The organism is Flavobacterium sp. UBA6135 (genome assembly GCF_002428305.1).
In the GTDB taxonomy this organism is placed as follows: Bacteria; Bacteroidota; Bacteroidia; order Flavobacteriales; family Flavobacteriaceae; genus Flavobacterium.
This window is the reverse complement of record NZ_DIVJ01000023.1, coordinates 1-115,343: the sequence shown is the minus strand read 5'-3', so window position 1 is coordinate 115,343 and position 115,343 is coordinate 1. Positions and strand designations below refer to the sequence as shown.

The 115,343-nt window shown below is 33.5% G+C and carries 100 protein-coding genes, 1 tRNA gene and 1 riboswitch (1 of these 102 running past the window's edge); of the genes, 57 read left to right on the top strand and 44 right to left on the bottom strand.

Annotated features, from left to right (window positions below; all coding sequences use genetic code 11):
• From pgmB to B3L86_RS06365, 3 genes are all read right to left on the bottom strand, one after another.
• Positions 1 to 525, bottom strand: partial view of a beta-phosphoglucomutase gene (pgmB, locus tag B3L86_RS06375; RefSeq protein ID WP_291116516.1) — the 5' portion only. It extends 132 nt beyond the left edge of the window; only the first 525 of its 657 coding nucleotides appear in the window; its start codon is at positions 523 to 525; its stop codon lies beyond the left edge, outside the window.
• The gene (locus B3L86_RS06370) at positions 525 to 1,871 is read right to left on the bottom strand and encodes an MFS transporter (protein WP_291116513.1); all 1,347 of its coding nucleotides are present in this window, start codon (positions 1,869 to 1,871) and stop codon (positions 525 to 527) included. Before B3L86_RS06370 ends, pgmB begins: the two co-directional genes overlap by 1 nt.
• 156 nt (positions 1,872 to 2,027) lie before the next feature.
• Positions 2,028 to 3,047: a LacI family DNA-binding transcriptional regulator gene (locus B3L86_RS06365; RefSeq protein WP_291116510.1), complete on the bottom strand. Its 1,020-nt coding sequence runs from the start codon at positions 3,045 to 3,047 to the stop codon at positions 2,028 to 2,030.
• Positions 3,048 to 3,274: 227 nt separating this feature from the next.
• Here B3L86_RS06365 and B3L86_RS06360 point away from each other — a divergent pair, with 227 nt between their 5' ends.
• From B3L86_RS06360 to B3L86_RS06345, 4 genes are read left to right on the top strand one after another with little or no spacing between them, the layout of a single operon-like run.
• Positions 3,275 to 6,232, top strand: coding sequence for a SusC/RagA family TonB-linked outer membrane protein (locus B3L86_RS06360; protein WP_291116507.1), 2,958 nt, complete (start codon positions 3,275 to 3,277; stop codon positions 6,230 to 6,232).
• Between the two features lie 20 nt (positions 6,233 to 6,252).
• Positions 6,253 to 7,839 (top strand): RagB/SusD family nutrient uptake outer membrane protein, encoded by a 1,587-nt coding sequence (locus B3L86_RS06355; protein WP_291116504.1) that lies wholly within the window; start codon positions 6,253 to 6,255, stop codon positions 7,837 to 7,839.
• A gap of 29 nt (positions 7,840 to 7,868) precedes the next feature.
• Complete coding sequence (locus B3L86_RS06350) at positions 7,869 to 8,984, top strand: SusE domain-containing protein (RefSeq protein ID WP_291116501.1); 1,116 nt, start codon at positions 7,869 to 7,871, stop codon at positions 8,982 to 8,984.
• A gap of 55 nt (positions 8,985 to 9,039) precedes the next feature.
• Complete coding sequence (locus B3L86_RS06345; RefSeq protein WP_291116499.1) at positions 9,040 to 11,895, top strand: alpha-amylase family glycosyl hydrolase; 2,856 nt, start codon at positions 9,040 to 9,042, stop codon at positions 11,893 to 11,895.
• 344 nt (positions 11,896 to 12,239) lie between these two features.
• Here the strand turns inward: B3L86_RS06345 and B3L86_RS06340 are convergent.
• Positions 12,240 to 12,312, bottom strand: a tRNA-Phe gene (locus B3L86_RS06340).
• Positions 12,313 to 12,412: 100 nt separating this feature from the next.
• Between B3L86_RS06340 and B3L86_RS06335 the strand changes: the two genes are divergently transcribed.
• The 7 genes from B3L86_RS06335 (at position 12,413) to B3L86_RS06305 (ending at position 20,079) form a co-directional block, all read left to right on the top strand.
• The gene (locus tag B3L86_RS06335) at positions 12,413 to 13,132 is read left to right on the top strand and encodes a type III pantothenate kinase (protein ID WP_291116497.1); all 720 of its coding nucleotides are present in this window, start codon (positions 12,413 to 12,415) and stop codon (positions 13,130 to 13,132) included.
• Complete coding sequence (locus tag B3L86_RS06330; RefSeq protein WP_291116494.1) at positions 13,129 to 14,385, top strand: hypothetical protein; 1,257 nt, start codon at positions 13,129 to 13,131, stop codon at positions 14,383 to 14,385. The genes B3L86_RS06335 and B3L86_RS06330 overlap by 4 nt, the downstream gene beginning before the upstream one ends.
• A 17-nt stretch (positions 14,386 to 14,402) precedes the next feature.
• On the top strand, positions 14,403 to 15,773 hold the full coding sequence (locus B3L86_RS06325) for a tetratricopeptide repeat protein (protein WP_291116491.1): 1,371 nt from the start codon (positions 14,403 to 14,405) through the stop codon (positions 15,771 to 15,773).
• A gap of 1 nt (position 15,774) precedes the next feature.
• Positions 15,775 to 16,332, top strand: coding sequence for an LPS export ABC transporter periplasmic protein LptC (lptC, locus tag B3L86_RS06320; RefSeq protein ID WP_291116489.1), 558 nt, complete (start codon positions 15,775 to 15,777; stop codon positions 16,330 to 16,332).
• A 25-nt stretch (positions 16,333 to 16,357) separates the two neighbouring features.
• Positions 16,358 to 16,552, top strand: a complete 195-nt coding sequence (locus B3L86_RS06315; protein ID WP_291116486.1) for a hypothetical protein — start codon at positions 16,358 to 16,360, stop codon at positions 16,550 to 16,552.
• A 3-nt stretch (positions 16,553 to 16,555) separates the two neighbouring features.
• On the top strand, positions 16,556 to 17,821 hold the full coding sequence (locus B3L86_RS06310) for a hemolysin family protein (protein WP_291116483.1): 1,266 nt from the start codon (positions 16,556 to 16,558) through the stop codon (positions 17,819 to 17,821).
• Positions 17,822 to 17,970: 149 nt separating this feature from the next.
• Positions 17,971 to 20,079, top strand: coding sequence for a peptidylprolyl isomerase (locus B3L86_RS06305; RefSeq protein WP_291116480.1), 2,109 nt, complete (start codon positions 17,971 to 17,973; stop codon positions 20,077 to 20,079).
• 46 nt (positions 20,080 to 20,125) lie between these two features.
• Here the strand turns inward: B3L86_RS06305 and B3L86_RS06300 are convergent, their stop codons facing one another.
• Genes B3L86_RS06300 through B3L86_RS06285 form a run of 4 tightly spaced genes read right to left on the bottom strand, consistent with a single transcriptional unit; the run spans position 20,126 to position 22,910 of the window.
• Positions 20,126 to 21,034, bottom strand: a complete 909-nt coding sequence (locus B3L86_RS06300; RefSeq protein WP_291116477.1) for a GYDIA family GHMP kinase — start codon at positions 21,032 to 21,034, stop codon at positions 20,126 to 20,128.
• A gap of 6 nt (positions 21,035 to 21,040) precedes the next feature.
• A complete protein-coding gene (locus tag B3L86_RS06295; protein ID WP_291116474.1) occupies positions 21,041 to 22,357 on the bottom strand; it encodes a hydroxymethylglutaryl-CoA reductase, degradative in 1,317 nt (438 codons plus the stop codon).
• A 48-nt stretch (positions 22,358 to 22,405) separates the two neighbouring features.
• On the bottom strand, positions 22,406 to 22,687 hold the full coding sequence (locus B3L86_RS06290; RefSeq protein ID WP_291116471.1) for a type II toxin-antitoxin system RelE/ParE family toxin: 282 nt from the start codon (positions 22,685 to 22,687) through the stop codon (positions 22,406 to 22,408).
• The gene (locus tag B3L86_RS06285) at positions 22,677 to 22,910 is read right to left on the bottom strand and encodes a hypothetical protein (protein WP_291116468.1); all 234 of its coding nucleotides are present in this window, start codon (positions 22,908 to 22,910) and stop codon (positions 22,677 to 22,679) included. Before B3L86_RS06285 ends, B3L86_RS06290 begins: the two co-directional genes overlap by 11 nt.
• A gap of 161 nt (positions 22,911 to 23,071) precedes the next feature.
• Here B3L86_RS06285 and B3L86_RS06280 point away from each other — a divergent pair, with 161 nt between their 5' ends.
• Genes B3L86_RS06280 through B3L86_RS06260 form a run of 5 tightly spaced genes read left to right on the top strand, consistent with a single transcriptional unit; the run spans position 23,072 to position 29,305 of the window.
• Complete coding sequence (locus tag B3L86_RS06280; RefSeq protein WP_291116465.1) at positions 23,072 to 25,246, top strand: S9 family peptidase; 2,175 nt, start codon at positions 23,072 to 23,074, stop codon at positions 25,244 to 25,246.
• A gap of 8 nt (positions 25,247 to 25,254) precedes the next feature.
• Positions 25,255 to 26,790 carry a peptide MFS transporter gene (locus B3L86_RS06275; protein ID WP_291116462.1) on the top strand — a complete coding sequence of 512 codons (1,536 nt, stop codon included), beginning with the start codon at positions 25,255 to 25,257 and terminating at the stop codon, positions 26,788 to 26,790.
• Between the two features lie 13 nt (positions 26,791 to 26,803).
• Complete coding sequence (locus tag B3L86_RS06270) at positions 26,804 to 28,339, top strand: peptide MFS transporter (protein ID WP_291116459.1); 1,536 nt, start codon at positions 26,804 to 26,806, stop codon at positions 28,337 to 28,339.
• Between the two features lie 41 nt (positions 28,340 to 28,380).
• On the top strand, positions 28,381 to 28,842 hold the full coding sequence (locus B3L86_RS06265; RefSeq protein ID WP_291116457.1) for a thioredoxin family protein: 462 nt from the start codon (positions 28,381 to 28,383) through the stop codon (positions 28,840 to 28,842).
• 1 nt (position 28,843) lies between these two features.
• Positions 28,844 to 29,305, top strand: coding sequence for a thioredoxin family protein (locus B3L86_RS06260; protein ID WP_291116455.1), 462 nt, complete (start codon positions 28,844 to 28,846; stop codon positions 29,303 to 29,305).
• A 5-nt stretch (positions 29,306 to 29,310) separates the two neighbouring features.
• On the opposite strand, the gene B3L86_RS06255 is transcribed toward B3L86_RS06260, so the two are convergent.
• From B3L86_RS06255 to surE, 5 genes are read right to left on the bottom strand one after another with little or no spacing between them, the layout of a single operon-like run.
• A complete protein-coding gene (locus B3L86_RS06255; protein ID WP_291116452.1) occupies positions 29,311 to 31,332 on the bottom strand; it encodes a ComEC/Rec2 family competence protein in 2,022 nt (673 codons plus the stop codon).
• Positions 31,333 to 31,377: 45 nt separating this feature from the next.
• Positions 31,378 to 32,010, bottom strand: coding sequence for a C40 family peptidase (locus tag B3L86_RS06250; RefSeq protein ID WP_291116449.1), 633 nt, complete (start codon positions 32,008 to 32,010; stop codon positions 31,378 to 31,380).
• Positions 32,011 to 32,017: 7 nt separating this feature from the next.
• The gene (lpxB, locus tag B3L86_RS06245; protein WP_291116445.1) at positions 32,018 to 33,133 is read right to left on the bottom strand and encodes a lipid-A-disaccharide synthase; all 1,116 of its coding nucleotides are present in this window, start codon (positions 33,131 to 33,133) and stop codon (positions 32,018 to 32,020) included.
• Positions 33,133 to 33,405 carry a hypothetical protein gene (locus B3L86_RS06240; RefSeq protein ID WP_291116443.1) on the bottom strand — a complete coding sequence of 91 codons (273 nt, stop codon included), beginning with the start codon at positions 33,403 to 33,405 and terminating at the stop codon, positions 33,133 to 33,135. The genes lpxB and B3L86_RS06240 overlap by 1 nt, the downstream gene beginning before the upstream one ends.
• Positions 33,402 to 34,184, bottom strand: a complete 783-nt coding sequence (gene surE / locus B3L86_RS06235; RefSeq protein ID WP_291116440.1) for a 5'/3'-nucleotidase SurE — start codon at positions 34,182 to 34,184, stop codon at positions 33,402 to 33,404. Before surE ends, B3L86_RS06240 begins: the two co-directional genes overlap by 4 nt.
• 199 nt (positions 34,185 to 34,383) lie before the next feature.
• Between surE and B3L86_RS06230 the strand changes: the two genes are divergently transcribed.
• Complete coding sequence (locus tag B3L86_RS06230; RefSeq protein WP_291116437.1) at positions 34,384 to 36,567, top strand: carboxy terminal-processing peptidase; 2,184 nt, start codon at positions 34,384 to 34,386, stop codon at positions 36,565 to 36,567.
• Between the two features lie 7 nt (positions 36,568 to 36,574).
• Positions 36,575 to 37,678 (top strand): ABC transporter permease, encoded by a 1,104-nt coding sequence (locus B3L86_RS06225; protein WP_291116433.1) that lies wholly within the window; start codon positions 36,575 to 36,577, stop codon positions 37,676 to 37,678.
• A 55-nt stretch (positions 37,679 to 37,733) separates the two neighbouring features.
• On the opposite strand, the gene B3L86_RS06220 is transcribed toward B3L86_RS06225, so the two are convergent.
• Positions 37,734 to 38,273, bottom strand: a complete 540-nt coding sequence (locus tag B3L86_RS06220) for a hypothetical protein (RefSeq protein WP_291116430.1) — start codon at positions 38,271 to 38,273, stop codon at positions 37,734 to 37,736.
• A gap of 65 nt (positions 38,274 to 38,338) precedes the next feature.
• On the opposite strand from B3L86_RS06220, the gene B3L86_RS06215 reads away from it, so the two are divergent.
• On the top strand, positions 38,339 to 38,524 hold the full coding sequence (locus tag B3L86_RS06215; RefSeq protein WP_291116427.1) for a hypothetical protein: 186 nt from the start codon (positions 38,339 to 38,341) through the stop codon (positions 38,522 to 38,524).
• Here B3L86_RS06215 and rodA read toward each other — a convergent pair whose 3' ends face one another.
• The 6 genes from rodA to purH are packed head-to-tail and all read right to left on the bottom strand — an operon-like array spanning position 38,525 to position 45,603.
• Positions 38,525 to 39,778 carry a rod shape-determining protein RodA gene (gene rodA / locus B3L86_RS06210; RefSeq protein ID WP_291116424.1) on the bottom strand — a complete coding sequence of 418 codons (1,254 nt, stop codon included), beginning with the start codon at positions 39,776 to 39,778 and terminating at the stop codon, positions 38,525 to 38,527.
• Positions 39,778 to 41,631, bottom strand: coding sequence for a penicillin-binding protein 2 (gene mrdA, locus B3L86_RS06205; protein ID WP_291116421.1), 1,854 nt, complete (start codon positions 41,629 to 41,631; stop codon positions 39,778 to 39,780). The genes rodA and mrdA overlap by 1 nt, the downstream gene beginning before the upstream one ends.
• A complete protein-coding gene (locus B3L86_RS06200; protein ID WP_291116418.1) occupies positions 41,628 to 42,134 on the bottom strand; it encodes a rod shape-determining protein MreD in 507 nt (168 codons plus the stop codon). Before B3L86_RS06200 ends, mrdA begins: the two co-directional genes overlap by 4 nt.
• The gene (gene mreC / locus B3L86_RS06195; RefSeq protein ID WP_291116415.1) at positions 42,127 to 42,948 is read right to left on the bottom strand and encodes a rod shape-determining protein MreC; all 822 of its coding nucleotides are present in this window, start codon (positions 42,946 to 42,948) and stop codon (positions 42,127 to 42,129) included. Before mreC ends, B3L86_RS06200 begins: the two co-directional genes overlap by 8 nt.
• A 45-nt stretch (positions 42,949 to 42,993) precedes the next feature.
• Positions 42,994 to 44,022 (bottom strand): rod shape-determining protein, encoded by a 1,029-nt coding sequence (locus tag B3L86_RS06190; RefSeq protein ID WP_291116413.1) that lies wholly within the window; start codon positions 44,020 to 44,022, stop codon positions 42,994 to 42,996.
• A gap of 54 nt (positions 44,023 to 44,076) precedes the next feature.
• A complete protein-coding gene (purH, locus tag B3L86_RS06185) occupies positions 44,077 to 45,603 on the bottom strand; it encodes a bifunctional phosphoribosylaminoimidazolecarboxamide formyltransferase/IMP cyclohydrolase (protein ID WP_291116410.1) in 1,527 nt (508 codons plus the stop codon).
• Between the two features lie 186 nt (positions 45,604 to 45,789).
• Here purH and B3L86_RS06180 point away from each other — a divergent pair, with 186 nt between their 5' ends.
• Positions 45,790 to 47,043: an ABC transporter permease gene (locus tag B3L86_RS06180; RefSeq protein ID WP_291116407.1), complete on the top strand. Its 1,254-nt coding sequence runs from the start codon at positions 45,790 to 45,792 to the stop codon at positions 47,041 to 47,043.
• 55 nt (positions 47,044 to 47,098) lie between these two features.
• Here the strand turns inward: B3L86_RS06180 and accD are convergent, their stop codons facing one another.
• The 3 genes from accD to B3L86_RS06165 form a co-directional block, all read right to left on the bottom strand.
• Positions 47,099 to 47,950, bottom strand: a complete 852-nt coding sequence (accD, locus tag B3L86_RS06175; protein WP_291116404.1) for an acetyl-CoA carboxylase, carboxyltransferase subunit beta — start codon at positions 47,948 to 47,950, stop codon at positions 47,099 to 47,101.
• Positions 47,951 to 48,026: 76 nt separating this feature from the next.
• On the bottom strand, positions 48,027 to 49,094 hold the full coding sequence (gene fbaA, locus B3L86_RS06170; RefSeq protein WP_291116401.1) for a class II fructose-bisphosphate aldolase: 1,068 nt from the start codon (positions 49,092 to 49,094) through the stop codon (positions 48,027 to 48,029).
• Positions 49,095 to 49,137: 43 nt separating this feature from the next.
• The gene (locus tag B3L86_RS06165) at positions 49,138 to 51,699 is read right to left on the bottom strand and encodes a BamA/TamA family outer membrane protein (protein ID WP_291116398.1); all 2,562 of its coding nucleotides are present in this window, start codon (positions 51,697 to 51,699) and stop codon (positions 49,138 to 49,140) included.
• 37 nt (positions 51,700 to 51,736) lie between these two features.
• Here B3L86_RS06165 and B3L86_RS06160 point away from each other — a divergent pair, with 37 nt between their 5' ends.
• Positions 51,737 to 52,474 (top strand): TrmH family RNA methyltransferase, encoded by a 738-nt coding sequence (locus B3L86_RS06160; RefSeq protein WP_291116396.1) that lies wholly within the window; start codon positions 51,737 to 51,739, stop codon positions 52,472 to 52,474.
• On the opposite strand, the gene B3L86_RS06155 is transcribed toward B3L86_RS06160, so the two are convergent.
• Complete coding sequence (locus B3L86_RS06155; RefSeq protein WP_291116394.1) at positions 52,461 to 53,162, bottom strand: porin family protein; 702 nt, start codon at positions 53,160 to 53,162, stop codon at positions 52,461 to 52,463. The genes B3L86_RS06160 and B3L86_RS06155 overlap by 14 nt on opposite strands.
• Positions 53,163 to 53,166: 4 nt before the next feature.
• Complete coding sequence (gene ubiE / locus B3L86_RS06150) at positions 53,167 to 53,895, bottom strand: bifunctional demethylmenaquinone methyltransferase/2-methoxy-6-polyprenyl-1,4-benzoquinol methylase UbiE (protein WP_291116391.1); 729 nt, start codon at positions 53,893 to 53,895, stop codon at positions 53,167 to 53,169.
• Positions 53,896 to 54,089: 194 nt separating this feature from the next.
• On the opposite strand from ubiE, the gene B3L86_RS06145 reads away from it, so the two are divergent.
• Positions 54,090 to 54,407 carry a hypothetical protein gene (locus tag B3L86_RS06145; protein WP_291116389.1) on the top strand — a complete coding sequence of 106 codons (318 nt, stop codon included), beginning with the start codon at positions 54,090 to 54,092 and terminating at the stop codon, positions 54,405 to 54,407.
• 38 nt (positions 54,408 to 54,445) lie between these two features.
• Here B3L86_RS06145 and B3L86_RS06140 read toward each other — a convergent pair whose 3' ends face one another.
• Both B3L86_RS06140 and B3L86_RS06135 read right to left on the bottom strand, forming a co-directional pair.
• The gene (locus tag B3L86_RS06140; RefSeq protein ID WP_291116388.1) at positions 54,446 to 54,937 is read right to left on the bottom strand and encodes a dihydrofolate reductase; all 492 of its coding nucleotides are present in this window, start codon (positions 54,935 to 54,937) and stop codon (positions 54,446 to 54,448) included.
• A complete protein-coding gene (locus B3L86_RS06135; RefSeq protein WP_291116385.1) occupies positions 54,937 to 55,278 on the bottom strand; it encodes a 2TM domain-containing protein in 342 nt (113 codons plus the stop codon). Before B3L86_RS06135 ends, B3L86_RS06140 begins: the two co-directional genes overlap by 1 nt.
• A gap of 240 nt (positions 55,279 to 55,518) precedes the next feature.
• On the opposite strand from B3L86_RS06135, the gene B3L86_RS06130 reads away from it, so the two are divergent.
• Entirely contained in the window at positions 55,519 to 55,815 is a 297-nt protein-coding gene (locus B3L86_RS06130) for an isoamylase early set domain-containing protein (RefSeq protein WP_291116384.1), read from the top strand.
• A 53-nt stretch (positions 55,816 to 55,868) separates the two neighbouring features.
• Here the strand turns inward: B3L86_RS06130 and B3L86_RS06125 are convergent, their stop codons facing one another.
• From B3L86_RS06125 to B3L86_RS06105, 5 genes are all read right to left on the bottom strand, one after another.
• A complete protein-coding gene (locus tag B3L86_RS06125) occupies positions 55,869 to 56,693 on the bottom strand; it encodes a thymidylate synthase (RefSeq protein ID WP_291116381.1) in 825 nt (274 codons plus the stop codon).
• A 347-nt stretch (positions 56,694 to 57,040) separates the two neighbouring features.
• The gene (locus tag B3L86_RS06120; protein WP_291116378.1) at positions 57,041 to 58,699 is read right to left on the bottom strand and encodes a NupC/NupG family nucleoside CNT transporter; all 1,659 of its coding nucleotides are present in this window, start codon (positions 58,697 to 58,699) and stop codon (positions 57,041 to 57,043) included.
• Positions 58,700 to 58,741: 42 nt separating this feature from the next.
• Positions 58,742 to 59,368, bottom strand: coding sequence for a bifunctional nuclease family protein (locus B3L86_RS06115; RefSeq protein WP_291116375.1), 627 nt, complete (start codon positions 59,366 to 59,368; stop codon positions 58,742 to 58,744).
• A gap of 127 nt (positions 59,369 to 59,495) precedes the next feature.
• A complete protein-coding gene (locus tag B3L86_RS06110; RefSeq protein WP_291116373.1) occupies positions 59,496 to 60,464 on the bottom strand; it encodes an electron transfer flavoprotein subunit alpha/FixB family protein in 969 nt (322 codons plus the stop codon).
• A 105-nt stretch (positions 60,465 to 60,569) separates the two neighbouring features.
• Positions 60,570 to 61,316 (bottom strand): electron transfer flavoprotein subunit beta/FixA family protein, encoded by a 747-nt coding sequence (locus B3L86_RS06105; protein ID WP_291116370.1) that lies wholly within the window; start codon positions 61,314 to 61,316, stop codon positions 60,570 to 60,572.
• A 262-nt stretch (positions 61,317 to 61,578) separates the two neighbouring features.
• On the opposite strand from B3L86_RS06105, the gene B3L86_RS06100 reads away from it, so the two are divergent.
• The 4 genes from B3L86_RS06100 (at position 61,579) to B3L86_RS06085 (ending at position 68,293) form a co-directional block, all read left to right on the top strand.
• The gene (locus tag B3L86_RS06100) at positions 61,579 to 62,556 is read left to right on the top strand and encodes a pyruvate dehydrogenase complex E1 component subunit beta (RefSeq protein WP_291116367.1); all 978 of its coding nucleotides are present in this window, start codon (positions 61,579 to 61,581) and stop codon (positions 62,554 to 62,556) included.
• Positions 62,557 to 62,625: 69 nt separating this feature from the next.
• Positions 62,626 to 65,106, top strand: a complete 2,481-nt coding sequence (locus B3L86_RS06095) for a DUF5686 and carboxypeptidase-like regulatory domain-containing protein (RefSeq protein ID WP_291116364.1) — start codon at positions 62,626 to 62,628, stop codon at positions 65,104 to 65,106.
• 148 nt (positions 65,107 to 65,254) lie between these two features.
• A complete protein-coding gene (locus tag B3L86_RS06090) occupies positions 65,255 to 65,785 on the top strand; it encodes an inorganic diphosphatase (protein WP_188361285.1) in 531 nt (176 codons plus the stop codon).
• Positions 65,786 to 65,896: 111 nt separating this feature from the next.
• A complete protein-coding gene (locus B3L86_RS06085; protein WP_291116361.1) occupies positions 65,897 to 68,293 on the top strand; it encodes a sodium-translocating pyrophosphatase in 2,397 nt (798 codons plus the stop codon).
• Between the two features lie 67 nt (positions 68,294 to 68,360).
• Here B3L86_RS06085 and B3L86_RS06080 read toward each other — a convergent pair whose 3' ends face one another.
• Together B3L86_RS06080 and B3L86_RS06075 are read right to left on the bottom strand one after the other, a co-directional pair.
• On the bottom strand, positions 68,361 to 68,975 hold the full coding sequence (locus B3L86_RS06080) for a deoxynucleoside kinase (RefSeq protein ID WP_291116358.1): 615 nt from the start codon (positions 68,973 to 68,975) through the stop codon (positions 68,361 to 68,363).
• On the bottom strand, positions 68,975 to 69,766 hold the full coding sequence (locus B3L86_RS06075; protein ID WP_291116355.1) for a hypothetical protein: 792 nt from the start codon (positions 69,764 to 69,766) through the stop codon (positions 68,975 to 68,977). Before B3L86_RS06075 ends, B3L86_RS06080 begins: the two co-directional genes overlap by 1 nt.
• A 129-nt stretch (positions 69,767 to 69,895) precedes the next feature.
• On the opposite strand from B3L86_RS06075, the gene B3L86_RS06070 reads away from it, so the two are divergent.
• Positions 69,896 to 70,801, top strand: coding sequence for a GLPGLI family protein (locus B3L86_RS06070; protein ID WP_291116352.1), 906 nt, complete (start codon positions 69,896 to 69,898; stop codon positions 70,799 to 70,801).
• Between the two features lie 40 nt (positions 70,802 to 70,841).
• Positions 70,842 to 73,580 carry a carboxypeptidase regulatory-like domain-containing protein gene (locus B3L86_RS06065; protein ID WP_291116349.1) on the top strand — a complete coding sequence of 913 codons (2,739 nt, stop codon included), beginning with the start codon at positions 70,842 to 70,844 and terminating at the stop codon, positions 73,578 to 73,580.
• Positions 73,581 to 73,649: 69 nt separating this feature from the next.
• Here B3L86_RS06065 and metK read toward each other — a convergent pair whose 3' ends face one another.
• Positions 73,650 to 74,900 (bottom strand): methionine adenosyltransferase, encoded by a 1,251-nt coding sequence (gene metK, locus B3L86_RS06060; protein WP_291116346.1) that lies wholly within the window; start codon positions 74,898 to 74,900, stop codon positions 73,650 to 73,652.
• A gap of 290 nt (positions 74,901 to 75,190) precedes the next feature.
• Here metK and B3L86_RS06055 point away from each other — a divergent pair, with 290 nt between their 5' ends.
• From B3L86_RS06055 to B3L86_RS06010, 10 genes are all read left to right on the top strand, one after another.
• Entirely contained in the window at positions 75,191 to 76,750 is a 1,560-nt protein-coding gene (locus B3L86_RS06055; protein WP_291116345.1) for a T9SS-dependent choice-of-anchor J family protein, read from the top strand.
• A 582-nt stretch (positions 76,751 to 77,332) separates the two neighbouring features.
• Positions 77,333 to 78,625 carry an O-acetylhomoserine aminocarboxypropyltransferase/cysteine synthase family protein gene (locus B3L86_RS06050; RefSeq protein ID WP_291116342.1) on the top strand — a complete coding sequence of 431 codons (1,293 nt, stop codon included), beginning with the start codon at positions 77,333 to 77,335 and terminating at the stop codon, positions 78,623 to 78,625.
• A 2-nt stretch (positions 78,626 to 78,627) separates the two neighbouring features.
• Entirely contained in the window at positions 78,628 to 79,086 is a 459-nt protein-coding gene (locus B3L86_RS06045; protein ID WP_291116339.1) for an OsmC family protein, read from the top strand.
• 101 nt (positions 79,087 to 79,187) lie between these two features.
• Positions 79,188 to 80,180, top strand: a complete 993-nt coding sequence (locus B3L86_RS06040; protein WP_291116336.1) for an alpha/beta fold hydrolase — start codon at positions 79,188 to 79,190, stop codon at positions 80,178 to 80,180.
• Positions 80,167 to 81,267 carry an aspartate kinase gene (locus B3L86_RS06035; protein WP_291116333.1) on the top strand — a complete coding sequence of 367 codons (1,101 nt, stop codon included), beginning with the start codon at positions 80,167 to 80,169 and terminating at the stop codon, positions 81,265 to 81,267. Before B3L86_RS06040 ends, B3L86_RS06035 begins: the two co-directional genes overlap by 14 nt.
• 139 nt (positions 81,268 to 81,406) lie before the next feature.
• Positions 81,407 to 81,514, top strand: a riboswitch (SAM riboswitch).
• Between the two features lie 256 nt (positions 81,515 to 81,770).
• Positions 81,771 to 82,760, top strand: coding sequence for a homocysteine S-methyltransferase family protein (locus B3L86_RS06030; RefSeq protein WP_291116331.1), 990 nt, complete (start codon positions 81,771 to 81,773; stop codon positions 82,758 to 82,760).
• Positions 82,760 to 85,447, top strand: a complete 2,688-nt coding sequence (gene metH / locus B3L86_RS06025; RefSeq protein ID WP_291116329.1) for a methionine synthase — start codon at positions 82,760 to 82,762, stop codon at positions 85,445 to 85,447. Before B3L86_RS06030 ends, metH begins: the two co-directional genes overlap by 1 nt.
• 65 nt (positions 85,448 to 85,512) lie before the next feature.
• Positions 85,513 to 86,469 (top strand): methylenetetrahydrofolate reductase [NAD(P)H], encoded by a 957-nt coding sequence (gene metF, locus B3L86_RS06020; protein ID WP_291116325.1) that lies wholly within the window; start codon positions 85,513 to 85,515, stop codon positions 86,467 to 86,469.
• A 78-nt stretch (positions 86,470 to 86,547) separates the two neighbouring features.
• The gene (locus tag B3L86_RS06015) at positions 86,548 to 87,636 is read left to right on the top strand and encodes an acyloxyacyl hydrolase (protein WP_291116321.1); all 1,089 of its coding nucleotides are present in this window, start codon (positions 86,548 to 86,550) and stop codon (positions 87,634 to 87,636) included.
• A 2-nt stretch (positions 87,637 to 87,638) separates the two neighbouring features.
• Positions 87,639 to 88,376 (top strand): head GIN domain-containing protein, encoded by a 738-nt coding sequence (locus B3L86_RS06010; RefSeq protein WP_291116318.1) that lies wholly within the window; start codon positions 87,639 to 87,641, stop codon positions 88,374 to 88,376.
• Between the two features lies 1 nt (position 88,377).
• On the opposite strand, the gene gldA is transcribed toward B3L86_RS06010, so the two are convergent.
• Positions 88,378 to 89,277, bottom strand: a complete 900-nt coding sequence (gene gldA, locus B3L86_RS06005) for a gliding motility-associated ABC transporter ATP-binding subunit GldA (RefSeq protein ID WP_291116315.1) — start codon at positions 89,275 to 89,277, stop codon at positions 88,378 to 88,380.
• A 267-nt stretch (positions 89,278 to 89,544) separates the two neighbouring features.
• Here gldA and B3L86_RS06000 point away from each other — a divergent pair, with 267 nt between their 5' ends.
• The 13 genes from B3L86_RS06000 to B3L86_RS05940 all read left to right on the top strand — a co-directional run bounded on the left by B3L86_RS06000 (position 89,545) and on the right by B3L86_RS05940 (position 102,796).
• Positions 89,545 to 90,381 carry a prephenate dehydratase gene (locus B3L86_RS06000; RefSeq protein WP_291116312.1) on the top strand — a complete coding sequence of 279 codons (837 nt, stop codon included), beginning with the start codon at positions 89,545 to 89,547 and terminating at the stop codon, positions 90,379 to 90,381.
• A gap of 49 nt (positions 90,382 to 90,430) precedes the next feature.
• The gene (locus B3L86_RS05995) at positions 90,431 to 91,513 is read left to right on the top strand and encodes a bifunctional 3-deoxy-7-phosphoheptulonate synthase/chorismate mutase type II (RefSeq protein WP_291116309.1); all 1,083 of its coding nucleotides are present in this window, start codon (positions 90,431 to 90,433) and stop codon (positions 91,511 to 91,513) included.
• Positions 91,514 to 91,589: 76 nt separating this feature from the next.
• Positions 91,590 to 92,111 (top strand): hypothetical protein, encoded by a 522-nt coding sequence (locus B3L86_RS05990; protein ID WP_291116306.1) that lies wholly within the window; start codon positions 91,590 to 91,592, stop codon positions 92,109 to 92,111.
• Positions 92,112 to 92,210: 99 nt separating this feature from the next.
• The gene (rsgA, locus tag B3L86_RS05985) at positions 92,211 to 93,179 is read left to right on the top strand and encodes a ribosome small subunit-dependent GTPase A (RefSeq protein ID WP_291116303.1); all 969 of its coding nucleotides are present in this window, start codon (positions 92,211 to 92,213) and stop codon (positions 93,177 to 93,179) included.
• A 15-nt stretch (positions 93,180 to 93,194) separates the two neighbouring features.
• Positions 93,195 to 93,647, top strand: coding sequence for a D-aminoacyl-tRNA deacylase (dtd, locus tag B3L86_RS05980; protein ID WP_291116300.1), 453 nt, complete (start codon positions 93,195 to 93,197; stop codon positions 93,645 to 93,647).
• A 1-nt stretch (position 93,648) separates the two neighbouring features.
• The gene (locus tag B3L86_RS05975) at positions 93,649 to 93,975 is read left to right on the top strand and encodes a nucleotide pyrophosphohydrolase (protein ID WP_188361313.1); all 327 of its coding nucleotides are present in this window, start codon (positions 93,649 to 93,651) and stop codon (positions 93,973 to 93,975) included.
• Positions 93,976 to 93,977: 2 nt separating this feature from the next.
• Positions 93,978 to 94,208, top strand: a complete 231-nt coding sequence (locus B3L86_RS05970; protein ID WP_291116297.1) for a hypothetical protein — start codon at positions 93,978 to 93,980, stop codon at positions 94,206 to 94,208.
• A gap of 278 nt (positions 94,209 to 94,486) precedes the next feature.
• Complete coding sequence (aroA, locus tag B3L86_RS05965; protein WP_291116294.1) at positions 94,487 to 95,737, top strand: 3-phosphoshikimate 1-carboxyvinyltransferase; 1,251 nt, start codon at positions 94,487 to 94,489, stop codon at positions 95,735 to 95,737.
• Positions 95,738 to 95,906: 169 nt separating this feature from the next.
• A complete protein-coding gene (queA, locus tag B3L86_RS05960) occupies positions 95,907 to 96,956 on the top strand; it encodes a tRNA preQ1(34) S-adenosylmethionine ribosyltransferase-isomerase QueA (protein ID WP_291116291.1) in 1,050 nt (349 codons plus the stop codon).
• A gap of 311 nt (positions 96,957 to 97,267) precedes the next feature.
• Positions 97,268 to 98,560 carry a kynureninase gene (kynU, locus tag B3L86_RS05955; protein ID WP_291116288.1) on the top strand — a complete coding sequence of 431 codons (1,293 nt, stop codon included), beginning with the start codon at positions 97,268 to 97,270 and terminating at the stop codon, positions 98,558 to 98,560.
• A gap of 39 nt (positions 98,561 to 98,599) precedes the next feature.
• The gene (locus B3L86_RS05950; RefSeq protein ID WP_291116285.1) at positions 98,600 to 99,688 is read left to right on the top strand and encodes an agmatinase family protein; all 1,089 of its coding nucleotides are present in this window, start codon (positions 98,600 to 98,602) and stop codon (positions 99,686 to 99,688) included.
• 111 nt (positions 99,689 to 99,799) lie between these two features.
• A complete protein-coding gene (locus B3L86_RS05945; protein ID WP_291116282.1) occupies positions 99,800 to 102,190 on the top strand; it encodes a penicillin acylase family protein in 2,391 nt (796 codons plus the stop codon).
• A gap of 45 nt (positions 102,191 to 102,235) precedes the next feature.
• Positions 102,236 to 102,796 (top strand): hypothetical protein, encoded by a 561-nt coding sequence (locus B3L86_RS05940; protein ID WP_291116279.1) that lies wholly within the window; start codon positions 102,236 to 102,238, stop codon positions 102,794 to 102,796.
• Between the two features lie 2 nt (positions 102,797 to 102,798).
• On the opposite strand, the gene B3L86_RS05935 is transcribed toward B3L86_RS05940, so the two are convergent.
• The 4 genes from B3L86_RS05935 to B3L86_RS05920 form a co-directional block, all read right to left on the bottom strand.
• The gene (locus B3L86_RS05935) at positions 102,799 to 104,331 is read right to left on the bottom strand and encodes a cryptochrome/photolyase family protein (RefSeq protein ID WP_291116276.1); all 1,533 of its coding nucleotides are present in this window, start codon (positions 104,329 to 104,331) and stop codon (positions 102,799 to 102,801) included.
• Positions 104,328 to 105,608, bottom strand: a complete 1,281-nt coding sequence (locus B3L86_RS05930) for a DASH family cryptochrome (RefSeq protein WP_291116273.1) — start codon at positions 105,606 to 105,608, stop codon at positions 104,328 to 104,330. The genes B3L86_RS05935 and B3L86_RS05930 overlap by 4 nt, the downstream gene beginning before the upstream one ends.
• A gap of 64 nt (positions 105,609 to 105,672) precedes the next feature.
• Positions 105,673 to 105,822, bottom strand: coding sequence for a DUF2256 domain-containing protein (locus B3L86_RS05925; protein ID WP_291116682.1), 150 nt, complete (start codon positions 105,820 to 105,822; stop codon positions 105,673 to 105,675).
• A 1-nt stretch (position 105,823) separates the two neighbouring features.
• Complete coding sequence (locus B3L86_RS05920; RefSeq protein ID WP_291116270.1) at positions 105,824 to 106,459, bottom strand: flavin reductase family protein; 636 nt, start codon at positions 106,457 to 106,459, stop codon at positions 105,824 to 105,826.
• Between the two features lie 150 nt (positions 106,460 to 106,609).
• Between B3L86_RS05920 and B3L86_RS05915 the strand changes: the two genes are divergently transcribed.
• Positions 106,610 to 107,953, top strand: a complete 1,344-nt coding sequence (locus tag B3L86_RS05915) for an FAD-dependent oxidoreductase (protein WP_291116268.1) — start codon at positions 106,610 to 106,612, stop codon at positions 107,951 to 107,953.
• Positions 107,954 to 107,959: 6 nt separating this feature from the next.
• On the opposite strand, the gene B3L86_RS05910 is transcribed toward B3L86_RS05915, so the two are convergent.
• A complete protein-coding gene (locus B3L86_RS05910; protein WP_291116266.1) occupies positions 107,960 to 108,322 on the bottom strand; it encodes a cupin domain-containing protein in 363 nt (120 codons plus the stop codon).
• A 10-nt stretch (positions 108,323 to 108,332) separates the two neighbouring features.
• Positions 108,333 to 109,883, bottom strand: coding sequence for a helicase HerA-like domain-containing protein (locus B3L86_RS05905; RefSeq protein ID WP_291116263.1), 1,551 nt, complete (start codon positions 109,881 to 109,883; stop codon positions 108,333 to 108,335).
• 169 nt (positions 109,884 to 110,052) lie between these two features.
• Here B3L86_RS05905 and B3L86_RS05900 point away from each other — a divergent pair, with 169 nt between their 5' ends.
• Together B3L86_RS05900 and B3L86_RS05895 are read left to right on the top strand one after the other, a co-directional pair.
• Entirely contained in the window at positions 110,053 to 110,685 is a 633-nt protein-coding gene (locus B3L86_RS05900) for a 7-carboxy-7-deazaguanine synthase QueE (RefSeq protein ID WP_291116260.1), read from the top strand.
• A 40-nt stretch (positions 110,686 to 110,725) separates the two neighbouring features.
• The gene (locus B3L86_RS05895) at positions 110,726 to 111,130 is read left to right on the top strand and encodes a DUF2059 domain-containing protein (protein WP_291116258.1); all 405 of its coding nucleotides are present in this window, start codon (positions 110,726 to 110,728) and stop codon (positions 111,128 to 111,130) included.
• A 51-nt stretch (positions 111,131 to 111,181) separates the two neighbouring features.
• Here B3L86_RS05895 and B3L86_RS05890 read toward each other — a convergent pair whose 3' ends face one another.
• Positions 111,182 to 111,892, bottom strand: coding sequence for a class I SAM-dependent methyltransferase (locus B3L86_RS05890; RefSeq protein ID WP_291116255.1), 711 nt, complete (start codon positions 111,890 to 111,892; stop codon positions 111,182 to 111,184).
• A 72-nt stretch (positions 111,893 to 111,964) separates the two neighbouring features.
• Here B3L86_RS05890 and B3L86_RS05885 point away from each other — a divergent pair, with 72 nt between their 5' ends.
• Positions 111,965 to 112,459 carry a YkgJ family cysteine cluster protein gene (locus B3L86_RS05885; protein WP_291116252.1) on the top strand — a complete coding sequence of 165 codons (495 nt, stop codon included), beginning with the start codon at positions 111,965 to 111,967 and terminating at the stop codon, positions 112,457 to 112,459.
• A gap of 33 nt (positions 112,460 to 112,492) precedes the next feature.
• On the opposite strand, the gene B3L86_RS05880 is transcribed toward B3L86_RS05885, so the two are convergent.
• Positions 112,493 to 113,758: an exo-beta-N-acetylmuramidase NamZ family protein gene (locus tag B3L86_RS05880; RefSeq protein WP_291116249.1), complete on the bottom strand. Its 1,266-nt coding sequence runs from the start codon at positions 113,756 to 113,758 to the stop codon at positions 112,493 to 112,495.
• Positions 113,759 to 113,849: 91 nt separating this feature from the next.
• On the opposite strand from B3L86_RS05880, the gene B3L86_RS05875 reads away from it, so the two are divergent.
• Entirely contained in the window at positions 113,850 to 115,109 is a 1,260-nt protein-coding gene (locus B3L86_RS05875; protein WP_291116246.1) for an ABC transporter permease, read from the top strand.
• The last annotated feature ends 234 nt before the right edge of the window (positions 115,110 to 115,343 follow it).

The window sequence follows — 115,343 nt, the reverse complement described above, 5'->3', positions numbered from 1 at the left end:
AACTCCAGCTACAGAATCTTCAAAAACGATACATTTTTCGTTTGAAAAATTTACTTTTTTGGCTCCTTGAATAAAAACTTCCGGGTCTGGTTTTGCATTAGACACATCGTTTCCATCCACAATGGCGTCAAAATAATCGATAATTTTTGCTTTTTCTAAAATTGGTTTTGCGTTTTTACTGGCAGAACCCAATACGATTTTTTGGTTATTTTCTTTAAGATAAATGAGAACCGGTAAAACTCCCGGTAAGATTTCACTTTCGTCCATATCCACCAAATAGGAAAGATAGTCTTCGTTTTTTTGAACGAGCCATTTGTTTTTGTCTTCTTGCGAAGCTTCTAGATTTCCTAAGGCTAAAATAAGGTCCAGTGATCGAACACGGCTTACACCTTTGAGTTCTTCGTTGTGTTCGGGCGTAAATTCAATACCTAACTGGTTCGCAATTTTTTGCCAAGCTAAAAAGTGATATTTAGCCGTGTCAACGATTACGCCATCGAGGTCGAATATGAAACATCTTTGATTCATTAGTTTTGTACTACATCATCAACATCTTTTACTTTGTAAACTAAGGCTGCAGCAATTAAAAAACTGACACCACTAGTTACCAAAGCAAAAATGGCATGATCATTATATAAATATTTAACAAGTAATCCTCCAATGAGGGCATTAATAATTTGTGGAATTACGATAAAGAAATTAAAAATTCCCATGTAAACTCCCATTTTCTTGGGTTGAATAGATCCGGCAAGAATGGCATAAGGCATTGATAAAATACTCGCCCAAGCAATTCCTATACAAATCATAGAAAAAATCAGAGCATCTTTATTTGGCATAAAATAGATAGAAATTAATCCGATTCCTCCAATAATTAGAGAAGTTGCGTGTGTTTTTTTTCGTCCAATTTGTTTGGCAATGTAAGGAAGTGTGAACGCAAAAATCATCGAAACGAAATTGTAAACGCCAAAAAGAACACCAACCCAATTTCCAGCGTCATCAAATAATGGATTTTTCACATCATCTGATGCCAAACCATAAATGTGTTGAGCAATGGCAGGAGTTGTAAACACCCACATTCCGAAAAGACCAAACCAAGAAAAGAATTGAACCATACTTAATTGACGCATAGTGGTTGGCATTTTAGCAAAATCTTCAAAAATGTCTAACAACCGTGAAGGTTTTTCATCACCAATGGCATCTTTATGAGCTTTTTCGTCTGTAAAATTTTCTAATTCTTGTGGCGAATATTCATGCGTAGTAATTACAGTAACTAAAATGGTAATTATTAAAATAGCTGCACCAATAATAAAAGACCAAATTAAATCATTGGGAATTCCGCTTTCGGTTTCACCTGTAACACCAACCCATCTTAAAAAAGAAGGTAGAATTGAACCAACAACAGCTCCCATTCCAATTAAAGCAGTTTGCACACTAAAACCCAATGTTCTTTGATCCGTTCGAAGATTGTCTCCAACCAAAGCACGAAAAGGTTCCATAGCAATGTTAAATGAAACATCCATAATCATAAGCATTCCGGCACCAACCCAAAGAGCAGGTAAAAAGGCAATGAAAATTTCAGATTGCGGCATTAAAATTAACCCGACAGAGGCAAGAACAGCACCAAGTAAGAAAAAAGGTTTTCTTCTTCCAAAGCGACCCCAAGTATTATCACTGTAGTGACCAATAATGGGTTGAACAATTAATCCTGTGAGTGGAGCAATAATCCAAAACCACGAAAGTTCATGAACATCGGCACCAAACTTTTGAAGAATTCTACTGGCATTTGCATTTTGGAGGGCAAAACCCATTTGTATCCCCAAGAAACCGAAACTCATGTTCCAAATTTCCCAGAAACTTAACTTACGCTTTTCCATTATCGTAATTTATTGGTTAATAAAACGATAAGCGTTTAAGGCTTATCAAAACTTGTGGGTTCGAAGTAAAATACAAGTTTTGATTAATACTGATTACAAATATATATTTTTTTCTATTCGAAAAATTTATTAGGCTTAAATATTTTAATAGAAAATTTATTTTGTGGATTCTCTTTCCACCAGATGTGTTTCAATAACTTCAGTTTTGAAGTGTTCGTCATCCCATTCATCACTCTCTAATCTTTCGATTAACATTTTAGCTGCTTTTTCTCCCATTTTAATTCCGTTTTGACTAACAGTAGTGATGCTTGGTGAAGCATATTTGGAGATAATGCCATCGGTAAATCCAATGACCGAGATTTCCTCTGGAACTTTAATATTGTGTTTTGAAGCTGCTTTAATTGCAGTTACTGCAAATAGTTCATTAACCGCAAAAACAGCATCAATTTTATTGTTTTTAATTAAATCCTCAATTAGATTTTCACAGTTGTCAATGTCTTCAATTTTTAATATTAGTTCGTTATTTACTTTTAAATCGTTAGTTTTTAATGCTTTAATGTAGCCGTCAGTTCTCAGTTTCCCAACGCTAACGTAATCAACAGTTGTGATTAATGCTATTTTCTTCATTCCTTTTTCAATCAAGGTTTGAACAGCGTTGAAAGCAGCTAGATTATCATCAATAATTACCTTGTCGCATAAAATATCGTTTGAAACCCTGTCAAACATTACAACCGGCATTCCTTGATTTATAATTTCTGTGATGTGATGAAAATCTCTTTTTTGTTGCGTTTCTTTTGACAAAGACATGATGAATCCGTCAATACTTCCATTTGCCAACATTTCCATATTGATAACCTCTTTATCAAAAGATTCGTCAGACAAACAGACAATAACGTTGTATCCGTTTTCATTAGCAAGATGTTCAATGCCACTGATAACTGTTGCAAAAAAATGATGTACAATCTCCGGAATAATAACACCAATTGTTTTGGTTTTTTTATTCTTTAAACTTAAAGCAATGTTGTTTGGTTTGTAGTTATAAAGTTTAGCAAAAGCTTGTACCTTTAAGCGAGTATCTTCACTGATTTCTGTACTGTCTTTTAATGATTTTGAAACGGTTGAAATTGATACATCAAGTTCTTTTGCAATCTGTTTTAGGGTAACTTTTCTTTTCATTTTAGGGTGTGGTAAATAGTAAATTTTGAATAAAGATAAATTTAATTTTCTGTAATCGGAATTTTGGGGGTAAAAAACTATGAATTATTAAAACTTTTCAACACGAAAACGTTTTCGCAACACTTTTAACAGCTGTTCACAAAAATTGTTTAGATTTTTACGTAAATTTAACATTCGAAGTAAAATACAAGCACACAAAAAACACAATTTTAATCTAAACAAACTGTATGAAAACAATTTACAAAAAGTTGTTCATTGCGTTGCTTCTGATGCCACTTACACTATTGGCACAGAATACTTTAACTGGAAATGTCACAGAGAAGGCAACAAATCTGCCATTGCCAGGAGTTAGCGTAATTGTAAAAGGTACTACAAATGGTACCATTACTGATTTTGACGGAAATTTTACACTGTCAAATCTAAAAAGCGGAGATGTTATTGAATTGTCCTTTGTAGGATTCAAAACAATCGATGTTACATTTAGTAATCAAAGAAATCTTCAAGTCTCACTAGAAGAAGATACGGCACAACTTGATGAGGTAGTGCTTATTGGTTATGGAACGGTTAAGAAAAAAGATGCAACCGGCTCTGTAACTCAAATTACTTCTGAAGATTTTAACAAGGGTGCAAATGTTACTGCGGAGAATTTACTGAACGGTAAAGTAGCCGGTTTAACAATTAATACAAGTGGAGCACCGGGATCTGGTTCTGAAATCAGAATTCGTGGAGGTTCTTCTTTGTTGGCCTCGAATGATCCCTTGATTGTGATTGATGGGTTGCCAATTGATAATCAAGGTGCAGCAGGAGCAACATCGATTTTATCTTCGATAAATCCAAATGATATTGAGTCATTTACTATTTTGAAAGATGCTTCTGCTACAGCTATTTATGGATCTAGAGCTTCTAATGGCGTTATCATTATCACTACCAAAAGAGGAGCTAAAACACTTCAGGTTGAATATAATTTTCAATATGGTTCTGGAAAAAATGTTGGAGAAATAGATGTGTTCACCGGTGATGAGTTTAGAGCTTTAGTAGCCGGAACATTTGATGGAAATGGTGTGCAGCTTACACCGGGTATTGGAACACCAGGACAGGTAGCTATGCTGGGAGATGCTAATACAAATTGGCAAAAGGCAATTTACAGAAGAACAGATTTTGTTGACAATAATTTATCACTTAAAGGAAATTTATTTGGATCAATTCCAACAAGATTATCAATTGGAAACACGTATCAGGAAGGTCTTCGATTGACAAATGAGTTTACAAGAAATTCAGTTTCTTTAAATTTGTCTCCTTCTTTATTTGAAAATCATTTGAAATTTAGAGTTTCTGCGAATTACACAAATCAACGAAATAGGTTTGCAGATGGAGTAGAAGGGGCAGCAATTCGATTTGACCCAACACAACCTATTTACGATGTAAATTCACCTTATGATGGTTTCTTTGAATATTACAACCCAAATTTACCGGGTAATCCATTCTTAAATCCATCAACTCCAAATCCGGTTGCACAATTACTGCAAACTAATGACAGAGGAACAAATAATAGATTTTTTGGAAACTTTGAAGTAGATTATAAGTTTCATTTTTTACCAGAATTAAGAGCGGTTTTAAACTTGGGGTATGATAATAATGATGGGGAAAGATCTAGAACTAGATCTACTTCCGCTAGATCAGGTTTTCAAAACAATAACATATCTTTAGGAACAAAATTTAATGAAGCTAACCAAAGAATTAATAAATTATTAGATTTCTATTTTATCTACAACAAAGAGTTTGGCGACTTAAGTTTTGAAGGTACAGCTGGTTATTCGTATCAAAAGTTTGAAAACTCTGGCCAAGCAGGTTTTGAAGCAACCGATCCAACAGACCAACTAAGATATTATGTTGATACAGATGTTGTTCTTTTAGGATATTTTGGAAGAGCAAATTTTAATTTAAAAGACAAGTATCTATTAACATTGTCTTACAGAAGAGACGGTACATCACGTTTTGGTCCTGATAACAGATGGGGCAATTTCCCTGCTGCAGCTTTAGGTTGGAAAATTAAAGAAGATTTTTTCAAAGATTCTACTGTATTGTCTGATTTAAAGTTACGTCTAGGTTGGGGTATTACTGGTCAACAGTCAATTGATCAGGCGTCTTTTTATCAATCAATTTATAATTTAGGTGATGCAAACTCTCAATATATTATTGGCGGACAACCTATAAATGTTGGCGTTCCTAGTGCTTTTGGACCATTGAAATGGGAAGAAACAACAACCTATAATGCGGGGTTAGATTATGGATTTATGAACAATAGATTGAATGGGTCTTTAGATGTGTTTTATAAACTTTCTAATGATCTTTTTCAGATTGGACCATTCGCAGATGGAAGTAACTTCTCAAACCAAGGGCCACAGAATGTTGGGGACATGAGTTCAAAAGGTATAGAATTTTCTATCAATTATGATCTTTTTAATTCAGAAAACTTCAATTGGAATGTTGGGTTTAATGCTACAAAATTTGAAAGAAGAATTGAGAAAATAGCATTAGGCTCACCTTTATTTACCGGTCAATCAGGTGCAGGAACGGGAGGAACTTCTCAAATCTTGCAAGAAGGATATACGCCTTTCTCCTTTTTCGTTTACAAACAATTGTATGACCCTAGTGGTGCTGCAATTGAAGGAGCCTTTGCAGATTTAAATGGTGATGGTTTAATTAATGGTGACGACAGGTACATTTATAAAAATCCTGATCCTGATTTATTATTAGGTTTTAATTCTACTATGAATTATAAAAACTTTGATTTTGCATTTAACCTTAGAGCAAGTATAGGAAATAGAGTTTTAAATGCTGTAGAATCTACCCGTTCTTATTATGCTTTGATTCAGAATGGTGTATTGGAAAACATTTCAACAAATGTTTTAAATACAAATTTTGTAGAACAAAATGGAGAAAATGTTTTATCAGACATGTATGTTGAAAATGCCTCTTTTTTAAGAATGGATTATGTAACTTTAGGTTATACTTTTCCTAAATGGTTAGAAGGAAAAGCTTCTTTACGCCTATTTACAGGTGTTCAAAATGCATTTGTAATCACAAAATATGGTGGTTTAGACCCCGAAGTAACAGGAGGTTTTGACAATACTATCTACCCAAGACAGAGACAATTTTTGTTTGGGGCTAACGTAAAATTTTAAAATAAAAAACTATGAAAACTATGAAAACTAAAGTCTTTTTCTTTATGTGTTTTGCATTTTTAATGCAATCGTGTGAAGATGATTTAGATGTTGTGCCCAGAGACCCTAATCAGGCTTCTGCTGATGAGTTTTATGCTCAAGACGGTGCATATGCTCAAGCTATTGCTGGGGTTTATGGTAACTTGTCTTTAACAGGAACACTTGGGCCTGATAATTCTAACATTGGAGGGGTTGATGCAGGAACCAGTCAGTATGGACGTGTGCTTTGGTACATGCAAAATTTGTCAACAGACGAAGTAATCTGGAGTTATGAAAATGACCCCGGAACAAGAGAACTTCAAAGAAATATTTGGAATGCATCAAATCCTATTATTCGAGGAATGTTCAGTAGAGGAATGTTTCAGGTAGCATTGGCTAATGAATTCTTAAGACAATCTACTCCAGAAAAGTTAAGTGCTAGAGGCATTACAAATGCACAAACGCTTGCGGAAATTGAGGATTACCGAAATGAAGCACGTGCTTTGAGAGCATTGTCTTATTATCATATGTTAGATTTGTTTGGGAAAGCACCATTTAATACTGAAAATGATGTAGTTGGTGTAGCAGGGCCTCAATATAACGCTCAACAACTTTTTGAGTATATAGAGGAAGAGCTGGTATCGATTTTACCAAATCTAAAAGCTCCTAGAACTAACGCATCCGGGAGATTAGATCAAGGATTTGCAAGAATGGTATTGGCTAAATTATACTTAAATGCTGAAGTATACATTGGAACGAATAGATATGCTAATTGTGCAGAACAATGTACTGCGATTATTGGGTCTGGATATACATTGGCTCCAAACTATTTAAATAATTTCAAAGCAGATAATCACACTTCTCCAGAAGCGATTTTCTTTATCCAGTCTGATGGTTTAGTTACTCAGAATTATGGGCCTACTACTGTGATGATTAATGGTCAAGTTGGATCCATTGAGGGTAATGGTAATCAATTTGGTGTTGGTGGATGGGGAGGTGCTCTTCGTCTAAGAAAGCAATTTGTTCAAAAATTTGATGGAAATCAGTTTAATAATGATGTTAGAAATACTATAATTTCTGGAGTAAGAGACATTGATATTTCAGATGTTGCAAATAGAGATCAAGGTTATATTTTAGCCAAGTATTCAAATATATCTTCTACAGGAGTTGCAGGAATTAGCACAACTTTTGTGGATACAGATTTTCCAATGTTCCGTTTAGCAGATGTTTATTTGATGTATGCTGAATGTGCTTTAAGAGGTGCCGGTGGTGCAACATTACCACAAGCTTTAACATATGTTAATGCGTTAAGAGAAAGAGCAAATAATGGCTCTCAAATCGGAAATATTACTTCTGGACAGCTAACATTAAATTTTATATTAGATGAACGATCAAGAGAATTGCATTGGGAAGGTCATAGAAGACAAGATTTGATAAGATTCAATAGATATACTGGCGGAGCATACAACTGGTCATGGAAAGGGAACAGTAGTAATGGTGTCTCAATTTCAACAAATTTGAGATTATATCCAATTCCTCAAGCTTCACTGGCTTCAAATCCTAATTTAACACAAAATCCTGGGTATTAAAAATCCCTTTAAACTTAAATATTAAAAAAATGAAAAATACATTTAAATTATTTTTAGCTACAATCCTTTTTGTTGGATTATGGTCTTGTGAAGATGAACAAGATTTAATGTTCTTAACACCTCCTGCGAGTTTTGATATTTTAACGCCAGATGCGGGAACAGCTGTGGTTTTAACATCTGACTTGGCAAATAATCCCGCTTTAACTGTTTCGTGGTCTGAAGCAGATTATGGAACTCCCACAGCAATTAATTACAATGTTGAAATTGCACAGTCTGGTAATAATTTTGAAACATTTATTGTTGCTGGAAATACTACCAATACAAACCTAACCTGGTCTGTTGCAGAATTAAATTCTGCAGCAATTGAAGCGGGTTTAATTCCAGAAATTGAAGGAGCTTTGGATATCAGAATTAAATCAACAAGTGGAACTAATGGTGCTCAGCCATTATATTCTAATGTTGTGACTATATTATTGACAACATTTAGCCCAGTTGTAGCTAAAAGAGAATTGTATATAGTTGGAAATGCTTTTGATACAAATATGGATGGTATAGCTAATAATGATGATTGGAATAATAACGCAACAAATACACCAATTTTTAGAGATCCTTCAGACGATAATATTTATTACTTCACTGGTTATTTTGTTGCCGGCGAGTTTAAGTTACTAGAACAAAAAGGACAGTGGCAACCACAATGGGGAACAAACGGAGGAGGTGCGTTAGCTGTTAATGATGGTACCGGAAGTGACCCAGGAGCTTTCATCGTTCCAGCAGCTGGTTATTATACTTTCACCTTTAATAGCACATCGATGACGTATACTCTTGTTCCATTTGCTGGAACTGTGCCTACAGCTTTTCCAACAGTTGGTATAATTGGTGATTCAACAGCACAAGGTTGGGATGCAAGTACCGCAATGGAAACAGGTTCGTTTAATCCTCATATTTGGAGAATTAATGCTATTTTAAATAATGGAGAAATGAAATTTAGAGCCAATAATGATTGGGCAGTAAATTGGGGTGGTAACACAGCTCTAAGTGGATTAGGAACAGATGGAGGCCCAAACATTCCAGTAGCTGCAGGTCAATATGACATTTGGTTTAACAGTTTGGATGGAAGGTATTTATTAATTCCTGTTCAGTAAAATATTAATTATAAAAAGGGCTGTCATAGATAGCCCTTTTTTTAAAAATGACACTATGAAGAAAATTTATTTTTTATTATTATTTCTTAGCTTATTAACGTTAAATTCATTTGCACAAGTTACAACAATACCATCTCCAGCTGAAGCAAGTGAGGCAGTAACTTTAAATTTTAATAAAGCGGGGACTGGATTGAATGCTTACAACGGAGTAATATATGCTCATATAGGCCTAACTATAGATGGTGTTCAGTGGCAAAACGTTAAAGGGACTTGGGGTAATAATTCCACACAACCTGCTCTAACTTTAGTCTCTGGATCAAATTACACTTTAAATTTAAGTCCTGATTTATATACTTATTTTAATGTACCTACAACTAGTTCAATTACTCAAATTTGTGTGGTTTTTAGAGGTTCTACAGGCACGCCACAAACTACAGATTATTTTATAAATGTTGGGGCATTTCAAGCAACTCTAAATTCTCCAGCCATCAATAGTAATACTATTTTAAATTCAGGAGCTAATTTATCAATAACAGCAAGCAATACAAATGGAAATGCTGATTATAATTTGTTGGCAAATGGTGTTAGTATAAATGCTTTTACAGGATCAAGTTATGCATTTACAGACACAAACATAACGAATAATAAAAATTACGAATTACAAATTACTCAAGGCGGCACAACTTTTTCCAGAAATTTTAATGTAATTGTAAATCCGGGAACAATCTCTCAAGCTATTCCTACTGGATTAGAAGATGGAATTAACTATAATATATCTGACCCAACAAAGGCGACGTTGAAGTTAAATGCACCGGGTAAAGATTTTGTTTACGTTGCAGGAAGTTTCAACAATTGGCAACCTGATACTTCTTATGCCATGAGAAGAGATCCTTCAACTAATATTTTTTGGCTGGAATTAACAGGATTAACTCCCGGTCAAGTTTATACTTATCAATATTGGGTTGTTGATCAAACACCGGTAGCAAATTCACCGGTAATGGTAAAAGCGGCAGACATGTACTCCACATTGGTTTTATCTCCTTTTGATGACCCATGGATACCTGCAGCGTCATATCCTAACCTTCCGACATATCCTCAAGGGCAACAAAGAGAAGTTACGGTTTTGCAAACAGCTCAACCTGCATATAGCTGGAGTGCAGCAACCACAAATTTTGTGAAGCCTAATAAAGATAATTTGGTTATTTATGAAGTTCTAATTCGTGATTTTGATGCAAACAGAAACTTTCAAGACTTAATTAACAGAATTGATTATTTCAAAAATTTGAAAGTTAATGCCATAGAATTAATGCCAATTATGGAATTTGAAGGAAATGAGAGTTGGGGATATAACACCTCTTTTCACATGGCTTTAGATAAGTTTTATGGCACTTCTGATAAGTTTAAAGAGTTTGTTGATTTGTGTCATCAAAATGGCATAGCCGTAATTTTAGATTTGGCTTTAAATCATGCTTTCGGAAGAAATCCCGGAGTTAGAATGTGGATGAATGATCCTGATGGTGACGGATGGGGACCACCTTCAACGGATAATCCCTATTTCAATACCGTAGCAAGACATAGTTATAGTGTTGGTGAAGATTTTAATCACCAATCTGAAATGACAAAATACTATACTAAACGCGTAATTAAACATTGGATTGAAGAATACAAAATTGATGGTTTCCGTTGGGATTTAACCAAAGGGTTTACTCAAAACTGTACTGGTGGTAATGAAATATGTACTAATGCTTACCAAGCGGATAGAGTTGCCGTTTTAAAAGAATATGCAGATTATTCTTGGTCTCTAGACCCAAATCATTATGTAATTTTTGAGCATTTAGGTTCTGATAATGAAGAACAACAATGGGCAAATTATCGTCTTAATGAAGGAAAAGGGATAATGATGTGGGGTGAGTTATGGGAGCCATACAAACAACTGATCAGCGGAAATTCTGCAAACGCAAACATCAATAGAGTGGGTCACGTAAGTAGAGGTTTTCAAGGGAAAAGGCTTATAGGTTATCCAGAAAGTCATGATAAAGACAGAATTATTTATGAAGCTGTTACTTTCGGAAATGGTGGAGGAACTACTCCTGTTAATGGTAATTTAAATAACGCAATTAACAGAATCAAAGCTATTGCAGCTACAAATATCTTAGTGCCTGGGCCAAAAATGGTATGGCATTTTGCATCCCTAGGAATGGGCGATTCAATTTGGACATGTTCAAATGGAACAATAAACTCAAGTTATGATGCAATTCCTGGTGATTGTAAGTTAGATACCAAACCACAACCGCAATGGACTCAAAATTGGTTGGCAGATCCACTTAGAAATTCTGTGTATAATACTTATGCTAAATTGAATGCATTAAAAACTTCGCAACCTGTTTTTAATGGAGAATATTCAATAAGCCCTAATGGAGATAATCTTAGACAACGTATTTATGTTTTTGACAACTCTTTACCTGCATCCCAATTAAAGAATGTTGTTGTGTTAGCTAATTTTTCGGTATCAGATCAAAATATTACTCCTGATTTTCCATACACGGGTATTTGGTATGATTTAATGACTGAAACGCCTTTGAATGTTACCAGCACAACTGCACAGATTACTTTAGCCCCGGGTGAATTTAGAGTTTATGGAAATCAAATGGTTACTTTAAATACCGATGAAATTGAATTAGCTGATGATTTTGCAATACATCCCAACCCAGCTTCTACTTCTTTTACATTGAATGTTTCAACCAATCGTGTTGAAGTGTATTCTTTAACCGGTCAATTGGTAAAATCGTTTACTTCTGCATTTTCTGAAAACCACTTATTTGATATAAGTGAATTAAATTCAGGAGTTTATTTAGTTAAAGCTAGCGATAGTTTTAATCGTGAAAAAGTAATGAAGTTAATAAAGAATTAATTGAGTTGTTATAAAAGTTTGCCTTTAAAAACCTAACATTTTGTTGGGTTTTTTGTTTAAATAAGGAGTTGTATATATGAACTTTATAAATTACTTTCGCTTCGTGTTTTTTTTGCAACAAATAATGAGCGACAGTCGTTTATTAGAGTTGCCAATTTTTTTACTTTATTTTTTCAAATATACAATAGCATTGTGTAGCTCAAAAAAGTAAAAATAAAACATCTAAATTGGTTAAGAAAAGTATATAGATGAAGGATAAAATGATGCTGTATTATGAAGTTGGGAATATTGTAAAAATAAAAAACCCTAAAACATTTTTTTAAAAGTATTAGGGATTTTTAAAGTGGTACCTCCAGGAATCGAACCAGGGACACATGGATTTTCAGTCCATTGCTCTACCAACTGAGCTAAGGTACCGTTGCTAATGCGGGTGCAAATATAGAATGTTTTTTAGTTTATCCAAAACAAATATCAAAAAAAAATAAGCCCTTTTAAAAGATAAATAAATTCATAATATATGTTGTTAGTAATTGACATAGGAAACACTAGAATTAAAGCAGCTGTCTTTGAGCAGTATACGATGTTGAATTTTGTAGTGTCAGATAAAATAACGATTCAAAAAGTGGTAGCAATTTTTTTTAAAAAATTTAAAATTGACAATGTTATTTTGTCTTCAGTCAGTGATTTTGATTACAAAAGTTTAGTTTTTCCTGAATCTATACATGTTACTAGCGTTGATAATTCCATGAAATTTCCATTTGTAAATTGCTATCAAACACCAAAAACCTTAGGAATAGATAGAATGGTGTTAGCTGCTGGTGCAGTTTTGCAATTTCCTAATAAAAATAGATTGGTTATTGATGCTGGAACTTGTATAACTTATGATTATATTGATGATAAAAATAATTATTTAGGAGGTGCAATTTCACCAGGATTTAAATTAAGATATGAATCATTGCATAATTATACTGCAAAATTGCCTTTACTACAACTTGAATTACCAGAAAAAATAATAGGGAATTCGACAAATTCTGCAATTCATTCCGGTGTTGTAAATGGAGTAGTAAATGAAATAGATGGATATATCAATGATTTAATTAACCAAAATGAAAACTTTACCATAATTTTAACTGGTGGTGACTCAGATTTTTTGGCTAAACGATTAAAAAGTACCATATTTGCCAATTCAAATTTTTTACTCGAAAGTTTGGCCTATTTATACCAATATACAAAATGACTAAAAACGTAATTATTTGTTTAAGTTTATTAGTGACTTTTATTTCAGTTGCACAAGATAACACTGCCTCTCCCTATTCCTTTTATGGGATAGGAGAATTTAAATTTAAAGGTGCTGTAGAAAATAGAAATATGGGTGGTGTAGCCGCTTTTAAAGATTCGTTAAGTATAAATTTTTTGAATCCTGCCTCTTATGCAAATTTGAAAATCACTGCGTTTTCAGTATCAGGTAGTCATAATACAACTACTTTGGAGAACAGTACTCAAAGCGAAAAAGCACAAAGAACATCTCTAGACTATTTAGCTGTTGGTTTACCTTTGGGGAAATCATCAGCTGTTTTTGGGTTAATGCCTTACACTTCTGTGGGCTATAGAATTAGAAATGCTTTTAATGATGACGAAGGATTTTTTAGAAATAAGATAGCATCCGGAAGAGGTGGCGTAAATAGACTTTTCTTTGGCTATGGTTATAGTATTACTCCAGATTTTTCTATTGGTGTAGATATTAATTATCTTTTTGGAAACGTTGAAACAACTTCTTTGGAGTATATAACAGGAGTTCAGCTGGGAACTCGAGAGATTAATAATTCACGGATTACTGGTTTTGGCTATAATTTAGGTTTAATGTACAATAAGAAAGTAACGGAAAGTTATTCAGTTTACACCTCTTTGAGTTATTCTCCTGAGAGTGAATTAGCTATAAAAAATTCAACAAAAATTTCTACAGTTAATGTTGTAATTCCAGAAAGCCCTTCAGATGTCGAAATTGAGGATGAAATTTTAAATAAAAATAAAATTAACAATCCCGGAAAAATATCTTTTGGATTGGGTTTTGGAGATACTAAAAAATTTGGAATTGGTACACAATTTACTTTTACTCAAAACAACGAATTTGGGAATAGACTTGATGGTATAAATAATGTAACATTTGAAAATGGAACAAAAATAGGTGTAGGAGGTTATTTTATTCCCAAAATTATTTCTTATAGTAATTACTGGAAAAGAGTAACTTACAGAGGAGGTATGAGTATCGAAAACACCGGATTGATAATAAATAATCAAGAGATAAAAGATTATGGCATAAATTTTGGTTTAGGTTTACCCGCGAGCGGAACACTTTCCAATATAAACATCGGATTTGAATTTGGCTCAAGAGGAACAAGAAAAGCAAACCTTATAAAAGAAAATTATTTCAACATATTAGTTAGCTTATCTTTAAGTGATAAATGGTTTGTAAAAAGTAAATATAATTAACAGTGAAATTTAATATCATGAAAACTAAATTAACATTTTTAATCGTAATCTTGTTTGGATTTTATAGTTCAATAGCTCAACCTTCAGATTGTGCAGATAGGTTGTCAATTTTTGTAGAATTAGCAAAATCCAAAAATTATACTGAAGCATACGAACATTTAAATTATTTAAGAAAAAGTTGTCCATCTCAAAATGCTGCAATCTATTTGTTAGGTGAGCCTACTTTAAATTATTATATTGATAATGCAAAATCTACTGCAGACAAAGAAAAGCATGTTAGAGATTTAATGAAACTTTTTGAAGAGTATGATCAATATTTTCCAGGTAACGGAAAAGGAAACTCGGTAAAGAGAGGTTTAGCTCTTTTTGATAATAATATTGGAACACCAAATGAGGTTTTCCAAATATTGGATAAATCCTTTAAAAATGATAAAGCTAACTTCACTAATCCAAAAGCATTATTGTTGTATTTCCAAATATTTGTTGATGACTATGAGGCTGGTAATAAAGGAATTCAATTACAAGAAGTTTTTGATATGTATGATGTTATTTCAGATAAACTTGAAGAAGAAGCAAAAGTTTTATCCGATGCAAAAGATTTACTGATTGAAAAGCAAGAATCAGGAGAAGCTTTAACAACTAAAGAACAAAAAGATTACAATAGATACGAAGTAAACCTAGAAGCTTTTGAAACTGTTGGCACCAGTATGGATGCTAAAATTGAACTATTAGCAACTTGTGATAGATTAGTTCCTTTCTTTAGCAAAGGCTTTGATGAGAAAAAAGGTGATGCAGAATGGCTACGTAGAGCGGCTCAACGTTTAGACAGAAAAGGATGTTCTTCTGATCCATTTTTTGCCAAGATTTCAGATGCATTACACTTGTTGAATCCAACAGCAGAATCTGCTTATAATTTAGGGGTATCTTTTTATAATAAGAAAAACACAGCTAAAGCTTTAGAATATTTTAATCAAGCAGCAGAATTGCATACTGATAAAAACAAAAAAGCTAACGTATATTATACCATTGCAACCAACATTTACGGGAATGGTAATAAAACTCAAGCGAGAGCTTATGCAGAAAAAGCATTAGCGGCAAGACCATCAATGGGTAGAGCTTATTTGTTTATTGCTCAATTGTATGCCAATAGTGTTAACGATTGTGGTGTAACACCTTTTGAAAAAAGAGCAGTTAACTGGTTGGCAGCACAAACAGCAAGAAAAGCAGGTCAGGTAGATTCTTCTTTAAAAGCAACTGCTGATCAAACAGCTGCTTCTTATGAGCAAAGAGCTCCGTCAAGGCAAGATATTTTTCAAGAAAATATGGCTGGTCAAACAATTTCCTTTAAATGTTGGATTGGAAAATCTGTAACGGTTCCAAGCCTATAAGATGAATAGAATTAGTTTATATAGTTTAAAATTGAGTGTCATTGCATTTGCAGTGACACTCTTTTTTTCTTGTGAAAGCAATTTTAAACAAATTCAGCAAATCAATTTTTCTGAATTTATGCCAACCGGCATTGCAGATACAGTCAATTTAAAATATACCGATTCCGGAAAAGTAAAAGCCATATTGATAAGTTCAAAGATGTTGGATTATGGAACAGTAAAATATCCATTTACTGAATTTCCCGAAGGAATTGATTTAACTCTTTATGAAGCAAATGGTAAAAAAAGCTATGTAGTTTCTGATTATGCCATCACCTTCAAAGGAACTGAAATAATTGATTTGAGAGGTAATGTAAAAATGACCACTCAAGACGGACAGTTTATGGAAACGGAACAATTGTTTTATGATCAAAAGAATGAATGGTTTTTTACCGAAAAAAAGTTTAAATTTACAGACCCTATCAAAGGCTTTACAACGGGAGAAGGGATTGATTTCAGCAAAGACTTTAAACGAATTAATTTTCAAAAAGTATATAGTGAAATCAATGAAGCAGAATAATTTATATATCATTTAAACCAATTTTATGAATTACCTAAAATACATTCAATATTTTTATCTTTTTGCAGCTGGATTCTTTACCTATCTAGGATTTACTTCGCTTGATAATGAAGGAGAACGCAATCCGTGGATGATGTTTTTCTTTGCAGCTTTAGCACTTTTTATGTTCTTTTTCAGAAGGCATTTTTTTAGTAAATACCAAGATAAAAACAAAAAATAACAAGTGGAAATTAGCATTATCATCTTATGCTTATTGCTTTCTGCTTTCTTTTCAGGGATGGAAATTGCCTTTGTTTCATCTAACAAAGTTTATCTTGGAATTGAAAAGTTACAGGATAATTTTTTGTCAAAAATACTAACAAAGCTTACCGAAAAACCTTCAAAATTCATTGCAGCAATGCTTGTTGGAAACAACATTGCTTTGGTAATCTATGGTTTTATGATGGGTGATATCATTATAAAATTAATGTATCCGGAATATACTACAGATTCAAATCTACCCATTCATGTGATTCTTGTTCAAACCATAATTTCGACGGTAGTTATTTTGATAACTGCAGAATTTCTACCCAAAGTATTTTTTCAAATTTATGCTAATAGTTTTTTGAAGTTATTTGCACTTCCTGCATATATTTTTTATCTAACGCTTTATTTTTTATCCACATTTGTAATTTGGATTTCCGATATTATTCTCAAAAAATTTTTTAAAACTGATGGAGATCAAGAACAATTGTTGTTCAGTAAATTAGAACTTGGTAATTACATTTCTGAACAAATGGATGGGGTTGAAGATAATGAAAATGTGGACTCTGAAATTCAAATATTTCAAAATGCTCTGGAGTTTTCTGGAGTAAAAGCCAGAGATATTATGAATCCAAGAACTGAAATTGCAGCGGTAGAAATTCATGATTCGATTTCAGAATTAAAACAGAAATTTGAAGAAACAGGTTATTCTAAGATTGTAGTTTTTCAAAATTCTTTGGATGATATTGTTGGATATGTACATTCTTTTGATTTATTCAAAAAACCAAAAACAATTAAATCAGTATTGATTTCAGTTGAATATATCCCTGAAACCATGCTTATCAAAGATGCATTGGGTTTATTAACTAAAAAGCGAAAAAGCATAGCCGTAGTACTGGATGAATATGGAGGCACCTCAGGTATGATTACGATTGAGGATATTGTAGAAGAACTTTTTGGAGAAATTGAAGATGAACATGATGAAGAAGAAACTCTTATTGAAGAGCAATTAAATGAAAAAGAGTATCGTTTTTCTACTCGCTTTGATGTAGAATATCTGAATGAAACATATAAATTTAACTTACCTGAAAGCGATTCTTATTCTACATTAGGAGGAATGATTGTAAATCATAACAACGAAATTCCTCAAAAAGAAGATGCGATTCAAATTGAAAATTACCTTTTCATAATTGAAGAAGCATCTAACAAAAAAATTGAACTCGTTAAAATGATAATCAAAGAATAATAAAAATTGTGAGTATTTTTCAAAATCTATCCCTATTTATAGCTTTCAAAATCTATAAAACAAAAAAACTGCAAAATATATCCGATACATTATTATTATTTCATAGATAATTGTATTTTCGCAAACTGAATTAAAAAAACTTATATAAAATGGCAATTTTAGGAAAAATTAGACAGCGTTCATTTATTCTAATTGTAATTATTGCGTTAGCATTATTTTCATTTGTCTTGGCAGATGTTATTCAAAGTGGTGGCTTTAGTCAATCAGCTACAAATGTTGGTACAATAAACGGAACAGATGTATCCTATGAAGAGTTTAACTTAAAGGTTAACAATGTTGAAAAACAAGGTGCACAACAAGGTATGACTACGATACAAGCAATGAACCAAGTTTGGAACCAAGAGATTAACCTTGCATTATTGAATGATGAATTAGCAAAATTGGGAATCAGAATTTCTGAATCACATTTGGTAGAAGCCTTAAAAGCCGATCAAACTATTGGTAGAAGTCCAATGTTTGCCAATGAAATGGGACAGTTTGATATCAATAAATATAGAGAATATTTCAAATCAAGTTCTAATCCTCAAGAAAAAGAAGAATTAGAAAGAATTGAAAGAAATGCAAACGTTTCCGCGAAATATCAAATCTATTCTACTTTGTTGAAATCAGGTTTTTACACTACAGTTAATGACGCTAAATTTAAGTATAACTTAGAGAATGATAAAGTATCTTTTGATTATGTAGTGGTGCCATTTTCTTCAATAAATGATAGTGAAGTAACGGTTTCTGATAAAGAAATTATTGATTTCATGAAGAAAAATGAAAAGAAATATAAATCAGAAGAAACAAGAGAAATTGAATTTGTTACAATTAACGACAATGCAACGGAGAGTGATAAAGCCGACATCAAAACTCGTTTAGAAGGTTTGTTAAATGCAAAAATTGTATTTAACAATGAAACCAACCAAAATGATACTTTGCCTGGATTTAGAGCTACAAAAAGCATTGTAGAATTTGTAAATGCTAATTCTGATTTTCCATATGATTCAACATTTGTTTCAAAATCAGATTTACCTGCAGAATATGCAGAACAAATCTTTAACCTTGCAGATGGTGAAGTTTTCGGCCCTTATGAATATGGGAATTATTATGCATTAAGTCGTTCGATGGGAAGAAAATCAGGAGCAAAAGCAAGAGCAAGTCACATTTTGATTAGCTACGAAGGAACTCCCGTTCAAACTAAAGAGATCAGAAACAAAGAACAAGCCAAAACTAAAGCGGAAGAAATTTTAGCTAAAGTAACAGCTAGTCCAAGCGAATTTGCTATGGTTGCTATGGTGGAGTCTGAAGATACACAATCAGGTCAAAGAGGTGGAGATTTAGATTTCTTTAATCCTGGTCAAATGGTAAAACCATTCAACGATTTTGTATTCAACAATTCAGTTGGTAAAATTGGCTTAGTAGAATCAGAATTTGGTTTCCATATTATCAATATTACTGACAGACAAGATGCTATTCAATTAGCAACTATCGCTCAAAAAATTGAAGCTTCTGAAAAAACTACAGATGGTGCTTATACCAATGCAATGAAATTTGAACAATTAGCAAATGAGAAACCTTTTGCTGATGCTGCAAACGAATTCAAATTGGCTGTTTCGCCAACAGTAAAATCAAAAGCTCTTGATGAAGCTATGGGAGAATTAGGTAATCAAAGACAAATCGTTCGTTGGGCGTTTGAAAAAGGAACTGACCTTAATGATGTAAAACGTTTTGAAATCCCTAAAGTTGGTCACGTAATTGCAAGACTAAAAAAGATAAACAAAGAAGGTTTGTTGCCAATTGAAGAGGCAAGAATTCAAGTGGAGCCAATCATTAAAAACAATAAAAAAGCTGAGTTGATTAAAGCAAAAATGACCGGAACTACATTAGACGCAATTGCTAAAGCTGGTGCAGTAACTGTTCAAAAAGCTGAGAACGTAAGTTTAGAAAATCCTATTATCCCAAATTCAGGTTCAGAACCTGCTGTTGTTGGAGTTGCTTTTAGTACGGATGCATCTAAAGTTTCTGAATTAGTTCAAGGTAATACAGGAGTTTATGCTGTTAAAACAATCCAAGTTTCAAAAGGATTACCAACGCAAGACTACACAGTTCAATTGACAGCATTAAAAGCTCAAAACGGTACGGCATTAAAGAGAGTGTTTCCTGCATTGAAAGAAAAAGCAAAGATTAAAGATAATAGAACTAAGTTTAATTACTAAGTAGTATTATACAGATACAAGAAACCACGCCTTGAGCGTGGTTTTTTTATAAAATCATTTCAGAAAAAGATAAAAGTGTTGCATACCCTTTTTCTTCAAAATATTTTTTTGGATTTTCTTTTGAAACAACTAAGACAAAATCACCACCCCAAGCTCCAAGACTTTTTATAACACCTTTAAAATCCTGAAATAATGCTTCCTTAACAGTGTGCATTTCTAAGATATTGCTCATTAAAGATTCGTGTTTGTCAATAGCTAAAGCAAATGTTTGGATGGAATTAGTAGTTAAGATTTCTGCTGTAATTTGATTTATTTCAATAATTGCTCTGTCTTTTTCTTTTTGTTTTCCTAAATAGGTTGCAATAGCTGTTTTGCTGCTTTGCTTCTGATTTAAATATAAAAAATAGAGGTTTTCATGAAAAATCGGATAAAAGTCAACTGCAGTGAAATAAGGAAGTTCATTGCGTAATTCGTAAAGTATAGCAGTGTCGTTTTGAGCACAGGCGATATCATAACCGCTTCCTCCAAAACTATTTTTTAATAATTGAAAAGGATTAATTTCAAGCCATTTTGCAATATTGGCTAATAAGGTTGAAGACGTGCCAAGTCCCCAGTTTTTTGGAAAAGTTAGGTGGGTTTCAATAACATATCCTTTTGAATCTGATAAAAATTCCGGATTTAGTTTATGAGCTTCTGATAAAATTTCAAACAAAGTTTTTTTGATACCTTTTTCTAATGTTTGAAATGATTTAATTTCTTCAAACGTAAAAGTCGATTCAAACCAAACAGTTCCATCAGAATCATAACTAGTCCATGAAATATTTTGTGGTATTCCGGGAGAAATATGCATGCTTTGCCCAAACTTTGTAGGAAGTGCTAGAGCTTTTGCCCCGTCTAATACCAAATATTCTCCAGTGATCAGTAATTTCCCGTTGCTGTAAAAGGTTTGTTTCAAGGTGATTTATTTTCTGTTTTCTTCCAAAAATCCCGCCACAGAAGCGTGTGAAATCGTATTGTCTTTAAAATACTCCGCTACTTTTATTCTTTCTTCTGCCGTCGCGTGATACTGATTTAAAATATTGTTGATGTGCATTTTCATATGACCTTCCTGAATTCCTTTGGTTGTCAATGAACGCAAGGCAGCAAAATTTTGAGCCAATCCAACAGCGGCCACAATTTGCATTAATTCGCGTGCCGATGGTTTTTCTAAAATTTCTAAATTCAATTTTACTAAGGGATGTAACGAAGTTAAACCGCCCACCGTTCCTAACGCTAACGGAATTTCTAACCAAAATTTAAAAATGCCGTTTTCAATTGTTGCATGAGATAAGCTGCTGTATTTGCCATTTCGGCTGGCATACGCATGTGCTCCGGCTTCCACGGCTCTAAAGTCGTTTCCGGTGGCTAAAACCACGGCATCAATTCCGTTCATAATTCCTTTGTTGTGCGTTACGGCACGAAAAGGTTCAATTTGTGCAATTTGAACGGCTCGGACAAACTTCTCGGCAAATTCTTTCGGGTTTTCGATTTGTTTCTCGGCTAATTCTTCAATTGAACAGGAAACTTCTGCTCGAACAATACAATTCGTAACATAGTTTGACAAAATGCTCATCACTACTTCAATGTTTTTTTCATCTTCCGAAAAAATTTCAAAAGTTTGAGCCTCTTGCTTCAAGGTTTTAGCAAATTGTTCCAAACACGAATTGATGAAATTCGCACCCATACTATCTTTGGTTTCAAAAGTAGCATGCAATTGATAGTAATTTTCTAAATCAGCGGTTTTATCATTCAAAATAATATCCAAAATTCCGCCACCACGTTTTTGCATATTTTTGGTTATGCTTTCTGTTTCTGAATAGAATTTTGGTTTCGTTTGATTAAAAAAATCAACTAATTTGGATTTTTCACCTTTATAAATAAAATGAACTTGTCCGATTTTTTCGGTGTTCAAAACCGTCGTTTTAAATCCGCCACGTTTCGACCAGAATTTAGCCGATTTAGCAGCTGCCGCCACCACCGAACTTTCTTCAATCACCATGGGAACGGTATAATTTTTTCCGTTGATGTTGAAATTCGGTGCAATTCCCAACGGTAAATAAAAATTGGAAATCGTATTTTCGATGAATTCGTCGTGCAATTGTTGCAGTTTTTCATCTGTATTCCAATAGTTTTTGACTAATGAAATGGCTTCTTCAGGTTGCGAAAAATACTGCTTTGCAATCCATTCAATTTTTTCAACTTTGGATAATTTAGAAAATCCGGAAATTTCGTGGTTCATTTTTGTTGCTTATTGTGGTGCAAAGATACAACTAAGAGGAATAAAAGTTTAAAGTGAATTCTTGTATTTTATCAAACCAAATACAATGATTTCTTTAGTTTCCATTTTCACTTTATACACTACTGTGAAACCTTTGAAAATGTAATCTCTTATTAAATCGTCTTCAAAGTAAATAGATTTTCTAAAATTAAATGGATTTTTTAAATCTTTTAAGATGTTTTTTAGTAAATCATTCTTAAATTTACGTGCAGCTTTAGGTTTGTCTTTTGCAATAAATTCGACTTGATCTGATAGGGCATTGATGAATTTTTCAGAAAAACTAATCTTCATATTTTGAAATTATTTTTTCCATAACCAAATCCATTTCTTCCATCGAAATACATTTTGATTTCCCATTTTCAATGTTTTTCAATTCATTTTCTAAAATTTTTTTATTTTTTTCAAAAAAAGGATCTTCCTGAATAATTTGAACTTCATTTTCAGAAAATGAACTTAATAATTCAAGAATTTTTGACTTTAATTTGGCTTGAAATTGAATTCGAATAGTTTCCATACTGAAATATTTACACACAAATTTAATGAAAATTAAAATTAGATGTGTTTTTTAAAATTTCTATTTCATTTCAAAAATCCAAAAATTGCTATTTAACAGAAAAAAACTCGTTTTATTCCGATTTTTTCACTAAAATTGAATCTTTTTTTAACGTATTTAAAATGAATCAATTCTCAAAACTCGTTTGTTTCTTACTTCTTGTATCGGCGACCGCGATAGGTCAGCAAAAAATCACCTTAGAAGACATCTGGTCCTCAGGAACTTTCCGAACAAAAGGGATGGATGCTTTGCAAGCTCTCAAAAACACCAATCAATATACAGTCTTAAATGCAGACAGAACATCACGTACTTTTCAAATCGATTTGTACGATTTTGCTACATTGAAGAAAGTGAGTACGCTTATTGATACGAAAAATCATACCGAATTAAAATCCATTGATAGTTATACATTCAATTCCACGGAAACGCAATTGCTGATTGCTTTGAATTCGGAACAAATTTATCGTCATTCTTCCGTTGCCGATTTTTATATTTATGACTTATCATCAAAGAAATTACAAAAAGTAGCCGATTATAAAATTCAAGAGCCAACGTTTTCTCCGGATGGAAAAAAGATTGCTTACGGTTTTGAAAATAATTTATATGTGTATGATTTAGCTTCTTCAAAACACACTCAAATTACAACTGACGGCAAGAAAAATCACATCATTAACGGAATTACAGATTGGGTTTATGAAGAAGAATTTGGGTTTGTAAGAGCTTTTGATTGGAATAGTTCGAGCACTCATTTGGCTTACATTAAATTTAATGAAACCGATGTTCCCGAATTTTCAATGGATGTTTTTGGGAGAGAATTATATCCATCGCAGGAGGTTTTTAAATATCCAAAAGCAGGAGAAAAAAATGCATTGGTTTCTTTGCATATCTATGAAATAGCTTCAAATCAAACCAATAATATCAATTTGAGTCAATATAATGACTTTTACATTGCTCGAATGAAATGGACAAATGATTCGAATGCGTTGAGTATTCAAGTGCTAAATCGTCACCAAAATAATTTGGATTTACTTTTTGTGGATGCCAAAGCAGGAACTACAAAAGTGGTTTTGAATGAAAAAGACGCAGCTTATGTTGATGTAACCGATAATTTGACCTTTTTGAAAGACAACAGTTTCATTTGGACGTCCGAAAAAGACGGCTTCAACCACATTTATCATTACGACAAAAACGGAAAGCTTAGAAATCAAATTACCAAAGGAAATTGGGAAGTGACTTCCTATTACGGTTTTGATGAAAAAAACGGGCAAATTTATTACCAATCGGTTGAAAATGGTTCGATTAATAGAGATGTTTATAAAATCAAATTAGACGGAAAAAATAAAGTTCGATTAACGAATAAAACAGGAACCAACAAAGCAACTTTTAGTCCGAATTTTCAATATTTCATCAATTCTTTTTCCAGTTCAACCGAACCAACTTCATACACGTTACACGATTCAAAAGACGGAAAGCAAGTTCAATCAATCGTTGATAACAACGAATTAGCTTCAAAACTTAAAAGTTACAATCTTCCAACAAAAGAATACTTCGAATTAACGACCGAAAAAGGACATAAATTGAATGCTTACATCATCAAACCAAAAGATTTTGATGCTTCCAAAAAATATCCATTATTATTATTTCAATACAGCGGACCGGGATCGCAACAAGTTGCTAATCAATGGTTGGGAGCGAATGATTATTGGCACATGCTATTAGCTCAAGAAGGTTATTTGGTTGCTTGTGTGGACGGAAGAGGTACCGGATACAAAGGAGCTGCCTTCAAAAAAGTCACTCAAAAAGAATTAGGAAAATACGAAGTAGAAGATCAAATTGATGCTGCAAAAGTAATAGGAAACTATCCTTACATCGACAAAACTCGTATCGGAATTTGGGGCTGGAGTTATGGCGGATTCATGTCCAGCAACTGCATCTTAAAAGGAAACGACGTGTTTAAAACGGCCATTGCTGTTGCTCCGGTAACCAACTGGCGTTTTTATGACACGATTTATACAGAACGATACATGCAAACACCACAGGAAAATGCAAGTGGTTATGATGATAATTCTCCCATCAACCACGTAGATAAATTAAAAGGAAATTATCTTATCATCCACGGAACAGCCGATGATAACGTACATTTTCAAAACGCAACCCGAATGATTCGTGCGTTGCAATTGGCTAACAAACAATTTGATCAAGCCATTTATCCCGATACCAATCATGGAATTTATGGCGGAAAGATACGCTTGCAATTATATACTAAAATGACTAACTACTTAAAAGCTAATCTATAACCAAACTTATGACAAACGATACTTCGCTGGATAAAAAAGAATTATTCGGACATCCATTTGGGCTTTTTATTCTTTTCCTCACTGAAATGTGGGAACGATTTTCTTTTTATGGAATGAAAGCTTTGCTAATTTATTATTTAGTAAAATATCATTTATTTTCAGATGAAGCTGGAAATTTTATAGTTGGAGGATATGCTGCTATGGTTTATGCACTTCCGGTTGTGGGAGGCTATTTAGCTGATAAATATTTAGGATTTAGAAAAGCAGTAATTTTTGGAGGTGTTTTATTAGTGCTTGGACATCTTGGACTAGCTTATGAAGGTCATCAAGCCTTTTTAGCCGAAAATGGTGAAGTGGTTCAAGATAAGTTTGCCTTGCAAGCTTTTTTCTTTTCGCTATCATTAATTATTTTAGGAGTTGGATTTTTGAAAGCAAACATTTCTTCTATAGTTGGAGCACTTTATGAAAAAGAAGATATTAGAAGAGACTCTGGTTTTACCATTTTCTATATGGGAATTAATTTAGGATCTTTTGTGGCTACTTTGCTATGTGGTTGGTTAGGAGAAAATTACGGTTGGGGTTATGGTTTTGGAGCTGCCGGAATTGGAATGATTTTAGGATTAATCACCTTTATTTATGGTCAGAAATATTTGATGGTTAAGGCTGAACCTAAAAATCCTGAAATTTTGAAAAAGAAAGTTTTTGCCGGAATTTCAGTTGAATGGTTGATTTACATTTTATCAATTGCCAGTTTATTTATTATTGCTCAAATGGTGCAACGCCATACTGTAGTAGATTGGATGTTGCGTATAACAGGAGCAATTGCACTATTAATGATTATCTTTTACAGTATTAAAGAAGAAAAAATTATTCGTGAACGATTGCTGGCTTTGACTGTTTTGATTATTTTCTCAGTGGTTTTTTGGGCTTTGTTTGAACAAGCTTATACTTCAATGAATTTATATGCTGACCGAGTTTTAGATCGTGAGTTTTTTGGATGGACTATTCCGGGACCATGGTTCTTGAGTTTGAATGCATTATTTATTATTCTTTTTGCTCCAGTAGTTGCAAGTTTGTGGGTGAAATTAGGGAAATACAATCCAAATACACCTGTAAAATTTGCCTTTGCCATCATCTTAGTTGGATTGGGATTTGGAATGTTAGTTATAGGAGCAAATGTAACCGCAGATGGTGCTAAAATCGCTATGATTTGGTTGGTATTAGCCTATTTTCTTCATACAATGGGAGAACTTTGCTTGTCTCCTGTTGGTCTTTCATCTGTTACAAAATTAGCTCCACAAAAAATAGTTGGTTTCATGATGGGCGTTTGGTTTTTAGCTACAGCCAGTTCAGAATTTATCGCAGCTGTATTGGCCAATTTAGCCAAAATTGATACAGAAGGAGGTCAAGTTACAGATGTTACTTTAGCATTAACAAGTTATACCGATTTATTCTCAAAATTATTCTGGGTCGGATTAATTTTTGGAGGTGTTTTGTTAGTACTTTCACCATTATTAAAGAAATTAATGCACGGAATTAAATAATTATAATTTACTTATGAATACTTCAACCTCTAACGACTTCTTCAAAGACCAAGTTCTCGGACATCCTGCAGGATTGTTTGTTCTCTTTTTCACCGAAATGTGGGAACGTTTTTCCTATTATGGAATGCGTGCCATTTTGGTGATTTTCTTAATCTCAACATTTGATAAAGGGGGTTGGGAATGGACTACCGAAAGAGCAATGGCATTATACGGAACTTACACAATGGGAGTTTATCTAACACCGGTTCTAGGAGGTTTGTTGGCAGATAAATTATTGGGTTATCGTTGGGCTGTAATTATTGGAGCATTTATTATGACCTTAGGTCACGCATCAATGGCACTTGAAACAGAGTTCTTTTTATATGTTGGTTTAGGGTGTTTAATCATTGGAAATGGTCTTTTTAAGCCAAACATGACTTCTATGATTAGCCATTTATACAAAGATCACCCAGAAAAGAAAGACGGTGCTTATTCCATTTTTTACATGGGAGTAAATGCCGGAGCCTTTTTAGGAATTATGCTTTGTGGTTATATTGGTGAAAAAGTTTCTTGGAGCTTAGGTTTCGGATTAGCGGGAATTTTTATGTTCTTTGGAATGCTACAATTCTATTTTACACAAAATATTTTTGGTCAAGTTGGACTTTCTCCAACAAACAAAAGCCTAATCAAAACTGATGAAGTTGATCACACACCGTCAAATATTATCAGAGATAGAATGATTGTGGTTTTCATTTTTTCAATTTTTACCGTTTTCTTTTGGGCTGCTTTTGAACAAGCCGGTGGTTCGATGACTATTTTTGCAGAAAAATATACACAACGAATTTTAGAAGGAAATGCAGGTTTTTCATTTAAAATTATTGATGCAATTTTGACTATTCTACCACTAGGAATTATCACTTATGTGTTGGCTAAATTGTTTTCTAAAACTTTCGCAAAATATTCTCTAGGAAATATTATTCTTTCTTTGAGTTTTATAATCATTTGGGGAATTGTAATTTGGAAAGTAAACCGAGAATTTACAGCTACTGAAACAGAAGTTCCTGCAACATGGTTCGGAATCTTAAATTCATTATTTATAATTATTTTTGCTCCTATGTTCTCAAAATTATGGGAAAGTAAATATAATTTGCCCGGTGCAGTTAAATTTGGAGTAGGATTAATTCTTCTAGGATTAGGATTCGGATTTTTAGCTTTCGGAGCACAATCCATCGTGTCGGGAGAAGATTTTGTACGAGTAAGTATGGTTTGGTTAATCTTAGCCTATTTATTCCACACCTTAGGAGAGCTTTGTTTATCACCTGTTGGATTGTCGTATGTAAGTAAATTGGTTCCTGCAAAATGGATAGGGGTAATGTTCGGTATTTACTATCTTTTCATTGCAATGGGTAACAAATTAGCCGGATCAATGGGAGGAATGATTGAAAAAATATCTAATGAATATTCATTAAGCACATTTTTCCTTATTTTTACAATCGTCCCGATTGGAATGGGCGTTTTAATTTCAGCTATGAATCCTTTGATTAGAAAACTAATGCATGGTGTTCGCTAACTTTCGGCATCATTTTTGAAAAATGAATTAAAATTTTAATTATGAAAAAAACACTCTTACTATTTGCCTTTATATCGTTTTATTTTGTTCAGGCACAGGAAATTAAATGGATGTCTTTTGATGAAGCAATAGCTCTTCAAAAAGAGAATCCGAAACCAATTTTTATGGATGTTTATACCGATTGGTGTGGGCCATGCAAAATGTTGGATAAGAATACATTTCAAACCAAAGAAGTTTCAGAGTATATCAATGCCAATTATTATGCAGTTAAATTTAATGGAGAAGGAAATACTACTGTAAATTATAAAGGTAGAAAATTTTCAAATCCTGGCTATGATGCCAACCGAAAAGGAAGAAACAGCATGCATGAATTTACCGGATTCTTAAAAGTAGAAGGTTATCCTTCAATGTATGTTTTAGATAAAAACGGCGAAATTGCAAAAGTTATCGTTGGCTATTATCAACCTGAACAATTATTATCTGAACTAAACGGCACTAATTAAAATGAAAAAAACAATTTTAATCGCGGTCTTATTTATGACCTTTCAATTTGCTTCTGCTCAAGAATTAACTTGGCATACAGATATTAACAAAGCAATTGATATTTCTGTGAAAGAAAAAAAACCTTTACTGTTATTCTTCACCGGGAGTGATTGGTGCGGATGGTGTATCAGACTTCAAAATGAAGTTTTTAAAAAACCTGAGTTTGCACAATGGGCTAAAAAGAAAGTAGTTTTAGTAGAACTAGATTTTCCTAGAAAAACAAAATTAGATCCAAAATTGGAAGCACAAAACAACGAACTTCAAGCTATTTTTCAAGTGAGAGGTTATCCTTCGGTTTGGTTTGTAAATCCGGAGAAAAAGAAAGATAAATCGATTAATTTACAGCAACTGGGAAAAACCGGTTATGTTGCAGGCGGTCCTGATAAATGGATTGAAAGTGCTACAACTTTCATCGGAAAATAAATAAATTAATAAATTTTCAAATATCCCTTTTCATTAGTAATATGAAAAGGGATATTTTTTTTCAAACAAGTTTTTTTCCATTGTTCTATGGTGCTTAAATAATTACTACCGTTAGCAATAATTAGCTTGGGTTGATGGTAATCGATAAGTCGTTCTAAATTTATTTTTGGAGATTGTGTCAAAAGAATTAGTTCCACTTTTTCCGGCACTTTATAAATTGCATTCTCGTCTATAATTAATAATTTTTTATCGAATAGTTTTATTGCGTTTGGTACTTTTTCAATAGCATCAATTTCTCCAAAGTTACCTTGCAGATAATTTTTTACCACATAATTGTTTTCAATCAAGGTGTCGTTTGTATAAATAGTGATTTTATTATTTTCCTTAAGCGTGATTATTGTTTTTTTAGGATAATGAAAAAGCACCGCTTCATCCGTTTTGTAATTAGAATAAATGCTTCCAAAATAGGCTAGTTGATAGCTAAATATCAAGATTAATACAAATTGGAGTTTTAAGTAGTTAGGTTTTTTCAATAAAATTATAATGCCAATCAATAATGCATACAAAGTAATTAGAAGCAGTCTATTAAATGAAATATCTGAAAATATAAACTTTTCAAAAGAAGCAATCCAGTTAACATAGTAATTCATAAAACCAATGGATTCCGATAAAATGTAACTTAAAGGTAGAAATGAAACTCCAATAGCATTGGTTATTACAACCAAAATTCCAATTACCAAAATGACTGTTAAAAGTGGAATTATAATTAAATTGGTCATAAAGAATAACCCCGGAAACTGATGAAAATAATATATACTTAATGGCAGAACGCCAACTTGTGCCGCGATAGAAACAGTTATAATTTCATAAAAATAATTCAAGATTTTATTTTTTGGACGCCAAAATTTCGTGAATAAGGGTTGAATCCATACAATGGCAATTACTGCGGAATAACTCAATTGAAACCCAACTTCAAATAAAAAATTAGGTTTGAAAAGTAATAACAGTAGAATGGAAACTGCTATAGTGTTAAAAATGTTTGTAGCTCTTTGCAAATAAATTCCAATCCCGACAAAACTAAACATTGTTACGGCCCGAACTACTGAAGGCGATAATCCTGAAAGAATAGCAAATAACCATAAAAGGCTAATTAAAATAAGCAGTTGGACTACTGCCCCATGTTTAATTCTTCGTAAAGGCGAGAGTACAGATTTAAAAAAGAATAATAATATGCCGATATGTAAACCTGAAATGGCTAAAATATGTATGGCACCTGCTTTCGAATATTTTTGCAACAATTCACTATTAATATCTTGTCGTTGTCCTAATAAAAGGGCTTGAATTATATGCAATCGCTCTGTAGGGATGTTGTTTTTGGCAATATCTTTACTTATTGATTCTCTGGTTTTTTGCAAAAAATAGTTGGTGTTTTTATCTGTTTTTAGATAACGAAAATTTTTGTTTTCTAAATAAATTTGATGGAAAACATTTCGCTTTTCCAAATAATCAGCATAATCAAATTGATTTGGATTATTAGGTTTGATTAATGCTTTTATAGCACATTTTGCCAAAATAACAGTACCAACTTCGGGGAGATTTTCTTTATTTTTCTTTGAAAAGTTAACCAACACTTTTCCTGTGAGTTCTTGGTTGTTGATTTGTGTAACCTCCAAATAGTATTTGTGTGAATAAGGATTGGCTTTTAATTCTTCCGAGATAACACCTGTCAGAATAACTTTTTCTCCTGATAGAATCCAGTTGCTGTAATGGTTTTTGTGATTGAGTTGGTAATGTGAAACAAAAACAAATATACCGGATATAAAACTTAATGTATATAGAAATAAACCAAATAGTAGTTTTGCTTTTTGGAATTTTTTGACCAAAACAAGAGTTGTAAAAAGCAATAAAAGTTGAACGGTGAGTAGAAGGAATAGGGGATCCGGGTCGGGTTTATAGTGGTTTCCTACAATAATTCCCAACATAAAACATATAGTGATGGCTATAGTTGGAAATTTTAAAACCTTCATCGAAAACGAAGGTAATAAATGTCTTATTAATAAAAAAATTATTTCTTACAAAACTCTATTTATTTGCGCGAAATTTTTCTTATAATAGGGTTCTTTGGTAGATGAAAATATCACGCCTCTTTGAACTGAAGAATGAATAAATATTATTTCATCATCTTTGATTTCTGTAATTAAACCGACATGATTTATTACATTTCTTCCATTAGTTTTAAAAAAAATCAAGTCACCTTTTTGTGCTTCTTTTAGGCCGACCTTATTTCCAACTTTTGCCATATCAAAAGAAGATCTAGGCAATGAAATGTCGTAGGTTTTAAAAACAGTACTCACCAATCCGGAACAATCCATGCCTTGTTTTGTGGTGCCGCCACCTCTATATTTTACGCCTTCATATTCACTTGCGGCATGAATTAATTGTTTTACTAAATAGGGTGTATTTTCTTTATCAACGGTATAGTCGCTATCTTCTTCGTCGTTAATTTTATATTTACGAGTTGGTTTTGTGTTGGTTTCTGAATTTGGTCTAACAGTTTTTGTTGTGGTAGTTGTAGTTTTTTTGTCAGTATAAATGCCTTTTTTTTGTGCTTCTTCTTTTGATGTAACTATTCCCGAAGAAGAAGTTTTACACGAAAAAACTACTGTTGATAAAATCACTACGATGCTGAATTTTAAAAATTTCATTTTTAATCTATTTTTTTGTGGCTGCAACAATGAGTTGTGCAACTTTTTTACTGGCTCCTATTCCGCCGAGTTTTGTTTGTAATAATTCATATTCTTTCAACAAAAGAGAACGGTTTTCCGGCTTGTTTATTTTCAACAATTCTTTTTTCAATTTGTTGGTGTTGCAATCACTTTGAATAAGTTCCTTAACAACTTCTTTGTCCATAATAAGGTTTACTAGAGAAATGTATTTTAAAGTAATGATTCGTTTTGCAATTTGATAAGAAATCCAATTTCCTTTATAGCAAACCACTTCAGGCACTTTAAAAAGAGCAGTTTCCAAAGTTGCCGTTCCAGAAGTAACCAATGCCGATTGAGCGATACTCAAAAGATCATACGTTTTATTGGAAACAAATTTAATGTTTTCCAAAGTTATGAAATCTTTATAAAAACCAAAATCAATTGAAGGAGCACCTGCAATGACAAATTGAAAATCTTTAAAATCTTTTGCAATAGATGTCATTACATCAAGCATTTTTTTAATTTCCTGCTTTCTACTTCCGGGTAAAAGTGCAACAATAGGTCTATTGTCCAAATTATTTTCAGTTCTGAATTTTTCTTCTTCAACCGTTGGATGATTATTAATTGCATCTAGCAAAGGATGACCCACAAATTCAACCGTAAAATTGTGTTTTTTTTCAAAAAAATCTTTTTCAAACGGAAGAATTACATAGAGTTTGTCAAAATCTCGTTTAATGGCTTGAATTCTATTTTCTTTCCATGCCCAAATTTGAGGAGCTATATAATAATGAGTCGGAATATTTTTTTGTTTTGCCCATTTTGCAATTCGCATATTGAATCCGGGATAATCTATAAAAATTAAAGCATCGGGTTGAAAAGCTTCAATATCTTTTTTACAAAAATCAATATTTTTTAAAATCGTTTTTAAATTAAAAAGCACTTCAGCAAAACCCATAAAAGCTAGCTCTTTGTAATGTTTGACCAAAGTCCCGCCAACTGATTGCATAAGATTACCACCCCAAAAACGGATGGATGCATTTGGATCGCTTAACAGCAACTCTTTCATCAAATTTGAACCATGCAAATCTCCGGAGGCTTCTCCGGCAATGATATAATATTTCATTATACAAATAAGGTTATAATTGTTATTACAATGGTTGCCAAAACAACACCTCGAGCCATTAAGTCCTTATTTAGTTTAAGCAAAATAAAAAATGCAATAATATTTAATAACGCACCAACGGTGATTAATTTACCAAAAGAACCTTGTGCTTTTAATAATCTGATGCCTTCCAAAAATGAATATTCTGTTACAAAAGTTAAAAACAGATAAATTCCCAAACAGGAAGCAATAATGCCAATTATAAATCCAAATAATAAATCTGATTTTTTCATAATTCGTTGAATTTAAAGGTGTTTAGTTTTTGAATGGCATGATGTGCTGTTAAATCAAATTGAACAGGAACTACTGATATAAAACCGTTTTTTAAAGCCCATTCGTCAGTGTCTTCTCCTTTGTCTTGATTTATAAATTCACCGGTTAGCCAATAATAATCTTTTCCTTGAGGGGTTTTTCTTTTGTCAAATTTTTCCATCCAAAAGGCTTTAGCTTGTCTGCAAACTTTAATACCTTTTATATCAGCTTCTTTTAATTTAGGGAAGTTCACATTTAAAACTACACCTTCCGGGAGTCCGTTTTCCAATACTTCAAGCGTTATTTTTCTAATAAATGATTTTATGGCTTCAAAATCGGCATTCCAATCATAATCCAAAAGCGAAAAACCAATTGCTGGAATCCCTTCAATTCCGGCTTCAACGGCGGCACTCATCGTTCCTGAATAAATTACATTTATCGAGGAGTTTGAGCCGTGATTTATTCCCGAAACACACAAATCAGGCTTTTGCTTTAGAATTTCATTTACGGCTAGTTTGACGCAATCTACAGGAGTGCCCGAGCAACTGTACTCTTGTTCCACATCACTATCAATGTTTATTTTATTGATGAACAATGTGCTGTTTATGGTTATGGCATGACCCATTGCACTTTGAGGACTATCAGGTGCCACCACTACGACGGTTCCGATTTCTTTCATAACACTGATCAATGCTCTGATTCCCGGAGCTGAAATCCCGTCATCGTTGGTAACTAATATCAAAGGTTTTTTTTGAATCATGGTTTTTATCAAATTGTTTGACGCGAATAAAAATAAATCTTTTTATTTTTTTAGGAGTTCTAAAGTCACAAAATTAACGAAAATTAAGGTTTTCTATGGGTTCAATTTTATAACTTTGTTTGAAAGTTGAATAAAACAAACTATTTTTTTGTTTATTTACACAAATGGCACAATTTTTAATAAACTTGTACATACCCTAATGGATAATATAATTGATTTTATGAAAAAGAATTTTAAATCTCTATTGTTGGTAATAGCAATATCAGTTTCACTTGTTGCATTTACCGTGTCTGATTTTAAATCAACGCCAAAAAATGATCCGGAAAAAGATAAATTATTGATTGAATTATTAACATTTGTGATAGAACGCGGACATTATGATCCGGTTGCAATTGATGATGATTTATCGAAAGGAATTTATAACGATTACGTATTGGCGTTAGACCCTTCGAAACGATTTTTTTTACAATCTGATATCGATGCTTTTGCCGTTTACAAACTAAAAATCGATGACCAAATAAAAAATAAAGAACTTACTTTTTTTGATTTGACCTATACTACCTATGTAAAAAGAATGGAAGAAAGTACTAAATTTTTTAAAGAAATTTTGAGTAAACCTATTGATTACACTGTTGATGAAGAAATTGATACAGATTATGAAAAGCTTCCTTATGCAAAAAATACTAAAGAATTAAAAGAACGTTGGAGAAAACAAATCAAGCTTTCTACTGTATCCTCAATGGCAGAAAAACTTAAATTAGAAGAGGACAAGAAAAAAAATGATGCTGAATATGTGGTAAAAAGTTTTCAAGATTTAGAAAAAGAGACTAGAGAAAGCACCTTAAATTCATTAAACGATTATTTTAGTTTTATCAAGGATTTAGATAGAAACGATTGGTTTTCAGTTTACATCAATGCTATTTCATCTCGATTTGATCCGCATACCAACTATATGGCTCCTGATGATAAAGAACGCTTTGATGTTAGCATGAGTGGAAAATTTGAAGGAATTGGAGCTCGATTACAAAAGAAAAATGATTTTACAGAAATTACAGAATTAATTTCAGGAGGTCCGGCTTGGAGAGGGAAACAATTAGAGCCCGGAGATATCATTTTGAAAGTTGCTCAAGGCAACGAAGAACCTTTGGATGTGGTTGGAATGCGTTTGGATAATATCGTAAAAAAAATCAAAGGACCAAAAGGGACAGAGGTTAAATTAACCGTTAAGAAAGTAGATGGAACAATAAGTGTTATTTCATTGATTAGAGATACTGTTGAAACCGAAGAAACATATGCAAAATCTAGTATTATTGAAAGAAATGGTGTGAAATACGGCATTATTAATTTACCTAAATTCTACATTGATTTTGAAAATAAAGACAGTAGAGATGCTGCAAAAGATGTAGCTATTGAAGTGGAACGATTAAAAGAAGAAGGAATTCAAGGGATTATCATGGATGTTCGTGATAATGGAGGAGGATCTCTGAAAACAGTTGTTGACATAACCGGTTTGTTCATTGAACAGGGTCCAGTTGTTCAAATAAAATCAGCAGGAACCAAGAAAGAAGTTTTATATGATAGAGATTCAAGAGTACAATGGGATGGCCCTTTGGTAGTTTTAGTGAATAATTTTTCGGCTTCAGCCTCAGAAATTTTAGCGGCAGCAATTCAAGATTATAAAAGAGGAGTGGTCATTGGAAGTAAGCAAACTTATGGAAAAGGAACGGTTCAAAATGTAATCGACTTGAATCAATTTGTTAGAGGAAATGCCGTTGGTGATTTAGGAGCTTTAAAAACTACAACTCAAAAATTTTATAGAATTAATGGTGGTTCAACTCAATTAGAAGGTGTTACCAGCGATATTGTTCTTCCGGACAGGTATTCACATATCAATATTGGCGAACGTGATTTGGATAATGCTATGCCATGGACAAAAATTGATCCGGCTGTTTATACCACTTGGAATAAACAAGTGAATTTTGATAAAGCTATTGACAACAGTAAAAGCCGATTGGAAAACAATGAACATTTTCAACTTATTGATAGGAGTGCTCAATGGACAAAAGAACGCAGAGATGCATCAGTTTATAATTTGAAGTTAGAAAACTTTCAGAAAGAACAATTAGAGTTGGAAGAAAAAAGTAAAGAGTTCAAAATAATCTCGGATTATACAAATAATTTAGTGTTTAAACCAATCAAATATGACACGGCTTTAATGAATAAGGATGAATCATTTAAAGAAAAAAGAGAGCGTTGGTTTGAAAATTTATCAAAAGACATTTATGTTGAAGAAGCTTTGAATATTTTAGATGATTTACAGACAAAACCAGTTACTAAAGGTGATGTAAATTTGAAGAAAAAAGAAAAACTCGTAAAGTCATAATTTACGAATGAGTCAGGAAAATAAATCATTAACTGCTATTGCACTCCAAAAATTCAAACAAAATTTTTGGGGTGTTTTTAGTTTTGGCTACATAGTTTTAATGGTTTTTTTAGCACTCTTTGCTTATGTTTTTTCACCCGATGATACGGAGAATGCTAACCAAATGCATTTGTCAATACATTCCCAATCTCCTGGTTTTGAGGTTAAAATGATATCAGTTCCTAATGAGTTTTTATCTCCAAAAACTTTTAAATCTTATTTTTTTGGAAGTACAAATCAAATAACAGAAATTCCAATAAAAGCATACGTGATTAAAAATGATGTGCTACACTATATAGAATATAATGACGATGAATCTATTCAAATAGAAAAAGAAATTACATTAGATAAGTTTTATGGCTATTCTTCTTTTAAAGAAGTTGAGAAAGAATTAATTACAGACAAAAAGTTTTATTTAGGAACAGATAAATACGGAAGGGACTTATTGAGTAGGATGTTGGTGGGATCAAGAGTTTCAATTTCTATTGGTTTTGTTGCTGTTTTGATTTCTGTGCTTGTAGGTTTGTTTTTTGGTTCCCTTGGAGGTTTCTACGGAGGAAAAGTGGACGCGGCTGTGATGTGGTTGGTCAATGTAATTTGGTCCATTCCAACACTTTTGTTGGTAATTGCAATAACCTTAGCTCTAGGAAAAGGGTTTTGGCAAGTATTTGTTGCTGTTGGTTTAACAATGTGGGTTGAAGTTGCCCGTGTTGTTAGAGGTCAAATTATAAGCGTGAAAGAAATGCAATATGTAACAGCAGCAAGAGCTTTAGGTTTTTCTAATATTAGAATTATAATAAACCATATTTTACCAAATATTATGGCACCTGTTATTGTAATTTCAGCGGCCAATTTTGCCTCTGCTATTTTGGTGGAAAGTGGGTTGAGTTTTTTGGGGTTAGGTGCTCAACCGCCAATTCCTAGTTGGGGAGGAATGATAAAGGATCATTACAGTTATATCATTTTAGGCAAACCCTATTTGGCTTTAATTCCGGGAATGGCTATCATGTTTATCACGTTGGCGTTTATGATGACAGGAAATGCATTGAGAGATGCAATGGATGTAAAATAAAAAAGAGACTAACAATATTGCTAATCTCTTTTTGGATATTTAAAACTTTGTCTTATTAATTTCTTCTACTTTTTGATAAATTCATTTGGTCTTTTTCAGCTTGTTTTTCAAGTTTTTTTATTTTTTCTCTTTGTTTTTCAAGTCGTTTGTTTTCTTTTTCAATTTTAATGGGAGATAGTTTTCCTTTTTCTTGATCTCTAATAAGTTTCGATTGATTTCTTTCCATAGCATTTTGCTCTCTCGAAATTCTGCTTTGTGTTTTTTGTAGGTTTCTTTCCGATTTAGCTATAGCATCTTGTTGCTTTTGAAATCTCTTCTGATCTCTTTCTAGTTGTTTTTGTCGCTTTTCATTCTGACGAGCAATTTTTTCATTTTGCTTTTGTCTTTTTTCTTGTTCTTTTTGTGCTTTTTCAGTAGCTTTTTGCTGTCTTTGAGCTTCCTTCTGCACTTGCTGTGCTTCTTTTTGCTTTTTTGCAATTTCAGCTGCTGTAACGGGTAGTGCTAATGTATCTTTTATGGGTCTTTCATTAACTTGAGCAATGGAAGAATAGCTGATTGATAAGAGAAATGCAAGACTGAGTACTATATTTTTCATAATAGAAAAGGGTTTTATTTTATAAATTAATGAATACCTTTATAAGGTTACAAAAATTATGCCGTATGTATAATATTGTTAAAATTGTAAAATATTCACTTTTAATAATTCTTTTAGTTTTATATAAATTTGTGGTAGCTGTTGATGAATTGGAAAAAAGAACCGGAATTGATTTTTGCTCTCAATTGCCTGACTGCATTGAAAATGAGTTAGAAAATTCGGTAGATTATAAAAAATGGAGTTTTAATTAACTACCATTCATTTACTTTGTTAGCGTCTAATTTTAAAAATACAAACAGCAAGATAGTGAATGCAAATAAACTAGAACCACCATAAGAAAAGAAGGGCAGTGGCACACCAATTGTTGGGAAGAGTTTAATAAGCATGGCGATGTTAACAAAGAAATGTGTAAATAATATTGAGACAACACAATATCCATAAACCCTACTGAATTTTGTCTTTTGGTGTTCAGCCAAGTAAAGAAGTCTTAATAATAATGCAACAAACAGAAGAATAACAACTGTTGAACCAACAAATCCCCATTCTTCACCCACTGTCGTAAAAATATAATCTGTATGTTGTTCAGGCACAAATCCGCCTTTGGTTTGTGTGCCTTCCAAAAATCCTTTTCCAATCCAACCTCCTGAACCAATCGCAATCATGGATTGATTTAAGTTGTATCCTTCTTTTTTTAAGTCAACACCTTCATCAAATAACACATTAATCCTATCTTTTTGATGTGGTTCTAAAACATTATCATATACGAAATCAACAGAAAGCACAAAAGCTGTTGCCATAATAAAAACCATTAAATAAGCCAGTGGATTTCTATTAATTCTTTTTGCTTTTATAAAATGCAGTAGCATCAAAACAAGTATGGTTATGAGGATGTATTCCGGTTCAATGAAAAGCGAACAAAAGAACAAAATGACAGCAAAAAATCCCGTCCATAAATACCATTCAGGCAATTCTTCTCGATTGAGGACTAATACTAATGATAAAAAAATCATCGCACTTCCGGCATCCGGTTGAAGTAAAATTAAAAGTATTGGCAGACCAATAATTCCAAATGCAATAAGTTGGTGTTTGGTATATTTCAAAAAAACTAAAGCATCACTCAAATATTTGGCTAATAATAATGATGTTGCTGTTTTTACAAATTCAGACGGTTGAAATCCAAAACTTCCTATTCCATACCAATTGGTTTGCCCTTTTACCGTCTTACCAAAAACAAACAATCCAACCAATAAGAGTATTCCAATTATATAAAATACAAAGGCAAATTTTTCATAGATTTTTGCGTCAATTGAAAGTATGATTATAATTAATGGAATGGTTAAAATAATAAATATTAGCTGTCTTCCATAGATTTCAGCCATGTCAAAACTAGCCGCTTCAATAGGTAATGAAGAGGAATAGATGTTCATCCAACCTAAAATAACCAATAGTCCATAAATTAAAATGGAAATCCAGTCAAGATTACTTGTTACATTTTGATTCTTCATTATTTATTGATGCTAAAAGGTTGGCCGCTAATCACTTTGGCATATTCTTTTTCTAAACTTGTTTCATACATTTTCTTTTCAAGGTCTGTTCGAGTGATTGTTCCTTTGAGGTATTTTTCAATCATTAAACTAGAAATTGGACCAGCAATTCGAGCACCCCAATAGCCGTTTTCAACAAAAACTGCAATAGCAATTTTAGGATCGTCTTTTGGTGCAAAAGCCACAAAAATGGAATGGTCAGTGAGTTGGGTTCTTTTACCGTTAATTTTTGTAAAGTTTTCAGCGGTACCGGTTTTACCACAAATATCTATACCTTCAACTCGCAATCTTGAAGCCGTTCCTTTATTATAAACATCAAAAAGGCCATTGATAACGGGAGGAAAATATTGTTGGTCAACTGTGGTTTGATGTTTGGTTGTAAATTTCGTATCAATGTCATAATGTTGAATTTTCTTTATAACGTGTGGCGTATAATAGTAACCCTGATTTGCAACAGCAGCCATAACATTACACAACTGAATTGGTGTGGTTAAGATTTCTCCCTGACCAATTGCGTTTGAAATAATGGTGGTGCTTCGCCACCCTCCGGCACTATAATATTTATCATATAGCTTTGTAGTTGGTACTTTTCCTCTTTTTCCTGGAGGCAAATCATAACCCATATAATCTCCTAACCCGAAACTTTTCAAATGATTACTCCAAGCATCTACACCTTGTGAAGGTTTTGGATATTTTTCAATAGTTTTTTTATAAACATTTGCAAAGTATGTGTTGCAAGAGCTATACATTCCGGCATTTAAACTAAATCCTCCCGAATCGTGACAACGCATGAATCTATTGCCATAACTAAAACCTCTTCTGCAAAAAAAAGTAGTTTGTTCATCAATCACTTCTTCTTGCAATCCAATCAATGCAGTTAATATTTTAAAAGGAGAACCTGGCGGATATTCTGCTAATAATCCTCTGTCAAACAACGGCATCGCAATACTGTCATTGTAAAGTTTTGTATAATTTCTGGACCGTTGTCTTCCAACCAACAAAGCCGGATCATATGATGGAGCAGAAATTAAAGCTAAAATTTCACCTGTTTTGGGTTCTATCGCTACAATTCCTCCTCGTTTATTTGCCATTAAAGCTTCGCCATATTTTTGAAGTTCAATGTCAATGGAAAGTGTAATGTCTTCACCTTGTTTGGCAATGGTATCGTAAATCCCATTTTTATAAGGACCAATAATTCGGTTAAATTTGTCTCGTTGGTAATACTTAACTCCTTTTTGACCTCTCAATAATTCTTCATATTCTTGTTCAACACCTTGTTTTCCAATTAAATCACCACTTCGGTAATAAGGGTTGTTATCAATAATGGCTTGATTTACTTGGGTGATATAGCCAAAAATATTTGCACCAACATTTACCTGATAATCACGCAAGGATCTTTTCTGGATTTCAAAACCTTTGAATTTTCCAATTTTTTCCTGAAATGCCGCAAAATCTTTTCTGTTTAATTGGGTTAAAAAAGGAGAGGGCAATCTCGGACTGTGATTGATAGCTTTTTTTAATATCCTGTCAAAATCCTGTTTGGTAATATCTAAAAGTTTGCAAAATTCTAAAGTATCCAGATTTTTAATCTCTCTCGGAATAACCATTAAGTCATATGAAGGTTGGTTCGCAACCAGCAATACGCCGTTTCTGTCATAAATATAACCCCTTTCAGGATATTCATATACAATTTTTATGGCATTGTTTTCTGATTTTAATTTATAGGAATCGTCTATAATCTGCAAATAGAAAAGCTTCACTAAAATCATTAAAGTAGCAACTACGATAATTGAAGGAAGGAGTATTTTTCTCATTTTTTTACAGGTTTAAACAAATAAATCAAACAGATGCATAAAATTAAGGTAAAAATACTACTCAAAAAAGTTCGCAATAAAATATCCCAGAAGAAAGTAAATCGGAATATTTCGAGCAAGAACAAAATTAAATGGTGAGTCACCACTGAAACTAACAAAAATGAAAAACGTTCCGGTGTTAGTCTTTCATTGATTTTCACGGTTTGATATTCATAACTCAAACCAAAAGAAAATCTAAAAAAAGTTGGTCTTAAATAAGCTAAAGTTACACAAGCAGCTGCATGAACACCACCTGAGTCACTGAACATATCCATCAGTAAACCAAGAAAAAAACTGACTAATAATAGACCGTATTTATTTGCATTTACAGGGTATAACAGAATAAAAAGAATATAAGGATAAGGGTTGATGAACTTTAAAAAATCAAGCTGGTTGAAGATTACAATTTGCAAAGCAAGTAGTAAAACAAAGCGGAAAATATTTGTGAAAAAAGTACTATTCATCTTTAATTTTTGCTTCTAATTCTTCAATTTCTTCTCGGTTTTTATTTTCAATTACATACACATGTCCAATGCTTGTCATGTCATTAAATAACTTAACATCCATCGTGTGAAGATTGGATTCCGTGTCAATATATATTTTATAAATTATTCCAATTGCAATATTTTCAGGAAAAATAGATTGAGCCCCTGTCACGATAGTATCTCCTTTTCTTACACTGGCTAATCTCGGAATATCAATCAATTGAACAATTCCGGTATTTTTACCATTCCAAGTCAATGTTCCGAAATGATTGGATTTTTTTATTTTAGCATTAATCTTAGATTTTGTGTTTAAGACACTTACAACAGTGGCATAGTTTTTTGAAGTAATATCCACTATTCCAATGATTCCTTTACTGTTAACCACTCCCATAAAAGGTTTTACCCCTTTTGCACTTCCGCTGTTAATAGTTAAAAAGTTTTCGTGAATAGAATATGAGTTTTTAATAACCTTTGATTGAATTACAACATAATCATTTTCAAGATTAAGTGGAGCTTGATCAAATTTATTTAAACTATCGGATTGATTGTAAAGTAAACTTTTTAATAAAGCATTTTCTGCCGCAAGCCCTTCATTTTCTGAACGCAAATTTAAAAATTCGTAAAACGAATGTATTCGTTTATAAACACCACCAGTTACAACGTTAGCAGAATTTATAACTTTACTTCTATGATAAGAATGAGATTGAATTGTAAGCAACAACGAAATTCCTAAAAGCAGTAAAAACAGCATTCTTAGGCTGTTTTTAATGATATAATTTAGAATTTGCTGCATGAGTAATTCGCTTCAAAAGTAAAGTAAATAATTTGTTTTAAAAGCTTACTTAATTAAGATGCTTCTATATTTATTGATGTTTTTCAACGCAATTCCGGTTCCTCTTACTACGGCTCTTAACGGATCTTCTGCAATATAAACAGGTAAATCTGTTTTAAGAGAAATTCGTTTATCTAAACCTCTTAGCATTGATCCTCCACCGGCAAGATATATTCCCGTGTTGTAAATATCTGCCGCAAGTTCCGGTGGTGTTTGAGATAATGTTTCCATTACAGCATCTTCAATTCTTTGAATGGATTTGTCTAAGGCTTTTGCAATTTCACGATAAGAAACATCAACTTGTTTTGGTTTTCCGGTTAATAAATCTCTTCCTTGAACAGACATTTCATTTGGTGGTGACTCTAAGTCTTCAATTGCGGCACCAACTTCAATTTTTATTTTCTCTGCAGTGCTTTCTCCTACAAATAAGTTGTGCTGCGTACGCATGTAATATACAATGTCGTTTGTGAAAACGTCACCTGCAATTTTTACAGATTTATCACACACAATCCCACCTAGAGCAATTACGGCAATTTCTGTGGTACCACCACCGATATCAACAATCATGTTTCCTTTTGGTTGCATAATGTCAATGCCAATACCGATTGCCGCAGCCATTGGTTCATGAATCAAATAAACTTCTTTTCCATTTACACGTTCACAAGATTCTTTTACAGCTCGCATCTCCACTTCAGTAATTCCGGAAGGGATACAAACTACCATTCTTAGAGCAGGAGTAAACAAGCGTTTCTTTAAAGCAGGAATGCTTTTGATAAACATGTTTATCATCTTTTCAGATGCGTCAAAATCAGCAATTACACCATCTTTTAAGGGACGAATAGTCTTAATGTTTTCGTGTGTTTTTCCTTGCATCAAATTGGCTTCTTTACCAACTGCTATTATTTTTCCGGAAATTCTATCACGGGCTACAATCGACGGACTGTCAATTACAACTTTGTCATTATGAATAATAAGTGTGTTTGCTGTACCAAGGTCAATTGCGATATCCTCGGTCATGAAATCAAAAAATCCCATACGTTTGTTTTGGGTTTATTAGGTTTATAAATATAACAAGCAAAGGTATAAAAATTAATGTTTAAAATGACGTGTTCCTGTAAATACCATTTTCAAATTATTTTCATTACAATACGTGATACTCAATTCATCTTTAATAGAACCACCAGGTTGAATCACAGCAGTAATTCCGGCATGATGAGCAATTTCCACACAATCAGGAAATGGAAAAAAGGCATCGCTTGCCATTACAGCTCCTTTCAAATCAAAATTAAAAGAATTTGCTTTTTCAATGGCTTGCTTTAATGCATCAACTCGAGAAGTTTGTCCGGTTCCGGCAGCAATAAGCTGACCGTTTTTGGCTAAAACAATCGTATTAGATTTGGTGTTTTTACAAATTTTTGAGGCAAACAGTAAGTCTTCAATTTCTTGATTAGTAGGTTCAAGAGTAGTAACGGTTTTTAAACCTTCTTTAGTATCTGTAATTGCATTTCTTTCTTGAATTAACAATCCGTTCAAGCAAGTTCTCACTTGTTTTTGGGGTAATTCAACTTCGTTTTGGACTAAAATTATTCTGTTTTTCTTTTCTTCAAGAATTGAAATGGCTTCTGCATCAAAACTTGGAGCAATTACTACTTCGCAAAACAATTGGTTAATTTCAGTTGCTGTTGCTTTATCTATAGTTCCATTGGCAATTAGAACACCGCCAAAGGCTGAAGTTGGATCGCCGGCTAAAGCATCCAAATAAGCTTCTTTCATGGTTTCTCTGGTGGCTAATCCACAAGCATTGTTGTGTTTCAAAATCGCAAAAGTAGGATTGTTGTTTTTGAATTCTAAAATTAAATTTACAGCAGCATCAACATCTAAAAGATTGTTGTATGACAATTCTTTTCCGTGAATTTTGGTAAACATTTCATCAAAAGCTCCAAAGAAATAGCCTTTTTGATGCGGGTTTTCACCATATCTTAATATTTGTCCATCCGCTATACTTTGTTTGTAAATAGTTTCATCCGTATTAAAATAATTAAAAATAGCTGTATCATAATGCGATGAAACATGAAACGCTTTGGTAGCTAATAATTTTCGCTGTTCCAAAGTCGTAGTTCCATTTTGAGCAACAATTAAATCTAATAAATATGAATACTCATTTACAGAAGCAACAATTAACGTGTCTTTGAAATTCTTTGCAGCAGCACGTATAAGTGAAATTCCACCGATGTCTATTTTTTCAATAATATCCGACTCTGAAGCACCAGAAGCTACTGTTTTTTCAAAAGGATATAAATCAACAATCACTAAATCAATTTGTGGAATATTAAATTCTTCCATTTGTTGAACATCGCCTTCATGATCTTGACGGTTTAAAATGCCGCCAAAAATTTTTGGATGCAATGTTTTAACACGCCCCCCTAAAATGGAAGGATAAGAAGTTACATCTTCAACAGCCACAACCGGAATTCCTAAATTTTTTATAAAATCTTCGGTTCCTCCGGTAGAATAAAGTGTTACATTTTGTTGGTGTAGTTGTTGTACAATAGGCTCTAATCCTGTTTTGTCAAATACTGAAATTAAAGCCGATTGAATTTTTTTTGAGTTGTTCATGTTGTAGTTAGATTTAAAGGAGCAAAAGTACTATTTGTCTGTTTAACTTTCAAAAGTTTACAGGATTACTTTCTTAGAATTTTTTATGACTTTTAATCTATTTTGATGTCGTTATAAGTTTTTAAATTTTGTGTAACATTCTTTCCTTTTTTTCTACTAATAAGATATCTTATTTGATTTTAACTCATGTTGGTATATTTACGTTTACTGAAAGAGAGTTTTAGTTTTGCAATGAATGCTTTGCGAACAAACAAACTCCGAACTTTTTTATCGCTTTTGGGAGTAACTATTGGAATTTTTTCAATAATTGCTGTTTTGGCAGCTGTTGATTCTTTGGACAGAAAAGTGAAGGCAGATTTAAGTGATTTAGATAAAAACACTATTTATTTGATGCGTTTTTCATTTGGCCCTTCTGAAATTCCACAGTGGAAAAGAGAGCAGTTTCCCAATGTAACTTATGATGAATTTGAGTATTTAAAAAAGTCATTAAACGGTGTTGATAAAATGGCGTTTAATCTTTTTACCAGAAATGAAAATATCAAATTTGAAGACCAAACCGTTAGTCAAGTAAGAGTTACGCCAACAACTAATGAATTTGAAGGTATTGATGGGATCAAAATCGGACAAGGTCGTTTCTTTAACGAATCAGAATCCAACTCTGGAACTCCGGTAATCATTTTAGGATATGGCGTGGCAGAAGGTTTGTTTGTGGATTCAAATAAAGCTATTGGTCAAAAAATACGACTTTATGGGCAACGATTTACAGTTATAGGTGTAACAGAAAAACAAGGGTTTTCAACCTTTGGAGATAGTAGAGACAACGCGGTTTTTATTCCTATGAATTTTATCAGACGGTTGTATGGTGAAAATAGTGATTTGTTGACTCCTGCTATATTGATAAAACCAATAAAAGGAGTTGATATGGAGGCTTTTAAAGGCGAAATTACTCAAAAATTGAGAACTTACAGAGGCGTGAAAGTTACCGATATTGACAATTTTTTTATTAATGTACTGTCTGGTTTTACTGATTTGATTGATGGTATTTTTACACAATTAAACATTGCAGGATGGTTAATAGCCGGATTTTCTTTATTAGTTGGTGGTTTTGGAATTGCCAACATTATGTTTGTTTCTGTTAAGGAAAGAACCAATTTAATTGGAATTCAAAAATCATTAGGAGCAAAAAATAGATTTATCTTGTTCCAGTTTTTGTTTGAAGCCATTATTTTGTCTGTTATTGGTGGAATAATTGGTCTTTTGATGGTTTGGGGAATTGCAGCCATTGTAACAAAACTTTTAGATTTTGAATTTGTTTTAAGCATGGGTAATATAATCTTAGGAACTGGTTTAGCAGGTTTTATTGGATTGATTTCTGGAATCATTCCTGCTATTTCTGCCTCTAAGTTAGATCCGGTTGAAGCAATCCGAAGTGGAATGTAAAAGTTTAAATTAATTATTACACATAAAAAAATCCCGAGCCATCGGGATTTTGTTTCTATCTAACGTCTTGATTTAGAATTAAATCGATATATAGATTTATTTTGTCTTTCAATTCTTTTCTATGGGTAATGAAATCTAAAAATCCGTGTTCTAATAAGAATTCAGAAGTTTGGAAACCTTCCGGTAAGTCCTTACCGGTAGTGTCTTTTACAACTCTTGGTCCGGCAAAACCAATCAAAGCTCCGGGTTCACCAATATTAATATCGCCCAACATAGCATAAGAAGCGGTTGTTCCTCCCGTAGTTGGATCTGTACAAAGTGAAATGTATGGAATCCCAGCTTCGGCAAGTTGAGCTAACTTAGCTGATGTTTTTGCTAATTGCATTAAGGAATAAGCAGCTTCCATCATTCGGGCTCCACCAGATTTTGAAATCATCATAAAAGGAATTTTATTTTTTATAGAATAATCAATTCCTCTTGCTATTTTTTCTCCAACTACAGCTCCCATTGATCCGCCAATAAAAGCAAAATCCATACAACAAACTACTAAATCATTTCCTTTTGATTTTCCAACTGCTGTTCTTACAGCATCTTTCAATCCTGTTTTTTCCATCACGTCTTTTAAACGGTCCGAATATTTTTTGGTATCTGTAAATTTTAAAGGATCTTTAGATGTCATTTTTGCGTCCAACTCCTTAAAACCGTCATCAAAAAGAATACTAAAATATTCGGCACTTCCTATTCGTACATGAAAATCATCTTCAGGACTTACCCATAAATTTTTTGCTAATTCATCTTGATCAACTATTTTTCCTGTTGGAGATTTATACCACAATCCTTTTGGCACATCTTTTTTATCTTCTGTAGCCGTTTGAATTCCTTTTTCTGTTCTTTTAAACCAAGCCATAATTTTAAATTTAGTTTGGAAGATGGAAGATGGAAGATGGAAGAAAACTTCCAGCTTCAAACTTCACTCTTCCTGCTTATAAAGTGTTTACATTGTTTAAATCAGCAAATGCTTGTTCTAAACGTTTGTTGAAAGTCATTTCTCCTTCACGAATCCATTTTCTTGGATCATAATGCTTTTTATTTGGTGAATCGGCTCCGTCCGGACTTCCAATTTGAGTTTTTAAATAGTCAATTTTTGATGTCATATAATCACGAATTCCTTCTGTAAAAGCAAATTGTAAATCGGTATCAATGTTCATTTTGATTACTCCATAAGAGATAGCTTCTCTTATTTCTTCTAATGTTGAACCTGAACCTCCGTGAAAAACAAAATCTATTGGATTTGAAATAGTGTTGAATTTATTTTGAACAAATTCTTGAGAATTTTTTAAAATAACCGGTGTCAATTTTACATTGCCAGGTTTGTAAACCCCGTGAACGTTTCCAAAAGCTGCAGCAATTGTAAACTTCGGACTTACTTTCATTAACTCTTCATAGGCATAAGCCACTTCTTCTGGTTGTGTGTATAATTTTGAACTGTCAACATCAGAATTATCAACACCATCTTCCTCACCACCGGTTACACCAAGTTCAATTTCTAAAGTCATTCCCATCTTACTCATTCGAGCTAAATAAGCTTTACAAATTTCGATATTTTCTTCAATTGGTTCTTCAGAAAGATCAATCATGTGCGAAGAAAATAAAGGCTTTCCGGTTTCGGCAAAATGTTTTTCTGAGGCATCTAACAAACCGTCAATCCATGGCAATAAGTTTTTAGCACAATGGTCAGTATGTAAAATAACAGTTGCACCATATGCTTCTGCTAAAGTATGAATATGTTTCGCTCCTGCAATTCCGCCTAAGATAGCTGCTTTTTGTCCGTCATTTGACAATCCTTTACCGGCATTATAAATTGCTCCTCCATTTGAAAATTGAATTATAACAGGAGCATTTAATTTTGCAGCAGTTTCCAAAACGCCATTTATTGAGCTGGAACCTATTACATTTACCGCAGGTAATGCAAAACCTTTAGCTTTAGCATAATTAAAGATTGCTTGTACATCATCACCGGTAGCAACTCCTGGTTTAATTGTATGACTCATATATTTATGTTTTAGTTAGCTTACAAAAATAGTAAATCTGAATTTAGAATGGATAATTTATACCAATATTTAGCACAGAACTTTTAAAATTAAAATCTTTCATCCATCGTCTGTTTTCCTCGTTTGCCGGATTATAAGTTTTAAATCCCAGATCAAAACGAACAACAAAAAAACTGAAATCATAGCGAGTTCCAATTCCTGTTCCCAAAGCGATGTCTTTAAGCGAAGCTATTCCTGTAAATTTTGCTCCATCTAACGTGACATTGTCTAAAAAATTCCAAATATTTCCTAAATCCGCAAAAAAGGCCCCTCTGAAATTGCCAAAAAGTTTAAATCTGTATTCTGCATTTAAGGCTAATTTTAAATTGGCTTCATTGAAATCATTTAAAGCTCCACTACTTCCCGGACCTAAACTATAAGGTCTCCAAGCTCGATTGTCATTTGTCCCACCGGCAAAGTAACTTCGTGAGAACGGAATGTTATTTGAATTACCGTATGGAATTGCAACTCCGGCAAATGTTCGTGTAGCAAAAACACGGTTTCTCTTTAAATCCCAATGTTTAATAAATTCAAATTCTGTTTTAATATACTGAGAATATTCGACATCAAAAAAAGTAGAACTTCCTTCAGAAATTAAAGGCTCATTAATAGTTCTTGACAACAATGACAAAAGATTTCCGGCTGATTCTACTTTAGTTTTTAAAATATAAAAATTATTTAATAGTAAAGAAGTTTTTGTTGATTTTGTATAGCTATAACTCGATGCAACAATTAAATTGTTTTCAGTTAGTCGTTTTTTTCTTTCATCAATTCCTCTAACAGTTCGAAAGTCATCGGGTGTAGTGACAACTGAAGGGTCCGACCCTAAAACATCACTAAGAAATCCGTTTGTTCCCGATTCAATAATTAAATTGTTATTTGTGTCAAAATAGTCTGGATTTACCTGATTACTATATATTTCTGCAATATTGTTTAAGGCATTATACGATGAACGATAGACATCAAAATAGCGATCAATTCTCAGATTTTTTACATATTGAATGTTGAACAAATCAAATCTCACGGTGTTAAATCGTTTTGGATTCCAGTTATACGTCAGTGAACTAGTAAAGTTTTCTTTATCCAAACCAATGTTTTTCTGTTTTGCAAAACCAACACCAAAATTGGTAGAGGGAATCATGCTCTTCGGAATAATTTTATCGGTATTGAATGGAAAAAATATTCTGGGGAAGTTAAGTTTTGCATCCACTCCAACTTCTGAAATATTAAAGAAATTGTCGTTAGAACCAGCCAAATCTCTTGAAGAGCCAACAGTTCCCTTTACGGCAAATTCAAAAGTTTCGGCACCGTTAAAAACATTTCGAATGGTTAATGACGTATTTCCACTGATACCAAAATCTTGAATGTTAGAATGTGTAAAGTCAACCGCTGCCAAAAAATTGTATTTTTTTCGTGGATTTAAATATATATTGGCAATTAAACTGTTCGAAATAGTATCGCGTTCGTCTTCAATATATTGAATTGTAGGATAATTAAAAACTTTCAGATTACTTAAATAACGATTAGTAAGGGTGTTTTGATAGTCTGCGTAAACATTGCCTTTTGAGATAAAAACTGCATCAGTTATGGCTTTTGGTTTGTATTTAATCTTATCGGTACTATATAAGTTAAATCCTTTATAAGTAATACTATCAGCTACTTTTATTTTATTTTTTGACGAAGGACTGTCTGTGAAAATATTAACTTCACTAATTTTAAATATTTTAAAAGGAACAGTTATAATTGTGTCTCCTTTTCGGTAGTTGAAGTCTGATATTTCAACATTTATATTTGTTTTTTTTCCTGTGCCAATAGTATCAATATCAAAATTGATATAATTCTGTTGAAATTGATATACACCACGATTTCTGAAAAAAGAAGTTAAGCGATTTCTCTCTTCATTAAAATTTTCGCTTTTGAATTGTTCACCTGATTTTATTACAGAATTGCTTTTTGCAACTTGATAAAGTGAATCAACATCAGGAGAGGAAATGGTGGTTTTGATGGAATCAATAACATAAGGTTTGCCTAGCGAAACTTCATAAGTTGTTTTGGCTCTTTTTAAGCCAACGCTATCTGTTTTTGAGGATGTCTCCACGTCAAAATAACCGTTATTGAAATAGTAGCTGTAAAGTCTTTGAGTGCTTTTTTTAGTTTTTTCTTCATCAACAATTTCCGGAGCTTCTCCGCTACTTTTCAAAAAATTATTAAAACCTTGATTAAAAAAAGATTCTCCTAATCGATAAACTTGTTTTTCAGAGATTAATCTCTTTATACGTTTAAATCGAACAGAATCTTCAATATATCGAGCTCTAAAAACGGAGTCAGGATTTGGTTGGGCTAAGTTATAAACCAATAAGCTCAAAGGAATTTTTAAAATACGGGAATTTGGTTTTTGAATCAATATTTCATTGACACTTTCTTGATTTGAAGTTTTACCATCAACAATAATTTCAGTGTTTACAAGTAAGCTTTTTCCATCGGGAACTCTCTTTACAATGTTACACGAATAAATTAATATCGTAATTACTATTAATAATGCTATTTTTGTGTCGCTACTTTTCAAGTAATGGGATAATTTTAGTCAAAAGTACATCTTTTCTATGGTTAGTAAAAACCAAATAAAGTTAATAATAAGTTTAAGACAAAAAAAATTCAGAGTTGAACATCAAATGTTTATTGCTGAAGGTTTTAAGGTGATTTCAGAATTCATAGAAGCAGGATTTGAATTGTTGAATTTGTATGTAACGGATTCCAATTTATTTGATAATGATGAGATGTTTTCGGTAGTAATTTCTGAGCAAGAATTAAAAAAAATGAGTGCTTTGGTCACACCAAATAATTGTTTGGCAGTTTTTAAAATTCCAAAGGCTAAACCTTTTTCTGATTCCGGATTGGTTGTGGCTTTAGACGATATTAGAGATCCCGGAAATCTCGGAACAATTATTCGACTTTGTGACTGGTTTGGAATTGAACAACTTTTTTGCTCTGAAACAACCGTTGATGTTTATAATCCTAAAGTAATTCAATCTACAATGGGTTCTGTTTCCAGAGTTGCTGTTGTTTATGGGGATTTAGCTAAAATGCTAAAAACAACCACTTTGCCAATTTATGGCACTTTTATGGATGAAAATTCTATTTATTCTGAAGATTTTTCGAAAGAGGGAATTATAATTATGGGTAATGAAGCCAATGGGATTTCAGAAGGGATAGCGTGCCTGGTGCAACATAAAATAACAATCCCAAGATTTGGAGCAATTCAAAAAACCGAAAGTTTGAATGTTGCTACTGCTACTGCTATAGTTTTAAGTGAAATACAACGAAAAATTAATGGAAAGTAAAGTTTATAAAAATGCCTCGGGTTTTCATTGATTCAACAGTTCCTGTCCATGGACTATTTGGGTCGTTATCTCTTATTAATTCGTCATTAAAGCTAAATACACCTCTTATTGACGGAGAGAATTTAAAATATTCAAAATACAAATCAACACCAAATCCCATTTCATAATTTGTTGTCCATTGGTTTACCCTGAATCGATTATTAAAATTATCATCTTGAGCTTTCGCATTACTTGATAAATTTAAAGAAGCAGAAAGTCCGCCTACCAAATAGGGTTTGAAATTCCCAATTCTCTTAGAAGAAAACTTCACTAATAACGGAAAGTGAATGTAGGTGGATTTAACTTCTCGTAATGCATCAAACTCATTATCAATTAAAGGATATTTTAAATTTCGCTGGGTATAATATAATCCCGGTTCAAAACGCAAATCTATGTATTCGTGAAGCCTAAGATTTCCAACAAGACCAACGTTAAAGCCGGTGGTTCCTTCAACTATAATGTCTGTAGTTTTTTCGGTGTAGTCAAATTTGAAATCATAAAAATTAAAACCAAGAAAATAGCCCCAGTGAATTCTTTGTTTGTCAAAGTTTTCTAGGTTAGTAATGGGATCTTTTGCGAACATTCCCTTAACTTGAGAATGACCATTTAAAAATGCAAAAAGAAATATAAGACAAACTATTTTTTTCATACGATTATTTAGAAGCACTATATATTGTTGCGACACCAAACGTTTGTGGTTCAGAAACAACATTTATAAACCCAATATTACGTAAAATATTGTTTAAAGCTTCACCATAAGGAAAAACAGATGCAGATTCTGATAAATAAGCATAGGCAGAATTATCTCTTGAAAAAAGTTTTCCTATCAGAGGAAGAATGTTTTTAGTATATAATTTATAACCTTGTTTGAATGGGAATTTTTTTGGAACTGAAGTTTCTAAAATAACAAAAATGCCGTTTGGTCTTAAAACTCTTTTGATTTCAGTTAAACCTTTTTCTAAATTTTCAAAGTTTCTAACACCAAAAGCAACAGTTATAGCATCAAAGGTGTTGTCTTCAAAAGGAATGTTTTCGGAATCACCTAAAACCATTTCTATTTTATCGGATAAATTCTTTTTTTCTATTTTCTTTTTTCCAACTTCCAACATTCCAGCAGAAATATCAAGACCTACAATTTTTTTTGCGTTTGTAGCAGTCATTAAAATAGCCAAATCGCCTGTGCCTGTAGCAATATCCAAAATCTTTTCAGGATTGGATTTTGATACAAGTTTTAGCACTTTTTTTCGCCATTTTACATCTGTTCCAAAAGAAATTACTCGATTCAATCCATCGTAGTTTCCAGAAATGGTATCAAACATTTGAGCAACTTGTTCTTTTTTTCCTAGTGAAGAATCTTTATAGGGAGTCACGTTTTTAGACATGCTGATAATTTTTTACAAAGATAATCTATTATATAAGTTTAACAAGTTGTATTTTATCAAAATTGTTTAATGTATTTTTCTCAATGTCAAACAAAACATCCCTAATATTAGGGATAAAAAAATATCCTTAAATGTGGGTATTGTAGAGTTCGTTTCATTTAAGCAATTTTACAAAAGAATCAAACAATTAAAGTATGTTATCTAGAATAGTTAAAACAGAAATCAAGTGGTTGCTTTTGGCACTGGTTATTACTTGTGTTTTAGTTATGAGTATCAACAGCAATGTTTTCATAAACACTGCAGAAATTAAGGTGCCTAATACGTTCTTAGGGTTAAATTTGTTTTTGGAAATTTTAGTTTTTTATGCCTTTAGTACCTTTGTGGTATTTGGTATTAAAGGTTTTTTTGAGATGTATTCTCAAAAGTTTGCCAATGTCATCATTTTCTTTTCAGGAATTTTTTTGGCCGTGGTAATATTCATTTTAAGTTATCAGATACTTACGCTACAATAGCATTGAGTAACAGCTTTTTTGGTTCAAAAAACATCCCTTTATGGGATGTTTTTTTTTAGGTAAGTTTGATAAGTAAAGTCAAATTTGTGTTTTTCATCTTTTGGATGATATTCTTCATGTTGTAAAATCCAATCTGATTCCGGTATTTCAGGGAAAAAAGTATCTGCTTCAAAAGAATGGTGTACTCTGGTTAACTCTATTTTATGAGCAATATCCATAGATTGAGCGTATATTTCTCCACCACCAATTATAAATAAGTTTTCATCTGAAGGACAAGCAGCTATTGCTTTTTTTAAATTACTGACTACTATGCAGTTTGGTGCCTTATAATTTTTTTGTCTTGTTATTATAACATGAGTTCTGTTAGGTAAAGGTTTCGGAAAACTTTCAAAAGTTTTTCTGCCCATTATTATATAATGGCCCGTGGTTAAGGATTTAAATCTTTGAAAGTCATCGGGTAAATGCCAAATTAAATCATTGTTTTTTCCTAAAGCTCTATTTTCAGCTGCTGCAGCAATTATTGTAATCATTATTCGGCAGTATTTGATTTTTCAGACTCAATTTTTTTTTGAAGTTGTTCAATTTTTTTATCCTGTAATGCCATTAATCTGTCAATTTGTTCGCGTTCCCAATTTTTATTCATGAATCTGTCTGTGATATAAACTTTAATAAAATGAAGGATAAAAAAGAAAAACCATAAGGTTACTGCCCATAAATACCATCCTTCAAAAGGTTGTATATCATAAATTTTTTCAACTAATAAAAAGAATAAGCTACCTATTAAAAAAAATATAAAATGGTAATACAAACGCTTCTTTTGTTTGATTCTTCTTCTTGCATATTCGTATTTTTCGTGCTGTTGATTTTCCATTTTGTGCTTAAATTTTGAATTTAAAGGTATACTTTTTTTTGAAAAGATAAAACATCAAATTAAGATATTTTAACATTAAAACGTTTTCTTATTTTTAGATTGCAATTTAATTCCTTATAAATTAATAATATAACGAACTTTGTCTAGCTAAAATAAGAATATCATAAAAATGAGCCTAACTGTTTGAAATTCAACAATCTGTTTGTTACTTTGCCCCATAACTATTTAAATATAAATAAGATGGCACTTAAGAAACAATTTATAAAAACAAAACCGGTTTGTAAAGTAACTTTTTCAATCCAAGCTAAAGAAGCTACAACTGCAGCAGTTGTTGGAGATTTTAACAATTGGAATCCTGTAGAAGGAGAGTTAAGCAAGTTAAAAAACGGAACTTTCAAAGCTACGTTTGATTTACCAGCTTCTAATTCCTACGAATTCCGTTATTTAGTAGACGGAGAATTCGTTAACGATGATCAAGCAGATGCTTACAAATGGAATGATTTTGCCGCTGCTGAGAATAGCGTTGTGGCTGTATAATCCCTATTTGATAAAAAAAATCCGTTTAAAAGCTTAGACGGATTTTTTATGATTTAAACAGCGACAACTCCTTTAATATGTGGATGTGGATCATACCCTTCCAACGTAAAGTCATCAAAAGTGAAATCGAAAATGGATTTAATATCCGGATTTAAAATCATTTTTGGCAATGGTTTTGGCTCACGCGAAAGTTGTAATTCCAATTGTTCAATATGATTGTTATAAATATGAGCATCACCAAAAGTGTGAATGAATTCTCCCGGTTGTAAATCGCAAACCTGAGCAATCATCAACGTAAATAAGGCATATGAAGCAATATTAAAAGGTACACCTAAAAAGATATCGGCACTTCGTTGATACAATTGACAACTCAATTTTCCATCAGCTACATAAAATTGAAAAAAAGCATGACAGGGTGGAAGTGCCGCTTTTCCATTGGCTACATTTTCTGCAAATGATTTGGATGTATCGGGCAAAACAGAAGGATTCCAAGCAGAAACCAACATTCTACGGCTATTTGGATTTTTCTTTAAGGTTTCGATTAATTCAGTAATTTGATCAATTTCTTCGCTATTCCAGTTTCGCCATTGATGACCGTAAACCGGACCTAAATCGCCGTTTTCATCTGCCCATTCGTCCCAAATCTTAACACCGTTTTCTTTAAGATAATTAATATTTGTCTCGCCTTTGATAAACCAAAGCAATTCATGTATAATCGATTTTAAATGTAATTTTTTAGTGGTAACCATCGGAAAACCTTCACTTAAATCAAAACGCATTTGATAACCAAAAACACTGATGGTTCCGGTTCCGGTTCGATCGCCTTTTTGTGATCCGTTTTCTAAAACGTGTTTAACAAGGTCATGATATTGTTTCATATTTTTTTAATTCTGTAATGATTAAATGTTTTGACTAAATTATTTTCATATAAAAATATCAATACTGGTAATCCTATAATTTCACAAGAAAATAAAATAAAACTTCTAGAGTAATGTAATAAAATTAAAGCAATAATCAAGCTTATTATAAAACCTAATAATATCATATTAAAGGATACTTTACCATAAATTTCATTTATATGAGCTCTTTTTTTTCTAAAACAACTAATGCATGTTGTGTCTTTAAAATCGCCATGTTGCATTTGATATGTTCCTCTGTCGCTTTCGCTTATGTTAACTTTGTTTTCATATTTACAATGGTTACATATAAAGTGATGAGTCATAATTTATCCTATAATCATTCCGGCAATAGTGGCCGATAATAAAGATGCGATACTTCCTCCAATGACAGCCTTCAATCCAAATTCAGAAAGTGTTTTGCGTTGTCCCGGTGCTAATGATCCAATTCCACCAATCTGAATTCCGATAGATGCAAAATTTGCAAAACCACACAACATATAGGTGGCCATAATTACTGATTTGTCATACGTAAAATGGATGGTTGAAGCTACATTTTTTAATTCAGCTAATTGAATATATCCTACAAATTCAGAAGCGGCTAACTTAATTCCTAATAATTGTCCCATTAGCATTACATCTTCCGTTGCAACCCCAATTAACCACATTAAAGGAGCAAATACAATTCCCAAAACTGTTTCTAAAGAAAACTTAGAATAAGGTGTGTTTGCAGCAATTACATCGTTTAAACCAGACCACCCTCCAATCCAACTTAAAGTATAATTAATCATCGCAATAAAAGCAATAAAAACCAACAACATCGCTGCAACATTGGCTGCTAATTTCAGTCCTTCTGTTGTTCCGGTTGCGATAGCATCAAGAATATTTGAACCAATTTTTTCTTTTGAAACTTCAACATTTGTGTTAATGGCTTCTGTTTGAGGATAGAGAATTTTTGAAACTACAATAGCTCCAGGTGCTGCCATAACTGATGCTGCAAGTAAATGTTTGGCAAATTCCAATCGCAAAACAGGATCGTTTCCACCTAGGAATCCAATATATGCTGCTAATACTCCTCCGGCTACAGTGGCCATTCCGCCGACCATAACCAAAAGAATTTCACTTCTATTCATTTTCTCCAAATACGCTTTAATCATCAGCGGAGCTTCGGTTTGACCTAAAAAGATATTTCCTGCAACCGATAAACTTTCAGCACCTGAAATGCCTAAAATTTTGGTTAGAAGCATCGCTAAACCTTTAACAACGATTTGAATTATTCCTAAATAGAACAACAAAGAAGTTAGAGCAGAAAAGAAAATAATGGTTGGTAAAACTTGAAACAAAAAGATGAATCCAAAATTATCAACATTCATCATTCCTCCTAATAAAAATTCGCTTCCGGCTCTTGTAAAATCTAAAACTTTTACAAATAATCCGCCTACAAATTCAAATATGTTTTTTACAAAAGTAACTTTCAAAACACCAATTGCAAGTATAAATTGTGCCAAAATTCCAATTCCGACTGTTTTCCAATTTATGGCTTTTCGATTGGCACTAAATACAAAAGCTAGGGCTAAAAGGGATAGCATTCCAAGAATTCCTTTCCATAAACTAGTCATAGTAAAACCTTCACTAGCAATTAGTTTTGATTGGGTTTGTTCAGGTTTTATTTTGTTGGAAGAGAAAAAAGAATATGCTTTGTCTTTTGATTTTAAAGTCAAAAGCGAATCTGATTTTGATTCAATTGTAAATCGTTTGGTTGGTGCATCAGAACCATTTTCAAATAAAAAAAGATAATTATCCTGAACAAGATAATCACCTTTTTGAGTAAGGCTGTCTGAACTGATTTTTAGTTCATAACCACCTTCCTTTAACTCTAAATAATCCGTTTTTGATGAACTTAATTGCCACTTTTTCTCAAGTTCTTGTGCACTTAAACCTAACGAGAATAGCAAAGTAAGTGTTAGTAAAATTAATTTTTTATACATTTTTAAGAGGTACTTTTTGGATTATTTATTTAGAATAAAAAGCTAAGATTCTTTCTTTGAAATTTCGTCTCTAATTTTTGCAGCCTTTTCATAATCTTCATTTTGAACAGCTTCATTGAGCATTTCATAGAGTTCCTGAACGCTTTTACTGCTATAACTATCTTTTGGGACAGAAGTGTCTTCTAAACCAAAAGTTTCAGGGGTACTCAAAACAGCGTCGTTTTCTTCAACGGCATTTTCAGGCTCCATAGTGTTTCCTTTGAGATAGACACCCGCTTTGTCTAAAATGTTTTTATAGGTGAAAATGGGGGCGTTAAATCGCAATGCCAAAGCAATAGCATCGGAAGTACGAGCGTCAATAATTTCCTCAATTTTATCTCTTTCACAAATAATACTCGAATAAAAAACACCATCAACCAATTTGTGAATAATCACTTGTTTGACAATAATGTCAAATCGATCGGCAAAATTTTTAAACAAGTCGTGGGTGAGTGGACGAGGTGGTTTTATCTCTTTTTCTAAAGCAATTGCAATCGATTGTGCTTCAAAAGCTCCAATAACAATTGGTAGTTTTCGTTCGCCGTCAACTTCATTCAAAATTAAAGCATAAGCACCATTTTGTGTTTGGCTATAAGAAATTCCTTTTATGGCTAGTTTAACAAGACTCATATTATATCAGTACAAAGTAGTAAGTACAAAGTACATAGCTAAATTAATAATTAAAAAATGGGCTATCCAAACAAAGATACAACTATCTCAATTTAGATAGCCCAATGAGGGCACAATTTATAAAAAATTATGAATTTTGAGCTTTAAATTCTTTTAATTTTTGAGTCAATTTAGGAACAATTTCAAAAGCATCACCAACCACTCCATAATCGGCAACTTTAAAGAAAGGTGCTTCAGGATCAGAATTGATAACTACTTTTACTTTTGAGGAATTGATCCCTGCAATGTGTTGAATTGCTCCTGAAATTCCAATAGCAATATATAAATTGGTTGCTACAGGTTTTCCCGTTTGTCCAACGTGTTCGCTATGAGGTCTCCAACCTAAATCGGATACCGGTTTTGAACAAGCTGTTGCAGCACCTAAAACGGCAGCTAAATCTTCTACTAATCCCCAGTTTTCAGGACCTTTTAATCCGCGTCCGCCAGAAACTACAACTTCTGCATCGGCTATCGTTACTTTTCCGCTTACCTTTTCTACGCTTTCAACTTTTACATTAAAATCAGCATCATTTAAATTTGGTGAAAAATCTTCGGTTGTTAAATTTGAATTGCTTTCTACCAAACCATATGAGTTTTTCGCTAAGCCTAAAACTTTTACATCAGTAGAAATTTCAGTGATGTTGAAAGCTTTATTTGAAAAAGCATTTCTTTTTACTTGAAAAGGTGAAGTGCTCAAAGGTAAACCAACCACATTTGATGTAAATCCTGCTTCTAATCCTACAGCAACTAATGGAGCAAGATAAATACTATCGGTAGTTGAAGAAAGAACAATTACTTTAGCACCTTCTTTTTGAGTCGCTTGTTTGATGGCATCAGCATAGGCTTTTGCGTTGAAAGTTGCCAACTTATCATTGGTAATTTTCAATACTTTGTCAACGCCATATTTTGATAATTCTGAAACATCAGAAGCGTTTACCGTTACGGCTGTTACTGTTGTTCCTAATGATTCGGCTACTTTTTTTGCATAGGAAGCTAATTCGAAAGCTACTTTCTTAAATTTTCCTTCTGCTGATTCTGCATATATTAATAATGACATAATTTTTTTGTTTAAAAGTTTAATAATGGTTTATGAGTTTTCAGGTTTAAGGATTTAAAAGTTGGTGTAATGCCTACTCCCAAAATCCCAACTAAAAACTCCTTACTAAATAACCTTAGCTTCGTTGTGTAACAAGCTCACTAATTCATCCAAGTTATCAGCACTTACTAGTTTCACCGCTGATTTTGGAGCCGGCTTTTCAAACTTAACAGCTTTCGTGCTGTTATTTGCATCAATTGGTTCTACAACTGTTAATGCTTTTGTACGAGCTGTCATAATTCCTCTCATGTTCGGAATTCGCAAATCTTTTTCTTCAACCAAACCTTTTTGTCCACCTATAATTAATGGCAAAGAAGTAGAACTAGTTTCTTTTCCACCATCAATTTCTCTGATTGCTTTTACAGAAGTACCGTCAACTTTTACATCGATACAAGAATTGATAAAATTATATCCTAATAAACCTGCAATCATTCCCGGAACCATTCCACCATTATAATCCAATGATTCTTTTCCACAAATAACTAAATCATAATTACCTTGTTTAATTACTTCAGCTAGTTGTTTTGCAACAAAAAACCCGTCAGTTGGAGTTGCATTTACACGAATGGCTTCATTAGCTCCAATAGCCAGTGCTTTTCTCAAGGTTGGTTCCGTGTCAGGTCCGCCAACATTTACAACGGTTACTGTTGCTCCTTGTTGTTCTTGAAACCAAACGGCACGTGTCAAACCAAATTCATCATTTGGATTAATTACAAACTGAACGCCATTGGTGTCAAATTCAGAATCGCCATTAATAAAATTAATTTTGGAAGTAGTATCAGGTACGTGACTGATGCAAACTAATATTTTCATATAATAGGTTTAAGTTATTTTTCGGTTACGAAAGTACAAATAAAATTTCTAATTTTAGTATGCGTGCATAATAAATTTTCAGTAATATATCGATTTCGTAACCTATTAAAATAGAATTGTGTCAAATTAAGTCTGAAAAATGAAGAATCTTTAAAAATTAAACACAAAAAATGTGCACTATTTTACATTCAAAATATGTAGTAAAGTGATTTTAAATTTTTATTTTTGCCTTTCGTAAAAATGACATTAAGAAAATTTCCATATGAGAACAATTCAATTTAGAGAAGCCATTTGTGAAGCCATGAGCGAAGAAATGCGTCGTGATGAAAGCATTTATTTAATGGGCGAAGAAGTAGCAGAATATAACGGAGCCTACAAAGCTTCAAAAGGAATGTTGGATGAGTTTGGGCCAAAAAGAGTAATTGATACTCCTATTGCTGAACTTGGATTCGCCGGAATTGCGGTAGGTTCAGCCATGAATGGTTGTCGTCCTATTGTAGAATTTATGACTTTCAACTTCTCATTGGTTGGAATTGATCAAATTATAAATAACGCAGCAAAAATGCGTCAAATGTCTGCAGGACAGTTTCCAATGCCAATGGTTTTTCGTGGACCAACAGCTTCTGCGGGACAATTAGGAGCAACACACTCACAAGCTTTTGAAAACTGGTTTGCTAATACTCCGGGTTTAAAAGTGGTTGTTCCATCAAATGCTTATGATGCTAAAGGTTTATTAAAATCAGCAATTCGTGATAATGATCCTGTAATTTTTATGGAATCAGAACAAATGTATGGAGACAAAATGGAAGTGCCAGAAGGTGAATATACTATTCCATTGGGAGTTGCAGACATCAAAAGAGAAGGTGCTGATGTAACCATTGTTTCTTTTGGAAAGATTATCAAAGAAGCTTTCATAGCAGCTGATGAATTGGCTAAAGAGGGAATTTCCTGTGAGATTATTGATTTAAGAACGGTTCGCCCGATGGATTATAAAACCATTTTGAATTCAGTGAAAAAGACAAACCGTTTAGTAGTTTTAGAAGAGGCTTGGCCGTTTGCCAGTGTAGCTTCTGAAATAACTTATATGGTTCAAGAGCAGGCATTTGATTATTTGGATGCTCCAATTCAACGAATTACAACTGCCGACACACCTGCTCCTTATTCGCCAACACTACTAAAAGAGTGGTTGCCTAATGCAAGTGATGTTATCAAAGCAGTAAAAAAGGTTTTATACAAATAATTCAAAATATACACTATATTTGAAACTTCATCAAAATTATCTTGATGAAGTTTTTTTTTACAAATTGTTATGAAGTTTAAAGGCCTCTTATTTCTTTTTTTATTAGTTATTTCATCAGTCATTGCTCAAACAAAAGTAAGTGGTGTAGTTTTGGATGAATTCAATCAGCCGATTCCTTTTGCTAATGTCTATTTCAAAAATTCCAGTGAAGGATTGATAACCAATGAAAACGGGAGATTCTATCTTGAATCACAAAAAAGTCACACTACACTTGTTGTTTCATTCATAGGTTTTACAACTGTTGAACTTCCGTTAACAAAATCAGTGACCTATGACATAAAAGTAAATTTGGCAGCCGGCGAAACCTTGCGAGAAGTCGTTTTGATATCCGGAAAAATGTCAAAAAAGAACAATCCTGCTATTGATATTCTTAGAAAAATTTGGGCTCGAAAAAAACAAAACGGACTCCGTCAATTCAAACACTATCAGTATGATAAATATGAAAAGGTTGAATTTGATTTAAATACAATAGATAGTGCCATGATGAAAAGTAAGCTTTTCAAAGGAATGGAATTTGTTTTTGAACAAATGGATACTTCTCGAATTACTGGAAAAACGTATTTGCCAATTTTTATTAATGAATCCATTTCTGAAGTTTATGGAAATAATACGATAAACAAAGAAAAGGAAATTCTAAAAGCCAATAAAAATTCAGGATTTAACACAAACCAACAGATAATTGCATTCATTAAAGATTTGTATGCAGAATATGATATTTATGACAATTACCTCAAGTTTTTTGATAAAGACTTTGTGAGTCCGTTGTCTAGAACAGGTATAGATGTTTATAATTATGCATTGACCGACAGTATGTATATTGATAACAAATGGTGCTACAACATTGTTTATTATCCAAGAAGAAAAGGGGAACTGACTTTTAAAGGAGATTTTTGGGTAAATGACACCACTTTTGCTATAAAATCAATCAATATGGCAGTTACCAAAAGTGCCAATATCAACTGGGTTAAAGAAATTTATATCGAACAAGAATTTGATGTGGTAAACGATTCTGTTTTTCTATTAAAAAGAGACCACATGATGTCTGATTTTGCATTCAATAAAAAAGAAGAATCAAAAGGTGTTTATGGAAAGCGAACTACTTTATTTAAAAATCATGCCTTCAATCAAGAAAAGCCGAAAGATTTTTATAAAGAAGAAGTGAATTTTATTGATAATTCAGTCTATGCGAAAAGCGATGATTTTTGGCAGGAAAACCGTTTTGAGAGTTTAAGCAAAGACGAATTAGGAGTTTATAAAATGCTCGATACCTTGCAAACCGTAAAAAAGTTCAAGCAAATGTATAATTTGGTTTCCATTTTAGGAAGTGGCTACATTCAAAAAGGCAACTTTGATTTTGGTCCCATTTTTTCTACTATAGGTTACAATGAAGTAGAGGGAGTTCGTCTTCGTGTTGGAGGTAGAACTTATTTTGGACAAAATGATCCTTGGCGACTACAATTTTACACCGCCTATGGATTTGAAGATAATCAGATGAAATACGGTTTATCCGGAAAGGTTTTGATAAATAAAAAAAACAGATTAATTCTTGAAGCCGGAAACAGAAGAGATATCGAACAGATTGGTGCAAGCTTAACAACATCCAATAATGTATTGGGGAGAAGTTTTGCTTCATCGGGATTATTCATGGCAGGATCTAATACCAATTTGACAAGTATTAACTTGAGCATGATGTCTTTGAATATTGAGCCGGTAAAAAATTTAACTTTAGAAACCGGAATGTCATACAGAACACTGAAATCGGCTTCTTCTACTTTTAGTTTAGATTATTTTACGGATGACACATTTACCACCACAGCAAGTGAAGTTACACAATCAGAATTTTCAGTCTCGGTAGATTATACGCCAAAAAGAAAAACAATTGGTTATGGAGTTGAACGCAGTATTGTAGATAGTCCTTACAGTAGATTGTTTGTAAACTACAGTCAGGGTGTAAAAGGTGTTTTTGACAGCGATTTTGACTATCAGAAATTACAATTATATTTTAAACAACCTATTCTAGTTGGTGGTTTTGGTCGATTGAATGTGATTACAGAAGTAGGGAAAACATTCGGAGATGTTCCATTGGGATTGATGAGTGTGGTTCCCGGGAATCAATCCTATTTTTTAATTGAAAACACGTTTAATAACTTGAATTTCTATGAATTTGTAACCGATCAATATGCAACTTTTCAATTAGAGCATCATTTTTTAGGTAGAATTTTATCTAGAGTTCCCGGCTTAAGAAAAATGAATCTTAGAGAAGTAATAGGAATAAAAGGTGTAGTTGGAAGTGTTTCAGATAGCAATAGAAATTTAAATGCATCGAATTTAATTTACTTGGCTCCCGAGAAACCCTATTGGGAATACAGTGCCGGAATAGGAAATATATTTAAAGTTTTCAGAATCGATTTCTCTTGGAGAGGAAATTACAGAGATTTACCAGATGCTAATAATTTTGCAGTGAAAGGATCCTTCGGGTTTTATTTTTAATTTAAAAATTTTCAATCCATTTTATTTCATTGTTCTTAATCTTTTGTGGACATTATTGTTATTTTATTAAAAGTTGGTTTTAGGCTTAACTTTTAATTGTAAGGTCTTACCTTTGTATCCCTAATTTTTTGTAAAGAAAAAAGAACTTATGAGTCCAGCAAAACAAAAATCTTTCGATGTATTAATTGAAATACCTAAAGGAAGCAGAAATAAATATGAATACGATTTTGAATTAAAAAAGATACGTTACGATAGAATGATTTTCTCTTCGATGATGTATCCTGCTGATTACGGATTTATTCCGGAAACCTTAGCATTAGACGGCGATCCATTGGATGTCTTGGTTTTAGTAACCGAACCTACTTTTCCGGGATGCGTGATGGAAGTAAAACCAATCGGTGTTTTCCATATGGCAGACGAAAAAGGACCTGATGAAAAAGTAATTTGTGTGCCGGTTTCAGACCCAATTTGGAATAAATTAAACGACTTATCCGATGTAAACCCGCATTTACTAAAAGAAATAGAACATTTTTTCAAAGTTTATAAAGATTTAGAACAAAAAAAGGTAGATGTAGAAGGTTGGGGTGATGTAAATGAAGCCAAAGAAATCATTGAACAATGTGTTGACCGTTTTGCTAATTTGGAAAACAAAGTAGCAGGTTTGTTTAGTATTCGTTAAAGATTTTACTATTTTAATAAAAAAAGCAACATTCAATTTAGATTAGTTGCTTTTTTTTATTCCTATTTTGTTACTTTTGCAATCGTTAAAAAAATTATAAAATACATAGTTATGGATTCAATTATGATTTATGTGCCAATATTTATGGCATTATTAGGATTAGCTTTTATGTGGGCCAAAAGAGCTTGGGTTTTAAAGCAAGATGCCGGAGATGGAAAGATGAAAGAGATTTCAGATTACATCTACGAAGGTGCTTTAGCCTTCCTTAAAGCCGAATATCGTTTATTGACTTTCTTTGTTATTGGAGCAAGTATCGCTTTAGCAGGAATATCATATGTCGTTCCAACAACACATATATTAATAGTAGTAGCTTTCATTTTTGGTGCTGTTTTTTCAGCTTTAGCTGGAAATATGGGAATGAAAATCGCTACCAAAACAAATGTTAGAACAACGCAAGCCGCTCGTACAAGTTTGCCACAAGCTTTAAAAGTTTCTTTTGGCGGTGGAACCGTAATGGGATTAGGTGTTGCCGGTTTGGCCGTTTTAGGTTTAACAGGTTTCTTTATTATATTATTCCATTTCTTTATGAATGGAACGTGGACTTCTACTAGCGACATGACAATTGTTCTTGAAACATTAGCAGGTTTTTCTTTGGGTGCTGAATCCATTGCCTTATTTGCTCGTGTTGGGGGTGGTATTTATACCAAAGCTGCCGACGTTGGTGCCGATTTAGTAGGTAAAGTAGAAGCAGGAATCCCTGAGGATGATCCTCGTAATCCTGCAACTATTGCAGATAACGTAGGTGATAACGTAGGTGACGTTGCCGGAATGGGAGCCGATTTATTTGGTTCGTATGTAGCAACGGTTTTGGCCGCAATGGTTTTAGGAAACTATGTAATCAAAGATATGGGCGGTTCAATTGATGATGCTTTTGGCGGAATCGGTCCAATTTTATTACCAATGGCAATTGCCGGTTTTGGAATTTTATTTTCTATCATCGGAACCATGTTAGTAAAAATTAAAGATAACAACGCTAAAGAAAAAGAAGTACAAGGTGCCTTAAATGTTGGAAACTGGGTTTCTATCATCTTAACCCTTATATCTTGTTTTTTCTTAGTAAAATATATGTTGCCGGAAACTATGAAAATGGAGTTCTTTGGTGAAGGCTTAAAAGAAATTTCATCAATGCGAGTTTTCTATGCTACTATTGTTGGATTATTTGTTGGAGGTGTTATCTCATCTGTAACCGAATATTACACAGGATTAGGTACAAAACCGGTTTTGGCAATTGTACAAAAATCATCAACCGGAGCAGGAACAAACGTAATTGCAGGTTTAGCAACGGGTATGATTTCTACTTTCCCAACGGTATTAATTTTTGCTGGTGCTATTTGGGCTTCGTATGCATTAGCTGGTTTCTATGGTGTGGCTTTAGCTGCTTCAGCTATGATGGCTACAACTGCAATGCAATTAGCTATCGATGCATTCGGACCAATTTCCGATAATGCCGGTGGTATTGCTGAAATGAGTGAATTACCTAAAGAAGTTCGTACACGTACAGATATTTTAGATTCAGTTGGAAACACAACGGCTGCAACCGGAAAAGGTTTTGCAATCGCTTCTGCAGCTTTAACTTCATTAGCGTTATTTGCGGCGTATGTAACTTTTACGGGTATTGACGGAATCAACATCTTTAAAGCTCCGGTTTTAGCGATGTTGTTCGTAGGTGGGATGATTCCGGTAGTTTTCTCTGCATTAGCAATGAATTCAGTTGGAAAAGCAGCGATGGATATGGTGTATGAAGTGCGTCGTCAGTTTAAAGAAATTCCTGGAATCATGGAAGGAACAGGAAAACCGGAATACGGCAAATGTGTTGAAATTTCTACAAAAGCGGCATTACGCGAAATGATGTTGCCTGGAATTCTGACTATTGGTTTCCCTATTTTAATTGCAGTTTTACCTAGTTTATTAGGATACGACAATAAATTAATTGCTGAAATGTTAGGTGGTTATATGGCCGGAGTTACGGTTTCTGGTGTACTTTGGGCTGTGTTCCAAAACAATGCCGGAGGTGCTTGGGATAATGCCAAGAAATCATTTGAAGCAGGTGTAATGATTAACGGTGAAATGACATACAAAGGTTCTGATGCACACAAAGCAGCTGTAACCGGTGATACAGTGGGTGATCCATTTAAAGATACTTCTGGTCCATCAATGAACATCTTAATCAAATTAACATGTTTAATTGGATTGGTAATTGCTCCAATATTAGGTGGTCATGATGCGGTAACAGTTGGTGAAGAGGTTGAAGCTATCGAGTTAATTGAAGCAATAAAATCAGAAAATAAAGAAATTTCAATTGAAAAATCAAAATCAGCTGATGGTGGTGTAACTGCAAATGTTACTATTGACATAACTGTTGATGGTGAAACAAATACTACTACGCAAACTTTTGAAGGAACAGAAGAAGAAGTCAATGCGGCAATTGAAGAATTCAAAAAACAATAAGTTCTTTTATAATATTAAAAATCCCGTTTCTTAACCAAGAAACGGGATTTTTTTATCTGTAATTTATCTAAAATAATCCGTTAAGTTCTGCGTCAATTCTGTTTAAAATCATTCCTAAGTCTTCAGGATTGTCAACAAAATTGATATTATCTACATCAATAATCAAAAGTTTTCCTTTGTCATAGGTTTGAATCCAAGCTTCATAACGCTCGTTTAATCGACTCAAGTAATCAATAGAAATTGTATTTTCATATTCTCTTCCTCTTTTGTGAATTTGACTTACCAAATTAGGAATAGAACTTCTCAAGTAAATAAGTAAATCAGGAGCTTGAACCGTGCTTTCCATGAGTTCAAAAAGGGAGATATAATTTTGAAAATCACGATTGGTCATTAAACCCATTGAATGCAAATTGGGAGCAAAAATATGAGAGTCTTCATAGATGGTTCTATCTTGAATTATCTTTTTTCCACTTTGTCTGATTTGTAAAATCTGACGAAATCTACTGTTCAAAAAATAAATCTGTAAATTGAATGACCAACGTTCCATCTGATGATAAAAATCATCTAAATAGGGATTGTCAACAACATCTTCAAAATGAGGTTCCCATTTAAAATGTTTGGCTAACAATCTGGTTAAAGTGGTTTTTCCGGCTCCGATATTTCCTGCTATGGCTATGTGCATTATGGTAATTGTATTTTAAAAGTGCTTATTTCATGGTCTGTAAAAATAGTCAAAATTTGTTCTTTATGACTAAAACTTTTGAACGATTTTTTATCTATTATAATGGGATTGGTTTCATTTTTGTTACGATCTACCCAATACAATTGATTCTCTTTTGAATAAATATATTCTTGAGTAGATATGAATTTTATTCCATCTGCCACAGGAATTTTGCCTAAAGAATTTATTCTGCCAAACAAATCACAACTATAAGCATGGTTTAAAATATCAACCCAATAAAAATGATTGTAATCACTTTGATATAATTTAATAGAAGTAGAAAACGGAGTGGCTAAGGCTTGAAAATTATTCTTGACCAAATCAAACAATCCCAATTGTTGCGTAAGGTTGTTAAAAAGCCACAACTTATTTTGTGCTGCAATCCCAAAAGCACTTGCTACTATTGGCGTTTGATTCTCGGAAAAATTGATTTTTTGAATTTCATTGAGTTGATTGTCTACTATTATAATAGTATTGAAATTTTCATAAAAGAGTATGATTTTTAATGGGTTCAAAAGGTCAACTTTCATAATTTTTCCCAATGCAACATTTTTATATTGAAATAGTTCCTGATTGTCTTTTTTAAAAAAAACATTGTTTTTAATATAGTAATTAAAGCCAAACTTATCTTTTCCAACAAAGATGTCAGCTTCTAAAAATTCAGTTGCTATCAATGAGGTAGCAATTGATTTCTCCTGAGAAAAAAGTGTAGTAGATACTATGACAAATAGAAAAAGGAAATAATTTTTCATAAATACGAAGATACGATTAAACCTTTAATTATAGATTACGTCAAATAAAGAATAATTTAACAAATGTTTGGTAACTATATTTAATTTTTAAAGACATATTTGTTACTGTAATTTAGTAATTTTTAACTTATGAATAAATTAGTCTCACTTTCTCTAGTTGTATTTGGTTTATTTACAACTCTTCAGGCTCAAGATTTTCAAGGAATGGCTGTATATGAATCCAAAACAAGTACTTCAGATATGGCTGCAGGTTTTAGAGGGAATCGTGAAGTAACTCCTGAAATGCAAAAGCAAATTGAAGAACGGATGAAAAGTATGTTTGAAAAAACATATATTTTAAATTTTGATAAAACAGCTTCAATTTATAAAGAAGAAGAACGAATTGAGCAACCCGGACAAGGTGGTGGCATGCGTTTTATGTCATCAATGATGGGTGGTGGCGGAACGCACTATAAAAATGTAAAAGAAAAAACCTTTTCAGTAGATAAAGAATTTATGGGAAAAGAATTTCTAGTTAGTGATTCGTTACCAAGATTAGATTGGCAATTAAGTGGCGAAACAAAGCAAATAGGAAATTATTTATGTTTTAAAGCTACTGCAGTTCGCAAAGTCGAGCAATCTGATTTTAGAAATTACAGAAGAAATACTCCAGCGAAAGACGAAAAGAAAGAAGACAATAAAGAGGAAACTAAGGAAGAGAAAAAAACAACCAATTTTACAGATGGTTGGGAAATGCCAAAAGAAGTGGTCGTTACTGCTTGGTATACGCCAGACATTCCTGTCAGTCAAGGTCCTGAGAGTTATTGGGGTTTACCGGGTTTAATATTAGAAGTTAGCGATGGAAAAACAACAATCTTGTGTTCTAAAATAGTAATCAATCCAAAAGAAAAAGCATCCATAAAAGCTCCAAAAAAAGGGAAAGTTGTTACGCAACAAGAATATGATAAAATTGTTACCGAAAAAATGGAAGAAATGCGTCAAATGAATCAAGGTCAAGGTGGAAATAGAGGTTTTCAAATGAGAGTTGGTGGATAATACACTATAACTTTTATTTCATTTTATTAAGATATTCATTATGACAAAAATTAAATTAGTATTTTTATTTTTAGTAATTGCAACCGGTATTCAAGCTCAAAGTATCAGATTTGAAGGTGTTATTCAAGACACATTAGGCAAACCCTTGGAAATGGCAAATGTTATGGCTATCAATCAAGAAACAAAGGGAATGGACGGTTACGGAATTACCAATGACAAAGGCAGATTTCAGTTAAGTTTAAAAGCCAATTCAAAATATAAAATCAAAGTAAGTTACATAGGTTTTCAAGCTTATGAAACTATCATAGAAACAACAACAGAGGATGTTCAAAAACGAATTACTTTGAGAGAAGGCGGTTTTGCTCTAGATGGTGTTGAAATAGTCCAGGAAATGCCCGTTTCCATAAAAGGCGATACTATTATTTACAATGCCGATTCATTTAAAACGGGAACAGAACAAAAACTTGAAGATATTTTAAAACGACTTCCCGGGGTTGAGGTCAATGCGGATGGTGAAATTGAAGTAGAAGGGAAAAGAGTAACACAAATGTTAGTCGATGGAAAGAAATTCTTTGAAGGCGACACAAAACTTGGTTCCAAAAACATCCCATCAGATGCGGTAGATAAAGTTCAGGTTTTAAGAAACTTCACAGAAGTAAGTCAACTTCGAGGTTTGGAAAACAATAATGATGATGTTGCAATTAATATCAAGTTAAAAAAGGGGAAAAATAAATTTTGGTTTGGAGATATTTCAGCAGGGGCAGGACCTGATGAGCGATTTATTGTTAACCCAAAATTATTTTACTACAGCCCAAAAACAAGCGTCAATGTGTTGTCAAACTTCAATAATATTGGAGATGTTCCGTTTTCTCTTCGAGATTATTTTAGATTAACAGGAGGTTCACGAAACACAATTGGAAGAAGTGGAACCAACTTTAACGTGTCAAGCAATGATTTAGGAATTTCAACGCAACGCAACGATAGAGCAGAAGAAATCGACAATAAATTTGGTGCAATAAACGTAACGCAACAAATTTCAAAAACATGGAATATTAGTGGGTTTGGAGTTTTATCATCAAATAAAACAATTACTAATACACAATCGCGTAATGGAATTTTTCAGCCCAATTCTACAGAAATTTTAACTCAGGAAAGCAGATCTGATTTATCGAATGTTAGAAATAATTTAGCCATTTTTAAATTTGGATCAAAATTTAAACCCAATGCCGCTTTTCAGTTTGATTATGATGTTTCTATGAGAAAGTCATCACAATCTGAAGATAATGCTGTTTTCTCAAATTCGGTAACTTTTAATCCGGATGGAAATTTAGAGCAAACCAACACTGTTTTTTCATTTAAAGAACAAGATCCAATTGCTGTAAACCAAAGTTTAAATATGTTTTGGACACAAAATGACAAAAACACTTGGGCTCTTGAAATGCAACATTTGTATCAAGATGAAGATCCGTTCTATAATCCCGATTTAGCAAATGACCCTTTTCCTGTAATTGGTTTTGATGCTGATCAAAGTAGTTTTAATATCAATCAAAATCGTTTTGTAAAGACCAATAAATTGGATGCAAAAATTGATTATTACTATTCGTTAAATTTGAAATCGATTTTTAATATCACTCTTGGAAATACCAATTCTTATCAAAGTTACAATTCAAGTATTTTTCAACTTTTAGATAGCGGAACACAATTTTCAATTGATAATGATTTGTATAAAAACCAAGTTCAATACAGTTTTAATGATGCCTACATCGGAGCTCATTATAAATTTATCACCGGGAAATTTACGTTTAATCCCGGACTAACATTTCATAGATACAATACCTATAACGACCAGCTAAACTCAAGAGTTCGCGATGATTTCAGTAGGCTTTTGCCGGATTTATTTGCTCAATATCAAATAAAAAAATCAGAATCACTGACCTACAACTTCAGAATGGCCAATATTTTTAGTGACATTAATTCGTTTACTCAAGGGTTTACTATCAATAATTTTAATGCTTTGGGAAGAGGTAATCGATATTTAGAAAACGCTTTACAGCAAACACATTCGTTGCGTTATTTTAAATATAACTTATTTAATTTTACCACTATTTTTGGAAATTTAAACTATTCTAAAACAACAGATCCTGTGGTTAATAGAGTGTTTTTTAATCAAATTTATCAAATTAGTGAGCGAGCAAATTTAGATGTAGAAAATGAAAGTGTTAATGGAAATATTGGTTACCAACGTTCGTTCATGAAGTTTTACAAAGCATCGGTTGGTTTGAATATGAATTGGTCGCGATTCAACACACGCCGTATAAATAGTGCTGATCCTGAAAATCCTGATGCGGATTTAATTCAAACAACAGAATCATTTGGCCAAACTTATAGAGGGTCATTAGGGACTCAGTTTAAAAAATGGCCTAATGTAGAAGTTGGTTATGCGGTAACTTTAAATGATTACCAAGGCGAAACTTTTACAACACAACAACCTTTTATAAAAGTAGATTATTTCTTCTTGGGCGGATTTTCATTTGTTGCTAATTATGATTATTACAATTATAGTAATACATCTGGAACAGTTGATAACAAATACGATTTCTTGAATGCAAGTTTGAATTACAGAAAGAAAGATGCAAAAATGGAATATCGAATTGGAGCAACAAACTTATTAAACACAGGTTCGTTAAACGACGATAGTTTCAATCAAACGGGATTCAGAACTTCGCAATATTTTGTACAACCTCGATATATCATTTTCTCACTGAAATATAATTTATAATTTCAATTCAGTTCATAAACAAAAAAACATCCAATTAAAGGATGTTTTTTTGTTTTGAATATACCGTTTTTACAAACTAAAAGCAGTTTTCACTTTTTCTACAAAATCTAATTTTTCCCAAGTAAACAATTCCACTTCAACGGTTTTTGATAAACCTCCAGGTGCTGTAAATGTTTTAGTCACGATTTCCGGTTTTCTTCCCATATGGCCATAAGCCGAAGTTTCGCTATAGATAGGGTTTCTTAATTTCAAACGTTGCTCAATAAAGTAAGGACGCATATCAAAAAGGCTTTCAACTATATTGCTGATTTCGCCGTCTTTTAAATTTACTTTTGCCGTACCATAAGTATTGACATTGATTGAGGTAGGTTTTGCAACTCCAATTGCATAAGAAACTTGCACTAATATTTCATCACATAATCCCGCAGCAACCAAGTTTTTAGCAATATGACGTGTAGCATAAGCCGCAGAACGATCCACTTTTGAAGGGTCTTTTCCAGAAAAAGCACCGCCACCGTGAGCTCCTTTTCCACCATACGTATCCACAATAATTTTTCTTCCGGTTAAACCGGTGTCACCATGTGGACCACCAATTACAAATTTTCCGGTTGGATTGATGTGATAGGTGATGTTGTCATTAAACAAATGAGCATATTGTGGGTATTTTGCTTTAATTCTAGGAACTAAGATGGCAACTAAATCACTTTTAATTTTAGCCAACATTTCTGTTTCAGGTCCAAAATCATCGTGTTGCGTTGAAATTACAATAGCATCAATTCTAACCGGTTTGTTGTCATCAGAATATTCTAAAGTAACTTGTGATTTTGCATCAGGGCGTAAATAGGTGATTTCTTTATTTTCTCTTCTTAAATTAGCTAATTCAATTAAAATTGCATGAGATAAATCTAATGCCAAAGGCATATAGTTTTCAGTTTCATTTGTGGCATAACCAAACATCATTCCTTGATCACCGGCTCCTTGTTCTTCTTTGTTTGCTCTGTCCACGCCTTGATTAATGTCACTGGATTGCTCATGAATAGCTGATAAAATACCACACGAATTAGCCTCGAACATGTATTCACTTTTGGTGTAACCAATTTTTTTAATAACATCTCTTGCAATTTGCTGTACATCTAAATAGGTGTTCGATTTAACTTCACCTGCTAGAATCACTTGTCCGGTTGTAACTAAAGTTTCACAGGCTACTTTTGATTCCGGATCAAATGCTAAAAAGTTATCAATTAAAGCGTCACTGATTTGATCGGCTACTTTGTCAGGATGTCCTTCACTTACTGATTCTGACGTAAATAAATAAGCCATAATTATTTTTTTAATTTTACTGAATTACTTCAGGATTAATAAATATTTAAAAGTGAAAAATTAGACTGAAAAAAAGTGACTAAAGAAGAATTCTGCTTTAGCATTTTTTTTACGAGGTCGCAATCAGTACAAATTTTTCCTCTTTTTTAATGGATGCAAATGTATGAAAGCAAATTAAATATTTAATGATTTTAATATTTTTTTGTTTTTTTAACATAAAAATATTTCTCATCTTTCGTACAAAATGAGAAAAAATATTTATTTTTACAATCAATTTAAAACGTTCAATTATGAAAAAATTATTACTTTTTAGTCTAATTTGCATTCCAATGCTTTCAAGTTCTCAGGTTTTTCAATCTGGTTTTGAAACTGTAAACGGACCATTGTCACAATGGACATTGTATAATCAAGATAATTTAGTTCCTAATGCATCTGTAAATTTTGTAAATGCGGCATGGGTACAAACACCAGAAGAATTTGACAATAATATTGCTATGAGTAATTCTTATTATACTCCAGCAGGAATTGCTAATGACTGGATGGTAAGCCCACAAATCTCTATTCCTGCAGGAACATCAACTTTGTATTGGCATGCTCGAGCTTATGATGCTACTTATCCTGATGCATATAGAGTTTATGTTTCTACTAGTGGAAATACTCCTGCAAATTTCACTACCCCTCTTTTAACAATTGGAAATGGAACAACTACTGGAGAAAATACTACATGGACAAATAGAAGTCTAGATCTTTCTTCTTTTGCCGGACAAAATGTTTATATTGCATTTCAAAATTTTTCAAATGATATGTTTCTTTTGGGGATTGATAATGTTTATGTAACAAGTGGAACTTGCCCTGCACCTGGAAGATTAATGACCAACTCTAATATAACTTTAACAAGCGGTACTTTTAATTGGACTGCAGCAACAGGGATTACAGAATATGATTATTCTTGGGGTGCACCAGGTCATACACCTTCTGTGTCAGGATCTGTTACAGGAACATCTCATTCTGTTACAAGTCTAACAGCAAATTCAAGATATCAATATTTTGTTAGAAGTAAAAATGGTGCAACTACAGGTGCTTGGGTTGGCCCTTATTCATTATTCACTGCAGTTGCTGGAGCACCTTCGTATTCATACGGATTTGATACTGTTGATGGAGGTTATAGAGCAGATGGTTGGTCTGGGGCTTGGTCAACAAATGCTACTGCAGGAAACCCTCAAGCAGGTTCTCAAATGGTATTTTCAAATAGCAGTACAGTTGTAGGTACTCCTACAAATAGATGGTTGTTTTCAAAACCTATTTATTTAGAAGCTAATTCAACTAATACAATAACTTTTTATTTAAGAAATTTTGGAGCAGTTAATCCGCAAAGTATTAAAATGACTGTTGGTAATGAGGCGACAATTGCTGCACAATCAAATACATTATGGACATCAAGTACTATTTCAAATATAGCCTGGACTCAATATACTGTAAGCTATACGCCTACAACTACGGGAGTTCATTATTTTGGTTTTCATCATTTTACTCCAGGTGCAGCTGGAGCAGTTTCATTGGGGTTGGATACGTTTAACTTAACTTCTGTTTTGTCTGTTAATGAATTTGTTGATTCAAATTTCACACTTTACCCAAATCCAACAACCGATTTTTTTGTTTTAAAGGCTATTTCTAATTCTGTAATAAATAAAGTAATACTTACCGATATTAAAGGATCTGTTATTAAAGAAGTGTCATTTAATAGCGTAATGGAAGCACAGCTTTCAATTTCGGAATTAAATTCTGGAATGTATTTTGTTACTATTTATTCTGACAATGGTTCTGGAACAACTAAAATTATTAAAAATTAATTACATTCTTACATAAAAAAAATCCGGACTTAGTTCCGGATTTTTTTTAATTTATTTTTCCGTAATTTTTAAAATAATTAGAATAAAAATCTATTAAATTGTTTTAAAATAATAAAATTTAGAAAATTAATCTAAATTATTTTTTTATTTAGAAAATGTTTCTAAATTTGCCAAATCAAAATCTGAATAATGAAATTTACAATTTGCAATATGTGTTGTCGTATGATGTGGAAAGCTCCGCAGAGGAAACCTATTGCATAAATTTTAAATTTTTTAAAATAAACACAATTGAACCTCTGCCAAAAAGCAGAGGTTTTTTTTATATAAAAATTCTCAGCAACTCAGAACCTCAGTAACTCAGCAACTTTTTAAAAAATGAACACTACAAATAAAATTATAATGAACCGTATGATGATGCACATCTGTTGTTGCATGATGATTCCTCATTGCCAAAAGCGAAAGATATAATCTAGTTATACACTTGTTTTAAAGTCCTTTTGGTAAGCCATTCAAAAGGACTTTTTTTTATACAAAAATCTAAAAATCTTAATATTTAATACTTTAATCTTAATACTTGAAATCATGAGCACACAAAAATTCTCAACCAATGCCTTACACGCAGGACACGATGTAACCCAAAACGCAGGAACAAGAGCTGTCCCAATTTATCAAACAACTTCGTATGTATTTAATAACTCGCAACATGCAGCCAATCTTTTTGGTTTAGCCGAAGCCGGTTTTATCTACACCCGACTAAACAACCCAACCAACGACATTTTAGAACAACGCTTAGCAACTCTCGAAGGTGGAATAGGAGCGGTAGTCACTGCATCAGGAACTGCCGCTATTGCTACAACTTTTTTAACATTGTTAAAAGCTGGTGATCACATCGTTGCTTCCAACAGTTTGTATGGCGGAACCTATAATTTATTGAGTGTAACCTTGCCAAGATTAGGCATTACCACCACATTCGTGGATCCATCCAATCCTGAAAATTTCACCAAAGCTTCACAAGAAAATACCAGAGCTTATTTTGTAGAAAGTCTCGGAAATCCAAAATTAGATGTACTCGATTTAAAAGCCATTTCAAAAGAAGCGAAAGCCTTCAAAGTTCCTTTTATTGTGGATAATACAGTGGCAACACCCTTTTTGCTAAACCCAATTCAACACGGTGCAGACATTGTCATTCATTCCTTAACCAAATACATTACCGGAAACGGAACATCGTTGGGAGGAGCCATCATAGATGCCGGAAATTTTGAATGGAGCAACGGAAAATTCCCTGAATTTACAGAACCTTCTGCCGGTTATCACGGATTAAAATATTATGAAGTTATTGGAGCAGCCTCGTTTATCGCTAAAGTTCGAATCGAAGGTCTTCGCGATTTCGGTGCGGCATTAAGTCCGTTCAACGCCTTTCAAACCATTCAAGGATTGGAAACCTTAGAAATCCGAATTAAAAAACACAGCGAAAATGCATTGGCTTTAGCCCAATGGTTGCAAAGCCAAGAACAAGTGGCTTGGGTAAATTATCCCGGTTTAGAAACTTCAAAATACAAAGTATTAGCCGATGAATATTTACCTGAAGGAAAAAGCGGTATCGTCACATTCGGACTCAAAGGCGGATTTGAAGCAGCTAAAAAAGTAGCCGATGAAACCAAATTGTTCTCGCTTTTGGCTAATATCGGAGACACAAAATCATTGATTATTCATCCGGCAAGCACCACGCACCAACAATTGTCTGATGCCGATCAAGAAGCAACCGGCGTTACCAAAGATTTAATTCGTCTTTCCGTCGGATTAGAAGACATCGAAGATTTAAAAGCCGATCTAAAAGCCGTATTTCAAACCATAAAAACCCCTCAATTAACTTAATCATGAGTCAGAAAATAGTAAACGTTTTAGGCTATGCCAAAGCCAATAATCAATTTGTTGTAAAAGCACAAAATTTTGATGTGAGAATCAGCAAAAATGAAAATTTTCCTGAATTAGAAGGGCCAAGTCCACTCGAGTATTTGCTCGCCGGTTATGCCGGATGCATTAATGCCGTTGGAAAATTAGTAGCAATAGAACAAGGAATAAATTTAAAATCACTTCAAGTTGAAGTATCCGGAACCCTTAGTTTAGACAAATACCAGGGAAAAATTAGCTATGAAAGAGCCGGATTCAAATCAATTCAAGTCGTGGTTAAACCTACTTCGGATGCCACTTTGGAAGAATTAAAATCGTGGATTGAAGCCGTTGAAAACCGTTGTCCCATTCAAGATAATCTGATTAATCCCACTCCGGTTGAGCTGACTTTATTAAAAGAATTCTCAACCACAGAAGCAGCATAATACAACTTTTATGTTTGTATAGGTTTTGTTTGTTTGTTCAAAGCTGTCTTTTTTCCACGTTTGAAAAAAGACAGTTTTTAAAAAAAGCGAGAAAAAGTGATATGAAAAACTTAAAAAAAATCGAATTATTTAATTTCAATTTAGAAATTGGAAAAGTCAGACCCTATATTCCGTTGTATTTCGAAACCTTCGGACAACCCGTCGGTTATGCTCCCGTAGTTTTGGTGAATCACGCCTTAACCGGAAACTCAACCATCACAGGTGAAAACGGTTGGTGGAACGATTTAATTGGTGAAAATAAAACCATTGATACCAATTATTTCACAATCATCGCTTTCAATATCCCCGGAAACGGATATGATAATGTTTTTGGAAATTTAATTTCAGATTACAAAGATTTTACCATTCGTGATGTCGCAAGAATTTTTTGGGAAGGATTATTTCATCTCAATATCGATGAACTTTTCACTGTTATCGGCGGAAGTTTAGGTGGTGCAATCGCTTGGGAAATGGCCGCTCAACATCCCACCAAAATTAAAAACCTAATTCCAATTGCAACCGATTGGAAAGCAACTGATTGGGTGATTGCCAACGTGCTCATTCAAGACAAAATTCTCAATAATTCCGATGATCCAATTGCCGATGCTCGTTTGCACGCGATGTTGCTCTATCGAACACCTCAGTCCATCAATCAACGTTTTCAACGCAAACAACAGAACGTTTTTGAAGTTGAAAATTGGTTAACAAATCACGGTTCCAAACTAAAAAATCGCTTTCGATTATCATCCTATAAATTAATGAATCATCTGCTAAAAACGAATGATATTACCAAAAACAGAAAAGATTTTGTAACAGTCGCAAGTCAAATTCAAGCCAACATTCACATTGTTTCTGTAGATGCCGATTATTTTTTCATCGCCGAAGAAAATCGTGAAACCTATCAAAACCTAAAAAAAATAAAAGAAAATGTTTTCTATCACGAAATTCAATCCATCCACGGTCACGATGCTTTTTTAATTGAATTCAATCAATTAGCTACTTTTTTATCACCCATTTTCAACACTCAAAACACGCAAAAATATGTCAACGCTTAGAATCAATGTTATCCTCTTCGGAATCGGAAACGTAGGAAGCACGCTCATCAATCAAGTTTTAGAAAGCCAACAATTTTTTCTCGAAAAAAGAAATATCGATTTACGATTTCCCATCATAACCAATTCAACTGTCGCATTTTTCGAAAAAGAAGGTATCAAAAACCAATGGGAAGCCAATTTTCAACAAGCCGCTTTTCCTTATTCCATTGAAGATATTGTCGAATATGTACAATCCAATAACCTCGAAAATCTCATCGCTGTCGATGCCACTGCCAGCGAAGAGTTGATTAAATTCTACATTCCGCTCATTCAAAACGGTTTCAGCATCGTCGCAGCCAATAAAAAAGCCAATACGTTACATTCCGATTTTTACAAAGAGTTACGTCGAAACCTTCAAAAATTCGATCAAGCTTTTCTTTACGAAACCAATGTAGGTGCCGGATTGCCCGTCGTTCAAACTATCAATGAACTACATCTTTCCGGCGAAAAAATCACTAAAATAAGAGGCGTTTTTTCAGGTTCGTTAAGCTATATTTTCAACCGATTTGGTAACGAAAACACCACTTTTTCATCCATTTTAAAAGAAGCCGAAAAATCCGGTTACACCGAACCCGATTCCCGAGAAGATCTTTCAGGTAATGATGTCGCCCGAAAATTACTCATCTTAGCCAGAGAAATCGGCATTCAAAAAGAGTTTTCAGACGTGCAAATTTCATCACTTTTATTGCCCGATTTAAACGATGAAAATTCCAAAGCGGAATACGCTTCCAATAAACAATTGCTCGATAAACCTTATGAAATCGCCAAAATTACCCAATCCGAAAATCACGTACTTCGTTATGTTGGCGACCTCGATGTTGTCAACCAAAAACTCGAAGTCAAACTCATTTCAACACCAATAAATTCAGCCCTCGGACAACTCAAAGGAGCCGATAATCTCATCGAAATTTACACAAAATCCTATGGCGAAATCCCAATCGTCATTCAAGGTGCCGGTGCCGGAAAACAAGTCACAGCCAGAGGTGTTTTGAATGATATTCTCAAAATTGCCGAAAAAATCAAGTTAAAAGAATCAGTTTTTAATTAATTTTAACCAATTAATTAATTGCCAAATTCATTATTTACAGAATATTTTTCTGTCAAACAACAAATTTTAATAAAAAACAGAAAAATATTCTATATTCCCAAATTACTCATTATATTTGCCCCGTTCATATACATACTGATCGTTATCACGAAAGCCGGAGGGACTAGACCCTGTGAAAGCTTAGCAACCCTGCAACTGTAGAAGGTGCTACATTCTATCTCGTTCACAAAACGAGAACAGATAACCCGTTTATTTCCTCTATTTCCTGATAATTTTTTTAGTTAGAAGCTAATCCCGCTATTCGTTACAAGCTTTTTTGTCTTGTTGCTTTTTTCTAAGTCAAAAAAGGAGCTTCCTTTGGTCGCTCTTTTTTGCCAAGAAAAAATGCAACAATCCTGCAAAAGGCTTTCCACTTCTATCGGGGCTAGGCGTCAGTGCAACAAAGAAGTAGTAGTGAACTTTGCGAAATTCCTTCGTGAACTTCGTGGTTAAAAAAAAATAATATGTCAAAAATAGAAAAAGCCATACAAGAAAGAATCCTCGTCCTCGACGGAGCGATGGGAACAATGTTACAACGAAACAACTTCTCCGAAGAAGATTTTCGTGGAGACCGTTTCAAAGATTTTCCACATCCACTAAAAGGAAATAACGACTTACTTTCCATCACACAACCCGAAGCCGTAAAAGCAGTTCACCGAGCCTATTTTGAAGCCGGTGCCGACATCGTAGAAACCAACACTTTTTCCGGAACCACCATCGGAATGGCCGATTATCATCTGGAAGATTTGGTTTACGAACTCAATTACCAATCCGCCAAAATCGCTCGCGAAGTAGCCGATGAATTCACCGATAAACCACGTTTTGTTGCCGGTTCCATCGGACCAACCAACCGAACCGCTTCTATGAGTCCCGACGTAAACGATCCCGGATTTCGTGCTGTAACATTCGACGATTTACGTATCGCTTACAAACAACAAGTCGAAGCTTTGATTGATGGTGGTTCAGATGTTTTATTAGTAGAAACTATTTTTGACACACTCAACGCCAAAGCTGCTCTTTTCGCCATCGAAGAAGTCAAAGAAGAACGAAATCTCGACATTCCGGTTATGGTTTCCGGTACAATCACGGATGCTTCCGGACGTACACTTTCCGGTCAAACCGTTGAAGCTTTTTTAATTTCCATCTCACATATTCCATTACTAAGCATAGGATTTAATTGTGCGTTAGGAGCAGATCAGTTAAAACCCTATTTAAAACGATTAGCACACAACACTCAAATCAATATTTCCGCTCATCCCAATGCCGGATTACCCAATGCATTCGGGCAATACGACCAAAGTCCGGAAGAAATGCAAGGCTTAATCCGAGAGTATTTGCAAGACAATTTAATCAACATCATTGGTGGTTGTTGTGGCACAACTCCGGAACACATCAAATTAATTGCTGAAGTGGCCAAAGAATTTAAACCCAGACAAATTTTAGAAAAGATATAATGCCTGAATCAGATTGTAAAAAATATTTAAAATTATCCGGTCTTGAACCGCTTATTATAACTCCTGAAACGAATTTCGTAAACGTTGGCGAACGAACAAACGTCACCGGTTCACGAAAATTTCTTCGTTTAATCAAAGAAGAAAAGTACGAAGAAGCTCTGGATATTGCCAGAAATCAAGTAGAAGGTGGAGCCCAAATCATCGACGTCAATATGGACGAAGGAATGTTGGACGGCGTATATGCAATGACTAAATTCTTGAATTTGATAGCCGCAGAACCTGATATTGCTCGAGTTCCGGTGATGATTGACAGCTCCAAATGGGAAATCATCGAAGCAGGATTAAAAGTAGTTCAGGGAAAAGGTGTCGTAAATTCCATTTCGTTAAAAGAAGGAGAAGAAACATTTATTCATCACGCCAAATTAATCAAACGTTACGGTGCAGCTGTCATCGTGATGGCTTTTGACGAAAAAGGTCAAGCCGATAATTACGAAAGACGTATCGAAATTTGCAAAAGAAGCTATGATATTTTAGTTGATAAAGTTGGTTTTCCAGCGGAAGACATCATTTTCGACCCAAACATATTCCCCGTTGCGACAGGAATGGAGGAACATAAATTAAACGCTTTAGATTTTTTCAGGGCAACCAAATGGATTCGTGAAAATCTTCCCTATGCGAATATTTCTGGTGGTGTGAGTAATGTTTCTTTTTCTTTCCGTGGAAACGACAAAGTACGTGAAGCGATGCATTCTGCTTTCCTATATCACGCCATTCAAAACGGAATGACGATGGGAATTGTAAATCCTGAAATGCTTGAAATTTATGATGAAATCGACAAAAAATTATTAGAACACGTTGAAGATGTTTTACTAAACAGAAGAAATGATGCCACTGAACGACTTTTAGAATTAGCCGAGAGTTTCAAAGGGGATTTTAAAATCAATGAAAAAGCGATTCAAGAATGGCGAAATGGCTCTGTTCAAGAAAGATTAACCCATTCATTAGTCAAAGGAATTGATGAATTTATCGAAATTGATGTAGAAGAAGCCAGAATAAATGCCACAAAAGCCATCGAAGTCATTGAAATTAATTTAATGGCAGGAATGAATGTAGTAGGCGATTTGTTTGGTAGCGGAAAAATGTTTTTACCACAAGTAGTTAAATCTGCACGAGTGATGAAAAAAGCAGTAGCATATTTACTTCCTTTCATCGAAGAAGAGAAAGATTCAACTGCTTCATCTTCAGCCGGAAAAGTGTTGATGGCAACCGTGAAAGGCGATGTACACGATATTGGTAAAAATATAGTTGCGGTAGTTTTAGCTTGTAACAATTTTGAAATCATCGATTTAGGTGTAATGGTTCCGCCGGAAAAAATCATCGAAGCGGCTATCAGAGAAAACGTAGATATTATCGGTTTAAGCGGATTAATCACACCATCGCTGGATGAAATGGTTTATTTGGCGAAAGAAATGGATAAGTTGAACATCAAAATTCCAATTATGATTGGTGGTGCAACGACTTCTCGTGCTCATACTGCCGTGAAAATAGCACCAGAATATAAGGAAACCGTTGTGCACGTAAATGATGCATCGCGAGCGGTTACTGTCGCTACAAATTTATTGCAAGCGGAAACAAAAACAGCTTACGCCAAATTAGTTCGAGAGGATTATGATCATCTTCGGGAAGGGTATTTAAATAGGAGTAGAGAAAAGAATTTTTTATCAATAAATGAAGCCCGAAAAAATAAATTACAGCTCGATTGGAAAAATTATCATCCAGAAAAACCCAATTTTATCGGAACAAAAACAATTGAAGTTGAATTATCAGAATTAGTTGATTTTATTGATTGGACACCTTTTTTTCAATCATGGGAGTTATTCGGAAAATATCCAGCCATTTTAACCGATGAAATTGTTGGAAAACAAGCAACTGATCTATTTGAAGATGCACAAAAAATGCTACAACAAATCGTCAGCGAAAAATGGTTAACTGCCAAAGGAATTTTGGGAATTTTTCCAGCCAACACTATAAATGATGATGATATCATCATTGGTACAGACGTTGCATGCAACGTCTCTACAGCTTTTATCACATTACGCCAACAATCCCAAAAAACCGCAGGTGCACCAAACATAGCTTTAGCCGATTTCATCGCTCCAAAAGAGTCTGGAATTCAAGATTACATCGGCTGTTTTTGTGTCACAACCGGCTTTGGTGTAGATGAAAAAGCCTCAGAATTTGAAAAACAATTAGACGATTACAATTCCATTTTAGTAAAAGCTTTAGGCGATCGATTAGCGGAAGCTTTTGCAGAATATTTACACCTAAAAGTGCGAAAAGAAATTTGGGGTTATTCTTCTGATGAAAAATTATCAAATGATGAATTAATCAAAGAAAATTACACCGGAATTCGTCCGGCTCCTGGGTATCCTGCTTGTCCGGATCATTTGGAGAAACCTACGATTTGGAAACTATTAAATGTAGAAGAAAAAATAGGTGTAAAATTGACTGAAAGTATGGCAATGTGGCCGGCTTCCTCGGTTTCAGGATATTATTTTGCTCATCGGGAAAGCAAATATTTCGGATTAGGTAAAATCAAAAAAGACCAAGTAGAAGATTACGCCAAACGAAGAAATATTAGTGTAGAACTGGCGATGAAATGGCTTTCGCCGAATATAGCAGAGTAAAAACCGTTGTCTGTTGTCCGTTATCAGTTAACAGACAACCGACAACCGATAACAGATAACCGAAAATGAAAGTAACCCAACATATCGAAAACGCCAGCGGCAAACCCTTATTCTCCTTTGAGATTTTACCTCCGTTAAAAGGGCAAAATATTCAATCTATTTTTGATTCAATTGATCCGTTAATGGAATTTAATCCACCATTCATTGATGTAACGTATCATCGGGAAGAATATGAATTCAAGGAATTACCGAGCGGATTATTACAAAAGAAAATTGTAAAAAAACGTCCGGGAACGGTTGGAATTTGTGCCGGAATTCAAAATAAATATGAGGTAGATGCCATTCCGCATATTTTATGTGGCGGTTTTACAAAAGAAGATACCGAAAATTTATTAATTGATTTAGATTTTTTAGGTATTGATAATGTTGTAGCTCTTCGTGGAGATGCTTTGAAAAACGAAATTTATTTCAAGCCCGAAAAGGAAGGGAATGAATATGCTTCCGAATTGGTTACACAAATCCACAATTTGAACAAAGGCATTTATTTGGATGAAGATTTACAAAACTCTTCATGCACTAATTTCTGCATTGGCGTAGCCGGTTATCCTGAAAAACACATGGAAGCTCCTAGTGTTGACAGCGATATTCATTTCTTAAAACAAAAAATCAAAAACGGAGCGGATTATATTATAACCCAAATGTTTTTTGACAACAAACGTTTTTTTGATTTTGTTGCTAAATGCAGAGCAGCCGGAATTACTGTGCCAATTATACCGGGATTGAAACCAATTGCCACCAAAAAGCAGTTAAATTTGATTCCGCATCGATTCAAAGTTGATTTGCCTGATGATTTGATTATGGCCGTTGTAAAAGCAAAAGACAACGAAGCGGTAAAGCAAATCGGAGTCGAATGGTGTGTCGAACAATCAAAAGGATTGGTTGCAGCAGGTTTTCCGGTTTTGCATTATTATTCGATGGGGAAAGCCGAGAACATTAAAGCAATTGCTAAAGAAGTATTTTAAAACAAATGATAGAGAATTTCCTTTAAAATTTGACTCCTAAACATATTCGATTATATTTGCGATTCTTAAAAAATAGGAATGAGTAAACATGTTTTTTGGTTTTTATTATTTTGCTCATTGACTTTTGGCCAAGAAAAAACTACCAATGGTTATTTCGATTTGAATTATATTCATGGTAACATTCTTAATCATGTGCCGGATATAAATCATTTGATTACGGGTCATCCGCAAGGCTTAATTCTAAGCTATAATTTTAAAACTACCGGAAATAAAGAATGGCATTCCATTTATAATTATCCTGATTATGGTGTTTCATTCTTATTTCAAGATTTTGAAAATCAATATTTAGGAAAAAATTTCGCCATCAATGCCCATTATAATTTTTACTTTTTAAATCGAAATTTGATGTTTCGGATTTCTCAAGGAATTGCCATGACAACAAATCCGTATGACAAGGAATTGAATTTTAAGAACAATGCTTTTGGTTCTCGATTTATGAGTAGTAATTATTTTTTACTGCATTATCAAAAACCTTATTTTGTTGGTCCTATTGGGTTTAATGCCGGTTTGTTTTTTACACATTTTTCAAACGGTAGGATAAAATCTCCAAACAGAGGAATAAATACGTATGGCATAAATTTAGGATTGAATTATAATGTAGGCGAACCTTTTAAATATCAAAAAGTGGATTCCATTGCCAAGTTTAAAGAACCTATTCGTTTTAATTTTACCTTTAGAACTGGCGTAAATGAAAGTAGCGTGGTAGGAAGTGGCCAAAAACCATTTTATCATTTTAGTACTCATGTGGACAAACGAATCGGGAGAAAAAGTGCCTTACAACTTGGAACAGAGTTGTTTTTCACGCAAAGTTTAAAAGAATATATTGCTTACAGAGCAATTGCGTTTCCTGAGTTGGAGCCGATTGACCCAGAAACAGACTACAGACGAGTTAGTGTTTTTGCGGGACATGAATTGTTTATAAATAAATTATCCATAGAAACCCAGTTGGGAATTTATGTTTACAAACAATTTAGAGAAGAAATGGACATTTATCAACGATTGGGATTGAAATATTATATAACACCAAAACTATTTACCGGTGTGGCATTGAAATCGCATGGAGCAAAAGCGGAAGCCATTGAATGGGGAATAGGGGTAAGATTGTAATTATGAAAAAAGGTATTTTTTTATTGGTGGTACTTTTTATTCAGACAAGTTGTTCGTTGTCTGAAGACTGTTTTAAAAAATCAGGAAATTTTGTTTCTAAGGTTTTTGAAACAGAAGAGTTTTCTAATCTATATATTGGAAATGGAATTGCTGTTAATATTAAAGAAGGAAACGAACAAGAAGTTGTAGTGGTTGCTGGTGAAAATTTAATTGATAATATTAGAGTTTATGTTCAAGACGGTGTGCTTTTTCTTGAAGATAAAACCGATTGTAATTTAAATAGAGATTACGGAAAAACCACCGTTACAATTACTACACCAACACTTATTAATATAAATTCTAAAACAGAACAACCCATTCGTTCAATAGGTCTATTAACCTTTCCAACACTACGATTGATCTCAATGGACGACGGTTCAGCTGCCGGAACAGGTGATTTTTACTTTGATGTAGCCGTTTCTCAATTGGTAATAGCCAGTAATAATGCCTCTGCATTTTACATCAACGGAACATGTTCAGAATTGAGTTTAAATTTTTATGCCGGAAACGGAAAATTTAAAGGCGAACAATTACAAGCTCAAACTATTCAATTATTTCACAGAGGTAGCAATGATGTGGAACTTTTTCCAATTCAATCCATCGAAGGGAATTTGTATGGAACCGGAGATGCAATTCTAAAAAACAATCCGCCAAGTATAAATGTGCAACAACATTATACGGGAAGATTGATTTTGAATTGATTTATTTTTTAGTTTTTTCTCTGAAAATAGTTTCCAAATTTTTACTTTTCAATTGAATTTGAAGCGTTTTTAATCCTTTTTCAGTTGCAAAATCAAACAATTTTGACCGCATATCTTCGGAGGTTAAAAAAGTAAATTCCCAAGTAGTGTCGTGGGTATTTATTGCCGATTTTAAATTGGGTAAATCTTTTAAATCTTCGTTTGAAATGTTTTTGTCAAACTCCACCTCAATCAGTTGTTCTTGTTCATCGGTTATAAGTTTATCCAATTTTTTATCGGTGACAATTTTTCCTTGATTGATAATTATAACCCGATCACAAATGGCTTCAACTTCCTGCATAATATGTGTCGAAAGAAAAACCGTTTTATTGGCTCCAATATTTTTTATTAAATCTCTGATTTCAACCAATTGATTAGGGTCCAATCCGGTTGTGGGTTCATCCAAAATCAAAACTTCAGGATTGTGAAGTAATGCGGTGGCTAAACCAACACGTTGTCTATAACCTTTTGAAAGCTGACCAATTTTTTTATGACTTTCAGGAGTTAAACCTGTTAATTCAATCACTTCTTGAATTCGTGATTTGGGAACATTATACACATTTGCATTGAAAGTCAAATATTCGCGAACATATAATTCTAAATATAACGGGTTGTGTTCGGGAAGATATCCCACATTTTTTTGAACGTCTTTTTTTGAATTTTCAACATCAAATCCGGCTACAGAAGCTGCTCCTTCATCAGAAGCAATATAAGTAGTCAAAATCTTCATTAAAGTAGATTTTCCGGCACCATTTGGTCCCAAAAAACCAACAATTTCGCCTTGTTTTACAGAAAAAGAAATGGCATCAAGTGCTTTTTGTGTTCCGTAGGATTTGCTAATATTTTGAACTTCAATTGACATGGTCTATAAATTTATCACAAAAGTAAAGTTTTTTATTTAACTCACTTTTTTTAATAAAAGTATTTTGCTTTCAAATTAATTCCTATATTAGCAAAACTTAAATCAGTAATAATGATTTCGCACAACACAATATATTATACTAATTTCTTTTACTTTTTCTTTTGGAGAAGAACGGGATATGTATTGTGTAGTGTAAGGTAAATTTTTAATTCAACAAACAATATAAATCCCGATTCCAAAAGAGTCGGGATTTTTTGCATATAAACTATGGAAACAAAAGTGGCAATTCAGGGAATTAAAGGGTCTTTTCATCATCAAGTGGCACAGGCTTATTTTGACGATTCATGTAAAATTGAAGAATGTAATTCCTTTGATTCGGTTGTAAAAGCGATGCTTGAGAACAAAGCTCAAAAGGGAATTATGGCACTCGAAAATTCTATTGCAGGTTCAATAATTCCAAATTATGCGTTGATTGATAGAAATAATTTGCACATAATTGGTGAATATTATTTAGATATTCAATTGGATTTGATGGTGTTAAACGGACAGTCAATTGAGGAGTTAACTGAGATTCATTCGCATCCTATTGCTTTATTGCAATGCGGAGAATTTTTAAAAAAATATCCTCATATTAAATTAGTAGAAAGTAGTGATACGGCTGCTGCGGCAAAAAATATAAAACAAAATAATTTGAAAGGAATTGGTGCTTTGGCGAGTCCGGTTGCGGCGGAATTGTATAACTTAAATACTTTGTTCTCCTCCATTCATACCATAAAAAGCAATAAAACCCGATTTGTAGTTTTGAAAACACAAAACAAAGAATTACCGCATGAAGAAATTAATAAAGCTTCCATAAAGTTTGAACTCGATGATACGCAAGGAAGTTTAGCCACTGTTTTAAATGTGATGAACAATTGTAAATTGAATTTAACAAAAATTCAATCCATGCCCATTATTGAAACACCTTTTCAGTATTCATTTTTTGTGGATGTAGTTTTTGAAAAATACAAGCACTATGAAAAAGCAAAAAAATTATTGGAAATTATGACCACGCATTTTAAAGTTTTAGGTGAATATAAAAGTGGGAATGAAATCAAAAACTAATAATCAAAAATTAAAAAAAACACTATATTTTTACAGTAGAAATTAAGCTATGAAAAATAAAACAACTTTAAAAAACTGGTATAACAATTTAAATTTAGCCCATCCGTTAGTGATTGCCGGACCTTGTAGTGCTGAAACGGAAGATCAAGTGATGCAAATTGCCAGAGAACTAAAAGATTCTGACGTTTCCATTTTTAGGGCCGGAATCTGGAAACCAAGAACGCGTCCGGGAGGTTTTGAAGGAGTTGGTGCGATTGGTTTAAAATGGTTGCAAAAAGCAAAGGCCGAAACCGGACTTTTAATGGCGGTTGAGGTTGCCAATGCCAATCATGTTAAATTAGCTTTAGAACATGATATTGACGTACTTTGGATTGGAGCAAGAACAACAGTTAACCCTTTTGCAGTGCAAGAAATTGCAGATGCTTTAAAAGGAACCGATAAAATTGTTTTATTAAAAAATCCGGTAAATCCCGATTTGTCTTTATGGATAGGCGGATTGGAACGTTTGTATAATGCCGGAATTGAAAAATTGGGCGTAATTCACAGAGGGTTTTCAACTTACGAAAAAACCAAATACCGCAATAATCCGGAATGGCAAATTGCAATCGATTTGCAAAATCGATTTCCTGATTTGCCTTTAATTTGTGACCCTTCGCACATTACAGGTAACCGAGAAATGATATTTGAAGTTTCGCAACAAGCTCTTGATTTGAATTATGACGGACTAATAATTGAAACCCATATTGACCCTGAAAACGCATGGAGCGATGCTGCACAACAAGTGACTCCAGCAAAATTAAAGCAAATTTTTGTTGATTTAAAAGTAAGAAAGGAAACCGATGATGCCGATGATTTTACAAAACGAATGAACAAATTACGAACTCAAATTGATGAGTTTGATACTAAATTGCTTGAAATTTTAGGAAACAGAATGAAAGTAGCCGGCCAAATAGGGGTTTTAAAGAAAGAAAAAAATGTCGCTATTTTGCAAAACAAACGTTGGCAAGAAATTTTGGATAAAATGATTAATGATGGAAATCAAAAAGGATTGAGCGAAGAATTTATAATTCAGCTTTTTAAAGCTATTCACCAAGAAAGTATTAATCATCAAGAGAAAATCATAAATAATTAATATCTAGTGACTTTATTTTTTGTGTAACGCATTTTTTTTTTGTAATATCGCACCTAAATTTATAGATAAACAAAACATGAAAAAAATTATTTTTATAGCATTATTATCTTTTAGTGCTATTGTTTCAGCACAAGTTGATAAAATTTACAAGCACAATGGTGAAACTGTAGACGGTAAAGTAACAAGAGTTGAAGAATACACAATTGTATTTAAATACGATGGAGAAGATGCAGAAAACGTAATTGGGAAGTATGCAATTGAAAAAATTGTTTACGGAAAAAGCGGAAGAGTCGAAGAAGTTACTGAGAAAATTATCGTGAGTGGTGAGGCAGATTGGGAAAAAGTAGTAATTCTTGAAGAGAAATCATATATCGCGGGACTTAAAAAAGTAGATGAGATTAGAGGGAAAACGGGATTAATAAATTACCACACTGGAAATACAGGAGACAAAAAGGCAGAGAAAAAATTGAAAATGGCTGCTGCAGCAATGGGTTGCCCTTTTATTTTACAAACAGCTGATAAAACTACCGTCGGAGCAAGTTCTAATTCTTTAGGAGGTTCTCAAGCTATCAAAAAAGGTGTTGCTTACAAATACTAGTTTTTATGTATCTTAAGTATAAAAAGTTGCCATTTAGGCAACTTTTTTTGTTTTATAAAATCTAAATTTTAATATCAAGAATTATAATATCTTTGTCACATGACAGGAGTTGTTTATAAATCTACCGGAAGTTGGTACACCGTTAAAACGCAAGACAATACTTTTTTTGATTGCAGAATTAAGGGTAAATTTCGCATGAAAGGAATTAAAAGTACCAATCCAATAGCGGTTGGCGATGTAGTTGATTTTGATATAGACGAAACATCCGATGCTGTAACAGGTTCCATTCACAACATTCACGATAGAAAAAATTATATTGTCAGAAAGTCTGTAAATCTTTCTAAGCAAACGCATATTATAGCCTCGAATATTGATATTGTGTTTTTAATCGTTACAATCAACAATCCAATTACAACTACCAGTTTCATTGATCGATTTTTAGTAACAGCCGAAGCCTATCACATCAAAGCAGTTTTACTTTTTAATAAAATTGACACGTTTGATGAAGCAATGGCTGATGATCAATTGTATTTGCAATACATCTACACTCAAATCGGTTATGAATGTTTGCGAGTTTCTGCTACAGAAGCTAAGGGTTTGGATGCATTAAAAGCAATGATGAAGGGGAAAGTTTGTATGTTTTCAGGTCACTCCGGTGTTGGAAAATCTACTTTGGTTAATGCATTAGAACCTACTTTGAATTTGAAAACCAAACAAATTTCAGATTTACATCAGCAAGGACAACACACAACCACTTTTGCTGAGATGTTTGATTTGTCATTTGGATCTAAAATTATTGACACGCCCGGAATTAGAGGCTTTGGAATTGTTGATATGGAAAAACAAGAAATTAAAGGTTATTTTCCTGAGTTTTTTGAACTAGAAGATCAATGTAAGTTTAACAATTGCTTACATAAAGACGAACCCAATTGTGCCATCAAAAAAGCTTTAGAAGAAGATAAAATTGCATGGTCTCGATATAAAAGTTATCTTCAAATCTTAGAAGGTGATGATGAACAATACCGTAATGATATGTATGCAGACGGAAGAAATCAGGATTTAGAGTAACCTAATTAACTTAAAATGAAAGCGGTAATTCAGAGAGTCTCAGAGGCTTCAGTGATAATAGAAAATGAAATTGTAGCTTCAATTCAAAAAGGAATTTTGGTTTTAATTGGAATTGAGGATACCGATTCTAAAGAAGATATTGAATGGCTTTCATCAAAAATAGCAAGCCTTCGCATTTTTGAAGATGACAATCAGGTCATGAATTTGTCGTTAAAAGACATTAAAGGAGAAATAATAGTTGTAAGTCAATTTACTCTTCACGCTTCTACTAAAAAAGGCAATCGTCCTTCCTACATCAAAGCAGCAAAACCTGAAGTTGCAATACCACTTTATGAAGATTTCATCAAACAAGTTGAATTAGATTTAGGAAAATTTGTTCAAACCGGTGTGTTTGGAGCTGATATGAAAGTGAATTTAACAAATGATGGACCGGTGACGATATTAATTGATACAAAAAATAAAAAATAACATGAACCTGAAAAATTCACAACTGGAAGTTGACAATTGGATAAAAAACCACGGAGTTCGTTATTTCAACGAATTAACCAACATGGCTCAGCTTACTGAAGAAGTAGGTGAGGTAGCTCGAATCATAGCCCGTCGTTATGGTGAACAATCCGAAAAAGAAAGTGATAAAAACAAAGATCTTGGTGAAGAATTAGCCGATGTGGTTTTTGTAGTTTTGTGTCTGGCCAATCAAACAGGAGTGGATTTACAAGCCGCTTTTGATAAAAAAATGGATATCAAAACCAAACGTGACCACGATAGGCATCAAAACAATGAAAAATTGAAATAAGCATGAATAAGAATGTAGCGGTTATGTTAGCTAGTTTATTGTTGTTGAGTCCATTATTTGGATTGCTTCTATATTTTTTTGAAAAAGAAATGACGGCTAAAGAAATTGTTCTTCAAAGTTTAATTTTTGGTTTTTTAATGGGTTTAGCCGAACTATTTGTTTTTGAGAAAATTAGAAATAGATACAAAAAGCCTAAAATAACCGATGAAAATAATAAAGAGAATTTGAAATAAATTTTGTCTGCTAATTCATTAAGAAGAAAATAATACATTTCTTTCTTGCACTTGCTTTTTATGGTCTGATAAGCTACCTGTCTATTTATTTCTTTGATAAAGAAAATCCAAATCCGTGGTTTTATATCATTTTATGGTCGGTTACGATGGCTTTTGTTGATGTATTTATCTTTGCAAAAATGAAATATGCATTAAAGAATGCCAAAAAAATCATTGATAAAGATAAAGACTAAACCTGACTCTGTGTATCTTTGAGTTTCTTTCTGAGAAATATAAAAATGAATTTAAACCTTTCATACAACCCACAACCCATAACTCGCAACCCGCAACTTAAAATCACCGGTTCCAAATCAGAAACCAACAGATTGTTGTTGTTGCAAGCCTTATATCCAAACATTACTTTAGAAAACACTTCCAATTCCGATGATTCAGAAGTGATGATTCAAGCATTACAAAACTCGCAACCCGCAACCCGCAACCCGCAACAAATTGACGTTCACCATGCCGGAACAGCCATGCGTTTTCTTGCCGCTTTTTTTGCCATTCAAGAAGGGAGAGAAGTAATTTTAACCGGTTCACCCAGAATGAAAGAGCGACCCATTAAAATTTTAGTGGAAGCCTTAAATCAACTTGGAGCCGAAATCACTTACGAAGAAAATGATGGTTTCCCACCAATCCGAATCAAAGGAAAAAAAATAATAAAAAATAAAGTTTCACTTCCCGCAAACGTCAGCAGTCAATATATTTCCGCCTTATTATTAGTTGCTCCAAAATTGGAAAATGGTTTAGAACTCACACTGGAAGGTGAAATAACTTCTATCCCTTACATCAACATGACATTAGCTTTGCTAAATGAAATTGGTGTTAAAACTTCTTTTAATGGAAATAAAATAGCTATTTGTCATGCTGAACTTGTTTCAGCATCTCACATTTTGGTTGAATCCGATTGGTCATCTGCATCCTACTGGTATTCCATCATCGCATTATCAGAAATCGGAACACAAATTACACTTTCAAGCTACAAAGAAAACAGCTTACAAGGTGATGCCGCTTTAGTTGAAATTTACAAAAGTTTCGGAGTTGAAACCGTTTTCAATAACAACCAATCAATAACACTTTCAAAAAACCGTAACCCGCAACTCGCAACTTTCAACTCGCAATTAAACAATTCCCCCGATATCGCCCAAACCATCGCTGTAACATGCTTCGGATTAGGTATCGGCTGTCATTTAAATGGCTTACATACTTTAAAAATTAAAGAAACCGATAGATTGGAAGCTTTGAAAACCGAACTTTCAAAATTAGGAGCAACGATTTCAGTGACAAATGATAGTTTGACTCTAGAAAGTTCAAAATCAATTATTCCATCAATAAATATTGCCACCTACCAAGACCACAGAATGGCAATGGCTTTTGCCCCATTAGCATTAAAAGTTCCGATAACTATCCAAGAAGCAGAAGTCGTCTCAAAATCATATCCTGCTTTTTGGGATGATTTACAAGGTTTTGGATTTCATTTTTCAGAATAAAACTAACTCAGAACTCAGTGGCTTAGCTACTCAGCAACTTAATTTAAAAATAAACCTCAAAACACTTGACAACGCCTATCTCACAATCGTATATTTGCCACCTGAATTTTAAATGTCTAAGGAAATAACCCTTAAACTTTTAAACTTTTAAACTTTTAAACTTCTTTTAATGAAATTATCTCATTTTCAATTCAATCTTCCAACTGAATTATTGGCTGAATTTCCTGCTGAAAACCGTGACGAATCACGTTTAATGGTTGTAGATAGAGCCAAAAAAACAATAGAACATAAGTTGTTCAAAGACATCATCAACTATTTTGACGATGGCGATGTAATGATTATGAACAACACTAAAGTTTTTCCTGCTCGATTGTATGGAAATAAAGAAAAAACAGGTGCAAGAATTGAAGTTTTTTTATTACGCGAACTAAATGCAGAACAACGCCTCTGGGATGTTTTAGTAGATCCGGCTCGTAAAATCAGAATCGGAAATAAATTATACTTTGGTGATGATGATTCGCTTGTTGCTGAAGTAATTGACAACACTACTTCTCGCGGAAGAACATTACGTTTTTTATATGATGGTTCCTACGAAGAATTCCGTTTAAAATTGAGAGATTTAGGCGAAACACCAATACCAAAATACATTAATAGAGAAGTAACTCCGGAAGATGAAGAACGATACCAAACCATTTATGCAAAAGTAGAAGGAGCAGTTGCTGCCCCAACTGCTGGGCTACACTTTTCAAAACATCTCCTGAAAAGATTAGAAATTAAAGGAGTAAACTTTGCTGAAGTGACCTTACATGTTGGTTTAGGAACCTTCAATCCTGTTGAAGTTGAGGATTTGTCAAAACATAAGATGGATTCTGAAGAATTGATTATTTCAGAAGAAGCTTGTAATATTGTTAATTCAGCAAAGCTAAAAAAGAAAAGAATTTGTTGTGTAGGAACTACTTCTATGAGAGCTATTGAAAGTTCGGTTTCTTCAAACAGAGAGCTGAATCCTTTCACCGGATGGACCAATAAATTCATTTTTCCTCCCTACGATTTCAGTATTGCTGATTGTATGATAACCAATTTTCATACACCAAAATCAACACTTTTAATGATGATTTCGGCTTTTTGTGGACATGATTTAATGAAGAAAGCATACGAAGAAGCCATTAAGGAAAAATACAAATTCTACTCGTATGGTGATGCCATGTTAATAATTTAATATTAGTGTCAATCTGAACTTGTTTCAGGTTCAAAAAAAATACATAATCTCAATCTCTTCAGGTTGGGATTTTTTTTGGCCTATTCCGCCGAAAAGGCAAACGGACTTTTGCTACTCACTTTTTTGTTCTATCCCGCTGGGCTGAAACAAAAAGAGTTCAAAAAAAGGCTCTATCCTTCACGCAATCAATACTCCACTTCAAGTGCTAATTTTGATTTTCAATTTATCAATCCAATTTCTAGTAGGGACAGGTCGCTACCTGTCCCTACATCCAAAAAATTACTATCTTTACCACACAAACAAATAACTGCATGGAATTTCAAAATACACGAGAATTTGCACAACAATTAGATGCACAAGACGAACTTTTTAAGTACCGTGACGAATTTCTTTTTCCAAGTATAAATGGCAAAAATGTAATTTATTTCACGGGAAATTCACTCGGATTACAGCCAAAACGTACCAAAGCCTATGTTGATGAAGTGATGAGTGACTGGGCAAGACTCGCTGTAGAAGGTCATTTTTATGCAGACAAACCTTGGTGGGATTATCACGAACGTTTTGCCGTTCCGTTAAGTGAAATCGTTGGAGCAAAACCATCTGAAATTACAGTGATGAACACGCTTACCGTCAATCTTCACTTAATGATGGTTTCGTTCTATCAACCCACTGAAAAAAAATATAAAATCATTTGCGAAGAAAAAGCCTTTCCCTCTGATCAATATATGTTTCAAAGTCAGGTGAAATTTCATTCCCGACACCTTGGAATCAACCCAAGTGATGCCATCATCGAAATCAAACGTAGAGAAGGGGAACACAACATCCGTCACGAAGATATTTTAGCCAAAATTGAAGAAGTAGGCGACGAATTAGCATTAGTGTTAATTGGTGGCGTAAATTATTATACAGGACAGGTATTTGACATTAAAACCATAACCGCAGCAGCTCAAAAAACAGGTGCTTTTGTAGGTTGGGATTTAGCTCACGCCGCTGGAAATATCGATCTTCAATTGCATGATTGGAATGTTGATTTCGCTTGTTGGTGCAGTTACAAATATATGAATTCAGGGCCAGGAAATGCTTCGGGTTGCTTTATTCACGAAAAACACCACGGCGATTTTGAACTTCCTCGATTTGCCGGGTGGTGGGGTCACAACAAAGAAAGACGTTTCAAAATGGAACCTAATTTTGAACCTGTTTATGGTGCAGATGGTTGGCAGATCAGTAATTTACCCATTTTATCATTATCACCTTATTTGGCTTCTGTAGAAATGTTTGCCGAAGTAGGAATGACTAAATTAATCAAAAAAAGAAACCTTTTAACCGCTTATCTTGAATTCATCCTTCATGAAATCGATAAGGAGATTGACGGCACCAAATTTGAAATCATAACACCTCAAAACCAAGAAGAAAGAGCTTGCCAACTTTCTGTTTATTTACACGGACAAGGAAGAAGTTTGTTCGATTACCTTATGAAGAACGGAGTTATCACCGACTGGCGTGAACCAAACGTAATCCGTTTAGCTCCAGCACCATTCTACTGCTCTTTTGAAGACATGTACGAATTCGGACAAATCTTGAAGAAAGGTATATCAAAACCTTAGCACCTTAGTACCTCAGAACCTTAGTACCTTTAAATAAAAATGACTAAACAAGAAATACTCCAATCCTTCGACCCCAGCCAACCCGGTTTGGCAGACGCAACCATTTTTGGCTTACCTTTTTCTATTGAAGACAGTGAAATAATCGTGATTCCTGTGCCGTGGGAAGTAACCGTAAGTTATGGTTCCGGTGCATCAAAAGGTCCTGAAGCCATTTTAGAAGCTTCTTTTCAAGTAGATTTAAATCACCAAGAATTCCCAGATTTATGGAAATTAGGAATCTTTTTAGACGAATCACCAAAAGGAATAAAAAAGAATTCAAAAAAATATAAAAAACAAGCAGCCCCAATTATTGAAGCTTTAGAAAGTGGAGCTGTTTTAGATAATCATCCGGCTTTACGTAAAAGTTTAGATAAAATCAATTACGCTTGTTCCGATATGGTGGAAGCCGTTCGCGAAAAAACATTGCATTGGTTAAATCAAGGTAAAAAAGTGGTGCTTTTAGGTGGAGATCATAGCACGCCCCTGGGATATTATCAAGCTTTAGCAGAGAAACACGACAATTTCGGTATTCTTCATTTAGATGCTCATATGGATTTGCGAATTGCTTACGAAGGTTTCACGTATTCGCATGCTTCTATCATGTATAATGCTCTACAAATTCCACATATTTCAAAAATTGTACAAGTAGGTATTCGTGATTTCTGCGAACAAGAAGTTGAGGTGGTGAAAAAAGAAAACGGAAGAGTTGTCATTCACACTGATTCTGATTTGAAAAGAGAAACATTTGAAGGTAAAACTTGGCGGCAACAATGTGATCAAATTATTGACGCTTTGCCACAAAAAGTGTGCATCAGTTTTGATATTGACGGACTTTTACCATGGTACTGCCCAAATACGGGAACTCCGGTTCCGGGCGGATTTTCATTTGAACAAGCAGCTTATTTATTAAGTCGTTTGGCAGAAACCGATAAAGAAATCATCGGATTCGATTTAGTAGAAGTCGCCCCCGGAGAAAATGACGACTGGGATGGTAATGTTGGTGCCAGAATGTTATTTCACATGTGTGGTGTTTTAGCTAAAAATAATAAAATGAATGTGGGGAATAGGATTAATTTCCCAAGAAGTTAATTTCAAATATAAAATTTAAACCATTAAGGTAGTTAGGAATTAAGTCCTCCAAGCTTATGTTTCTTAATTTCTTAATGGTTTTTTATATCTTTAAATCAAAAATTAATTTTCATGCGAAAACTGAAAAAAATTGTTGTACTTATTTTTATACTTTTTGTCATTTTAGCTATTGCTGTTGTAGGTTATGGCTATTTTTTAAAACCAAAATACGATGGCGAAGTCGCATTGAAATCCATCAAAAAAGAAACCACCGTTTATTTTGACGATTACGGAATTCCACACATTTATGCTGATTCACAAAAAGATGCAATGACCACTTTGGGTTATGTCCACGCTCAAGATCGATTGTGGCAAATGGAACTGATGCGAAGAATTGCACCGGGAAGATTATCTGAACTTTTTGGATCGGTGATGCTTAAAAACGACAAGTTTTTTGCTGGTTTAGGGATGGATGAAGATTCAGAAAAAGCAATTGCTCAATTGGACAAAAACAGTGAAAGTTACCAGTTAACGTTGGCCTATTTGGATGGAATTAATCAATTTTTGGAAGAAGGTCCAACACCAATAGAATTTCAATTAGTAGGCGTTCCAAAAGAAAAATTCAACATCAAAGATGTGTATAATATTTTTGGGTATATGGCATTCAGTTTTGCGATGGCTCAAAAGTCAGATCCATTAATAACCGATATTCGTGATGAATTGGGAATGGATTATCTCAAAGATTTTGGTATCGACGGCTCTTTGGCTCATACTAAACTAAAAAGCTTTAAAGGAAAATCAGAAGCGTATTCAGAAATCTCAAAATCGGTTGCTTCGTTATTGGAAAATTCTCCTGTTCCACCTTTCATTGGAAGTAACAGTTGGGTCGTTGGTCCTCAAAAAACCATGAGTGGAAAAGTGTTGTTTGCCAATGATCCGCACATTGGTTTTTCGCAACCTGCCACTTGGTATGAAGCCCATATCGTTACACCCGATTATGAAATGTATGGTTATTATTTGGCCGGAACTCCGTTTCCCCTTTTGGGTCATAATCGCGAGTATGCTTATGGTTTAACGATGTTTGAAAATGATGATATGGATTTGTTTTTAGAAACCAATAATCCCGAAAATGAAAACCAATACCAAACTCCGGAAGGATTTAAAAATTATCAAATTACTGAAAAAACCATCAAAGTAAAAGACAGTTCGGATGTGGTTTTAAAAGTAAAAAAAAGTCATCACGGCCCGTTACTAAATGGTTTGGTTGATGGTTTGAAAGAAGACAAACCCATTTCGATGTGGTGGACGTATTTACAACATAAAAATCAAATTTTAGATGCCGTATATTCACTTTGTCACGCAAAAAATGTAGAAGATTTTCATCAAAGTATCGAATTGATTACCGCTCCCGGATTAAATATTATGTATGGCGATGCAAAAGGAAATATTGCTTGGATAACTTCAGGGAAATTATATAAAATGCCTGAAAATGTCAATCCGAATTTTATTTTAAATGGTGCAAACGGTGAAGATGAACAAAAAGAGTATTATGAGTTTTCTGAAAATCCGTATGCCATCAATCCTACTTGGAATTATGTTTATTCCGCCAACAATCAAGTAGAACCCATCGATGATTATTTATATCCGGGTTATTACCTGCCTGAAGATCGTGCGAAACGAATCGTTCAATTGTTAGAACCCAAAAACGATTGGACGAAAGAAGATTTTATGAACATGATTAATGATGATCAATCATCGGTTGCACCCTCAATCGTACAAAGTATTTTAAATGGAATGGCACAAAATAAGTTGACGGAAACTGAAAAAGCCGCTATTGTAGCACTTCAAAAATGGAATGGAAGTAATGGACTAACAGCAATTGCTCCAACCATTTACAACCAATTTCTATATCATTATCTCCAAAACACCTTTGAAGACGAATTAGGAAAAGACCGTTTTGCAATTTTATTGAACACCCATATCATGAAGCAAATGATTGCCTTTCAAATTACGAATGAAACTTCACCTTGGTGGGACGACAAAACTACATCGGATATTATAGAAACACGAAAGGATATTTTGACGCGTTCTTTCCAACAAACCATTTCGCATTTAGAAAAAAAATTGGGTAATCAAGTTTCGGGATGGACGTGGAATAAAGTGCATACAGTAGAACACAAACATCCGCTTGGCGAAGTAGCCGCTTTACGAAGTTATTTCAATGTGGGTCCCTTTGAAATTAATGGTTCCAATGAAGTCATCAATAATTTGATGTTTACATTCACTGAAGCCGGAAATCATCAAGTAAAAGCCGGTCCTTCCACCCGAAGAATCATCGACTTTTCAGATATTGAAAACAGCGTGAGCATTCTTCCTACCGGACAATCGGGAAATCCGTTGAGTGAACATTACAAAGACCAAGCTCAAATGTATAACGAAGGCAAATTCCGAAAAATGAAAATGAATAAAAAGGAGATTGAGGCGAGTGCAAGGAAGTTGGTGTTTAAACCGAAGGTGCAGTAATTTCAGTTTAAACAAAATTTAATATAAAAATTTGAACAGTTTGAAATGACTTATAAACAAGAAAAATTCTTAAAACATTATAATGAAGAAAAGAATACTTTAAGAGATCCTGAAATATTATTGGATGAAAAGGAGATGATTTTCAATTCAAGAAAGATTAAAAAAGTGGATTTTGTAGGGGATTTGATTTTACTTTTTTTAATGCCATTAATTGTGTTTATCGTACTTTACAAATTCAATCTTGATTTTTCTTTTAGGGTATTTTGTTTTGGAGTTTCATTGGTTTGGATAATTATCATATTAAAGACAAGAGCTAACCGAATTAAAACGAACAATAATATTCGAATTGATATTGAAAAAGAGTTAGTAACAATAACACCAATTGATTATTTGAGAAAGGATATTTTAAAACAAAAAGGTTTAAGTTTATCTTTTAATTCTATTGATGAAATAGAAACTAAACGGATTAAATTTGATAAATTAAACATTGGAACAAGGATAAATCTTAGTTTGAAAAAAAGCAAAATAAATCTAATTGATATTTGGACTAAATCTTTAGGAGATAAATTGGCCGAATTCACAACTGAAATAATTCTAAAGAAATAGTTCTAAACAGTATCCAAACCCTCCATAATCTCCTTCGCCTTCATTTTAATCTGATACAACTCCTCCGCCGGGATCTTATTCAATAAATTCAACATCATCGCCATGCGTTGGTTGTTTTTGAAATGCTCTTTTTTATCATCCAAAAAATTCCAATACAAGCTGTTGAACGGACACGCTTTTCCGCCAAGTTTCTCTTTTACATTATAGTGACAACTTCCACAGTAATTACTCATTTTGTTTATGTAACTTCCTGAGCAAACATAGGGTTTGGTGGCTAAAATTCCACCATCGGCATATTGACTCATGCCTCGTGTATTGGGCATTTCCACCCATTCAATCGCATCGATATAAACACCTAAATACCAGGCATCGACTTTATCTGGGTGAGTTTGCGTGAGCAATGAAAAGTTGCCAATAATCATTAAACGCTGAATGTGATGAGCATACGCTTCCTCCAAACTTTGAGAAATGGAATGCTTCATACAATTCATTTTCGTATTTCCAGTCCAATAAAAAGAAGGTAATTGATTGTAATTTTCTAAGGAATTCATCTTGGAATAATTGGGCATTTCTTTCCAATAAATGCCACGAACATATTCCCGCCAACCCAAAATTTGTCGCACAAATCCTTCTACTTGCGAAAGCGTTATTTCATCTTCGTTTTGATGATAATAATGTACAACCTGTTCAATCACCTCCTTCGGTGAAAGCATTTTCGTATTCATCGCAAACGACAATCTGGAATGAAACAAAAATTTTTCTTCCGTGTGCATAGCATCTTCATAATCGCCAAAATGTTTTAGTAAATGGTGACAGAAATAATCCAATTGTTCCAAACATTCTTCTCGCGTAGTAGGCCAGTTGAATTTTTCTTCATCAATTGAACCAAAGGTTTTGACTTCCATTTTTTCCAATTGATGAAGAATTTCTTTCACATTTTTTGAAAATACTTTTGCATTCGGAATCGGAACTTCGCCTTTATACTTTCTTCGATTATCGTGATCAAAATTCCATTGATTCCCAATCGGATTATTTCCAACCATCAAAATGTCGTGCTTTTTTCGCATCATTCGATAGAAATTTTCCATCAACAATAATTTCTTTCCCTGAAAAAATTCGGCTAATTCAGTTCTTGTTGTGTAAAAATGTTCTGTGTCAAAAACTTCTGTTGGAATGGTAAGTTTTCGGCAAATTTGCTTCAATTGTTCATCCAATCGAAATTCATCTAGCAATTGATATTCAAATTTTTGAATGGAATATTGCTCTATAGTTTGTTCAATTAACGCTTCTAAATGTTGAGGATTGTTTGCATCATCAATCTCAAAATAAACAACTTTATGATTCTTACTTTTCAAATCCGAAGTAAAATTCCGCATACTCAAAAAGAATGCCACCACTTTTTGAATGTGATGTTTTACATAATCGGTTTCCTGACGCATTTCCGCCATCAGATAAATGACATTTTCATCGGTTTGTTGAAACCAAGAATGGTTGTGATTTAATTGGTCACCAAGAAGTAATCGGAGTATTTTCATTTCAACCATAGTTTTTGATAGTCACCGTTCGCATCATACATTTCCGCTTGACGTTTGATGTTGAATTTTCGATCTCTCGGGTCATTTCCAACGCCGGAATTATAAATCCAGTTACCGTAATTGGAATGTACATCATAATCAATCAGCATACTTTCAAAATAAGCTGCGGCGATACGCCAATCTTGTTCCCATTCTTTTGCCCAAAAACTCGCCACATTTTGTCTTCCGCGATTACTCATAAATCCGGTTTGTTGCAATTCAATCATATTGGCATTCACAAAAGGTTCTTTGGTAGTGCCGTTTTTCCATTCTTCAAAAGCTTTTGAATGGAAATTCCAATCGTATTTTTTACCCAAAATGCCATCGAGTTGGAATATTTTATTTCCATGTTTTAGCGAAATGTATTTAAAATAATCTCGCCAAATCAGTTCGAAAATCAACCAATAAGTATCTTCGTTTTTGCAAATTTCTTTTTCATATCGTTGAACTTCCCAATAAATGGTTCGGGCAGAAATACTTCCATTCGCTAACCAAGCGGAAAGTTTCGAACTGTATTCGGCTCCAATTAATCCGTTTCGGGTTTGTTTATAAGACGACAAATTTTCTGTTTCAAAAAAGTAATTTTCTAATCGTTTTATCGCACTTGATTCGCCACCATGAAAAGGAAAAGCGGAATTGGGATGAATTTCAAAACTTTCCAAACCTAAAACTTCCAAAGTTAAATTGAAAGAATTTGGCTTAATCCAATTGGATTCAGGCAATTTTTCAATCGAAACACTTGGTCTTACTTTAACAGTAGACTCACATTTTTTTCTGAAAACAGTAAAAACCTCCGGAATTTCTCTAAAATCTAAATAAGGAATAGTATCCGGATGAAACAAAAATTGGTCATATGTTTCTATAAATTCAACATTTGAAATTTGATTTTTGAGTTTGACATTGATATTGACCTCCTCACTTGTCCATTCCTTTTGAAGAAATACAGTTGAAATAGAATATTCTTCAATCAATTTCGGAATTGTATCTTCCGGTTTCCCATAAAAAACAAAGAGCGGAATGTTTTTTTCTTTTAATGAATGATAAAGTTCGAAAACAGTTTCCAAAAAAAATTGAGCTCTAAATTTTTCAGTTTTTTTGAAACCATATTTCGTTTCTTGAAAATCTCGCGGATCAAAACAATAAACAGCCAAAACCTTTCCCTCTTTTTGACAAGCTTTGAAGAGAGAAGTATTGTCGTTTACTCGTAAATCATTTCGAAACCAAACTAGATTGTTCATTTTTTTATGATAATTAGTATTTAAAAACTGAAAACTGAAAACTGCGACTGCGACTGAAAACTCCCTACTCCTTACTCCCAACTTTATTCCTCCTACATTTCTCACTACAATATAAAACGTCTTCCCAATTCTTCTCCCATTTTTTTCGCCAAGAAAATGGTAGTCCACACGTTTTGCAGATTTTTTCTGGGAGATTTACTTTTTTGTGAGCCATTTTATAACATTGATTTGGTTGGGATATTTGGTCGAGCATATTCAAAACGTTCAACCAACTTTGGAACGCAATAAGCATCTAAACCATTAATCGAAACCACATTTTCTAAATCTAATCGTAACCAATTTTCGTTTTGAATTAAATTTTCTTTAATGAATAATTGTTCAATCGAAGCAATAATATGAATCGTACCGTTTTCTTTAATTTCATATTCGTTGAGGTATTTGCATAAAATTTGCACCGGACTTCCTTTCACAAACGGAATTGAAATTCCATCATAATATTCTTCTTCCAAATTGGTTTTGTCAAATTCAGAAATACTTTCATCATAACTTGCCGAACTGTGATGAGCATCAACAATCATCGATTCTGTGATGTGATTTATCGTGAAATATCCCAAGTCTTTGATGTTTTTGTACGTGTTTCTAGGAACAGTCGTTGGGCGAAGAATAAAACCTAACAATGCCGGATCGCTTCCCAAATGTGTTACACTACTGAATACGGCTACATTAGAAATTCCCTTAAATGTTCTAGTGACAATTAAATTGGCCGATTTATAACCTGTGCAGCTGTTAATTAAATTCAAACGTGGAATTTTTGAAAGATTTTGGATCGTTTCTTTAGAAAATGGAATCATAAACGCAATTTTTTTCAAAGATAGTTTTTGTTTAATTAAAATTAATAAAAGTTAAACAAAATTTATATTTACAACGAAATATATTTTCTTTATAACTTAAAAATCCTTTTATATTCCTTATTTTTGTGGTTGAATTTTTGATATTCATTCATGCAAACGCCTCAAAAAATTGCCGTTGTTGGTTCCGGTTTAGTAGGAACATTATTGGCAATATACCTTAAAAAATTAGGTCACACTGTTCATGTTTTTGATCGAAGTCCCGACATTCGAACGATTGAATTTTCCGGTCGTTCCATTAATTTGGTGATGTCAAATCGAGGTTGGAAAGCATTGGATGACATCGGCTTGACCGAGGAAATCAAAAAAATCGGAATTCCGGTTGATAAACGAGCTATTCATTTGCAAGACTCTAAACTTATCTATCAAAATTATGGTAAAGAAGGTGAAGCGATTTATTCACTTTCGAGAGGTGTTTTAAACAGAAAAATGATTGATTTGGCTGAAGCCGAAGGCGTTGAGTTCTTTTTTGAACATAAAATTTGGGATGTTACATTATCCGATGCCACTCTGCATATTGGCGAAACCGAAAGAGGCGAGTGGACCGATTTAAAATATGATAAAGTTTTTGGTGCTGATGGTGCGTTTTCGAGAATTCGCCACCGCATGCAACGCCAAAGTATGTTTGATTATTCGCAAAAGTTTTTGAGCGTTGGTTATAAAGAATTACACATTCCGGCCAACGCAGACGGAAGTTATAAAATTGACAAAAACTCATTACACATTTGGCCTCGCGGTAATTTTATGTTGATGGGATTGGCTAATTTAGATGGCTCTTTTACTTGTACGCTTTTCATGCCTTTTGAAGGTGAAAATTCGTTTGAAAGTCTACACGACGAAAAAACGTTGGTCGCATTTTTTGCAAAATATTTCCCCGATACCAAAGAAGTGATTCCTGATTTGGTGGAAGATTTTTTTAAAAACCCAAAAAGTTATTTGGTCACGATGCAATGTTATCCTTGGACATTCAATGATAAAGTGGCTTTGATTGGCGATTCGTGTCATGCCATCGTTCCTTTTTATGGTCACGGAATGAATGCCGGTTTTGAAGATATAACTGTTTTGAACGAAATGATCTCAAAATATGGGGACGATTGGGAAACCATTTTTGAAGAGTACCAAAAATCCCGCAAACCCAACGCTGATGCAATTGCCGAACTTTCCTATCGCAATTTTATGGAAATGAGTGCCAAAACTGCCGATGAAAAATTCTTATTGCAAAAGAAAATTGAAAAATGGTTTTCCGATAAACATCCAGACAAATGGATGCCACTGTACAGTCGGGTAACATTCAGTCTGCAACCTTATTCAGAAGCTTTAGCCATCGGTGATTTTCAAAATAAAATCATGGAAGAAGTGATGCAAATGGAAAATATTGAAGAAAAATGGGATAGTAAAGAAGTGGAAGAGAAGATTATTCAGCTTCTTTCCAAATAAAATTCCTTACGCTTCCCGATGCACTTTCTCAAAATCAAAAGCCGGTTTACAAATGGCAATATATTCACATACTTCATCAAACGGATTGGAATATTGAACACGAGTGTTTTTCTCAATTTTGATGGATTGACCGGCTTCTAAAACAACTACTTCATCTTCAATGATAAATTGTTTTTTGCCTTTGATGATATAAGTATATTCATCAAATTCTGGCGTTTGAAAAGGTTCACTCCAATGCGGCGGAGCAATCATGTGAGCAATTGAAATGTCATTGTTGCCATCAGAAGCTTTTCCGAAATGTTCTTCGATTAGTTTTCCATCTGTTGTTGGAACGATGAATGGTGATTTTTGGATGAAGTATTTTTTCATGTATCGTTTTCTATTTCTTAAACATCTTACTCAAAATCCCCAAAGCACCCCGAATAAAAGTCGCACTCGTCAACACTTTCACAACCGGATTTTGTGCCGTGCTTCTTCGTGTGGAAGTTTTTCGTGCAGGAGCTTGTTTGGCTTGTCGATCAGCTTCTTTTTGCTTTGCAATTTCTTCCGCTTTTTTGGCAGCTTGTTCTTCCGCAGCTGTAATTTTCTTGTCTAAAATTTCAAAAGCACTTTCCCTGTCAATTTCTTCGTTGTATTTTTTGGCTAATTTTGATTCAGAAATTAAACTGTCAATTTCTTGTGAAGTTAACACATCCATTCGGCTCATCGGAGCTCGAAGCATCGTAGCAACAAGTGGAGTCGGAATTCCTTTTTCGTTCAAAGCTGTTACAAATGCTTCTCCAATTCCGAGTTGCGTAATCACTTCATCGGTTTTATAATAATCGGATAACGGATAATTCTCGGAAGTCATTTTAATCGCTTTTCGATCGTTTGCTGTGAAAGCTCTCAAAGCGTGTTGGATTTTTAAGCCTAACTGACTCAAAACGCCGGCCGGAATATCTTGCGGATTTTGTGTGATAAAATAAATGCCAATTCCTTTGGAACGAATCAGTTTTACGATGGTTTCAATTTGATCTTGCAAGGCTTTACTGGCTTGGTCAAAAATTAAATGAGCTTCGTCAATAAAAATCACTAACTCAGGTCGTCCTGCATCACCTTGCTCGGGCATAGTGCTGTAAATTTCCGCTAATAAACTCAACATAAACGTCGAAAATAACTTCGGTTTATCTTGAATATCGGTTAAACGAATGATATTCACATACCCATTTCCGTTTTTATCAATTCGCATTAAATCATCAATATCAAACGATAATTCACCAAAAAACATAGCAGCTCCTTGTTGTTCTAATTCAATGATTTTTCGCAAAATGGATCCGGTGGAAGCTGTTGAAATTCTGCCGTATTCTTTTTCAATTTCTGCTTTTCCTTCGTCAGTAATATATTGAAGTACTTTTTTAAAATCTTTTAAATCCAAAAGCGGCAAATGATGATCGTCGCAATATTTAAAAATTACAGCAACAACGCCACCTTGTGTGTCATTCAAATCTAAAATTCTGGAGAATAAAACAGGACCAAACTCAGAAACAGTGGCTCGTAAGCGAACACCGTTTTGTTTGGAAATCGTCATCAATTCCACCGGAAAACTTTTTGTTTCATACGGTAAATTGATTTTTCCATGACGTTCAGTTATAAAGGATTGTTCAATTCCAGGCATTGCAATTCCTGAAAAGTCACCTTTTATATCCATCATCAAAACCGGAATTCCATTTTTGGAAAGTTGCTCAGAAAGCACTTGAATGGTTTTGGTTTTTCCTGTTCCGGTCGCTCCGGCAATTAATCCGTGACGGTTCAGGGTTTTCAAAGCAATGTTCACGTGAGCTTCACCACCAACAGGAACACCATCTAACATAGCTCCGCCTAGCGTTATAAAATCACCTTTGCAGGTGTATCCGTTTTTAATATGATTACTAAATTCTTCGACTTTGCTCATAATGTTTTATTTATATTTCAAATGTAAGGAAACGAAATGATTCAAAAAACAGCATTTCAAAAAAGCAACATTTTTTCCAATAATCAAATTTTCCAATAATCTAAAAATCTAATATTGGAACAATCCAAAAAACCAATTCCCTATCTTTGCACACTTATTTAATTGAAAAATGCTTCAAAAAGAAATACAATTAGCTGTTGAAAAAGGAGAAATGCTTCCGTTAATGGAAGAGTTTTATACGATTCAAGGCGAAGGCTATCATACGGGAACAGCAGCTTATTTCATCAGAATTGGCGGTTGCGATGTGGGTTGCCATTGGTGTGACGTGAAAGAAAGTTGGAACTCAGAACTTCATCCGCCCACGGAAATAGAGATTATTGTTTCAAATGCAAAAAAATATTCGGATACTGTCGTTATAACTGGTGGAGAACCACTAACTTGGGATATGAGTTCCTTAACCAACAAACTTAAAAATGCCGGAATTAAAATCCATATTGAAACTTCCGGATGTTATCCCGTGACCGGAAAATGGGATTGGTTTTGTCTTTCTCCAAAGAAAAATAAATTACCGGTTCAAAGTGCTTATGAAATGGCTAATGAATTGAAAGTCATAGTTTACAACAAACACGATTTTATTTTTGCAGAAGAACAAGCGGCTCAAGTAAATCCAAATGCAATTCTTTTTTTACAACCGGAATGGAGTAAAAAAGAAGAAATGACACCTTTAATTGTAGAGTATGTGATGAAAAATCCAAAATGGCGAGTTTCGTTGCAAACCCATAAATATTTGAATATCCCGTAATTTTAAATTATTTTTGAAACAACTATTAAATATAAAACCTATGAAAAAGTGTATTCTGTCTTTTGTTTTTGTAATGATTGCTCATTTTGCAATGGCTCAAGATGCTGCTTTTAAAGCAGATGTGTTGAAAGTAATAAAAATGTCTGGCTCAACTGCCCAAATGGAATCGGCAAAAAAGCAAATTATGGCAATGATTCCTAATGAAAAACATGAACAATTTTCAAAAGATTTTGAAGCAACAATGCCGGCTTTCTATGATAAAGTAATACAAATTTATATAAAAGAGTATACGCATCAAGATGTTAAAGAAATGATTAAATTTTATGAGAGTCCTGTTGGAAAAAAAATTGCAGAGAAAGCAGGAGTAATTTTCGAACAATCCATGTTAGCAGGTCAAGAATGGGGTGCTGGACTTCAAGAGATTTTAATGAAATACATGGAGTAATTTCCAAAAAAAATAAGATAAATCCCGTTGTTTCATTTCGGCGGGATTTTTTTATTTAAAAAAAGTCAGCTTAGCCAAATAATCAAAATGTTCACCTTCCAAAACCAATTCACATTGGAAACCATTGGCATTAGCAGCATTTTGAAGCGTGTTATAATCAACATATAGCCAATCAAAAGTTTCTTCAATTTCACCTTTATATGCAATGGTGAAAGTTAATTCGCCATAATAGCCATCTGCTGGGACTTCATAAGCCCCATCTTCATCTTGATCATACATATAAATTAAGTCGGAACTGTCAATTAAAATTTGTCCGTCTTCCTTTAAAAGTGATTTCAGTTTTTGCAAATACTTTGAAATCTGATTTAGTTTTCCAAAAATTCCTGTTCCATTCATTAGCAAAAGAATGGTGTCAAATTTTTCAGAGGTTTCATAGTTTAAAATATCAGAAATAACACAATTTTTAATATTTCTCAATTCACAACTTACAATAGCACTTGGCGAAATATCTATTGCAGTGACATCAAACCCTTTTTGTTGTAAGTATAATGAATGACTTCCTGCACCACTTCCCACATCTAAAATTTTTCCTTTGGAAAGTAGCAATGCTTTTTGTTCAATCTTAGGCATTTCATCAAAATCTCGAAACAAATAAGCAACACTCATTTCATCCGATTCAGAAATGGATGTTTCGGTTATCAAATCCTGCGGATCATTTCCGGTTTGATAGTCTAAAATGGCTTTTCCGAAAAGGTCTTTCATTTATTTTGTTTAAAGTTTCAGGTTTCAGGTTTCAAGTTCACTAATTTTGCAATTCAACTTTAAACTTTAAACTTGAAACCACATTTAAACGAACTCGGAAAACTTGCCAAAGATAAGCATATCGAAAACAAAAAGTATTTTGATAAGCTTAAAAAGAAAACACCCAAAAATTTAGATTATGTGATGCAAGATTTACATGATGCTGAATTTAAAAAAACAGATTGTCTGGATTGTGCCAATTGCTGCAAAACAACCGGTCCACTTTTTACTTCTTCTGATATTGAACGAATTTCGAAACATTTTAGACAAAAACCTCAGCAATTCATTGACCAATATTTACGAATCGATGAAGAGAATGATTATGTTTTGAAATCGGTTCCTTGTACGTTTTTAGAAAGCGACAACAAATGTTTTATCTACGATGTTCGTCCAAAAGCTTGCCGCGAATTTCCGCATACCGATAGAAAAAAGTTCAATCAAATTACCGATTTGACCTTACTAAATGTGGCCATTTGTCCCGCAGCTTATAATATTGTGGAACGAATGAAGGAGAAATTGCCGTTGTAGATTTTTCTTATATCTCACATCTTTCATCTTTTTTTAATAAATCAAATATTTTTTCCGCATTTCCTTAAACACTATCAAACCTTTCTCCCAACTTTTTCGAATCTCGTTCTCAGAATTTCCTTTTTCAATTTGCTCTTGTAATTTTTTAGTACCTGCCAATTTCACAAAAAACGAATTGAAAAACACTTCTTTATCAGAAGTAGATTCATACGCTTTCATAAGCCATTTCAATTCCAAGCGATTCACTTTCTGGATTGTACTTAAATCCTCTCCATAGCACAATTTACCATTGTGCATTGGGTCTTTTGCTCCTAAATTTGGTTTTGGTGTAAAGCTAAAATCTGTTTTTGATAGAAAAGGTGAACCATAAATTTGAAATTGTTTCGCTGTTCCGCGACCAACACTCACATTCGTGCCTTCAAAAAAACACAAACTCGCATACAAATTAATCGATTGACCATTAGGCAAATTTGGCGATGGTTTTACGGGTAAACTATAGGGCATTTCACGATTATAATTCAAATTAGGTAGTATTGTCAGGTCACATTGAATGCCATCCTTCAACCATTTCTCGCCATTAATCATTTTTGCATATTCGCCAATAGTCATGCCATGTAAAACCGGAATCGGATGCATACCTACAAAACTTGTAAATTCTTTTTCTAAAATCGGCCCGTCAACAATACCACCATTCGGATTAGGGCGGTCTAAAACTAGTAGCGGAATGTTGTTTTCTGCACAAGCTTCCATAACATAATGCAATGAAGAGATATAAGTATAAAACCTCGCCCCAACATCCTGTAAATCAAAAACCATCACATCAATTCCTTTTAATTGCTCCGGTTTTGGTTTTTTATTATCGCCATAAAGTGAAATTATCGGCAACCCTGTTTTAGTATCTTTTCCGTCTTTAATTAATTCTCCGGCATCTGCAGTTCCTCTGAAACCATGTTCGGGGGCGTAAATTTTTTGAACTTGAATCTTTTGCTCTAATAAAAAATCAACTAAATGTTGGTTATTAAAAATACGTTGATACTCTTTGACACCATCTCTAACGACCACATTTTCAGTTTCTACAGTTAAAATTCCGGTTTGATTTGTCACTACACCAACCTTCTTACCAACCAACAAGGGCAAATAAGCTGCATGATTTTCAGCACCTGTCTTAAATTCATTTGATTGTGCTTCTGCATTAATAATGAAAATATCTTTATTCTTTTCTTTTTCCTCTATTTTCTTATTCCCGCCGCAACAAACCAACAAACACAATAAACCTAAACACAAAAAATAATATTTCATATAAAAAATAATTTAAAAAAAAACTCAGTCACTTACTTACTCAGTATCTCAGCAACTCAAAAAAATCTATATTTGCAATAAATCCAATCCATTGAAATTAGAATATTTCATAGCAAACAGACTGGCTACTTCTAAACACCATAAAAGTAGTATTTCTAAACCAATAATTAAAATTGCCATTGCAGCTATAGCAATCGGAATTTTAATGATGATTATTGCAGTAGCAACCGGTATTGGACTTCAGCAAAAAATACGCCAAAAAGTTTCAGCTTTCAACGGACACATTATTATTAAGGTATTTGATGATAATCAATCAGAAGTTAGCAAAGTACCCATTTCTAAGGATCAAGAGTTTTATCCTAAATTTAAAAATGTCGAAGGGGTAAAAAACATTCAAGTTGTTGCCACAAAAGCCGGAATAATTAGAACAGAAAACACTTTTGAAGGTATTGTTTTTAAAGGGATTTCGACAGATTTCAATTGGGAAAACATGAAAGAGTATCTGATTGAAGGTAGAAAACCTAAAATCGATTTAGCTACTCAAGAAAATGGTGAAATTATAATATCCCAATATCTTGCCAATAGATTACTACTCAAAATAGGAGACAAGTGCAATACTTTTTTTATGAAAGAAGAAAGTGGGCAATCGCCCAATTTGAGAGTTTTTACTATAGTTGGAATTTTTAATTCCGGATTTCAAGAGTTTGATGCAACTTATGTGATTGGAGATATCAGACACATTCAAAGAATGAACAAATGGAAAGCCGATGAAGTAGGTGCTTTTGAAGTGTTTGTTCATGATTTTGATAAAATTCAACAAGTTGGAAACCAAGTTTACAATAATACCTTCAACAAAAAAGACCCAACAAAAACAGTAGATACCCAAATAATCCTTGACAAATATTATTATATTTTCGATTGGTTAAAATTATTTGACTTCAATATTATAGTGATTTTAACCATCATGATTATAGTGGCAACCATTAATATGGCTGTTGCACTTTTGGTGTTGATATTGGAACGAACCCAAATGATTGGCATCCTCAAAGCACTTGGAGCCAATAATTGGTTAATAAGGAAAATTTTTCTCTACAACGCATTCTATATAATTGTAAGAGGCCTCTTCTGGGGAAATGTAATTGCTATTACACTTATTATTATCCAAGATAGATTTGGTATCATCACGTTAAATCCTGAAAACTACTACGTAACAGTGGCTCCTGTTTATCTTAATTGGGGTTATATACTACTTCTTAATTTAGGAACACTTTTAATAAGTCTATTAGTATTGATTATTCCTTCCTATATCATTTCAAGAATTTCTCCGGTCAAAGCAATCCGATTTGATTAAATTGTAATTTTTTCCAGAAGCCATTTCCCGCTTTCCATTCCAAGCTTGTTTGTCATGTTGTTTTTTTCTAAGTCAAAAAAAGAGCTTCCGTTGGTCGCTTTTTTTACCAAGAAAAAATACAACAATCTTTCACAAGGCTTTCCATTACAATCGGGGCTAGGGAAGCAGTAGTAAAAAGAAGTTTCAGGTTTCAAGTTTCAAGTTTCCAAAAGCTTCGTGCCTTTCTTTCTTAGT

Bases quoted from the DNA above. Each gene is read 5' to 3' on its own strand.
- B3L86_RS06370 (WP_291116513.1), bottom strand. From the start codon at position 1,871: ATGGAAAAGCGTAAGTTAAGTTTCTGGGAAATTTGGAACATGAGTTTC.
- B3L86_RS06365 (WP_291116510.1), bottom strand. From the start codon at position 3,047: ATGAAAAGAAAAGTTACCCTAAAACAGATTGCAAAAGAACTTGATGTA.
- B3L86_RS06360 (WP_291116507.1), top strand. From the start codon at position 3,275: ATGAAAACAATTTACAAAAAGTTGTTCATTGCGTTGCTTCTGATGCCA.
- B3L86_RS06355 (WP_291116504.1), top strand. From the start codon at position 6,253: ATGAAAACTAAAGTCTTTTTCTTTATGTGTTTTGCATTTTTAATGCAA.
- B3L86_RS06350 (WP_291116501.1), top strand. From the start codon at position 7,869: ATGAAAAATACATTTAAATTATTTTTAGCTACAATCCTTTTTGTTGGA.
- B3L86_RS06345 (WP_291116499.1), top strand. From the start codon at position 9,040: ATGAAGAAAATTTATTTTTTATTATTATTTCTTAGCTTATTAACGTTA.
- B3L86_RS06335 (WP_291116497.1), top strand. From the start codon at position 12,413: ATGTTGTTAGTAATTGACATAGGAAACACTAGAATTAAAGCAGCTGTC.
- B3L86_RS06330 (WP_291116494.1), top strand. From the start codon at position 13,129: ATGACTAAAAACGTAATTATTTGTTTAAGTTTATTAGTGACTTTTATT.
- B3L86_RS06325 (WP_291116491.1), top strand. From the start codon at position 14,403: ATGAAAACTAAATTAACATTTTTAATCGTAATCTTGTTTGGATTTTAT.
- lptC (WP_291116489.1), top strand. From the start codon at position 15,775: ATGAATAGAATTAGTTTATATAGTTTAAAATTGAGTGTCATTGCATTT.
- B3L86_RS06315 (WP_291116486.1), top strand. From the start codon at position 16,358: ATGAATTACCTAAAATACATTCAATATTTTTATCTTTTTGCAGCTGGA.
- B3L86_RS06305 (WP_291116480.1), top strand. From the start codon at position 17,971: ATGGCAATTTTAGGAAAAATTAGACAGCGTTCATTTATTCTAATTGTA.
- B3L86_RS06295 (WP_291116474.1), bottom strand. From the start codon at position 22,357: ATGAACCACGAAATTTCCGGATTTTCTAAATTATCCAAAGTTGAAAAA.
- B3L86_RS06290 (WP_291116471.1), bottom strand. From the start codon at position 22,687: ATGAAGATTAGTTTTTCTGAAAAATTCATCAATGCCCTATCAGATCAA.
- B3L86_RS06285 (WP_291116468.1), bottom strand. From the start codon at position 22,910: ATGGAAACTATTCGAATTCAATTTCAAGCCAAATTAAAGTCAAAAATT.
- B3L86_RS06280 (WP_291116465.1), top strand. From the start codon at position 23,072: ATGAATCAATTCTCAAAACTCGTTTGTTTCTTACTTCTTGTATCGGCG.
- B3L86_RS06275 (WP_291116462.1), top strand. From the start codon at position 25,255: ATGACAAACGATACTTCGCTGGATAAAAAAGAATTATTCGGACATCCA.
- B3L86_RS06270 (WP_291116459.1), top strand. From the start codon at position 26,804: ATGAATACTTCAACCTCTAACGACTTCTTCAAAGACCAAGTTCTCGGA.
- B3L86_RS06265 (WP_291116457.1), top strand. From the start codon at position 28,381: ATGAAAAAAACACTCTTACTATTTGCCTTTATATCGTTTTATTTTGTT.
- B3L86_RS06260 (WP_291116455.1), top strand. From the start codon at position 28,844: ATGAAAAAAACAATTTTAATCGCGGTCTTATTTATGACCTTTCAATTT.
- B3L86_RS06255 (WP_291116452.1), bottom strand. From the start codon at position 31,332: ATGAAGGTTTTAAAATTTCCAACTATAGCCATCACTATATGTTTTATG.
- B3L86_RS06250 (WP_291116449.1), bottom strand. From the start codon at position 32,010: ATGAAATTTTTAAAATTCAGCATCGTAGTGATTTTATCAACAGTAGTT.
- lpxB (WP_291116445.1), bottom strand. From the start codon at position 33,133: ATGAAATATTATATCATTGCCGGAGAAGCCTCCGGAGATTTGCATGGT.
- B3L86_RS06240 (WP_291116443.1), bottom strand. From the start codon at position 33,405: ATGAAAAAATCAGATTTATTATTTGGATTTATAATTGGCATTATTGCT.
- surE (WP_291116440.1), bottom strand. From the start codon at position 34,184: ATGATTCAAAAAAAACCTTTGATATTAGTTACCAACGATGACGGGATT.
- B3L86_RS06230 (WP_291116437.1), top strand. From the start codon at position 34,384: ATGGATAATATAATTGATTTTATGAAAAAGAATTTTAAATCTCTATTG.
- B3L86_RS06225 (WP_291116433.1), top strand. From the start codon at position 36,575: ATGAGTCAGGAAAATAAATCATTAACTGCTATTGCACTCCAAAAATTC.
- B3L86_RS06220 (WP_291116430.1), bottom strand. From the start codon at position 38,273: ATGAAAAATATAGTACTCAGTCTTGCATTTCTCTTATCAATCAGCTAT.
- B3L86_RS06215 (WP_291116427.1), top strand. From the start codon at position 38,339: ATGTATAATATTGTTAAAATTGTAAAATATTCACTTTTAATAATTCTT.
- rodA (WP_291116424.1), bottom strand. From the start codon at position 39,778: ATGAAGAATCAAAATGTAACAAGTAATCTTGACTGGATTTCCATTTTA.
- mrdA (WP_291116421.1), bottom strand. From the start codon at position 41,631: ATGAGAAAAATACTCCTTCCTTCAATTATCGTAGTTGCTACTTTAATG.
- B3L86_RS06200 (WP_291116418.1), bottom strand. From the start codon at position 42,134: ATGAATAGTACTTTTTTCACAAATATTTTCCGCTTTGTTTTACTACTT.
- mreC (WP_291116415.1), bottom strand. From the start codon at position 42,948: ATGCAGCAAATTCTAAATTATATCATTAAAAACAGCCTAAGAATGCTG.
- B3L86_RS06190 (WP_291116413.1), bottom strand. From the start codon at position 44,022: ATGGGATTTTTTGATTTCATGACCGAGGATATCGCAATTGACCTTGGT.
- purH (WP_291116410.1), bottom strand. From the start codon at position 45,603: ATGAACAACTCAAAAAAAATTCAATCGGCTTTAATTTCAGTATTTGAC.
- B3L86_RS06180 (WP_291116407.1), top strand. From the start codon at position 45,790: ATGTTGGTATATTTACGTTTACTGAAAGAGAGTTTTAGTTTTGCAATG.
- accD (WP_291116404.1), bottom strand. From the start codon at position 47,950: ATGGCTTGGTTTAAAAGAACAGAAAAAGGAATTCAAACGGCTACAGAA.
- fbaA (WP_291116401.1), bottom strand. From the start codon at position 49,094: ATGAGTCATACAATTAAACCAGGAGTTGCTACCGGTGATGATGTACAA.
- B3L86_RS06160 (WP_291116396.1), top strand. From the start codon at position 51,737: ATGGTTAGTAAAAACCAAATAAAGTTAATAATAAGTTTAAGACAAAAA.
- B3L86_RS06155 (WP_291116394.1), bottom strand. From the start codon at position 53,162: ATGAAAAAAATAGTTTGTCTTATATTTCTTTTTGCATTTTTAAATGGT.
- ubiE (WP_291116391.1), bottom strand. From the start codon at position 53,895: ATGTCTAAAAACGTGACTCCCTATAAAGATTCTTCACTAGGAAAAAAA.
- B3L86_RS06145 (WP_291116389.1), top strand. From the start codon at position 54,090: ATGTTATCTAGAATAGTTAAAACAGAAATCAAGTGGTTGCTTTTGGCA.
- B3L86_RS06140 (WP_291116388.1), bottom strand. From the start codon at position 54,937: ATGATTACAATAATTGCTGCAGCAGCTGAAAATAGAGCTTTAGGAAAA.
- B3L86_RS06135 (WP_291116385.1), bottom strand. From the start codon at position 55,278: ATGGAAAATCAACAGCACGAAAAATACGAATATGCAAGAAGAAGAATC.
- B3L86_RS06130 (WP_291116384.1), top strand. From the start codon at position 55,519: ATGGCACTTAAGAAACAATTTATAAAAACAAAACCGGTTTGTAAAGTA.
- B3L86_RS06125 (WP_291116381.1), bottom strand. From the start codon at position 56,693: ATGAAACAATATCATGACCTTGTTAAACACGTTTTAGAAAACGGATCA.
- B3L86_RS06120 (WP_291116378.1), bottom strand. From the start codon at position 58,699: ATGTATAAAAAATTAATTTTACTAACACTTACTTTGCTATTCTCGTTA.
- B3L86_RS06115 (WP_291116375.1), bottom strand. From the start codon at position 59,368: ATGAGTCTTGTTAAACTAGCCATAAAAGGAATTTCTTATAGCCAAACA.
- B3L86_RS06110 (WP_291116373.1), bottom strand. From the start codon at position 60,464: ATGTCATTATTAATATATGCAGAATCAGCAGAAGGAAAATTTAAGAAA.
- B3L86_RS06105 (WP_291116370.1), bottom strand. From the start codon at position 61,316: ATGAAAATATTAGTTTGCATCAGTCACGTACCTGATACTACTTCCAAA.
- B3L86_RS06100 (WP_291116367.1), top strand. From the start codon at position 61,579: ATGAGAACAATTCAATTTAGAGAAGCCATTTGTGAAGCCATGAGCGAA.
- B3L86_RS06095 (WP_291116364.1), top strand. From the start codon at position 62,626: ATGAAGTTTAAAGGCCTCTTATTTCTTTTTTTATTAGTTATTTCATCA.
- B3L86_RS06090 (WP_188361285.1), top strand. From the start codon at position 65,255: ATGAGTCCAGCAAAACAAAAATCTTTCGATGTATTAATTGAAATACCT.
- B3L86_RS06085 (WP_291116361.1), top strand. From the start codon at position 65,897: ATGGATTCAATTATGATTTATGTGCCAATATTTATGGCATTATTAGGA.
- B3L86_RS06080 (WP_291116358.1), bottom strand. From the start codon at position 68,975: ATGCACATAGCCATAGCAGGAAATATCGGAGCCGGAAAAACCACTTTA.
- B3L86_RS06075 (WP_291116355.1), bottom strand. From the start codon at position 69,766: ATGAAAAATTATTTCCTTTTTCTATTTGTCATAGTATCTACTACACTT.
- B3L86_RS06070 (WP_291116352.1), top strand. From the start codon at position 69,896: ATGAATAAATTAGTCTCACTTTCTCTAGTTGTATTTGGTTTATTTACA.
- B3L86_RS06065 (WP_291116349.1), top strand. From the start codon at position 70,842: ATGACAAAAATTAAATTAGTATTTTTATTTTTAGTAATTGCAACCGGT.
- metK (WP_291116346.1), bottom strand. From the start codon at position 74,900: ATGGCTTATTTATTTACGTCAGAATCAGTAAGTGAAGGACATCCTGAC.
- B3L86_RS06055 (WP_291116345.1), top strand. From the start codon at position 75,191: ATGAAAAAATTATTACTTTTTAGTCTAATTTGCATTCCAATGCTTTCA.
- B3L86_RS06050 (WP_291116342.1), top strand. From the start codon at position 77,333: ATGAGCACACAAAAATTCTCAACCAATGCCTTACACGCAGGACACGAT.
- B3L86_RS06045 (WP_291116339.1), top strand. From the start codon at position 78,628: ATGAGTCAGAAAATAGTAAACGTTTTAGGCTATGCCAAAGCCAATAAT.
- B3L86_RS06040 (WP_291116336.1), top strand. From the start codon at position 79,188: ATGAAAAACTTAAAAAAAATCGAATTATTTAATTTCAATTTAGAAATT.
- B3L86_RS06035 (WP_291116333.1), top strand. From the start codon at position 80,167: ATGTCAACGCTTAGAATCAATGTTATCCTCTTCGGAATCGGAAACGTA.
- B3L86_RS06030 (WP_291116331.1), top strand. From the start codon at position 81,771: ATGTCAAAAATAGAAAAAGCCATACAAGAAAGAATCCTCGTCCTCGAC.
- metH (WP_291116329.1), top strand. From the start codon at position 82,760: ATGCCTGAATCAGATTGTAAAAAATATTTAAAATTATCCGGTCTTGAA.
- metF (WP_291116325.1), top strand. From the start codon at position 85,513: ATGAAAGTAACCCAACATATCGAAAACGCCAGCGGCAAACCCTTATTC.
- B3L86_RS06015 (WP_291116321.1), top strand. From the start codon at position 86,548: ATGAGTAAACATGTTTTTTGGTTTTTATTATTTTGCTCATTGACTTTT.
- B3L86_RS06010 (WP_291116318.1), top strand. From the start codon at position 87,639: ATGAAAAAAGGTATTTTTTTATTGGTGGTACTTTTTATTCAGACAAGT.
- gldA (WP_291116315.1), bottom strand. From the start codon at position 89,277: ATGTCAATTGAAGTTCAAAATATTAGCAAATCCTACGGAACACAAAAA.
- B3L86_RS06000 (WP_291116312.1), top strand. From the start codon at position 89,545: ATGGAAACAAAAGTGGCAATTCAGGGAATTAAAGGGTCTTTTCATCAT.
- B3L86_RS05995 (WP_291116309.1), top strand. From the start codon at position 90,431: ATGAAAAATAAAACAACTTTAAAAAACTGGTATAACAATTTAAATTTA.
- B3L86_RS05990 (WP_291116306.1), top strand. From the start codon at position 91,590: ATGAAAAAAATTATTTTTATAGCATTATTATCTTTTAGTGCTATTGTT.
- rsgA (WP_291116303.1), top strand. From the start codon at position 92,211: ATGACAGGAGTTGTTTATAAATCTACCGGAAGTTGGTACACCGTTAAA.
- dtd (WP_291116300.1), top strand. From the start codon at position 93,195: ATGAAAGCGGTAATTCAGAGAGTCTCAGAGGCTTCAGTGATAATAGAA.
- B3L86_RS05975 (WP_188361313.1), top strand. From the start codon at position 93,649: ATGAACCTGAAAAATTCACAACTGGAAGTTGACAATTGGATAAAAAAC.
- B3L86_RS05970 (WP_291116297.1), top strand. From the start codon at position 93,978: ATGAATAAGAATGTAGCGGTTATGTTAGCTAGTTTATTGTTGTTGAGT.
- aroA (WP_291116294.1), top strand. From the start codon at position 94,487: ATGAATTTAAACCTTTCATACAACCCACAACCCATAACTCGCAACCCG.
- queA (WP_291116291.1), top strand. From the start codon at position 95,907: ATGAAATTATCTCATTTTCAATTCAATCTTCCAACTGAATTATTGGCT.
- kynU (WP_291116288.1), top strand. From the start codon at position 97,268: ATGGAATTTCAAAATACACGAGAATTTGCACAACAATTAGATGCACAA.
- B3L86_RS05950 (WP_291116285.1), top strand. From the start codon at position 98,600: ATGACTAAACAAGAAATACTCCAATCCTTCGACCCCAGCCAACCCGGT.
- B3L86_RS05945 (WP_291116282.1), top strand. From the start codon at position 99,800: ATGCGAAAACTGAAAAAAATTGTTGTACTTATTTTTATACTTTTTGTC.
- B3L86_RS05940 (WP_291116279.1), top strand. From the start codon at position 102,236: ATGACTTATAAACAAGAAAAATTCTTAAAACATTATAATGAAGAAAAG.
- B3L86_RS05935 (WP_291116276.1), bottom strand. From the start codon at position 104,331: ATGAAAATACTCCGATTACTTCTTGGTGACCAATTAAATCACAACCAT.
- B3L86_RS05930 (WP_291116273.1), bottom strand. From the start codon at position 105,608: ATGAACAATCTAGTTTGGTTTCGAAATGATTTACGAGTAAACGACAAT.
- B3L86_RS05925 (WP_291116682.1), bottom strand. From the start codon at position 105,822: ATGGCTCACAAAAAAGTAAATCTCCCAGAAAAAATCTGCAAAACGTGT.
- B3L86_RS05920 (WP_291116270.1), bottom strand. From the start codon at position 106,459: ATGATTCCATTTTCTAAAGAAACGATCCAAAATCTTTCAAAAATTCCA.
- B3L86_RS05915 (WP_291116268.1), top strand. From the start codon at position 106,610: ATGCAAACGCCTCAAAAAATTGCCGTTGTTGGTTCCGGTTTAGTAGGA.
- B3L86_RS05910 (WP_291116266.1), bottom strand. From the start codon at position 108,322: ATGAAAAAATACTTCATCCAAAAATCACCATTCATCGTTCCAACAACA.
- B3L86_RS05905 (WP_291116263.1), bottom strand. From the start codon at position 109,883: ATGAGCAAAGTCGAAGAATTTAGTAATCATATTAAAAACGGATACACC.
- B3L86_RS05900 (WP_291116260.1), top strand. From the start codon at position 110,053: ATGCTTCAAAAAGAAATACAATTAGCTGTTGAAAAAGGAGAAATGCTT.
- B3L86_RS05895 (WP_291116258.1), top strand. From the start codon at position 110,726: ATGAAAAAGTGTATTCTGTCTTTTGTTTTTGTAATGATTGCTCATTTT.
- B3L86_RS05890 (WP_291116255.1), bottom strand. From the start codon at position 111,892: ATGAAAGACCTTTTCGGAAAAGCCATTTTAGACTATCAAACCGGAAAT.
- B3L86_RS05880 (WP_291116249.1), bottom strand. From the start codon at position 113,758: ATGAAATATTATTTTTTGTGTTTAGGTTTATTGTGTTTGTTGGTTTGT.